The organism is Dyella sp. GSA-30 (assembly GCF_027924605.1).
Lineage (GTDB): Bacteria > Pseudomonadota > Gammaproteobacteria > Xanthomonadales > Rhodanobacteraceae > GSA-30.
Window position 1 is genome coordinate 2,524,754 of record NZ_AP027042.1, and the last position, 115,343, is coordinate 2,640,096.

Here is a 115,343-nt window from a genome sequence, read left to right on the forward strand (position 1 = left end):
CTTTGGGATGTAAGTACGGCGCGGATTGTACAGGTGGGAGGGGAAGGGCGGTAGCGTGCTGCGTCACGACGTGCCCTGGCCAGGCCCCTCCGGCTAGAATGGGCGTTTTCCTCTCGACGAGACTCGCCCCATGAGTGCGCACGACATCCGTTCCGCCAAGCGTCCCGATCCCGACCAGCCGATGGTCGACATCGCCAACTACGTGGTCGACTACAAGATCGACTCGAAGGAGGCTTACGACACGGCGCGCTACATGCTGCTCGACTCGCTGGGCACGTCGATGTTGGCGATGAAGTTTCCCGAATGCGTGAAGCATCTGGGGCCGGTCGTCCCGGGCGCGAACATGGTCGGCGGCGCACGCGTGCCTGGTACCAGCCACGAGCTCGACCCGGTGCAGGCCGCGTTCGCCATCGGTACGCAGATCCGCTGGCTCGATTTCAACGACACCTGGCTGGCGGCCGAGTGGGGTCATCCGTCGGATAACCTCGGCAGCATCCTGGCCGTGGCCGATTACTTGAGCCGCAAGGCCGAGCGTGAAGGCGGCAAGGCGCTGACCGTGCGCGACGTGCTGACCTACGCGATCAAGGCCCACGAGATCCAGGGCTGCTACGCGCTCAAGAACAGCTTCAACCGCGTCGGTCAGGATCACGTCATCCTGGTGCGCCTGGCCTCGACGGCCGTCGCCACCGCGATGCTTGGCGGCGACAAGGAGCAGATCACCACCGCCGTGTCGCATAGCTGGATCGACAACGGTGCGCTGCGTACTTACCGCCACGCGCCCAACACCGGTCCGCGCAAGAGCTGGGCTGCCGGTGATGCCTGCCGTCGTGCCGTCACGCACGCCATCAATGCCGTGTATCGCGGCGTGGTGGGTTATCCGTCCGCGCTGTCGGCCAAGACCTGGGGCTATTACGACGTCGCCTTCAAAGGCAACGCGTTCGAGTTCGAGCGCCCGTTCGGCAGCTACGTGATGGAGAACGTGCTGTTCAAGATCAGCTTCCCGGCGGAATTCCACGCCCAGACGGCGGTGGAGTGCGCGATGCAACTGCACGGCCAGGTCGCCGGCAAGCTCGACCAGATCGAAAAGATCGTCCTGGAGACCCAGGAAGCGGGTTGCCGCATCATCGACAAGACCGGTCCGCTGGCCAACTACGCCGATCGCGATCACTGCATCCAGTACATGGTGGCCGTGCCGCTGATCTTCGGTCGCCTGACCGCGGACGACTACAACGACGACGTCGCCGCCGACCCGCGTATCGATGCACTGCGCGACAAGATGGAAGTGCGCGAGAACCCGCAGTTCACCAAGGACTACTTCGATCCCGACAAGCGCTACATCGGCAACTCGGTGCAGGTGTTCTTCAAGGACGGCACCAGCACGGAGAAGGTCTCGATCGACTTCCCGATCGGCCACCGCAACCGTCGCGGCGAAGGCATTCCGGTGCTGCTGAAGAAGTTCGAGGCGGCTATGCGTGGTCACCTGCCGGCCCATAAGGTCAAGGCGATCCTCGAGGCCACCCAGGATCCGGCCAAGCTCGATGCCATGCCCATTCACGATTTCATGACGCTTTTTGCGGTTTAAATCGATGTGAGCCGAAACTGAACGGGCGCGTCTGGTAAATCCCTAAATGTTTAGTTTTTGCTAAACTGCCGGCGCCCGTACTGGATCCAAGTAATCCCCGCTCTGCGTGCCGCGTTAAATCGATGCGAGCGCCAGGTGCCCCGAAGCGCATACGAAGAAAAACCAAGAAAGGAGATATCCAATGAATCGTAAGGGCCTGTATTTTCTGATCGCCCTGGCTCTGGGTGGCGTTGGCGCCGCTCATGCACAGGATCAGGCGGCTTCGAGCACGCCGAGCTACGACGGCCGCTGGTACATCGCGCCGACCGTTGGCGGCTACTACAACGATACCGATCGCAACACCAACAGCCGTCAGGTTTACTACGGTCTGGGCGTCGGCCGCTTCATCTCGCCGAACGCGTCGATCGACCTGTTCATCGACCGCACCAAGCGCGACCGTGATGGCGCCGTCGGTGGCGGCAACTGGTCGAACAACAACTACGGTGTGACCGGTCGCTGGTACTTCGGTGATTGGAACTCGTTCCGTCCGTACATCCTGGGCGGCATCATGGGCAGCTACCACCACGACCGTGGTGACAAGGGCTGGTCGCCGGCCGCCGAGCTGGGCGTGGGCGTGTCCAAGACGATCACCGACAGCTCCGACATCCGCGTCGAAGCTGGCTACCGTTATGACTGGGACGACAAGTCGCAGACCGAAACCAACAGCGCCCGCGCGCAGGACGGCTACGGTGACTGGTTCCTGGGCCTGAGCATCGTGTCGCGCTTTGGCGAACCGGCTGCTGCCCCGGCTCCGGCCGCTGCCCCGCCGCCGGCTGCGCCGGATTGCTCGAAGCTCGATAGCGACGGCGACGGCGTGAACGATTGCGACGACAAGTGCCCGAACACCCCGGCCGGTACGATCGTCGGTCCGGACGGTTGCCCGCAGAAGGTCGTGATCGACCTGCGCGGCGTGAACTTCAAGTTCGACTACCCGAAGATCGGCCACGTGAAGGCGGCTGAAATTGGTAAGGCCCTGGCCGAGCCGACCGCTGACTCGATCGCGATCCTGGATCAGGCTGTCGACACGCTGCAGCGTTACCCGCAGGTCCACGTGACCGTTGCTGGTTACACCGACGGCGTGGGTAAGGACGCGTACAACCAGAAGCTGTCGGAGCGTCGCGCACAGATCGTGTACGACTACCTGACCTCGCACGGTATCGACGCGAGCCGTCTGGAAGGCCCGATTGGCCACGGCAAGAACGACCCGATCGACACCAATGCTACCGATGCCGGCCGCGCGCGTAACCGCCGCACCGAGCTGCAGGTTCAGCAGTAATCGATCTGGTGTAAAGCAGCACCGAGAAGCCCGGCGAAAGCCGGGCTTTTCTTTTGGGGTTTTGGGGGAGCTACCGGTGCCCGTCATGGGGTCGAAAAGAGGGCCGCCGCCATCGTGTTATTTTGCGATGCACCAATCGTGTGAAGGCCGCGTAAAGCGCATGGTTGTGCGATCCTTGCCTGAACGAAAGCTCACCAAAAAGTTTAATTTGATGCATTATTCAACGAACGGGGCGTGTCCACGCCTTAACGGTTTTGCTACACTCCGCCCCGCTTGCTGTAAGGACGCCAAGCAAGGGACAACATAGTTCCTGATGTCGAAATGAGTTCTGACGCGCGATTTCCGTCTGGGGTGGAACGGACGCGAAAACCAATAATCGAGGAGACACCTGATGAATCGTAAGGGCTTGTATTTTCTGATTGCCCTGGCCCTGGGCGGCGTAGGTGCCGTTCACGCGCAGGACCAAGCAGCTTCGAGCACGCCAAGCTATGACGGCCGCTGGTACATCGCGCCGACCGTTGGCGGCTACTACAACGATACCGATCGCAACACCAACAGCCGTCAGGTTTACTACGGTCTGGGCGTTGGCCGCTTCATCTCGCCGAACGCGTCGATCGACCTGTTCATCGACCGCACCAAGCGCGACCGTGATGGCGCCGTCGGTGGCGGCAACTGGTCGAACAACAACTACGGTGTGACCGGTCGCTGGTACTTCGGTGATTGGAACTCGTTCCGTCCGTACATCCTGGGCGGCATCATGGGCAGCTACCACCACGACCGTGGTGACAAGGGCTGGTCGCCGGCCGCCGAGCTGGGCGTGGGCGTGTCCAAGACGATCACCGACAGCTCCGACATCCGCGTCGAAGCTGGCTACCGTTATGACTGGGACGACAAGTCGCAGACCGAAACCAACAGCGCCCGCGCGCAGGACGGCTACGGTGACTGGTTCCTGGGCCTGAGCATCGTGTCGCGCTTTGGCGAACCGGCTGCTGCCCCGGCTCCGGCCGCTGCCCCGCCGCCGGCTGCGCCGGATTGCTCGAAGCTCGATAGCGACGGCGACGGCGTGAACGATTGCGACGACAAGTGCCCGAACACCCCGGCCGGTACGATCGTCGGTCCGGACGGTTGCCCGCAGAAGGTCGTGATCGACCTGCGCGGCGTGAACTTCAAGTTCGACTACCCGAAGATCGGCCACGTGAAGGCGGCTGAAATTGGTAAGGCCCTGGCCGAGCCGACCGCTGACTCGATCGCGATCCTGGATCAGGCTGTCGACACGCTGCAGCGTTACCCGCAGGTCCACGTGACCGTTGCTGGTTACACCGACGGCGTGGGTAAGGACGCGTACAACCAGAAGCTGTCGGAGCGTCGCGCACAGATCGTGTACGACTACCTGACCTCGCACGGTATCGACGCGAGCCGTCTGGAAGGCCCGATCGGCCATGGCAAGAACGACCCGATCGACACCAATGCTACCGATGCCGGCCGCGCGCGTAACCGCCGCACCGAGCTGCAGGTTCAGCAGTAATCGATCTGGTGTAAAGCAGCACCGAGAAGCCCGGCGAAAGCCGGGCTTTTCTTTTGGGGGCGTTGGGTCGCGACTTCAGTCGCGACCGTCCCGCAGCAACATCATCGTGCGTGCGGTTGCCGCTAAAATCTTCACCTATGCCGATTCGCCCCTCATCGCGTTCTCTCCGCCCAGCCGCACCTCGCCACGGCCTTGCTCGCGTGCTGAGCAAGCTTGGCGTATGTTCGCGCAGCCAGGCCGAGCAGGCGGTGCGCGAGGGACGGGTCACCGTTGATGGCCGTGTGGTGCGCAACCCGGAACAACCGACGGATGCGGAGCGCCAGCGCATCTGCCTGGACGGCCAGCCGGCGATGGCTGCGAAACGCATCTATATCGCACTCAACAAGCCGCGCGGCATCGTGGTGAGTGCTTCCGACGAGCGAGGTCGCGATACCGTCTACGACCTGCTCAAGGATGCCGGCTTACCCTGGTTGGGTCCGGTGGGGCGGCTCGATCGCGCCAGCGAAGGACTGCTGCTCTTGAGCAACGACAGCGTCTGGGCCGCGCGCCTGACCGACCCCGTTGAGCACGTCGACAAGCTGTACCACGTGCAGATCGACTGCCTGCCCACGCCAGAACTGCTTGCACAATTGATCACCGGGACGGTAAGCGACGGCGAGCGCCTGGCTGCCAAGCGAGTCGATGTGTTGCGTCAGGGCGAAAAGAATGCGTGGCTGGAGATCGTGCTGGACGAAGGCCGCAACCGGCATATCCGCCGCCTGCTCGAGGCGCAGCGCATCAGTGTGCTGCGTCTGATCCGTATCGCGATCGGCCCGCTGGCATTGGGGGATTTGCCCAAGGGGCAGTGGCGTTACCTGGAGCCTTCCGAAGTCGCGTCGCTGTCGTCTGGCTGAAAGCGTTCGGCGGCCACCACCTGCAACGCATCCAGCATCGGTCCGATCAATGGGTGCGTGCGGTCTCGATGCAACACGGCATAGATCGTATTGAGGCAGGGCGTATCCATTTTGCGCACGATGACGTAGTCGCTCGACGGAGGCGATTCCAAGAGACAGACCGCCGGCACGATCGACAGGCCGCGTCCGTCTGCAACCCAGGCCAGCACTTCTTCCAGTTCTTCGAAATGCGCGGTGGCTGACAACTGCGGTAGCTCGATGTCCAGCACCTGCTTGAACCAGGTGGCAAAGACAAAATCGCTTTCGTCGTAGGTAATGAAGCTCTCGTTGAGCAGTGAGGCGGCGTCCAGTACGGGCGGTGCCCGGCTGGCCGGAGCAATCAGCACGATTTCCTCACGATCGACCGGGATGTGCTGCAGCTTTGCATGGGGCTGGCGTACATACACGAAACCGAGATGGCTGTCGCCGCTCTCTACATTGCGCAGCACGCCTTCGGCGGTCGGATAGTGCAAGCGGATCGGCAAGTCGGCGAGCGGGCCATCGCGGAACAGCGGCAGCACCACATAACGACCGTAACCGCTGACCGCCGAAATACGTAGCGGGTCGGTGGTCAGTGTGGCATCGCGCATTTCATCGTGCAGGCGCTCCCAGTCGTGCTGCATGCCTCGGCAGAAATCGAGCAGGCGCAATCCGGCGGCGTTCGGCTGCAGTCGGCCGCCGCGTCGTTCGAACAGCGGCATGCCCAGGCTTTCCTCCAGCCGACGCAGCTGGTAGCTCACAGACTGTTCGGTGCGATGCATGACCGTCGCTGCCGCGCGCAGGCCGCCGGCTTCGCAGACGGTGCGGAAGGCGTGCAGGTATCGCAGCTCCACGTTCATGCGTAAGGCGCGCTCCGACGAGGGAGGGAATCCAACTTAAAAAGAAATCATGCCTCCGATGAAAAAGATTCGCATAGCGCGGTGCCTATCTCAAGCCGACAATCGCGCCGTGCATCCGCACAGTTCCCAAAAAGGGTAGATATGGCATCGATTCGACGGTTTTCCGGTGCATGGCTGGCCGGCGTGGCCCTGGTCGTTTCCTTCCAGGCACATGCTCAGACGGCCAGAGATGCGGCACATTTCTACTATTACCGCCTGAGTGAAGGGATGCAGGCAAAGTTCGAAGCGGGTTACCGCCAGCACCTGGCCTGGCATCGGGTGCATCACGATCGCCTGGTCTGGTACGGCTGGATGATCGACAACGGTGCGCGGGCAGGGCAATTCGTCGATGCAAACGTAGGCGAGCCGTTCGCCGCGTTCGATCACCGCGTTGACGTTGCCGACGACGGCAAGAACTTCCAGCAGAACGTGGCGCCCTATTCGACACCGATGGCGCAGGAAACCTACCTGTTGCTGCGCGATGTCAGCTTTCGTACACCGCTGGAGTCGCGTCAGCCGAGCGCGAACATGCAGGTGCTTACTTATCGCGTGCGGCCCGGCACCGAGGCGCGCTTCGAGGCCGCCTTGCACGTGGCTCGACACGCTTTGGAAAACACGCCCGATGCGCCGCCTCACACCTGGTATCGCCTGGTGGTCGGCGGCACGCAATCGACCTATGTCCTGCAGATTGCGCGAGCGGACTGGGCGAGCTATGACCGCTTTCATCGAAGCATCGCTGATCTGCTGGCGACCGATTCGACGGCATTGGCGGACTATGCAGCGGCTGTCAGCGATGTGCAGAGTGAAACCTGGACCTATCGGGAGGAACTGAGCAATCTTCCGTGAATCGTGCCGCTGGCTTGTACGCGCGCGCCAGCACTGCAGTAGCCCCTCGCACTCGAGGGGCCACTGATGTCGATCAGCCGATGATGCCGAGCTTCTTGCCGACCTTGGTGAATGCGGCGATGGCCCGATCCAGATGCTCGCGCGTATGCGCCGCGCTCATCTGCGTGCGAATACGCGCCTGTCCCTGCGGAACCACCGGATAGAAGAATCCGGTGACGTAGATGCCTTCTTCCAGCAGTTCGGTCGCCATGGCCTGGGCTTTCTTGGCGTCATAGACCATGACCGGCACGATGGGGTGCACGCCTGGCTTGATATCGAAGCCTGCCTTGGTCATCTGCTCGCGGAAATAACGCGTGTTTTCCTTGACGCGATCGCGCAAGTCGCCTGCCCCGGCAAGCATGTCGAAGACCTTGATCGCGGCGGCGACGACATGCGGTGGCAGCGAGTTGGAGAACAGATAAGGGCGCGAACGTTGGCGCAGCATCTCGATCACTTCGGCGCGGCCCGTCGTAAAACCGCCCAGCGCGCCGCCCAGGGCCTTGCCCAGGGTGCCGGTGAAGATGTCGATCTTATCCATCACGCCGTTCACTTCGGCCGAGCCACGGCCGGTGTCGCCGAGGAAGCCGGTGCAATGGCATTCGTCGATATGCACGAGCGCGCCGTACTGTTTGGCCAAGGCGGTGATCTTGTCGAGCGGGGCAATGAAGCCGTCCATCGAGAACGCGCCGTCGCTGGTGATCAACTTGGTGCGGGCGCCGGCAGCGTCGGCGGCCTGCAACTGCTTTTCCAGATCCGCCATGTCGCAGTTGCCATAGCGGAACCGCTTGGCCTTGCACAGACGAATGCCATCGATGATCGAGGCGTGGTTCAGCGCGTCGGAAATGATCGCGTCTTCTTCACCGAGCAGCGGTTCGAACAGACCACCGTTCGCGTCGAAGCATGCGGCGTAGAGAATCGTGTCTTCGGTGCCGAAGAACTCGGCGATCTTCTTTTCCAGTTCCTTGTGCAGATCCTGTGTGCCGCAGATGAAGCGCACCGAGGCCATGCCGAAGCCGTGGGTATCGAGCGCATCCTTGGCGGCCTGGATCACGTCCGGATGATCGGCCAGACCCAGGTAGTTGTTGGCGCAGAAGTTCAGCACCTGCTTGCCGCTATCGAGGCGGATTTCAGCCGACTGCGGCGAGGTGATGATGCGCTCGGCCTTGAACAGGCCTTGTTCGCGGATGGATTGCAGTTCGCTGGTGTAGCGGTCCTGGCCGGGATAAGTCATGGGCTTGGGTTCTTGGCGGGGAAGAACCCGATTGTCGAACTTTTCGGCGCCCATGGGGAGTGGCTCTTGCCACTCCCGGGCCATCATTGCGCGGCGCTAGTGAAGGCCAAAATCCACACGCGTCGTCTTGCCGCCATCATCGATGCCCTTGGCATCGACCTTGGGCGCCGAAACGAAGACGCGGCTATCGGGCACTTTGCCGCGCAGCCACTGACGCACCACATCCGCGCGCCGCTCCGCCAGATGACGCAGGGCATCCTGGTCGACCGGCATGTTTTCTTCCAGCAGTTTCTGCATTTCTTCCGGTGGCTGCGACTTGGTCAACCCGACCAGATTGCGTTCCTTCTTGAACTTGGCGTGCTTGTACGCTTTTTCCAGATAATGATCGCGATCTTCGGGCGTCATCTTTGCCTTGGCCGGATCGGCGTTGTCTTCATCGTTGCCCGCTTCATGGCGAATCAGGTCCTCGACCATCTCGTGGCGCAGGCCTTTTTCGTCATAGGCCGGATCTTCGCGGCCGATGATGTCCAGGTTGAGCGACGACTTGTCGTTCAGGACCTTGACGATTTTTTCCAGCCGCGACGTGCTGTCGGCTGTCAGTACGCTCGATCCGGGGGCAAATTCCACGTAGCCCAGATCCTGCCCGCCGTTGCCGCCACCGCCGAATGCCGAGGCCAATAGTTTGAACGGTGCGGTTGCGGCCTTGGCGATCAGGTTGACGATGGCGCGCCAGATCAAACCGCCGACACTGAATTTGGGATCGTTCAACGAGCCCGATACCGGTACGTGTACATCGATACGGCCTTGCGAGTCTTTCAGTAGAGCAACCGCAAGCTTGACCGGCAAGTGACTTACGCCGGGACCTTCGATGCGGTCGCCGAAGGTGAGCTGGTCGATGAAGATGTGATTGTCGGCGGTCAATTTGCCCTGATCGAGCAGGTAATGCACATCGACGTTGAGTCGCCCCTTGGTGATCGGATAGCCGGCGTACTTGCCGGAGTAGGGCGAGAGGTGAGTCAGTTCGACGCCGTCGGCCTTGGCCTTGATGTCCAGGAAAGCAACCGGTGCCAGCGGATTGATCGAGCCTGCGATATCCACAGGCGCGTTATCGTCGAGCTGGCCGTTCAAATTCAGATCCGCCGGCGGACCACCGGCGGTGGTGCCGAACGCACCGACCTTGCCTTCGAGCTGGGTGATATTGGCGGTGTAGTTCGGCTTGATGAAATTGTCGGTGTAGTTGAGCTGGCCGCGCGACACGGTGACCTGGCCGACCTGAATCTCCGGCGGTGGGCCAGCAGGCGCGGATGAGGCGGGTGCGGGTGCGATCTGCGCTGTTTGCGCGGTGCTGGCGGCTGGCGCGGGTGCGGGCGTCGAACCATCCTGCGCGCGCGTGACGGAGACCGGCGTGGCTTCGGCGGGATTGGCTACGACGTCTTGCAGATTGATGCGCCCGGTCGCGTTGATGATGACGCGCGCGTAGAAATCGCTGAGCGACAAGGCGCCGATGTTCACATGTGGCGCACCTTCGCCCATGCGTACATTCATGCCCGATGCGGTCAGGCTGTTCCAGCGCAGAAATTCATCGTCGGTCGCCTTGTCCAGCACGCGTACGCGGCCGAGGGTCGCCTGACCCTGATAAGCGATACGTGCCGGCTGCTTGCCGCGATCGGCGTAACGGACATGCCCATTGAGTCCCAGCTGCGCGCTGACGATACGCACGTTCAATGGCACGCTGATCAACGACTCGAACTGCGCGATATCCAGGCGTGTCGTCTTGACGCGCAGATCGGCATCCAGCGGCTCGGGCTTGACCGTGCCGATGACGTTGTACGTGCCTTTGCCGATGCCGCCGTTCAAATCGAGCTTGAGTGGCTGACGCATATTGTCGGACAGGCCGTCCACGCCGAATTTGCTTGCCTTGATCGCCAGCGCCGCTTTTTTGCCGCTAGCGTTGTCGTCCTTGAAGTTGACCGTGCCATCGTCCAGCCCGAAGTGCGCCACGCTCCAATGGAACGAGGGCGATGCCGCTGCCCCGCGCGGCGCCGGCTTGCTGGGCAGCATCAGGCTGGCCAGATCGAAGCTGCCGTTGCGCAGGCGCCGAACATCCACCTTCAAGCCGCTCAGGGTCAGGCTGTTCAGGCGCGCTTCGCCGCCGGCCATATCGAACTTGGCGATATCCGCATGCATGCCTTGCCAGGCGACCGGCGTCGTGCGGTTGCCTTTCGGGCTCAGCGCAAAATGGTTCAGGCTCGCCTGCGCCGGTTCCATATGTACATTCAGCGTGCTGCCCCAACTGGCCTGCAGCTGCGCATCGGCATCGATCGCACCGTCGGTGATTTCGCCATTGAGCATGGGCGGCGCCAGCGGCACCAGGGTGGCCAACGCGACCTGCTTCAGGCTGACCTTGCCAACATAATGATTGCCGACCAGGTCGATCTTGCCGTTGGCGGCGATCTGACCGCCGGCCATCTGTCCGGCCATATCCACGCTACCGGCAGGGCCGGCGACGGTGGATACGCCGCGCAAGCTGCCATGGAGATTTTCCAGCGCCAGCCGGGCCGGCGTCTTGCCGCTCAGATCGGCATAGTCCAGTCGCGATCCCTCCAGGCTCAACGTGTCGATGCGAACCTGCGTGGGCTTGGCCGGCGGATTGGTTGGCGGCGCGGGGGCGGTCAATGCATCGAAATTGCTGTGGCCACCGGGCAGCTTGGTGTAGTGCAAGTTAGCGCGTTCGAGACTGAGCGTGCTCAGGTGATAGCGCGACGACAACGGCTCGACATCGTTGAGCGTGGCGGTGGCGCGGCCCAACTCAAGCAGTGGCGTGTTGTCGTGATTGGCCAGCTTGAAATTGTCCATCGCCAGCGAGCCGTCGAGCCGCAGTTGCGATGTGTCCTTGGTCGTCAGGAAATGTAGCTGCAGCTGGCCTGACAGCACGCCGCTGGGAATGTCCACCGGCAGCTTCGACGGCACATAGCTGAGATAGCGCGGCAGGTCGAGCTGATCGAGCTTGAAGTTGATCGTCGATTCGCGGCTGTCGGCAAACGGCTTGGTCTGTCCGTCGATGCGCAGCGGGCTATTGTCCACACGCATGGCCAGCAGAGGCTGCACATAGACGTCGACGCGGCTGGGCAGATTCGCGATGAAAGGGATGCCCAGCTCCAACTGGTCGACACGATGTTTTGCGTTGAGCACCTTGTCGTCGAACTGGATGTCGCCGTTATGCACGCTGATATTGGCCAGCGCGAAGCGCGTGGGTGGCGAGGGCGGCTCGCCCGGCTTTGCCGCGAAGCGATCGAGCAGATCGCTGAAATTGAATGTCTGCGGCGCAGTGCGGGTGATGTGAATCTGTGGATGCTGCACCGTCAGCTCATCGAGCACCGGGGTCAGGCGGAAGACCGCTGCCCAGGACGCATTGACCACGATCTGGTCGATATCGACAAAGGGCGAAGTGCCGTCCTTTTCCCCGATATGCAGCTTGTCCAGCTCTAGCCGCAGCGTGTAGGGATTCAGGTGGATGGCATCGACGGTCACCGGTCGCCCGAGCATGGCCGTCGCACGGCTTTGCAACTGGCTCTTGATCAGCGACGGGGCGGCAAAGAAGCCAAGTACGCCAAACAGTACGATCAGGCCAAGCAGAATCAGAAGGGTCTTGCGCAAGCGGTGCGAGCGATAGAGCTTGACGGCGCGGTCGCGGCCGGCCGCGAGGCGGGAGTTGCCCTTGGGGTCGTTCATGACGGTCAATGCTCCGCTGACATCGCGGGCCGACGGTGTATGGCTATGCTGCCGTACACGTCCCGAGAACTGCCGGCCTGCCTGGGCTGGAGTTTACTCAGGTTGGAGGGGGGAGGGGCAAGGATGGATTCGGCAGTTTTGCCGTTGTGCAGCTTGCGCACTCTCCTCCAGGCCCGCTGGAGGAGAGTGCGAAGAGGGAACTCAATGCCAGGAGCAAACCACTTTGCCGCAATTGCCGGCATCCATCAGGTCAAAGCCCTTCTGGAAATCGTCGATGGCGATCTGGTGCGTCAACACCTTCTGCAGTGGGAAGCCGGTCAGCACCATCTGGGTCATCTTGTACCAGGTCTCGTACATGCGGCGGCCGTAGATGCCCTGCAGGGTTAGGCCCTTGAAGATCACCTTGTCCCAGTCGATGCCGGCGCCGCGCGGCATGATGCCGAGCATCGCGACCTTGCCGCCGTGGTACATGCACTCGAGCATGTCGTTGAAGGCGCGCGGGTTGCCGCTCATCTCCAGGCCGACGTCGAAGCCTTCGATGTGCAGGTCCTTGACGGTTTCCTTCAGCGACTGCTTGGACACGTTGACCACGCGCGTGGCGCCCATATCGGCGGCAAGCTTGAGTCGGTAATCGTTGACGTCGGTGACGACGACATTGCGCGCACCCACATGCTTGGCGATGCCGGCGGCGATGATGCCGATCGGGCCGGCGCCGGTGATCAGCACGTCTTCACCGATCAGGTCGAACTCCAGCGCGCAGTGCGCGGCGTTGCCATAGGGATCGAAGAAGGCGGCCAGCTCGGACGGAATCTGGTCCGGGATCGGCCACAGGTTCGAGGCCGGCATGGTCATGTATTCGGCGAATGCGCCATTGCGGTTCACGCCGATGCCGACGGTGTTCGGGCACAGGTGCTGGCGACCGGCGCGGCAGTTGCGGCAATGGCCGCAGACGATGTGGCCTTCGGCCGAAACGCGGTCGCCAATCTTGTAGCCGGTGACGCCGGGGCCGATCTCGACGATGCGGCCGACGAATTCGTGGCCGATGGTGAGGCCGGGCTTGATCGTGCGCTGCGACCATTCGTCCCATTTGTAGATATGCAGATCGGTCCCGCAGATCGCGGTTTTTTCCATCTTGATCAGCACTTCGTTCGGGCCGACTTCCGGCACCGGCACTTCTTCCATCCAGATACCCTGCTCGGGATTGCGCTTGACCAGGGCTTTCATCATCTGCGGCATGTGTTCGATCCAGGCTGGCCCAGGGGGAATGGGCGGGGGGAGGTTGGGAAAAGCGGGATTATAAGGCCTGCCCGGCCGACCGGCTTTCGTGCAGTGCAGCGTTGCCCTGGCACGGCGGTCCATTCTATGGTCGCAGGTTCCTGCGATGGGCGCTGAAAGAAAGAGACACCTGATGAGCTTGAAGAAACTGTTGCTGCCGGCCGCTGTGGCGATGGGCTGGAATGCGCCGGTCAGCGCCGACGAAGGCATGTGGCTGCCGTCCCAGCTGCCGCAGATTGCCAGCCAGCTCAAGGCCGCCGGTTTCGAGGGCAATCCATCCGATCTGGCCGACCTGACCCGGCCGCCGTTGAGCGCGGTGGTGAAAGTGGGTGGTGCCACCGGTGCCTTCGTCAGCGACGAGGGCCTGGTGCTGACCAACCACCATGTGGCCTTTGGTGTCATTCAGTACAACAGCACGCCGCAGCGCGACCTGATCGAAAGCGGCTATGTCGCCGCCGACCGCCGCCAGGAGTTGCCTGCCAGCCCCGATTTCCGGCTGCGTGTCACCACCGGCTTCGACAAGGTGACCGAACGCGTCCTGGCCGATGCCCACGGCAAGACGGGCCGTGCGTATTACGACGCGGTCGACCGGGCCGGCAAGCAACTGGTGGCCGAATGCGAACGCGAAGAAGGCATGCGTTGCAGCGTAGTCAACATGTTCTATGGCACCGATTTCTATCTGGTGAAACAGCTGGAGCTGCGCGATATCCGGCTGGTCTATGCGCCACCGCGTGCGATCGGCAACTATGGCGATGAGATCGATAACTTCGTGTGGCCGCGACATGCCGGTGACTTCACTGTATTGCGCGCCTATGTCGGTCCCGACGGCAAGCCGGCGGCCTATGCGAAAGAGAATCGACCCTATCGCCCGCCGGCGCATCTGAAGATCGCCAGCGAAGGCGTGCAGCAGGGCGATTACGTGATGCTGGCGGGTTATCCGGGGATTACCTATCGGCACCGCATGGCCGAGGAGTTTGCCGATCAGATCCAATGGCGCCTGCCGACCTCGGTCGCCGTGCTCAAGCAACTGCAAGGTGTGATCGAAAGCGAAGGCGGCCGCAATCATGAAGCCGGCATTCGCTATGCGGCACAGTTGCAATCGCTAAAGAACAGCATCAAGCGTTTCAGCGGCGAGCTGGAAGGGCTGGAGCGCAGCGATGCGGTTGCCGTCCGCGGTGGCGATGAAGCGGCGATGCTCGAATGGCTCAGCAAACAGCACGATGGTGCAGCCGATCGCAAGCAGATCGATCACGTTGCCAAGCTTATCGACGACGGCAAAAGCGTGCGTGAGCGCGATCTGTTGCTTGGTCTGATCGCAACACAGACACAACTGATGCGCAGCGCATTGACGATCGAGCGTCTGGCGATCGAGCGCGCCAAGCCCGATGCCGAGCGTGAAAGCGGTTACCAGCAACGCGATGAAGAGCTGTTCGCCGGCCAGTTGCGACAGGTGAGCCGCCGTTACGATCCCACGGTGGAAAAGGCGCTGCTGACCGTGTTGCTCACGCGTTATCAGCAATTACCCGCGACACAGCATGTTCCGGAGTTCGACCAGGTATTTGGACGGACTCCGGCCGAACTCGAGCAGGCATTGAATCGCCTCTACGGCGGCACGCACCTGGGCGACGAGGCTGCGCGCTTGCAGGCATTCCAGGCGACACCTGAAAGCGCACGGACATCGGAGGATGTCTTGCTGGCGGCAGCGCGCAGCTTGCAGCCGGCGTTGCTGCGCATGGACGACGAACGCAAGACACGAGAAGGCGACTTGCTGCGCCTGCGTCCGTATTACATGAAGGCATTGATTGCATTTCGCCACAGCCAGGGACGCGCGGTGTATCCGGACGCGAACTCCACGTTGCGTGTGAGCTACGGCAAGGTCACGCCGCTGGCAGCGCGTGACGCGGTGACTTACGCACCGCTCACCACCGTCAACGGCATCGTCGAGAAAAACACCGGCAAGCCGCCATTCGATGCCCCCAAGCCTTTGCTCGATGCCATTCACAAAGGTGATTTCGCCGGTTATGCCGACCCGGTAACCGGCGCGATGCCGGTCGACTTCCTGAGCAACCTGGATACCACCGGTGGCAATTCGGGCTCGCCGGTCATCAACGCGCGCGGTGAGCTGGTGGGCCTCAACTTCGACAGTAACTGGGAAGCGGTCAGCGCCAGCTGGATGTACGACCCGCGTTACAAGCGCGCCATCCATGTCGACCTGCGCTATATGCGCTGGCTGATGGACAAGGTGTATCCGGCGCCGTGGTTGCTGAAGGAGCTTGGGCAAGTAGGGCGCTGACGGTCGCGTCGCGACTTCAGTCGCGACCATCCCGCCGCAATCCTCCTCGTTTGACCCCGTGACTTGCGGCACATCCCCACAGGCCGCCTCAACGTCCAGACTAAACGTTATATTGTAACAAAATGCCCACGCCCTTGCGGGCACTGATAAGGAGAATCCAGTGCGTCGTCTCGCTCTTGCCGCGGCTTTGTCCGTCGCTTTCTTTTCCCAGGCTCATGCCGTCGAAGGCATGTGGCAGCCCGCGCAGTTGCCGACCATCGCCGCGACGCTGAAGCAGCATGGATTGAAACTCGATCCAAACAGCCTGACCGATCTGACGGCTTATCCCATGGGCGCGATCGTCAGCCTGGGTGGTTGCACGGCCTCGTTCGTTTCGCCCGAAGGCCTGATCGTCACTAATCACCATTGCGGCTACGGTGCCTTGCAGTACAACTCGACGCCGCAGAAGAACCTTATCGTCGATGGCTTCCTCGCCAGGACCAAGGCCGAGGAGCTGCCCGGCTCGCCGGATATGCGCGTGTTCGTCACCGAGGAAATTCGCGACGTCACCAAGGAGATCAACGCGAAGCTCAACGATCACATGAGCGGCGCGGAGCGCTATAAGGCGATCGAGCTGGCGATCAAGGAGCAAGTTAAAGCCTGCGAGAGCGAAGGCTATCGTTGCGACGTCTACACCTTCCATGGCGGCTTCAGCTACCAGCTGATCAAGCAGCTGGAAATCAAGGACGTGCGCCTGGTCTACGCGCCGCCGGAATCGATCGGCAAGTTCGGCGGCGATATCGACAACTGGATGTGGCCGCGTCATACCGGCGACTTCAGTTACCTGCGTGCCTATGTCTCCAAGGACGGCAAGTCGGCCACTTATTCGAAAGACAACGTGCCGTATCAGCCCAAGCACGTGCTCAAGATCAATCCGCAGGGCGTGGAGGCGGGAGACTATGTAATGGTGGTGGGCTATCCCGGCCGCACCAATCGTTACCGTCTCGCCGATGAAGTGCAAAGTTCGATCGACTGGGTCTATCCGACACAGATCAAGATTTACCAGGACACGCTCAATATCATCGATACCGCCGCCAAGAGCCGGCCGGATGTCGGCGTGAAATACGCCAGCATGGAAGCGGGCCTCAACAACTATCTCAAGAATTTCGGTGGGCAGCTCGAAGGGCTGCGTCGTGCCGATGCGGTGTCGGTCAAGCGTCAGCAAGAGGCTCAGCTCGAGACCTGGCTGAAGGACAAGGGCGGTGCCGAGAACGAGGCGCTCGCTGCCGATATCGGCAAACTGCGCAAGGCGATCGCCGACGACCAGTCCACGCGTGAGCGTGATCTGGATATCAGCCTGATTCGTCGTACGTCGGTACTGGGTAGTGCGCTTCGTCTGGTACGCCTGTCGCATGAGCGTCAGAAGAGCGATATCGAGCGTGAACCGGGATATCAGCAGCGCGATGAAGTGCGGATCGAAGGTGCGCTCAAGCAGATGGAGCGTCGCTACGATCCGGCCGTCGATCAGCAATTGCTGACCTATGGTCTGCTGCGTTACATCAAGCTGCCCCAGGACCAGCGGCTGCATGCGCTCGACCAGTGGCTGGGTTCGGCCAATACGGAATCGGCCATCAGCGCAAAGGTTGGCGCACTTTATAGCGGCAGCAAGCTGGGCAATACCGACGACCGCATGAAGTGGTTCAAGGCCGATGCCAAGACGATCGATGCAAGCGACGACAGCATGCTGGCGCTTGCACGCGCGCTGTCTCCGGAGCTGAAGGCGATCGAGGACAAGGACGACGCCCGCGCCGGCGAGATGTCAAAGCTGCGTCCGCGCTATATGCAGGCGATGATCGCGTGGAAGGATTCGCAACATCTGCCGGTCTACCCGGATGCCAATAGTTCGTTGCGCGTTACCTTCGGTAATGTCCAAGGTGTCGCGCCGCGCGACGGTGTCAGCTATTCACCGTTCACCACGGTGCAGGGCATTGTGGAGAAGGACACCGGCGTCGAACCATTCAATGCGCCCAAGGCGGAAATCGCCGCCATCAAGGCCAAGCAATTCGACGGCTATGCATCGAAGAAGCTCGGCACCTTGCCGGTCGACTTTCTTGCCGATCTGGACATCACCGGCGGTAACTCCGGTTCGCCAGCCATGGATGCCCAAGGCCGCCTGGTCGGTCTGGCATTCGACGGTAACTGGGAATCGGTCAGCGGCGACTGGTTGTTCAATCCGCAGCTGAATCGGTCGATTCAGGTCGACGTTCGTTACATGTTGTGGGTCATGCATCAGCTCGATCATGCAGACAATCTGTTGCAGGAGATGGGTGTGCCTGCCAGCGGGAAGTAACATTTCCGCTGACTTGCCAACGTTGTAGGAGCGACTTCAGGGATTCTCGAAAAACCTTTCCTACTCGTCATTCCGGCGCAGGCCGGAATCCACTCCTCAGTGCAGACGCTTGCCACGTACTATCTGACAAGTTAAGGACTGAGGATTGGATTCCGGCCTGCGCCGGGATGACGACTAGGAGAGTTGTTCGAGCTCCCCGTGCCCCAATGACCTGTGGCCTACAGCTCCCGTCTTCCATCCAGGTATAGCATCCGTGAATCACGGCATGGCTCGGGAAGGGGAAGACAGTGACTCTTACACGGCGTCAGTTTCTAGGTAGCACGCTTCCACTCGGCGCACTTGCGTTGACCGCATACGCAGGGGCACCGGCGAGCTTGCTCGCGGCAGACAATGCTGCGGTTCCGACGCCCGCACCTGCGGACAACACTGTATTCCTCTACGGCGACAGCATCCTGCTCGAACCGCAACCCTACGCCGATCTGTTGCAGTCTCTCCTGCATAAGCACGACAAGGTCAACGATTTCTATCTCAAGGGCGGTGCGGTCACCGAGCTGGAGGCAAAGTTCTCCGCGCTGCTGGGCAAAGAAGATACGGTGCTGATGCCCACCGGCACCCTGGCTAACCATATTGCCTTACGGCTGCTGTGCGGCGAGTCGCGCCACGCCCTGGTGCAGCAGGAAAGCCACGTCTATCGCGATGAGGCCGATTCGGTGCCGACCTTGAGCGGGATCAACCTGGTGCCGCTGGCGCCGGGCAAGGCCGCGCCGACGCTGGATGAAGTCAAGGCTGCGATCGATCGCGCAGAGAATGGTCCTTATCCGATCAAGGTCGGTGCGATATCGCTGGAAAGCCCGGTGCGTCGCGCCGACGGTGCCACCGTGCCGATGGCCTTGATCAACCAGATCGCAGGCATCGCGCACGCTCATGGCGTCGGCATGCATCTGGACGGTGCGCGTCTTTTATTGATGAGCGGCATCAGCGGCTTCGATCCGAAGTCGTACTGTGCTCCGTTCGACACGGTCTATGTCTCGCTCTACAAATATTTGAATGCGCCGTTTGGCGGCGTGTTGTCGGGTACCAAGGCGCAGATGACGAAGGCGCGCGAGCTGCGGCACATCTTCGGTGGGACCTTGTTGCATGGCTGGATGGCGGCGTTACCGGCACTGGATACGCTGGACGGCTTTGTCGACCGTTTCGCCGGCGTGCGACAGGCGGCGGAGCGCCTGCTGGCACGTTTGGAGAAAACCTCGGGCTATAAAGTCCACCGCATCGAGAACGGCAGCAATATCGCCTACCTCGATGTATCGGCGAAGCGGGCCGATGGATTGGGCGAGCGCTTGAAGAGTGCGCATATCGAGATGGGCCATCTGCGTGAGGGCAAGCTGGAGCTCATGTTCAACGAAACCTGGCTGCGCCAAAGTACCGATCAATTGATCGCGGCCTTCGCCGGGAAATAGCCGCAGCCCATACAATGGGCGGATGTCGATCGATCAACGTCCGCCCGCCATCTTTTTGATGGGACCCACGGCCTCCGGTAAAACGGCGCTGGCTTGCATGCTGAGCGAACGGTTTCCGGTGGAGCTGGTGAGTGTCGACTCAGCGCTGGTCTATCGCGGCCTCGATATCGGCTCAGCCAAACCCGATGCGCCGACCCTGGCGCGCTATCCGCATGCGCTGATCGATATCCGGGAGCCGAGCGAGCCTTATTCGGCGGCGGACTTTCGCGCCGATGCGGTCGCTGCCATGCAGGCGATTACGGCGCGCGGTCATGTGCCGCTGTTGGTGGGTGGTACCGGTTTGTATTTTCGCGCCTTGCAGCGTGGTCTCTCGGCCTTGCCCGAAGCGGACCCGACCATCCGCGAGCGCCTGACCGAGGAGGCGCAACGCCTTGGCTGGCCGGCCATGCACCAGCGGCTGAGCGAACTCGATCCGGTAGCCGCCCAGCGTATCGGGGCAAACGATGCGCAGCGTGTGCAGCGCGCACTGGAAGTCATCGAGCTGACCGGGCGGCCTTTGTCCGAACAGCAGCAGGGCGGCAGCGGAGAGCGCTTCCCCTGGCGGGTGTTGAAACTGGCCCTGTTGCCGGAAGACCGCAGCCTGCTGCACGAACGTATCGCCCGGCGTTTCGACGCCATCATCGCGGCGGGCCTGCTCGACGAGGTGCGCGCGCTGCAAGCACGGGGCGGCCTTCACGCCGACCTGCCGGCGATCCGGGCCGTCGGCTATCGGCAGGCCTGGGAGCACCTGGACGGGCTGGTCGATGCGGCGACATTTCGCGATAAGGGCATCTTCGCGACGCGCCAGCTGGCCAAGCGGCAGATCACCTGGTTGCGCAGCGAGCTGGACGCCCGGGCGCTCGATCCGGATCGCGAAGATCTTGCGGGCAGAGCGAGCGACGCCTTGCGTCTGTTCCTTGGCGGCCCCATGTAAGCATGGCGAGGCGGTTTCTGACCGCTCGGTTACAGAGGTAAGCGCCGCCGCGGTCACACGGTGGAGTTTTTTCCTTTCAAGATCAATTTAAAAGCGGTTAATATTCCTTCGTCTTGGGCCGGGACGTGCTGCACGCGTCTTTTCTCCGGCCTGTTCGTAAGCGAGGGGAGAACAACAAATGTCCAAAGGGCAGTCATTGCAAGATCCGTTTCTTAACGCTTTGCGTCGTGAACGCATCCCGGTCGCCATCTATCTCGTCAACGGTATCAAGTTGCAGGGAACGATCGAGTCGTTTGATCAGTTTGTGGTGCTGCTGCGCAACCAGGTCAGCCAGATGGTCTATAAACACGCCATCTCGACCGTAGTGCCCAGCCGCAATGTACGCGTTGGCAATGGTCACGACGGCCATGGCGACGCCATCGTTGGACCCGCCGAGGCGGAAGGTTGATTCACTCTGTTTGATCGTCAAAAGAAAGGCGACCGTGCTGTCATCGTCCTCCCGCATTCGCGCGGGGAGGGCGACTCGGTACGCCGCGCCGAAGAATTCGCTGAGCTGGTCAAGTCGGCGGGTGCCGAGATCCTGGGCAGCATCCCCGCACGCGTCGAAACCCCCAATCCACGCTATTTCATAGGCACCGGCAAGGCCGAAGAGGTCGCCGAGGCTGTGCGTGCGCTGGAGGCCGACCTGGTGCTGGTCGACCATCTGCTCAGCCCGGTCCAGGAACGCAACCTGGAAAAGCTCCTCAACACGCGCGTGGTCGATCGTGCCGGGCTGATCCTGGACATCTTTGCCCAGCGTGCCCGGTCGCACGAAGGCAAGCTGGAAGTCGAGCTGGCGCAGCTCAAGCACCTGGCTACCCGGCTGGTGCGCGGCTGGACCCATCTGGACAGCCAGCGCGGCGGTGCCATCGGCAACCGCGGCCCGGGCGAAACCCAGTTGGAAACCGACCGCCGCCTGTTGGCCGAGCGCGTGAAGATGCTGACCAAGCGCCTGGAAAAGGTGCAGACGCAGCGTGGTCAGCAGCGCCGCGCGCGGCTACGCAACACGGTGCCGCGGGTGGCCCTGGTGGGCTATACCAACGCGGGCAAGTCGACGCTTTTCAATGCCTTGACCGAAGGCGACGTCTACGCGGCCGATCAGCTTTTCGCCACGCTCGACCCCACGGTCCGCAAGCTGGAAGACCTCACCTGCGGGCCGGCTGTGCTGGCCGATACCGTCGGTTTCGTCCGCGACCTGCCGCATGACCTGGTGGCCGCCTTTCGCGGCACCCTGGCCGAGGCGCGCGACGCGGACCTGCTGCTGCATGTCTGCGATGCCGCCGACGAGGAGCGCGACCGCCTGCGTGACGTGGTCGATCAGGTGCTCGAAGAGATCGACGCCGGCGATCTGCCGCAATTGCGGGTCATGAACAAGATCGACCTCGCTGGCGGCGAGCCGCGCATCGATCGCGACGGCGAAGGCCGCCCGACCCAGGTCTGGGTGTCCGCGGCCCAGGGCATAGGCATGGACCTGCTGCGCCAGGCGCTGGGCGAATTGCTCGGTGGCGAGCGTGTGCGTTCCGAATTGCGCCTGCCGCTATCGGCCGGTCGCCTGCACGCACGGTTGAAGGCAGCCGGTGCCATCGCCGGCGAAGCGGTCGACGAACACGGCTGGCAGCTACATATCGACGCACCCCGCAGTGTCATTGCTCCCCTGACCGGTGGCGGCGGCGCGGATGCGGCCTTGCTGCGCGACATCCTCGGCGAGGAAGCAAGGGGCTAGGAGCCTGCTGCAAAAGCGGTTGTGCCCCTTGTAGCTAACCCCTTATGCCCTCACCCCTGATAGAATGACGGGCGTTTTGCGGCCAACGTACCCGGCGCCCCCATGCAACAGCCCGTTCAACGAGTTTTCCGGCCATCGCTGCCGGCCTCCCTGCGGCCTCAAGGAGACTGACCATGGCCTGGAACGAACCCGGTAACAACGGGCAGCGCGACCCCTGGAACAAGAACAACAACCGTCCCGGCGGCAACAAGTCAGGGCTGGAAGATGTGCTCAAGCAGCTACGCAACCGCTTCGGCAAATTCGGCGGCGGTGCTGGCGGCATCTTTACCGTTTTGCTGGCCGTGGTGCTGGCCTGGCTGCTGCTGAGCAGCTATGTGATCGTCGATGCCCGCCAGGCCGGTGTAGTGCTGCGCTTCGGACAGTACAACCGCACGCTGGGGCCGGGCTTCCATTTCAAGCTCCCGCGTCCGCTCGAGTCGGTGACCAAGGTCGGCACTACGGAAATCCGTTCGGTATCGGACAAGGTGCGCATGTTGACCTCCGACGAGAACATCATCTCGGTGGACTTCAACGTGCAGTACCAGGTGTCCGATGCGCGCCAGTACCTGTTCTCGCTGAGCGGGCAGCCGGAAGACACCTTGCAGCAGGCCGCCGAAGCGGCCGTGCGCACCGTCGTCGGCGCCAACATCATGGACAACATCCTGACCAGCCAGAGCGATCCGGTGGCCGTTGCCGCCGCCGACCCGGCTGCCGCGTCGACCGCCGCCACGCCTGCCACGGCCGCTGCCAAGGCACCGGTCCCGGCGCAGACTCGCGATACCCTGCAGCAGCAGACCCGCGACATCCTGCAGGCCACGCTCGATGGCTACCGCTCGGGCATCACGGTGACCGATGTGAGCTTCCAGAACGTGGCCCCGCCGCAGGAAGTGAAGGACGCCTTCGACGACGTCAACGCCGCGCGCGAAGACAAGCAGGCGACCGAAAACAACGCGCGCGCCACCGCCAGCAAGATCGTGCCCGAAGCACGCGGCGATGCATCGCGCATTCTCGCGCAGGCGCTTGGCTATAGCGCCGAGCGCGTGGCCCGCGCCAACGGCGACGCGGCGCAGTTCAACCTGATCCTCAAGGAATACAAGGCCGCGCCCGACGTCACCCGTCGTCGCCTGTGGCTGGAAACGGTTGAAAACGTCATGTCGAACAACCCCAAGGTGCTCGACGGCAGTGGTGGCCGCAATGTCATCTACCTGCCGCTGGAGCGTATGAGCGGCCGGGACGTCCAGGGCGTGGGCACGGTGTTGCAATCGGCCGCGGGCGGCGACATCAGCAAGGAGAAGCAGCCATGAAATTCGTGACCGCGATCCTGGTCGTCCTGATTGTCCTGTTCGGCTACAACAGCATGTATGTGGTCAGGGAAGGCGAGAGCGCCCTGGTCCTGCAGTTCGGTCGCATCGTGCGCACCGACAACGATCCGGGCCTGCATTTCAAGTTGCCGCTGGTGCAGCAGCGCTTGTTGTTCGACAGCCGCATCATGACGCTGGACGCCCAGCCGGAGCGTTACTTCACCTCCGAAAAGAAAAGCGTCAATGTCGACTTCTACGTGAAGTGGCGCATTGCCGACAGCGCCGCGTATTACCGCGCGACCACCGGTTCGGACCTGCAGGCGGCCAACCGCCTCACCCCGCTGGTCAAGAACGCGCTGCGCCAGGAATTCAACGGTCGCACGCTGCAGGAGCTGATCACGGCCGGGCGCAAGGACATTACCGAGCGCGTACGTGCCGAGACCGATGCCACCTCGAGCAAGAATCTCGGTATCGACGTGGTTGACGTGCGCATCAAGCGCATCGAGCTGCCCGATGAAGTGAGCGAATCGGTCTACAAGCGCATGCGTGCCGAACGACTGGAGCTGGCCAACGAGCTGCGTTCCACCGGCCAGCAGGCGGCGACCACGATCCAGGCCGATGCCGAGCGCCAGGTGCAGGTGATCAAGGCCGATGCCGAGCGCGATGCTTCCAAGACACGTGGCGAAGGCGATGCGCAGGCTGCGGCCATCTACGCGCAGGCCTATGGCCAGGATCCTGAGTTCTTTGCGTTCTACCGTAGCCTGTCCGCGTATCGTGATTCGTTCAAGGATGGCAAGGGCGTGCTGGTGCTCAAGCCTGATTCGGAGTTCCTGCGTTATTTCAATGACGGCGCGGCCAAGCGCTGAGCGTTCGGGTCGCGCCGCATGACCTGTTCGCCGCCGTGTGCCTGGCGTCGGTCATCCGAGGGCAAGATTTCGTTTTTACTATCCTTAAGGGCCTGATCGGCCCTGCCAAATGAGCGAGAAGATCATGGGTAAGTCAGTCGTTATCCTTGGTGCCCAATGGGGCGACGAAGGCAAAGGCAAGATCGTCGATCTGCTGACCGAGCGCGTCGGCGCGGTTGCACGTTTCCAGGGTGGCCATAACGCCGGCCATACGCTGGTGATCAAGGGCAAGAAGACCGTGCTGCACCTGATACCGTCGGGCATCCTGCGCGACGATGCGCTGTGCCTGATTGGCAATGGCGTGGTGCTGTCGCCGACTGCGTTGAAGCAGGAAATCGAAGAGCTCGAAACCGCAGGCGTGAGCGTGCGCCCGCGCCTGAAGATCAGCCCGGCTACGCCGCTGATCATGCCGTACCACATCGCCGTCGATAAGGCGCGCGAGATCGCCGCCGGCGGCAAGGCCATCGGTACCACCGGTCGCGGCATCGGCCCGGCCTATGAAGACAAGGTCGCCCGCCGGGGTGTGCGCGTTGCCGACCTGATGTATCCGCATGAGCTGCCCGATCAGTTGCGCGAAGTGGTCGAGTACCACAACTTCGTGCTGACCCAGTGGCTGAAGGCCGCGCCGGTCGATTACCAGCAGGTGCTCGACGAAGCGCTGAGCTGGGGCGAGTTCCTCAAGCCGATGGTCGACGACGTCGCCACTATCCTGCATGACGTGCGCCGCGAGGGTGGCAACATCCTATTCGAAGGCGCTCAGGGTGCGCTGCTGGATATCGACCACGGTACCTATCCGTACGTTACTTCGTCCAACACCACGGTGGGCGGCGCGCTTGCCGGTACCGGCGTGGGTGCGGGTGACATCGACTACGTGCTCGGCATCTGCAAGGCCTATGCGACGCGCGTCGGTGGCGGTCCGTTCCCGACCGAGTTGAACGACGAAATGGGCGAGCGCCTGCGCAAGGTCGGCAACGAATTCGGTGCCAGCACCGGTCGCCCGCGTCGTTGCGGCTGGATCGACCTGGTGGCGCTCAAGCGCGCCGTGCAGATCAACGGCATCAACGGCCTGGCCATCACCAAGCTGGACGTGCTTGACGGTCTGCCGAGCATCAAGGTTTGCGTGGCCTATGAGTATCGCGGCAAGCGTCGCGAGCTGGCGCCGCTGGACGCGGACGGTTGGGCTGAGTGCAAGCCGGTCTACCTGGAATTCCCGGGTTGGGAAGAGTCCACCGCAGGCATCCGCGACTGGAACAAGCTGCCGGCCGCTGCGCGTGCCTACTTGCGCGCCGTCGAAGAGTTGTCCGGCTGCCGTTTGGCCCTGGTGGCTACCGGTGCGGACCGCGACGACACGATCATTCTGGACGATCCGTTCGCATAAGCGTTCGCATCACGTCGAGATATATGAGAAGGGCTCTCTGACGAGAGCCCTTTTTTATTTGCCCTGTCCAGACGAGACATGGTTGTCCGTTGTCTGCTCGATGTCCGGACACACCGACCGTCCGCGGACAACGGTATCGTCTGCTGTGCTGACATGAGAAATGGCTTCAGATAGCCGTTTGCAAGGCATTCGAAGACTTGGCACGACCCTTGCCATCTACTCCGTGAAAGCAACTTTTCTAATCTCACGGAGAACAGTCATGAAATTCGAAACCCTGATGCTGCCGAGCCTGTTTGCGGTTTGTTCGCTGGTTTGCGTGCTGACGTTCGGTGCGATGCTGATCTGACGATCGGTCCGACGCATTCGTTTTCTCTATTCACGGACTCCAAGGTTTTCTTATGCGAATGGCTTCACGCGTGTTGATGGCTGCGACGTTAGCGATGGTATGCGCACCGGCGTTTTGTCGTGACGATGTCCTGCCGATTCCGCCGTCCGGGGTGATCGGCACGCAGGACGCGATGCTTTCGCCGGACTACTGGATCACCAGGGCGCCCGCGCCGGATCAGTTGATCCTGACGCGTGCGCAGATCGATACGCAGAATGCTCGGCTGTTCGCATCCGATCCGAGCATGTACGACTTGCGCAAGATCGGGCCGATGCTGACGCGCGCACAGGTGCTGGCGTGGATCACCAAGGTGTCCAAGCTTCCGTCCAAGCCGCTCATGGACGTGAAGAACCGGCTCCTTCCGAAGGAAGCGATCGATACGATCGTGGCCAGTATCGACCTGGATGCGATTCCCGCCAGCGAACCGGCGCGTTACGGCATGGCGGTGCATCGCGTCTCACTGCGCAACTTTCCGACGAACATGCGCGCGTTCACGGTAAAGGACCAACCCGATTTTGAGAGCTTTCAGGAAAGCACGATCTTTCCCGGCGACCCGGTGGTGATTGCGCATACCAGCCGCGATGGCCAGTGGTATTTCATTGTCAGCCCGCGTTATGCCGCATGGGTCGAGAAATCGGCGATCGCCGAGGGCAGTGCGGAGCAGGTGTTGTCGCATGTAGAGAAAACACTGTATCGCGTGATTACCGGCGACAAGGTACGCACCGTCTTCACACCCGAAGCACCCGAGGTTTCCGAACTGCAATTGGACATGGGTACGCGCGTACCATTGGCCAATGTGCCGCCGGACCAGTCGGTGAACGGGCAGGGTCCGTATGCGTCCTGGACATTGGAGCTGCCCACGCGTGCCGACGATGGCTCGCTGCATTTTCAAGCTGCGCTATTGCAGCGTCAGGCCGATAGCGCAGCGGACTACTTGCCGCTCACCCGCGCCAACATTATCCACCAGGCATTCAAGTTTCTCGGCGAACGTTACGGTTGGGGACATCTCTACAACGGCCGCGATTGCAGCGGATTCGTCTCCGATGTCTATCGCAGCCTGGGCGTGCAGATGCCGCGCAATACCGGTGATCAGGCAAATAGCCCGGCTTTGTCGCATCGTTTGTTTACCGCGAAAGACGACCATGCGACTCGCATGAAGGCTTTGGCCGATGCGCAGGTCGGTGACCTGATCTATATCCCTGGCCACGTGATGATGTTTCTCGGTCGCGTCGACGGGGAACCCTATGTCATCCAGGACGTTGGCGGCGTGATCTTTCTCGATAGCACCGGTCACAAGCGTTGGACCCAAACCAACGAAGTTTCGGTGACACCGCTATTGCCCTTGCTGATCGACGAAAAGCTGTCCTATGTCGATGCGATGACCAGCCTGGTGCATATCAGGCCGTAGTCGATGTGGTCCGGATGCCGTCTTTTGCAAACACCAGGTCGGCATCGTCGATCGGCGCCTTGATCAGCATCTCTCGATCCGATTCGTAATTGTTGGTGACGCGCCAGTAGCCTGAGCGGCCCTGGCGCGGCATCGCGTCCTTGCCACGTTGCACGTAGCCGGATTCGAGCTGGGCGAGGATGGTTTCGTCCAGGATTTGCCCAGGCGGCGGTTTCGGCGTCGCCGTCGAATAACCGCGTTGCTGCATATGGTTCAAAAGACGGCATACGTAGTGCGCGGCGAGATCGACTTTCAATGTCCACGACGCGTTGGCATAGCCGAAGATCACCGCCATGTTCGGTGTGTCCTGCAGGAGCACGCCCTTGTACGTCATCAATGTGTTGGCGGCGCGGGCCTGACCATCGACATCCAGCGTCATGCCGCCCAGCGATTGCAACTGAAAGCCCGTCGCCGAGATGACGATGTCCGCATCCAGCTGCTTGCCCGATGCCAGTCGAATGCCATGATCGGTGAAGGTGTCGATCGCATCGGTCAGCACCGACGCACTACCCGCGCGGATCGCCTTGAACAGGTCGCCATCCGGTACGGCGCAGGGGCGTTGCGCCCACGGTGCATACGCGGGTGAGAAATCGTTCGGCTCGCCATGGCCGTCAAGTTGTTTACGGGCAGCCGATAGCAGCAGGTTCCGCACTTGTCCCGGCCAACGCCGCGCGGCTTTGTATATCCAGCGCTGCAGCTTGATGTTCCGCTTGCGCGCCATGCGATAGACCATGCGCTCGGGCAGTACGTGTTTGAGCACGGCGGAGATCTTGTCGTGCGCGGGGATGGAAAAAATATAAGTGGGCGAGCGCTGCAGCATGGTGACGTGTGCCGCGTCGTTTGCCAGTGCGGGCACCAGCGTAACCGCGGTAGCACCGCTGCCAATAACAACGATACGTTTGTTGCGATAGTCCAGATCATCCGGCCAGTGTTGTGGATGGATGAGGCGGCCACCAAATCGCTCGATGCCTGCATAGTCCGGGATATAGCCTTGGTCGTGCCGGTAGTAGCCGGTGCACGCGATCAGAAATCGGCAGCGATAGACGACGCTACGTTTGCGATGTTCCTCGCTAACGGTAACTGTCCAGCACTGCTGCTCGCTCGACCATGAGGCGTGCCGGGTCTCCACGCCAAAACGTATCCGTTTGTCGATGCCGTACTCGCGCGCGGTGTCTTCGACATAGCGCCGAATGGACGGGCCATCGGCTAGCACCTTCAGTTCGTTCCACGGCCGGAACGCATAGCCGAAGGTGAACATGTCCGAATCGGAACGGACGCCTGGATAACGAAAGAGATCCCAGGTGCCGCCGATGGCACCACGTCGCTCCAACAGGGCGAAGGTGGTGCCGGGACAGTCCCTCGAAAGATGGCTTGCCATCCCGATACCCGACAAGCCTGCACCGATGATCAGGACGTCGGTATATTCGGGTTCGATATCGTCGTGGTTCATATCCCTTCGTTTTTCGTCGTCGGGCCGGAAGTGCAATCGACAGCATAGCGCGGCGACGCCGTGGCGCAGCGGCTGTCTGGCGTGAGGCCTAGCCCGAAAGGCCGAGTTAACTGGCCTTACTGTAGGAGCGACTTCAGTCGCGACCCACGATGGCGTAATGACGTGTCGGGAATGAAGGGGGCCTCCAAAAACCCTTTCCTATCCGTCGTCCCGGCGAACGCCGGGACCCAGTGACTTACGCTTCGACGTGCTGAAGACGCTAAGCCCCGGCGTTCGCCGGGGCGACGATGAAAACTGAGCTTATTTGAGGTTCCCGGAAGTCGCTCCTACGGAAACTAGGAGGTATTCCTGTCAGTCGAAGAACGTCGCCGCGAAAATCGCACCAAGCATCGTCTGTGCGTTCTCGTCCGGTAGCTCTTTAGGCATGCAGGCGTTGAAGAAGCGGACGCCATCGATCAGTGCCATGGTCCCAAAGGCCAGGTCGCGGCCGGGGACGGGTAGTTCCTTGTCCATGGCTTTGCAGAACTGCTCGATGAAATAGCCGATGGTGTCGCGCTTTTCCAGCAGCAGCGCATTAAGGCGTATGCGGAACTTGGGATCGCGCAGCGCGCAAACGCGCGCTTCGGCCCATAGCGCAAAGCTGGTGTCGCCGCAGTAGGCCTGGATATAGAAGGCCGACAGCTGCGCCTGCATGTCCTGCTTGGACAGGTCGGCGTCCAGGATCTGCTGCAGGCCTTCCTGGATGTCCTTGTGGTCGCGCTTGAGCAGCTCGATGAACAAGTCGTTCTTGCTGTCGAAGTTCGAGTAGAACGCGCCCCGGGTGTAGCCGGCATGGGCGGCAATGTCTTCGACGCTGCTACCGGCCAGCCCTTTCTTGGCAATGATCTGCGCGCCCGCCTCGAGCAGGCGCTCGCGGGTTTGGTCTCGGCTTTCTTCGCGGGTGAGTCGCTTGCGTGGCATGGGCAAATCGTACCACGGCTGGCTTTTGCTGCATTTGAATGCTAGCTTGAATTCAAATACAAGTATGTATTAGAGTTCGGCAACGTATCCCCGGGCCGCGAGCGCGGCTCCTACGCAGCAGGAGTGGTTTGTGAACAACCGCAATTTCCCGTCCCCAGCGGGTGCCTGGGCGCGAGCGTTCGGGCCGCTTTCGATCGCGATAACCGTCGCGCTGCTGTCCGCATGCGGCAAACACGCGCCTGAAGCCGAGGCTCCGCGTCCGGTCATCGCCATGCCCGCCAAGGCCGCCGACGCCGCGTTCGTGGCGCAGTTTCCGGGCGAGGTGCATGCCCGTTACGAAATGCCGTTGTCGTTCCGCGTGCCCGGGCAGCTGATTGCTCGCGAGGCTCATCTGGGCGACTCGGTAAAGAAGGGCCAGGTGCTGGCACGGATCGACGATGCCGATGCCGGGCGCAACCAGGCTTCCGCGCAGGCCGCGCTGGAGGCGGCGGAGCATCGACTCGTCTTCGCCACCCAGCAGCGGGATCGCGACGACGCCCAGGCCAAGGCGAATCTGATCAGCCAGCTGCAGCTCGACCAGACCCACGATGGTTACGCGGCAGCCTTGGCCGGGCGTGACCAGGCCAGACAGCAACTCGCGTTGGCGCAAAACCAGTCGCGCTATACGACGCTGGTAGCCGACCGCGATGGACGCATCACCAGTGAGCAGGCGGAGATAGGGCAGGTCGTTGCCGCCGGTCAGGCTGTCTTCGGCTTTGCCTGGTCGGGCGAGCGCGATGTTTTCTTCGACGTACCGGAAGATCGGATCGCCGGCGTGGTCGTGGGGCAGGGCGCCGCCGTGACCCTGCCGGCGATGCCGGATCGCAAGCTGAAGGGGCGCGTGCGCGATGTGTCGCCCGCGGCCGATCCGCAGGCGCGCACCTATCGCGTCAAGCTGGCGCTCGATGCCGATGCTGCCGACGTGCCGCTGGGCATGACCGCGCGGGTCGCATTATCCAGCGGTGCGGCTACTGCCGGTGTGCGTCTGCCCGCGACCGCGCTGTTTCATCAGGGCGAGCATCCCGCGGTCTGGGTCTTGCGCCCGAACGATTCCACGCTCGAACTGCGTCCGGTCACGGTGCTGCGTTACAGCGAGCGCGATGTTCTGATCGACACCGGCCTGCATGCCGGTGAGCAGGTGGTGATGCAGGGCGTGCACACGGTGACGGCCGGCGAGAAGGTCGCGCCGATTGCGCCGCCGCATCCGGAGGACGCGCCGTGAGTGAAGAGGGCCGTTTCAATCTCTCGGCGTGGACGCTGCGACACCGTTCGCTGGTGTTTTTCGTGATGGTAATGGTCGCGTTGTTCGGCATGTTGTCGTACAGCCGCCTGTCGCAATCGGAAGACCCGCCGTTTACCTTCAAGGTAATGGTGATCCAGACCTTCTGGCCGGGCGCGGATGCGCAGCAAGTGCAGGAGCAGGTGACCGACCGCATTTCCCGAAAGCTGCAGGAGACCGCATCGATCGATTTCCTGCGCAGCTATTCGCGCCCCGGCGAATCGCTGATCTTTTTCAATGTGAAGGACTCGGCACCCGCGTCGATCGTGCCCGACACCTGGTATCAGGTGCGCAAGAAAGTCGGTGATATCGCGGCACAGTTGCCGCCGGGCGTGCAGGGGCCGTTCTTCAACGATGAGTTCGGCGACGTCTATACCAATATCTATGCACTGGAAGGCGATGGCTTCACGCCGGCGCAGCTGCACGACTACGCCGACCAGTTGCGTGCCGAATTGCTGCGCGTGCCGGGTGTAGGCAAGGTCGATTACCTGGGAGATCAGAACCAGCACATCTTTATCGAGATTCCCAACGCGCGTTTGTCCAAGCTGGGCATCAGTCCGCAACAGATCGCGGCGGCGATCAACCAGCAGAATGCGGTGGCGTCGGCGGGCGTGATCACGACGGCGGACGATCGCGTCTTCGTGCGCCCCAGTGGTCAGTTCGACGATCTGGAAGCACTCGGCAACACGCTGTTGCGCATCAACGACCGCAGCTTCCGGCTTGGCGATATCGCCACCATCAAGCGCGGCTACGACGATCCGCCGAGCCAGCAGGTGCGCTTCATGTCCAAGCCGGTACTAGGCATCGGCGTCACGATGCAGCCGGGCAGCGATGTGATCCATCTGGGCAAGGCGCTCGATCAGGCTACCGCCAATCTGCAAAAGCGCTTGCCCGCGGGCCTGACGCTGAACCCCGTGACCAGCATGCCGCATGCGGTATCGCATTCGGTCGACGATTTTCTCGAGTCCGTTGCCGAAGCGGTGGCGATCGTTTTGCTGGTGAGCCTGCTCAGCCTGGGGTTCCGCACCGGCATGGTGGTGGTGATCTCGATTCCCTTCGTGCTGGCGGCGACAGCGCTGTGCATGGACATCTTCGGTATCGGCCTGCACAAGGTATCGCTGGGCACCCTGGTGCTTGCCTTGGGCCTGCTGGTGGACGACGCGATCATCGCGGTCGAGATGATGTCGGTGAAGCTGGAGCAGGGCTGGAGCCGCGTGCGTGCGGCAGCATTCGCCTATACGAGTACGGCCTTCCCGATGCTGACCGGCACACTGGTCACCGTATCGGGCTTCCTGCCGATCGCGCTGGCCAAGTCGGGCACTGGCGAATACACGCGCTCGATCTTCGAGGTGTCGGCCATCGCCTTGCTGGTGTCCTGGCTGGCCGCGGTGATCGTGATCCCCTTGCTCGGCTATCACATGCTGCCGGAGCACCACGCGCGCGCCAAACCGGGCGAGGAATGGTGGGCACGCCTGATGCCGCGTCGCTGGAACGAAAAGCGACGGGAGAAGGCTGCTGCCATCGTGCACCACGAAGGCGACATCGAAATCTACGATACGCCGTTCTATCGCCGCTTTCGTGGCTGGCTGGACTTCTGCCTGAAGTATCGCTTCGCCGTGCTGGGGCTGACCGTATTGATGTTCGTGATCGCGTTGGCCGGTTTCGGTCTGGTGCCCAAGCAGTTTTTCCCAAGCTCGGACCGATCGGAATTGCTGGTCGATTTGCGTTTGCCGGAGGGCGCTTCTTTCGATGCCACCTTGAGCCAGGTGAAGCGTTTCGAGGCGGCCATTAAGGATCGTCCGGAGATAAGCAATTACGTGAGTTTCGTCGGCAGCGGTGCGCCGCGTTTTTATCTGCCGCTGGATCAGCAGCTGGCGCAACCCAACTTCGCGCAGTTCGTGATCACTGCCAAGGATGTCAAGCAGCGCGAGCAGCTGGCACAGAATCTCGACACCTTGCTGCAACGCGATTTTGCCGCCGTGCGTACCCGCGTCAGCCGGCTCGAGAATGGGCCGCCGGTCGGATTCCCGGTGCAGTTCCGCGTCAATGGCGACGATATCGCCACCGTGCGCGGTATTGCCGAACAGGTGGCGGCGATCATGCGCAAGGACAGCCGCACGACGCATGTCCAGTTCGATTGGGATGAGCCGGGCGAGCGCTCGGTACGTTTCGAGATCGACCAGGCCAGAGCGCGGCAATTAGGTATCACCTCGCAGGACGTGGCTAATTTTCTGGCGATGTCGCTTTCGGGCACCACGGTGAGCCAGTATCGCGAGCGCGACAAGTTGATCGCCGTGGATCTTCGCGCGCCGAAGAACGAGCGCATTCATCCCGATCAGATCGAGCAACTGGCCATACCCACGCCAGGCGGTGCGGCCATTCCGTTGTCCCAGCTCGGGCGCGTGCACTACGGCCTGGAGTACGGCGTGATCTGGGAGCGCGATCGTCAGCCGTCGATCAATGTGCAGGCCGATACCCGTGGTGGAGCGCAGGGGCTGGACGTGACCAACGATATCGACAAGCAGCTCGATGCCGTGCGCAGCCACTTGCCGGTAGGCTATCGCATCGAAGTAGGCGGTTCGGTCGAGCAGAACCAGAAGGCGCAAGGTTCGATCAATGCACAGATGCCGTTGATGGGCATCGCGGTGCTTACGTTGCTGATGATCCAGCTGCAAAGCGTCGGGCGTACTTTCATGGTGGTATTGACAGCGCCGCTGGGATTGATCGGTGTGATCGGGTCGTTGCTGTTGTTCGGTCAGCCGTTCGGTTTTGTGGCCATGCTGGGCACGATTGCGATGTTCGGCATCATCATGCGCAACTCGGTGATCCTGGTGGACCAGATCGAGCAGGATATCGCCGCCGGCCATCCACGCTGGGAGGCCATCATCGGCGCGACGGTGCGTCGCTTCCGCCCGATTACGCTGACGGCGGCAGCAGCGGTACTTGCGCTGATTCCACTGTTGCGCAGCAACTTCTTCGGGCCGATGGCGACGGCGCTGATGGGTGGCATTACGGTGGCCACGGTGCTGACGCTGTTCTATTTGCCCGCACTCTATGCCGCCTGGTTCCGTGTGCGTGCGGATGAGCCGGCACGGGAGGTCGCACCATGAAGCATCTGTCGCTCCGTTCGACAACGCTTGCGATGGCTATCGCGCTGGCCGGCTGCTCGTTTGCGCCATCGACGAAACCGCCGGTGTCTCCGTCGCCCGACCGCTATACCGTCGAGCCGGTACCGGCAGTCAGCGCGGATGCTGCCGGTGTGGCGCAACACTTCAACCAGGGTGCGCGTGCCGTGCCGGAGTGGTGGCGCCTGTATGGCTCGGACACGCTCAATGGGTGGGTCGAAGAAGGCCTGAAGAACAACCCGTCGCTGGACGCCGCTCGGCATACGCTCGAAGCGGTGCATCAACAGTTTCGTGCACAGGTCGGCGATACGATGCTTCCCTCGCTCGACGCGCAGGGGCAGGCAAGTCGGCAACGCGCTTTGGGTTTGCCGGCGCTCGGGCCGCCCACCAATCTCTACAACGTCTATGCCGGCCAGTTGAGTCTCAACTACACCTTCGATCTGTTCGGCGCCGAGCGCTATGGAGTAAAGCAGGCGGCGGCTCAGGTCGATCTGCAGGCGTATCAGCTCGATGCCGCCCGGCGTGCGCTGGCAGCCAATATTGTGATTTCGGCCGTGAACGCATCGGCTTTGGCCGAACAGGTTGCCGCCGCGGAGCGGTTGAGTGTGTTGGCGCACGAGCAGGCCGATCTGGTTGACAAGTCCTATCGACTTGGCGCGGCCTCGCATGACGATCTGTTGACCGCACAGCAGAATGCCGCGGCGCTGGACGGTTCCTTGCCGCCATTGCGTGCGCAGGCGCAACGCGCCAGGCACGCGCTCGCCACGCTGATGGGGCGTACGCCGGATCAGGCACCCGAGGTACTACCGTTGTCGCAATGGCAATTGCCGGCAGAAGTGCCGGTCAGCGTGCCATCGGATCTCCTGCAGCAGCGGCCGGATGTGCTGGCGGCGGAAGCATCACTGCGTGCGGCATCGGAGCAGGTCGGTGTAGCGACGGCGAATCTGTTTCCGCGGATTTCGTTGTCCGCATCGATGGGCTCGGGCGCATTCAAGGATTCAGGCTTGTTCAGCAGCGGCTCGGGCATCTGGAGTGCAGGTCTGTCGCTGACACAGCCGATCTTCCATGGCGGTGCGTTGATGGCCGAACGCAAGGCTGCGATCGCCAATTACGATGCGAGCGTGGCGCAATACAAGCAGGCGGTATTGAACGCGTTCCAGAATGTCGCCGACTCGCTGGTTGCGCTGGATCAGGACGCATCGGCGTTGCGTGCGGCGCAAACGGGGTCGGACGCTGCGAAGCAATCGTTTGCTGAGAACGCGTCGCGCTACAAGCTCGGTGCGGTGTCGTATCCGACCACGATCGTCAGCGAGCAGCGTATGCAGAATGCGCGGCTGACGGAGATCCAGAGTACCGCTGCGCGTCTGGTGGATACAGCGGCGTTGTTTCAGGCGATGGGTGAGCCGCAGGGCAGTGGAGCAGCGAAGCGGCGATAACCTAACGTGTTTGCCACTGGGCCTCGGCCTGCGCCGGGATGACGGGGAGTGCAAGCGTCCGGATAAGACCGCACGCTACCTCATCGTCATCCCGGCGCAGGCCGTGACCCAGTGGCGCTTACGTATGATTTTCGCGAGGCAGCTCACTCGCGCCGATACGAACCGGCCACCACCCAGGCCGCACCCGCAATCGCCGCCGAGATCACGAACGCCGTCCACTGCATACGATCGCCAGCGTGGGTAAAAAGCCCCGGACCCCACACCAGCAAGGTGATGATGCTCAGCATCGCCGCCTCGAGAATCGCGGCGAGTCGCGGCCATACGCCAAACAGAATGCCAAGACAGGCGGCGATATTGCCGGCACCCGTCAGATAGGCCCAGCCGGTCGGAAACGGCAGCCATGCAGGCACCAGCTCGAGGGTCTGCGGCAGGTAGATGAAATGCGACAGCCCGATCGTCGGCAGACTCAAGGCAAACAGCCATCGCGCATGGCGCGTGCCACGCGTTCCCACAAGACCTGACAGGCGTTGGCTCTCCCATCCGTTGGCGTGCGAGGCAAAAAGCACCCAGGCGCCAGCCAGGATGACCGTAATCTCGCCCAGGCCCAGCCAGGTGGCTTCCATCTGCGGGACGAAGATAACCGCGGGCAGCTTCAACAGCACGGCCCAGAGCAGGACAAAGATCACCAGCGCACGCGCGGCGACCGGCCGAGTGCTCGCGATCAACAGACCTATCCCACCCAGCAGCTCCACGGCAGCGCTGAGGTAGGCCAGTACCACGCGGCCCGGAAGCTGCGCGATCGGGATGCGTTGCCACTGCACGGCGAAGTCGCCATAGATCAGGCCGAGGATGCCCAGCGCGACCATCGTGGCGGCAAACAGGATGCGCGCCGTGTTTGCCAGCGAGGAGTGTGCGAGGAGTGGGGCGGACAGGATGGTTTGCGATGAAACGGTGCTGCTCATGGCTTTCCCTGAGATCGCAGGTCAGGCGTCTGGTCTATGGAAAGCGTTATTCGGCATGAAAAATAGGACCAATTTTCCGTGACCGGGACATGCCAATGCGCTAACCCAATGCTCCGGCCGGGTCCGCTTGCCCGGCGGACCTTTTACATCCGCGCAAGCTGTCATGCACATCGTGCTGACTTGCCGGCCGGCAACATGGTTTTCGTCCCCAAACTTCAGGAGTGAAGGCGATGCGTAACGCAGATCGACAAGCCGCACCGATCGATGCACTGGAACGATTGACGCTGGCGATGCAAGGGCGAGGGGATACCCAGGGGCGTAGCGGAGTAGGGCAGGAAAACCCGCATCATGGTTTCGATAATCGCGACGGCAGCACCTTTACGAGCGAGCTGGTCGACAGCGCAGCTGAGTTTCCCGAGCCGATGATGGGCACGACCTATCAGTGCGGCGGTACCGGGCTCGACCGGGACGTGCTCGAAGAAGAGCGCAAGGCAAAGGAACGCGGTGGTTCGTGGAAGAGTCCACGTGTGCCACGCGGCGCGCGCGATCCGTCTCCAGGCGCACCGGTGAATCGACGCCGCTGATCGGTTGTCACGATGCCTTCTGCGGCCGCATGCATGCGGCCGTCAGCGGCTTGTCGTCGACGCTGTCGCATACCTGAAACTGCCCGGGCAGGTCGCGGATATCCTGCTCCGTTCCGGCCGCAACCGCGAGCTTGCGTACGGGCGTGTTTTCGCACTGGCCCAGTGCGCAAGCGAACACGGCGTAGTGGCAACTGCCGGTGATGCTGTCGAGGCATTCGAACGTGGCCGTCCCCGCACGCACGTGTACCTTGCTGTAGATCTGGTCCACGCCGTTGACGGTTGTTCGGGTGACGATGCTGCGATCGCCTTCGCTGCAGCCGGCGAGCGCGAGCAGGAAATACATGATGGCGCCTAGCTTGAACATGATCGCACCTCTACATGTGGCGAAAAATCGCCATGAAGGGCTGGCTGACAGCCAGCGTTTCCGAGCGGCCTTTGAGGCGTAGCGTGCCCTTGCCGCCATCGTCGCGAACGATCGAGGCAATGGCTTTCAGATTGACGATGGTCGAGCGGTGGATTTGCTTGAACACCTGCGGGTCGAGCATGGCGAGCAGTTCGCGGATCGGTGTTCGCAGCAAGGCTTCGCCTTCCGCGGTCATCGCCACGGTGTATTTGCTGTCGGCACGAAAATAGGCGATGTCGTCGACCATGATCAGTCGCGTTTCACGACCGACACTGGCCGTGACCCAGGTCAACGGTGGTGCGCTGGCGCCGGGGGTATGTCCTGCCAGTTGGCGGATCAGGCTGGAAAGGCTGCCGATATCGACATGTCCGCTGGCCAGGCGCGTTTGCACGCGCTGTATCGTTGCCGCCAGTCGCTCGGGCGCAATGGGCTTGAGCAGATAGTCGATCGCACCACGTTCGAATGCATCGATCGCATATTGATCATAGGCGGTGGTAAAAACGATCTGCGGCGGCGGACGGAGCTCCGCTGCCGCGGTAGCCACTTCAAGGCCGGTCAGGCCGGGCATGCGGATATCCAGAAAAGCTACATCCGGACGATGCTCGGCGATAGCCTCCAGAGCGCTTGCGCCGTCCTCGCATTGAGCGACGATATCCAGGGCCGGCCAGGCGGTCTCCAGCAAACGTTGGAGCGCATCGCGCAGCAGCGCCTCGTCTTCGGCGATGACAGCCTTAACCATGGCGGGCTATCCATTGTGCATCGGTAGGCACGCTGATCGTCGCGGCGACACCGGCGGGCATATTGGCCACCACCGCCAGTGCGGCATGCCCGTCGTAGACCAGGCGCAGGCGCTCGCGCAGATTCTTCAGGCCGATACCGGTGCCACCGCCGGCTGTGCTGAAACCATTGCCGTCGTCGGCCACCGTGATCACCGCCAGATCGCCGTCACGCCGCGCATTGATCCACACGGTGCCGCCGCCGGGCTTGGGTTCGAGGCCATGCTTGATCGCATTCTCGACCAGTGTCTGCAACATCATCGGCGGCAGCGGTGTGGGCAGCAGGCTTTCGGGAACATCCAGCTTGAGTTCGAGCCGCGCGCCCATGCGAATCTTCAGAATCTGCAGATAGGAGCGGGCGCGTTCGAGTTCTTCGCCCAGAGTGGATAGCGTCTGTTCGGTGCGTGGCAGCGAGTGACGCAGGTATTGGATCAGATGACCCAGCATTTCGTCGGCGCGTGCCGGCTCGCTGCGCGTCAGATACTGCGCGCTGGCCAGCGTGTTGTAGAGGAAGTGCGGTTCGACCTGTGCGTTGAGCAGATTGAGTTTGGCGACGGCCAGTTCCTTCTCGGTCGAGGTCTGCTCGACGGCGCTGCGTTCGCGTCGCCGCAATTCGGACACGCGGCGGCTGATGGCACGGGTGATGGCTTCGGCATTTTCGAGATTGGTGGCATCGTCGACGCGGAACCAGTCGCTCCACGCACCACTCTCGGGTTCGCAGATCAAGGTCACGCTGCCGGCGCCATCGATAGGTGTCACGGTGGCGAGGATCTGATTGCGCGTGTTGCCGAAGAAGGGCAACCGCAGCAACTTCCATTGTCCGTACGGCGCCGGCCGTTTCACCTTGGCACGCACCTGCAGGCTGTCGCGGGCGCTTTCGATCTCTTCAGTACGTGGCAGCTCGCGAATGGCCGCATCCAGCAGGTCGAACGCCTCGCCGGCCTCGAGCGGAATCTCTATCTGTCGCCGCTGGCGATTGCCCACGGTGCCGGCATCGATGCGCCCGGTGATCAGCCGCACCCGGCGCAGGTGCGATACCGCGCCGGCGATGACAAAGACCGCCGTCGCCACCCATAACCAGAAGGCGATCAAGGGAGCATCGTCGCCTCTGTCGGCCGGGGCGATCCACAAAATGGCCAGGGCCAAGTAAGCGACCGACCAGGCGATCAGAATGCGCAGGACGAAGAAAAAGCTTTTCACGGTGGATCCCCGAAACCCGATGTGCTGCCGAGCATAGCCGTCTGCCGCACGGGGTAAACCACCCGAGCGACAGGACCGGCCAGGCGGCGACGAAAGCCGGAAATCGGGGCGCGAATCAGAGCCTGCCGGACTCAGTGCTGCTCGATGTCTTCCGGTGCGGCGTCCCCGGCCTGGACCGCAAACGGGCGGGCATCGTTGACCAGATGGACGAGAAACCGTCCCGGCTGCTCCTGCATCACCATATGCGCCGAGTCTTCAAACCAGACCAGGCGTTTGTACGGCGCGCTGAGGGTCGCGAACCATTGGGCGGCCAGTTCATGCGATACGGCGTAGTCGTGTCGCCCGGTAAACAAAAGCACCGGGCAATCGAAATGTGTGTCGTGGCTGAGATCGATCAAGCTCAGCGGCTTGAGCAGATGATTGAGCGATAGCAGACTCCCGGCGCCGATCGCATCGAGATCCTTGTCGCTGTATTCGGGAGCCAGCTCTTCGGCATTGGAATCGAAAGCGAAGCTGGTGCGTCCATAAGCGAGCCCGCCATAGTAGGAAAGCCAGCGGCGTTGCGTGCCGATGCGCTCGATATCGAGCGAGCCTTCCTTGCCGGGGTAGGGGGCGAGTCGAGTCAGCTCTGCGATCGCCTTGGTGTTGTTGTCGACCTTGGCCTGATCGAGCGCGAAGCGATAACCGATCGTTTCGTTCTGTTGCACGTTGACTACCTGACCCACGCCAATATAAGCGTAGAACCAGTCCGGATGCCGCTGCGCAAGGCGAACACCCAGCACCGTGCCCCACGAGTGGCCGAGCAGAAAGATCTTCTGCTTGTGATACGTCTGCTGCAGATAGCGCACGACCGCTTCGGCATCGTCGGTCATCTGGTCGATTGTCAGAGTGGGTGCGATGGTTTTCGGATCGTTTGCCGCATAGGTCTTGCCTGCGCCGCGCTGATCCCATTGCACCACGGTGAAATAGTCCTCCCACGGTGTCTGGAAGGTATAGGCCAATGGCATATCGGGCGAAGCGGGGCCGCCATGGATAAACAACAGAATCGGATTGCGCTTGTCCTTGCCGCGGATCGACAGCCATTGTTCGGTGCCGTTGATCTTTACCTTGATCAACGCGTCGATGCCGTTTGGCGTCACGATCTTGCGCGATTCGGCGATGATGTCGCGGGCCTGTTGTTGGGTAAACGCTTTGTTTGCGTTGTCGTCGGCCTGCGCGACGCAGGCTGCGGCGCCGAGTGCGATCGAACAAAACAGCGATTTCATGCGAACCATCGATGGCTTCCCGGTGATCGAATACAAACCGGTAGACAGCAATGACTGGGCCAACGGCCTGGCGATGCGATTCTGATGTACGAATAGAGGCCAGCCCGCGTGCCCGCGGACAGCATGAAGTGTCCGCGGACGGCGGCGTTGCGACACCCATGCGCAAATTAATACGCTAAAACGGCGTCATCCGCTGGAGGCCAGCTTCGTTATGATAGGCACCGATGCAAGGGAAGGGGTACGACGATGCGTGGCTATACCGTTATAGCAATCTTGGGACTCGCGCTTTGCGCGCCGCTGACAGGCATGGCGCAAATGCCTGCTGCCGCATCGAGCACCCAGGGAGTTGCCAGCGACGCGGATCTCGCTAAAACACGGTGCACGGCCGGTGAGGAAAAATTTCTGCCCGCCGACCTCTATTATTGCCTGGCCACGCAGAGCTACGGCCAGAAGCAATACAGCGCGGCGAAGCGTTTTTTCACCACGGCGGCGAGCTGGGCCAGCAAGCCTGCTCAATACGTGCTGGGCGTGATGGCGCTCAATGGCGATCACCAGCGGCCGGATCGCGCCTTGGCGTTGGCATGGTTTTCGTTGGCCACGGAGCGGCCCGATTCGCATTTTGCCGCGGCGTATAACGCCTTGCTCAAGCAAACGACGCCTGCCGAGCACGAGGCCGCGCAGGCCTTGTTGGTAAAGATGCGGCCGGTCTATGGCGATGCGGTTGCGGCGAAGCGGGCGCAGCAGCGGTACGAAAGCGGCATGGCTTCGTTGAAGAATCAGGAGTCGTACTGCATGGCCGGTACGCAGGATGCGTGGAAGGATCCGATCGATCCGCAATCGTGTCCTCCGGTGCAACTGGTGGTGGCTCAGATCGACAAGGCCGCCGAGGTCGTCTTCGATGGATGGCAGGGACATGTAACGGTCGGTGCATTGCAGCAGGTGCATCAACCCAGTCAATGATGGACGTCCAGCCATCCATGTAAAGTCGTCTTTACCTTGGCTGTAAACGTACTGTCATCACTCCTTTGCCACAGTGCCGGGCTTTGCCAACGCCCGGGACTCGCATGAAAAAGTATGTTGCTCTTCTTGGTCTGCTCGCTTTGCTGGAAGATCACTCCGCCTGGGCGACGACGTTCGAAGTCACCAACGGGCAGACCGATCCCAACGCCAAGACGCTAGCTACAGGCCAGACGGGAACGGTGGATGCCGGCGGGACGCTTTCGGTAGCAGGCGCCACGGATGCGATTTCGGTCACCGGCAATGCAACGCTGACCAACAACGGCACGATCCTGCAAACGGGCACCGGGCGCGGCATTCGCGACAATACCGGCAAGCTCACCCTGACGGTCACCAACAGCGCCGGCGCGACGATCCAGACCGCCGACGCCGACGTGATCCAGATGAACAAGAAGAACAGCAATATCACGTTCAACAACGCCGGCACGCTGATTTCGTTGAATGCATCGGCGGGTGGCTCGCAGGCGATCGACTTCAATGCCATCACGACGGGTACCAACGTACTCAACAATGCTGCCACGGGTGTGATCGAAGCCAACGAGGCCGACGCGGTTCGTCCCGGCATCAATGGCGTGGTCAATAACGACGGCATCATTCGCTCGACCAACAACCCGGGCAGCACGGACAGCACCGATGGCGTCGATCTGCAGTCGAATTCGGGCATTACGGTGAACAACGCCACCACGGGAACGCAGACCGTGGCGGGCACCGGTCTGATCGAGGGCGCGCGCCACGGCATTACCGGGGGCAACAAGGACACCACGACCGACGGCACGTTTACGCTGAGTGTCACCAATAACCTGGGTGGCACGATTCAGGGCGACAACGGTTCGGGCATCAATATCGATGGCTTCAACGGCAACGAACTGGTCACCATCGTCAATCACGGCACGATCATCGGGAACGGTGTGGCTGGCGATGGCGATGGCGTGGATGTCGACGGCCTGGTCCATCTGACCAACACCGGGACGATCCTCTCCAAGCAGGCATTCAACGATGTCAGCGAAGGCGTGACGGTCGGCGGCGGCACGATCGTCAATTCTGGCACCATCGAGGGCGATAACGTCAACGGCGGTGTGTCGCATGGCATCACGCTGGCCGGCCTGGACAAGGATCCCACGACGGACGCGCCGATTCCGGTACAGGGCATCTATGGCGACACCACGATCACCAATAGCGGTTTGATCAAGGGGCAGAACGGTGCGGGTATCGCTGCGACGGGAGCGGCGACCAGCTTCAAGCTCAGCATCACCAACCTGACCGGCGGTACGATCGAGGGCGGCAGTGCAAGCGAGGCGGCGATAACCACCGGCGCCAATAACGTCACGATCGTCAACTACGGCACGATCACCGCACTGGCCGGTGCCAAGGCGGTCGATCTGGGCAGTGGCAACAGCAGCCTTGAGATCCTCGGCGGCGTGGCGCAGATCAATGGCGATATCTCCGGTGGTACCGGCAGCAGCACATTGAGCATTGCGCCAGGCACCGGCAACAGCTTCAGCTATAGCGGCGCTATTTCGAACTTTGCCAGCGTGGCCATCGGCGACGGTACGGTGACGCTGTCCGGTGCCAACACCTACAGCGGCGACACGACGGTCACGGGCGGCACGCTGATCCTGGCCAATAGCCAGGCTATCGGCACGGGTCGTTTGATGGCGACGGCTCCGACGATCGTTTACGCCCAGGGCGTGAACATCGCCAACGCCATGGTGCTGCAAGGCGATACCACGCTCGATGTGGAAGGCAGCGATGCCGCGACGCAGAGCGGAGTGATCAGCGGCAATGCAGGCCTCACGAAGACCGGTTCGGGCAGCTTGCTGCTTACCGGCGTCAATACGTATACGGGTAGCACGTTGGTACAGGCAGGTACGCTGGCGATCGGCGATGATACGTCGCCCACTGCGGCGGTGGCCGGGGATGTGCAGGTTGCGCAGGGCGCCACCCTACGCGGACATGGCTCGATCGGCGGCAGCGTGATCAACGACGGCACCGTCGCGCCGGGCGGTTCGATCGGTACGCTCACCATTGCCGGCAATTACACGCAGAACAAGGACGGCGTGCTGAGTATCGATGCGACGCCGGCGGGTGCCGCCAGCCGCCTTGCCATCGGCGGCAAGGCGTCGCTTGATGGCAGTACGGTGGTGCTGGCGCAGGCCGGTAATTGGGCGCCACTGACCAACTACACCATTCTCACCGCCAACCAGGGCGTCAGCGGCCAGTTCGCTGGCGCGACCTCGAGCCTGGCATTCCTGACGCCGGTACTGACGTATTCGGCCAACAGCGTGAACTTGTCGCTGCAGCGTAACGATATCCAGTTCGTCAGCCTTGCACGTACCGCCAATGAGCGCGCAACGGCAGCCTCGGCCGATACGCTCGGCTTCGCCAGCCCGGTCTATACCGCGCTGACCCAGCTGCAGGCGGCTGCAGCGCCGCAGGCATTCAACCAGCTGAGCGGTGAACTCTATGCCAGCACGCGGACGGCGTTGTTCGACGACAGTCGTTACGTTCGCGACGCCGTGAACAATCACCTGCTCGGGCAGGAAAATGCCGCCGATGGCGCGCAGGCCAGCGACGCAAACGGTGTCACTGCGTGGACTGCCGCCTGGGGGCATTGGGGGGATCACGATGCCGATGGCGATGCGTCGCGTTTGCAGGCAAACGGCAGCGGCCTGCTGATCGGTGCGGATCTTGGTATCGGGGGCAACGCTCGCCTCGGTGCCGTTGCTGGACGCGGACAGACGTCCATACGCGTGGACGATATCGGCTCGTCGGCGCATGCGACCTCGACGCATCTGGGGTTCTACGGCAGCGTCAACAGCGGTGGCTTTCAGCTGCAGGGTGGCGTGGATTACGCCTGGCAGCAAGTGGACAGCACACGCCATATCGCCTTCGGGCAGTTCGTCGCTGCCAATGCCGGACGCTACGATGCCAATACCGCGCAGGCGTATATCGACGGCGGCTACCGCTTCGCGATGGGCGAGAGCACCTCGCTTGAGCCTTATCTCAATCTGGCTCACGTGCGGATCAAGTCCGATGCCTTTGCCGAGTCGGGCAGCAGCGCGGCCCTGGCCGTGCAGGGCGATACCAGTCAGCAGACGTTCGCCACCCTGGGCTTGCGTGTGAACTTTGCGCTCGCGCCGGGCGGCTTGCGGGCCTATGCGGGCCTGGGGTGGCAGCATGCCTGGGGCGATACGCAAAGCGCCAGCACCGAGCGTTTTGTCAGCGGTGGTGTCAACGCCTTCACTGTCGATGGCGTGCCGGTAGCGCACAATGCAGCGGCAGCAACCTTCGGCCTGAGCTTTCCGCTCAGCCGCAGCGTGACCGTCGATACGAGTTATCAGGGGCAGTTCGCCAGCCACGCAAAAGATCAGGCGGCGCGGATGAGCTTGACCGTTGTGTTCTAAGACCGCGAGGCATGGGGCCTGCAGGCTTAGCTTGCAGGCTCTGCCAGCGAGGATGCGTTGGACATGTCCGGATCGGCTTTGCGCTTGCTCGCATCGACAGGCGCGCTGGGCATGATCGAGTCGCCGGCATTGACGGACTCCACACGGTTGCGTCCACTGTGTTTGGCGCGATAGAGGGCGTGATCGGCGTCGACCAGCAATCGCTGCAGGTCGTGTCCGGCCCGTTCGGTGGAGGACACGCCGAAGCTGGCCGAGATGGCGACATGGCTATGGGCCGCGTCCACCGGCGTCGCCGCGATCGCCTTGCGAAGGTGCTCGGCGCGATCGAAGGCGGTGGCTGCAACGCAGTCGGGCAGCAGGATGCCGAACTCCTCGCCGCCCAGACGACCGAATACGTCGCCCTGGCGCAAGTTCTGCCTGCACGCTGTGACCGCGTTTTGCAGAACCTGGTCGCCGACCGCATGCCCGTGCGTATCGTTGATCTGCTTGAAATGATCCAGGTCGATCAGAATCAGGCAGGCCGGACGATGACTGCGTTCGGAGTGCCGCAAAACGTTGGTGGCTTCTTCGACGAAATGCTGACGATTGAAAATGCCGGTCAGGCCATCTTGCCGGGCCAGGCGCATGAACCGCAGCTGCGAACGCTTGATGCGGTATAGCAGCAGGGCGATCGAGGCCAGGATGGTGATCAGCAGAAGGATGTAGAGCCGACTCGCCTCGACCGCTTTATGATCGAGCGCACGCTGAAGCTGCAATATCTGATTGCGCTTGTTCAACGCCTCGACTTCGAGCTTGCGCGCCTTGAGCTGCTGATTGACGATCTGATAAGCCAGCGTGCGCGCGGTGACGTCGTTGAGATAGCCCTTGTCCGCTGCCATGTACTTTTCGTGATAGTCGAGCGCTGCATGCGAATTGCCGCGCTTGGCTTCGATTTGATAAAGCAGCGAGTAGGCGGCGCTCAGCGGCTCGGTGTACTCGTTCGGGATCGCGCCGGCGATGACAGCGTTGGCGTATTTCTCGGTTTCCTCGATATTGCCCGCACGCCAATAGGCCTTGGCAAGCAGCGCATTGAACTGCATGGTCAGGGCGGAATAGTTGTAACCCAGCACATCCTGATAGTGATCCTTGAGTATCGCGATTGCCTGGGCAGGGCGATTGCGCGCGATTTCAAGCGTGGCGATGTCGGTGCGTAGGGAATCGGCGAACAGTGGTTCTTTTCCGGCCAGGCAGGCATTTATTCCCTCCTGGAACGGCGGGTCGCCCGATTGCGGCATGCCACCCCGAAATTCGGCATGCAGTTTGAAGTACATCGCCTTGCAGACGTTCTCGCCCGCGGGCAGGTCTTGCAGCATTTCATCGGCGTAACCGATGGCTTGGTCGTATTGTTCGGCGAAGATCAACAGCTGCGCCGCTTCGCCCAGGCCTTGATAACGCGCAGCCTTGTCGGTGATCTGCGGCAGGTCGTCCACCAGCTGGTTCAGATGCCGGAACGCGTCCTCGTAACGATGCGTAACCCCCAGCACATTGATGATGGTGGCATTGGCACGAAAACGCAGCGTCGTGTCATCGGAGCGCTCGATGATGTCATTCAACAGCGCGCTCGCTTCCGGATATTGGCCGTTGAACACCACTTGCCAGGCGTGCAAGTAGCGCAGATGCCACTGCTGCTTGGAGGTGAGTTTCGATGCCTGGTTGTCGAGCTGGTAGAGCAGACGCAGGAATTCGTCGTGCCGCGACGTCTTGATGCTGTCCGCTTCGAGCAATTGCTGCCCGAGATCGTTTGGCGTGACCACAGCACCTTGCGCCGAGCCCGCGAGGAGGCACAGCGCCAAGATGATTCCGCGGAATGAACGCCAGGGCATCCTGCCGTGACCTCGGGGTATGTCGATCAGGTCGAAGCAGCGGCGATCAGGCGTTCGGAACCAGGTGCCAGAACGGACCCGGGTTCCTCTTCATGTTCTTCCTCATCTTCTCCATCTTCCTCTTCCTCTTCTTCGGCTGGCATCAGCACGTAGAGCATCGGGCGCAGGCCCAACAGGTCCTGCAGTTGCGAGGCATCTTTGGCAAGGATGGCCGAGCAGTACGGGGCTTCCACCTGTGCCTCGGCCAATGCCTCGGCCAGCTCTTCCTGCGGGGCATCGCGCAGCTGCGCGTCCTGGCCCAGTTTTTCCAGAAACTCAATGACATTCGACATGAAACTATCCCCCTGATAGCTGGCTTTTTTAGTGAGCCGCTTGTACTTGCAGCATAGCCGTATTTAGGCGCCTGGTGCCTGGCAAGCCCACATCATATCGCCATACAGCCGGTTATATCGACGATTTCAAAAGTAATAGACCGATTGCTTTTCTGAACGGTATTGTCTGTTTATTCGTTGACCAGCGGATGATCCAATGCCTCCAGCCGGGCACGAACCGCCAGGTCAGGCTGCATCGGGCCGAAGGGAGGGATGGCCAGCGTATCTCCCATGCCTGTGCTCGCCCCCGGCAGGTCGTTGAGCGCCAGCCGTTCGATGCGTGGCTTCTGGATGGGCAGGGTGGCGGCCTGGTAAAGAATGACCTGATGGTCGAGCGGATAGTCCCTTGCGAGCACTTCGACCAGCAATTGCCGGTAGGCCGGCCCGGTGGCAAAGCGTGTGGACGAGCGGTCCCCGGCCAGCCCGATCTGCCATAGCACCAGCCAGGCACTGGGGTCGATCCGGCGCCGGTAGACCATGAACTGACTGGCTTCGTAGTGCTGGCAGCCCACGGTGCCCGGGTCGATACCGACATCGGCATACAGGCAGTCCTCGGAGGATATGCCCGGCTCCATATGCGCCCGATAGCCTTCCTGCAGCGCCTGGGCAATGGCTTTGTGCGGTGCCCAGGCGAACACCCCCGGGTGTCCGTAAAACACGCCACAGACGCGTTTGCCAAGCCGGACTTCGGCCAGCATGGTTTCCACCATCCGCCGGTAAGTGTCCATCCGCGGCACGCCCTCGCCATAGAGCGGTTGAAGGCTTCGCACGTCCTTATGCATTTCCTGTAGCCACAACTCCACCACGCCATCGGAAACCCCGGTAAAGACCACGTCGGCGTGTTGAATATGGCTGCGGGCCACGGGGCTGATGTGGGCGCCCAGGGTGATGCCGATGCCGACGCAGACCAGGCTGCCGTTCGATGGGGGGGTATTCAATAGATTCTCCGTGCCGATGTAACGAATGTAACCGCGCGGCGACCTATGGAAAAGCCACACGAGCAAGCGAATGGCATATGGCTGGCGCGGGCGAATCGGTCATGCTCCGCCAGTTCAGTCCCGTTGTTCGATCGTAAAAAAATTAAGAGGGGTCATCATGCGTCGTAGTTACCTGGTTTCCGCGATAGTCCTGGCGCTTGCGGGCGCACCGTTATTTCCAGCAGTCGCCCAAGCGGCGACGCCGGTTGCCGCCGAGCAGGCCACCACGCAGTTGCCGCGCACCGTACGTCCCACGCACTATGACGTGGCCGTTACGCCGCATGCCGAAACGTTGAGTTTCGACGGCAAGGTGACGGTGACGGTGGACGTGCTGCAGCCCACGGCCAGCATTACCCTCAACGCGATCGACATGACGTTTTCGTCGGTGACGCTGACGCCGGTCAAAGGCAAGGCATTGGCGGCCCCCAAGGTCAGCATCGACGCTGAAAACCAGACGGCGACCTTCACGTTTGCCAAGCCTGTGGCCAAGGGCGAATACCAGTTGGCGATGAACTACACCGGCAAGATCGGTACGCAGGCCAATGGTCTGTTCGCGCTCGACTACGACAACAAGGACGGCAAGAAGCGCGCGCTCTACACGCAGTTCGAAAATTCCGACGCGCGCCGTTTCATTCCGTCGTGGGATGAGCCCAACTACAAGGCGACCTTTGCGTTGCACGCGACCGTTCCGGCGACGCAGATGGCCGTAAGCAATATGCCGATCGCCAAGAAGACCGATGCGGGCAATGGGCTGGTCACGGTCGATTTCGCGCAGTCGCCCAAGATGTCGACCTATCTGCTGTTCTTCGGCCTTGGCGAGTTCGATCGTGCGACCGCCATGGCCGGCAAGACCGAAGTCGGTGTCATCACCCAGAAAGGTGCGTCGTCGCAGGCCGGCTTTGCGCTGGATTCGGCCAAGCTGATTCTGGCCGAATACAACGATTATTTCGGCACGCCGTATCCGCTGCCCAAGCTCGACAACATCGCCGCGCCCGGTAGCAGCCAGTTCTTCAGCGCCATGGAAAACTGGGGTGCGATCTTCACCTTTGAATATTCGATGCTGCTCGATCCGACCGTATCGACCCAGGCGGACAAGCAGGGCGTGTTCTCGGTCGAGGCGCATGAGATGGCGCACCAGTGGTTTGGCGACCTGGTGACCATGCGCTGGTGGGACAACCTGTGGCTCAACGAAGGTTTCGCTTCGTGGATGGAAGGCCGCACCACCGCCAAGCTCCACCCGGAATGGAATACCGCGCTCGAAGCGGTCGGCGTGCGCGAGGCGGCGATGAATCGCGACGCGATCGCTACCACGCACCCGGTGGTGCAGCAGATCGATACCGTCGAGCAAGCCAGCCAGGCATTTGATGCGATCACCTACTCGAAGGGCGAGTCGGTCATCCGCATGCTCGAAGGTTATGTCGGCTCCGATGCCTGGCGCGATGGCGTACGCCGCTATATCAAGGCGCATGCCTACGGCAACACCGTATCCGATGATCTGTGGCGCGAAGTCGAGGCGGCTGCACCGGGCAAGCCGGTGACGCAGATCGCGCATGATTTCACCTTGCAGCCGGGCATCCCGATGATCAAGGTCGACTCGGTGCAATGCAACAATGGCAGGACCACGGTGAAGCTGACGCAGACCGAATTCACCCGCGACCGTCCGGACAAGAAACCGCTGTCCTGGCACGTACCGGTCATTGCCAAGACGCTGAGCGGCGAGCCAGCGCGTGCCCTGGTCGATGGTCATGCTACGTTGGAGGTGCCAGGTTGCGATCTGGTGATCGTCAACGCAGGGCAGAGCGGTTACTACCGTACGCTGTATGGCGCCTCGCAGTTCGATGCGATCAAGCACGCCTTCACTAAGCTCGCACCGATCGACCAGCTTGGCGTGATGGACGACACCTGGGCGCTGGGCATGGCCGGCTTGCAGCCGGCATCCGATGTCCTCGATCTGGCGCAGGCCACACCGGTCACCGCCGATCCGCAAATCTGGGAGAACATCGCGGGCGACCTGTCGTCGCTGGATGGCTACTACCAGGGCGACGATGCGCGGCAGCAGACTTTCCGCAAGTTCGCTGTTGCGCGCCTGCAACCGGTGTTCGCACGCGTGGGTTGGGAAGCAAAGGCGGGTGAGCCCGATCCGGTAAAAGTTCTTCGTAACGATCTGATCGGCACGCTCGGCTCGCTGGGTGATCCGGCTGTGGTCAAGGAAGCGAATCGTCGCTTCAACGCGATGGACAAGGACCCGTCGCTCATGCCGGCCGCGCTGCGCAGGACCGTTCTTGGCGTGGTTGCCAGGAACGCGGACGCGGCTACCTGGGATCGCTTGCATGCGATGGCACAGTCCGAGAAGACCCCGCTGGTCAAGGACCAGCTCTACGCGTTGCTGTCGGTTGCGCGTGACAAGGCACTGGCCCAGCGCGCACTGGATCTGGCGCTGACCGACGAACCGGGCGCAACCAACAGCAGCGGCATGATCGGTGCAGTAGCGGGCACGCATCCCGAGATGGCCTTCGATTTTGCCGTCGCGCACAAGGATCAGGTCGACAAGAAGGTCGATTCCACTTCTACGGCACGCTATTACCCTGCGCTCGCCACCCGTTCGCTGGATCCGGCCATGATCGACAAGGTCAAGGCGTTTGCCGACAAGTACATCGCTGCCAGTTCGCGTCGCAGTGCCGATACAACCGTTGCCAATATCCAGTACCGCATCAAGGTGCGCGACGAGCGTCTACCGGCTATCGATGCGTGGTTGAAAAAGCACGGTGCTTAACTTCATACCTCGGATTACGAAGAAAAACTGAGGTTGTTTTTAGCCGTTGAAAGAGAAATCGCCCCGATTGCTGTCGGGGCGATTTTTTTTGCGATCGTTCTCAGTACGAAAGCGTGGCGGTGGTAGCTGTTGTCTGCAGGCCGTAGTTGCACTGCGGAGTGATACCCGACGTATCCGAACCCTGCCACGGTGGATTCGATACGCGATTGTTGTTGCGGTCATAGACCTGGATATTGCTGAAGGTTATCGGGCCGCCCGGATATTGATTGCATGTGGCGACGCTGTAGACCTCGAGCACGCCGCCGAATACCCAGGTGAGATCGGCATAGGGGTTGGTGGTCAGCGAGCTGGTCTGGCCGGTAGTCGTGTCGCGCGAATCGATGTTCCAGCTGGAGCACGCTACGCCGGGGCCGCAGTTCGAGTAGGTGTCGCCGACGACGACATCACCCGCGCGAGCCGAAATCGGATCGCTGTGGAAGGTCGTGCCATCCACGCAGCAATTCCAGCTCGCCAAGGTCCAGGCCTTGTCGCCATAGCCGTTCCAGCCTAACACCGGTTGCAGGATCGACTGCACGTTCGGTAGTTGCTCCAGGCCCGGGAAGAAGTAGATCACCTGGCTGCCGCGATTGGACGGCTGCGAGGGGACGGTCCATGTCGCTACGATGCGGCCGATCGGGGTAGAGCTGGCGTAATTGGCAGCCTGTACCCAACCGCTTTGCTCGGGCGGTGGCGTGCGACGTTTGAGCGAACTCAGCGAGCGCTGTCCGTTGGCTTCGACACGGTCGCCTTGCAGGGTGAAATTGGGCTGCGTACATTGCGCGGGCTTTTCCAACGCACCGGTGGCACGCTGGATCATGCCATTGGCCTGAAGTTGATCGCCCTTGTGTACGGTTACTACACAGCTTGCCGAAAAATAGCCGTTGGGCGTGACGACATAATCGTCGGGTACGCCTTGAGGCTTTTGCGCTGCACTGAGCTGGCCCACCGTCGTCAATTGCGCGGCATCCGCCGCCTGTGCGTGTTCGCCGCCGAACACGGCCGAGCCTATGATGCACAGAGCGGCGAGCAGGTAGCTACCTGCTCTGAATCTCGAACTGAACTTCATCATTGCTACGACTCCTTACAGAAAGGGAAGTCGTCCATGAAGCGCGCCGGCGATATGCGCAGCGCGTTACCCCTGTTCCGCCGGCGCGTGAACGCCGACGCCCCAATGTAGAAGCGGTAACGAATGTGAAAGTGTGACGGGGTATTTCAATCGAAATAAGTCGACGGAATGATGTCGATAATGTGCGCAAGAATGTGAAGTTTAGATTTTCTAATTAGAAATGGGAAAATCCATTCGATAAAAAAAAGCCCCGCAATGCGGGGCTTTTTTCAGACGAGGTCGCTTATATCAAGCTTCGGCTTCTTCCTTATAGGCATCCACCGGAATGCAGGCGCACATGATGTTCTTGTCGCCGTAAACGTTATCTACACGGGCGACCGGCGACCAGTACTTCTGCAGTTTCAGGCTTGGCAGCGGGAAGGCGGCCAGCTCGCGCGGGTATGCATGGGTCCATTCGCTGGCGGTAACCATCGTGGCCGTATGCGGTGCGTTGCGCAGCGGGTTGTCTTCGCGATCCAGGTTGCCGTTTTCGATGGCGCGGATTTCGTCGCGGATCTGAATCATCGCGTCGATGAAGCGGTCGAGCTCGTGCTGCGATTCGCTTTCGGTCGGCTCGACCATCAAGGTGCCGGCCACCGGGAAGCTCAGTGTCGGTGCGTGGAAGCCGAAATCGATCAGGCGCTTGGCAACGTCCTCGGCGCTGATCCCGGTGGCGTCCTTGATCGGGCGCAGGTCGAGAATGCACTCGTGCGCTACCAGGCCGTTACGACCGGTGTAAAGCGTCTCGAAATGCGCTTCCAGGCGCTTGGCGATGTAGTTGGCGTTGAGCAGCGCGACCTGGGTCGCCTTGCGCAGGCCCTCGGTGCCCATCAACGTGATGTACATCCAGCTGATCGGCAGGATGCTGGCGCTACCGAAGCTGGCGGCGCTGACCATGCCGACATTGCCTTCGCCGCCGAGCGTACGCGGCAGGAACGGTGCCAGATGCGACTTCACCGCGCACGGGCCCACGCCCGGGCCACCACCGCCATGCGGAATGCAGAAGGTCTTGTGCAGGTTCAGATGCGAAACGTCCGAGCCCCACTTGCCGGGCTTGGCCACGCCGACCAGCGCATTCATGTTCGCGCCGTCGGTATAGACCTGACCACCATGCTGGTGAACGATGTCGCAGATCGCGACCACGTCTTCCTCGAACACGCCGTGCGTGGACGGGTAGGTGATCATCAACGCGGCGAGGCGGTCGGAATACTTCTCGGCCTTGGCGCGGATGTCATCGAGATCAACGTTGCCGTTGCTGTCGCACTTGGTCACCACCACCGTCATGCCGCACATCTGCGCGGAGGCCGGGTTGGTGCCGTGTGCCGATTCGGGGATCAGGCAGATATCGCGATGGCCTTCATTGCGCGAGCGATGATAGGCGCGAATCGCCAGCAGGCCGGCGTATTCCCCCTGCGCGCCGGAGTTCGGCTGCAGGCTGACTGCGTCGTAGCCGGTGCATTCGACCAGCATGGCTTCGAGCTCGTCGATCAGCTGCTGATAGCCCTGCGACTGGTTCGCCGGCGCCAGCGGATGGATATTGGCGAACTCCGGCCAGGTCACCGGGATCATCTCGGCGGTGGCGTTGAGCTTCATCGTGCACGAACCGAGCGGGATCATCGTGCGATCCAGCGCCAGGTCCTTGTCGGCCAGCGAGCGCAGATAGCGCAGCAATTCGTGTTCGCTGTGATGCGTGTTGAACACGGGGTGTTCGAGGAAGGCGTTCTGTCGGCGCAGCGCGGCGGGCAGGGCGTCCGGCGTGGCGGCATCGAGCGCATCGATATCGTCCAGCTTGGCACCGAAGATACCGGCCAGCGCAACCAGGTCGGCACGGGTCGCGGTTTCGTCCAGGCTGATGCCCAGGCTGCGCCCATCGATGGCACGCAGGTTGATACCGGCCGCCTGTGCCTTGGCGTGAATCGCCGCGGCGTCGACATCGACGATATGCAGCGTGTCGAAGAAATCGGGACCGACGGTGATGCCCTGCTTGCGCAACGCGGCGGCGAGGATCGCGCTCATGCGGTGCACGCGGTGCGCAATGCGACGCAGCCCGTCCGGGCCGTGATACACGGCGTACGTGCTGGCCATGACGGCGAGCAGCACCTGCGCGGTACAGATGTTCGACGTGGCCTTTTCGCGGCGGATGTGCTGTTCGCGAGTCTGCAAGGTGAGGCGGTATGCCGGCTTGCCTTCGGCATCGACCGAGACGCCGATCAGGCGGCCTGGCATCGAGCGCTTGTACGCATCGCGGCAGGCCAGATACGCAGCATGCGGGCCGCCGAAACCGAACGGCACGCCAAAACGCTGGCTGTTGCCGACCACCATGTCCGCGCCCCAACTGCCCGGCGAGGCGATCAGGGTGAGCGCGAGCAGGTCGGTGGCAACGGCAACCAGACCGCCGCGTGCGTGCACGGCATCGGTCAGCGCCTTGTAGTCGTTGATCTGGCCGAAGGTATTGGGGTACTGCAGCAGCGCACCGAAGCTGTCGACGTTGAGCGCATCGCTGTCGTCGCCCACATGCAGCTCGATGCCGATGCCGTCAGCGCGCGTATGCAGCACCTCGAGCGTCTGCGGATGGACGTCCTTGGACACGAAGAACACGTTCGACTTCGACTTGGCCGAACGCTTGGCCAGGGTCATCGCTTCGGCCGCGGCGGTGGCTTCGTCCAAGAGGGATGCATTGGCGATGTCCATGCCGGTGAGATCGGCGACCATCGTCTGGAAGTTGATCAGCGCTTCCATGCGACCCTGCGAGATCTCCGCCTGGTACGGCGTATAGGCCGTGTACCACGCCGGGTTCTCGAGGATATTGCGCAGGATGACGTTCGGCGTCAGCGTGCCGTAGTAGCCCTGGCCGATAAAGCTGCGGAACACCTGGTTCTTGTCGGCGATCGCGCGGATCTTGGCCAGCGCCTGTTCTTCGGTGACCGACTGCGGCAACGCCAATGGCGCGGGCGACTTGATCTTGCCCGGCACGATCGCGTCGGTCATCGCATCGAGCGAGTCGTAGCCAACGGTGCGCAGCATCAGTGCGATCTCGGCATCGTTGGGGCCGATATGGCGTTCGATGAACGCGCCGTGGTGCTCGAGCTCACGCAGGGAAGGGGTGGAGTTCTGGCTCATGAGGATTAGGGCATCCGAAAACAGCGCACGTGCCGTACGCGGGGCGCCCCTCTGTCCTTTTGCCTGAGAGTTTGGAAGCTCGCGCTTCGTGCCCCTTCGGCGCCGGATTCAACCGGTCTCTCCAGAGTGTTCGCGCGCGGTGGTATGGGAGCCTGAGCGATTACGGGCGTTGCGCCTTCGGCAGCGGGTCACCCCGCTTCTCCCACCGCGAGCTTGCGAAGGGCGGATTATAAGGCCTTGGGGCGTCCGGTGGGAGCGGCTGAAAGGGACCCTTGAAACCCTTCCTATCCGTCGTCCCGGCGAAGGCCGGGACCTGGCGCCTTACGCTGCAACGTGCTGAAGACGCTGGGCCCCGGCGTTCGCCGGGGCGACGATGAAAATTGAGGTTATTCGAGGCTCCCTGAAGTCGCTCGGCGCTGAGTTAAGGCTTTTGGTAGCCTCCAGATATCCCCATGAAGCGGCCCCGGCCATGCCCAAACCCCCGTTCAGCATCGAGCACATCGACCACGTGGTTTTACGCGTGCGCGATGTAGCCAAGGTCCAGGCCTTCTACTGCGGGGTGCTCGGCTGCGCCGAGGAGCGGCGGCAGGACGAGATCGGCCTGGTGCAGCTGCGCGCCGGCCGTTCCTTGATCGATCTGGTAGCTATCGATAGCAAGCTTGGACGTCTAGGCGGCGCCGGGCCGGAAAGCGAAAAACACAATATGGATCATCTGTGTTTAAGCGTGGATGGCTACGACGAAGCATCGATCGTTGCGCATCTGCAGGCGCACGGTGCGCGCGTCGGCGATATCGGTTCGCGCTATGGCGCACAGGGCGAAGGGCCGTCGATTTATACCTTCGACCCGGAAGGCAACATGGTCGAGCTCAAAGGCCCGCCGGCTGCATAAACCCCAAAAACAACGAAGCCCGCATCGCTGCGGGCTTCGTTTACAATTGGTGCCCAGGAGAGGACTCGAACCTCCACGGTTTTACCCGCTAGTACCTGAAACTAGTGCGTCTACCAATTCCGCCACCTGGGCAGGTGGTTCACAAGCCTTTCGGGCTGCGTGAGCCGCGTAGATTAGGTAGCGGCCCGGTTCTTGTCAACTATTCTTTCATTCTTTTTTCATTGCATGCTTCGTTTCCTACCGAAGCGTGCCCTATCCAAGGCGGATTAGTGACCAAGAAAACCAAGGAACCCCAGCCGAGCCGCGCCAAGCCCAAGGCTTCGTCGCGACCGGCGGTGTCGGCGGCGCCCAAAAAAGGCGCCTCTTCCAAGCCGGCACGCGAGCCGGCCGGTGTCGTCAGCGACCCCCATGCCGAGCGCGAAGCGCAGCGCTACGAGCGCCCCATTCCCAGCCGTGAAGCGATCCTGGCGCTGCTCGAAGAGCGCGGCGAGTTGCTGACCGAGGCGCGCGTGGCCGAGGCGCTGCAGCTGGACGACGAAGACTCCCTCAACGCGCTACGCAAGCGTTTGAACGCCATGGTGCGCGATGGCCAGCTACTGCTCGGACGTCGCGGCGGCTACGCCCCCGTGGTCAAGCTGGACCTGATTCGCGGCGTGGTCTTGGCCAATGCCGAAGGCTATGGCTTTCTGCGCCCCGAAGAGGGCGGTGAGGATCTTTATCTCTCGCCGCAGCAGATGCGTACCGTGCTGCACGGCGACCGCGTGCTTGCCAGCGTGGTCGGCGTGGATCGGCGCGGACGCAAACAGGGCGCCATCGTCGAAGTGCTGCAGCGACGTTCGCCCCGATTGGTCGGCCGCGTGGTGGTCGACAATGGCGTGACCCTGGTGGCGCCGGACGATCGGCGCTTGCATCAGGACATCATGATTCCACCGGGCAAGGAGCAGGGCGCGCGGTCGGGGCAGATCGTGGTGGTGGAAATCACCGATCCGCCGACGCCTTATCGTGGGCCGCTCGGCACGATTCTTACGGTGCTGGGAGAGCGGCTGCAGCCGTCGTTGCTGGTCGAAATGGCGATCGCCAGCCACGACCTGCCGAATGAATGGCCGGCCGAGGTCTTACGTGATGCGGCACAGGTGGAACCCCAGGTCACGGCCGCCGAACGCGAAGGCCGCATCGATCTGCGCAAATTGCCGCTGGTGACCATCGACGGCGCCGACGCGCGTGACTTCGACGATGCGGTCTATGCCGAACCGCGTCGCGGCGGCGGTTTCCGCCTGATCGTGGCCATTGCGGATGTCTCGCACTATGTGCGCGTCGGCAATGCGCTGGACAAGGAAGCCTACGAGCGCAGTACGTCCACGTACTTCCCGGGCTTCGTCGTGCCGATGTTGCCGGAGACGCTCTCCAACGGCATCTGCTCGTTGAACCCGAATGTCGAACGCCTGTGCATGGTCTGCGATATGCAGGTCAGCGCGGAAGGCGAAGTGATCAAGTCGAAGTTCTACGACGCCGTCATGCTTTCGCATGCGCGCCTGACTTACGACAAGGTGTGGCAGGTGGTCGGTCTGCAGGATGCCGACGCGCGCCATGAAGTGGCCGATGTCCTGCCGCAGCTGGAAAACCTGCACGCGCTCTACAAGGCGATGGCGGCGCAGCGCAAACGCCGTGGGGCGATCGATTTCGAAACGCCGGAAGTGAAGTTCCGCCTCGATCAGACCGGCGATGTGGTTTCCGCCGGTGCGACCGAGCGCAACGATGCGCACAAGCTGATCGAGGAATGCATGATCGCCGCCAATGTGCAGGCAGCACTGTTCCTGGAAAAGAAAAAGATTCCCGCGCTGTTCCGTGCCCACGAACCGCCGCCGGCCGAAAAATACGAAGACCTGCAGCAGTTCCTGCGCGAGTTCAAGCTGCGCATGCCGCCGGTCGACCAGGTGACGCCGGGCGACTACGCTGCGGTGCTGCGCAAGGTGCATGACCGGCCCGAGCGCGAGTTGATCCAGTCGGTGCTGTTGCGCTCGCAGAGCATGGCGGCCTATCAGCCGGACAACCGCGGCCACTTCGGCTTGGCGCTGGAAGCCTACGCGCATTTCACTTCGCCGATTCGTCGCTATCCCGATCTGCTGGTGCACCGCGCGATCCGTTATGCGCTGACCGGCGGCAAACCGGCCAGTTACAGCTACTCGGCCACCGACATGGCGGCGATGGCGGTGCATTGTTCCCAGCGTGAGCGTCGTGCGGAGGAAGCCGAGCGTGACGTGGACGAGCGCTTCAAATGCGCGTGGATGTCCAAGCATGTCGGCAGCGAATTCGATGGCACGGTAACTGGCGTGACCTCGTTCGGTCTGTTCGTCGAGCTGGACGAATCGAAGGTGTCGGGGTTGGTGCATATCAGCCAGCTGTCCAACGACTACTACCATTTCGATCCGGTGCGCCATCTGCTAAAGGGCGAACGCAGCGGCGTGCAGTTCCGCCTGGGCGACCATGTGCGCGTGCAGGTGCTGCGCGCTAGCCTGGAGGATCGCAAGATCGATTTCCGTCTGGTGCCGCCGGGTGCGGCCGCCAAGCCACCCGTAACGACACCCACGCGTGCCTACGACTACGCTGCCGCAGGCGAGCGCTACTCGCTGCCCAAGCCGCGAGGCGCAGGTGCCACGCCGGCGCCGACACGCGATAATGCCGGCCGTTCCGCCCCCAGGAAGGGCAGCAAGTCGAACGCGTCGCGAGGCGCCAAGGCCTCGATCAAACCCCAAACGACCAAGCCCAAGGCGGCCAAGCGCCCGGGCAAACCCAAAGGCAAGCGATGAGCGATAGTTGGATCGCCGGAATCAATCCGGTGGAAGGTGCACTCAATAACGACGCCGAGCGCGTGCGTGAAGTGCTGGTGGAAAACGGCCAGCGCAATCCGCGCGTGCAGGAGCTGGTCGAGCGTGCGCGTTCGTTGCAGATCGTCGTGCATCATCGTCCACGTGAGCAACTAGACAAGCTGGCCGGCGAAGCGCGCCATCAAGGTGTGATCGCCCGTTACGAAGCGCCACCGATGGCGGCCGAATCGGATTTGCCGGATCTGCTCGAGCAGGCCGGCAACGAGGCGCTGGTGCTGGTGCTCGATGGCGTCACCGATCCGCACAATCTCGGTGCCTGCCTGCGCAGTGCGGCCGCAGCCCGTGTCACTGCGGTGATCGTGCCGAAAGACCGCGCCGTGGGTTTGACGCCGGTCGTGCGTCGCGCGTCAGCCGGTGGTGCCGATCGCGTGCCGTTGATTGCCGCAACCAATCTTGCACGCACGTTGCGCACCTTGAAGGACGCCGGCGTGTGGCTTACTGGCCTGGCCGGCGATACGGATACGTCGATCTACAGCATCGACCTGAAAGGGCCCGTGGCTTTGGTGTTGGGCAGCGAAGGCGAGGGTATGCGTCGTCTGACGCGCGAGACTTGCGATTTCGTCGCCAAGATTCCGATGCCCGGCAGCATGGAAAGCCTCAATGTGTCGGTGGCCACCGGTGTCGTGCTGTTCGAGGCATTGCGTCAACGCGGAGGACTTCGATGAGCAATATCATGTGGCACGACTGGTTCGGTTATATCGGTGTCTTGCTGGTGTTGCTGGCGTATCTGCTGTTGCAGGCCCACAAGATCCACGGCAACGGACTGATCTATCAGTTGATGAATGCCCTGGGCGCAGGTGGCGTCATCGTTTCGCTGATCTTCGGCAGCTTCAACACGTCCGCATTCATCATGGAGCTGGCCTGGGTACTGATCAGCGTCTACGGTATCGCGCGCGGCATGCGGATTCGCCGTGAGGCGCGCGCCGCAGGGCATAACCCGCAAGGCTGGTAAGGCTGGTGGCGACGTCTTGCCGCACCTGGCGGGGCGTCGCTGCTGTTAAAATAAGCACTTCGACAGCACTCGCTGTCTGCGCCGGGGACGACCCCGGCAGCTGCACCATTCCACGGGGACGACCCTGTATTCGATACAGAGGTTCTCCATCATGTCGTGGATACTCCTGATTGCCGCCGCCCTGTTTGAAATCGTCTGGGCGATGGGCCTCAAATACACCGAAGGTTTCACTCGTCTTTGGCCGACCGTGGGAACGGTGGCTGCGATGATCGTGAGCGTCGTCCTGCTGGCGATGGCGTCGAAGCAGTTGCCTATCGGCACCGCTTATGCGGTATGGACCGGGATCGGCGCAGCCGGTGCGGTGATTTTCGGCATCGTGCTGTTCAAGGATCCGGCTACGCCGATGCGTCTGGCGTGTGTGGGGATGATCTTGATGGGTGTGGTGGGGTTGAAGTTGGTGGGGGCTGAGTAATCGAGAGCGCCCCCTCACCCCAGCCCTCTCCCCCCGCAGAGGCAGGCGAGAGGGGGCACAATGAGGCAAGCTTTAAACGGTGCGAGCTTTTAGCTCCCTCTCCCCTGGCTCTGCCGGGGGAGGGGGTTGGGGTGAGGGGGGCTTTTACTCCCGGTCACCCAGCTTGGTCATTTCCGGATTCGACGTGAAATCCCGCTTGCTGCGCTGCGCGGTGAGCGGCTCGCCGTGCACCTGGAACCACACGTTCTCGGCGATATTGGTGGCGTGGTCGCCGATGCGCTCGATGTTCTTGGCCATGAACAGCAGATGCGTGCACGGCGTGATGTTGCGCGGGTCTTCCATCATGTAGGTGAGCAGCTGGCGGAAGTAGCCGGTATAGGCCTCGTCCAGCAACGCGTCGTCCTTCCACACCTGGTAGGCGCGCTCGGCATCGCGGTCGCGATAAGACAGCAGCACTTCACGCACTTCGCCAGCAGCCAGTTCGGCCAGATAGCCCAGCCCGGTGGTCGGCGCGATCGGCGCGACCAGCGACAGCGGGATCGAGCGCTTGGCCACGTTGGCGGCGTAGTCGCCGATGCGCTCGATGTCTGCGGCGATGCGCAGCGCAGCAAACACGTTGCGCAGGTCGCTGGCGATCGGCGCGCGCAGCGCGAGCAGGCGCACGACGTCGTGACTGATTTCCTGTTCCAGCAGGTCGATCGCGTCGTCGTTGTTGACCACATGCTGCGCGGCGCGCTCGTCACGGCGCTCGATCACATCGATGGCCGCTTCCAGCTGGCTGACGGCCAGTTCGCCCATGCGCACGATTTCGCCGGTGAGACGGGTCAGTTCGTCGTCGTAGCTCTTGATGATGTGTTCTTTGCTGCTGCCGCTCATGGTGTGGTCTCTTTATGTATGGGGCGCATCAACCGAAACGGCCGGTAATATAGTCTTCGGTCTGTTTCTTGCTCGGCTTGGTGAAGATCTTTTCCGTACGATCGAACTCGATCAGCTCGCCCAGGTACATGAAGGCGGTCAGGTCCGAACAACGCGCTGCCTGCTGCATGTTATGCGTGACGATGACGATCGTGTACTCGTTCTTCAGTTCTTCGACCAATTGCTCGATGCGGCCGGTGGCGATCGGGTCCAGCGCCGAAGTCGGCTCGTCGAGCAGGAGCACTTCGGGCTTGAGCGCGATACCACGCGCGATGCACAGACGCTGCTGCTGACCGCCGGAGAGGCCCAGCGCGTTCTGCTTGAGCTTGTCCTTGACCTCGTCCCACAACGCCGCACTGCGCAGCGCTTGCTCGACGCGGATATCCATGTCGGCACGCGAGAGCTTTTCGTGGTGGCGGATACCGTAGGCGACGTTTTCGAAAATCGTCATCGGGAACGGCACCGGCTTCTGGAACACCATGCCGACCTTGCTGCGCAGACGGTTCATCGAATAGCGCGGGTCGAGAATGTTCTCGTTGTCCAGCACGATCTCGCCCTTGGCTTCGAGCTTGGGGTAGATCGCGTAGATGCGGTTGAAGATGCGCAGCAGGGTCGACTTGCCGCAGCCCGAGGGCCCGATGATCGCGGTGACCTTCTTCTCCGGGATCTCCATGTTGATGCCCTTGAGCGCATGGAAACCCTGGTAGTAGAAGTGCAGGTCCTTGACGGCGATTTTCGTCGGCGCCAGCGGGGCGGACGCTACCGTGGACTGCGGTTGGATGCCGGCGGCGGCGGGCTCAGTCATGGGACACCTTGTTGCGTGAAAGGACCAGACGGGAAGCGAGGCTCAGCAGCAGCACGAACATGGTGACCACGAACGCGCCGGCCCAGGCAATGGCGTGCATCGCCTCGCCCGGGTCGTTGGCATACTGGTAGATCACCTGCGGCAGGCTGGACATCTTGTCCATCGGGTTGAAGGTCATGTAGTTGTTGCCGAACGCGGTAAACAGCAGCGGGGCGGTCTCGCCGCTGATGCGTGCCAGCGCCAACAATACGCCGGTGATGATGCCCGAGCGTGCAGCACGCATCAGGATGTTCATCGTCAGTTTCCATTGCGGGACGCCCAACGACAGGGCCGCCTCGCGCAGGGTCGATGGCACCAGGCGCAGCATTTCGTCGGTGGTGCGCACGATCACCGGCAGGGCGATCAGCGCCAGCGCGACGCCGCCGGCAAAGCCCGAGAAGGTGGTCGAGCCACCGGTGAGCGCGGTGGTCGGCAGCACTACGATGGTGTAGACGAACAGACCGAGCACGATCGACGGCGCCGACAACAGGATGTCGTTGAGGAAGCGGATCGATTCGCCCAACTTGGTGCGGTTGGCGTATTCGGCCAGCCATGCGCCGGCCAGCACGCCGATCGGCGTGGCAATGGCGATGCCGATGAAGTCGATGATGAGGCTGCCGATCATCGCATTGGCCAGGCCACCGTCTTCGCCGTAGGCGGTGATCTTGGTGAACAGCTTGAAGTCGATCGCGCTGATGCCCTGGCGCAGCGTTTCCCAGAGAATCCACGCGAGGAAGAACAGGCCGATCAGCGTGGCCACCATGCTCAGTGTCAACGCCAGGATGTTCTTGATGCGGCGGCGCAGGTACAGCGATTCGTTGGTAGCCATCAGCGACCCTCCTTGAGCGCCAGGCGGCGCAGCATCAGACGTGCGATGAGCAGCACGATGAAGGTCACCACGAACAACAGGAACGCCAGCGCCATCAGGCTGGATTTCTGCAGGCCCGCTGCTTCGCTGAACTGGTTGGCGATGGTCGAGGCGATCGATGCGCCCGGATCGAGCAGGGACGCCGACAACTGCATGGCGTTACCCAGCACGAAGGTCACCGCCATCGTTTCGCCAAGTGCGCGACCGAGGCCGAGGAAGATGCCGCCGATCACTGCCGACCGCGTATAGGGCAGCACGATGTCCCAGGACACTTCCCAGGTGCTCGAACCCAGGGCGTATGCGGATTCCTTCAGGCGTGTGGGTACCGTCTGGAACACTTCGCGCATGACCGAGGAAATAAACGGGATGATCATGATCGCCAGCACGATGCCGGCGGTCAGTACGCTGGCACCGAACGGGTAGTCGCTGCCGAACAGCTTGCCGACGAAGGTGTGCTCGGCGATCCAGGTCGGGTGGCCGCTCTCCGGCTTGTTGCCCAGATAGTTGGCCAGGAAGGGCTTGATATGGTCGGAGAAGAAGGGCGCGAAAATGAAAAGGCCCCACATGCCGTAGATGATCGAGGGGATGCCCGCGAGCAATTCGATCGCCGACCCGACCGGTGTACGCAGCCACGGCGGCGCGACTTCCGACAGGTACAGCGCGATGCCGAAGCTCACCGGTACGGCGATCAACAAGGCGATAAACGAGGTGGCGATGGTGCCGTAGACCGGCACGAGGGCGCCGTAGCGGTCGTTGCCCGGATCCCAGGTGGCGTCGCCGAGGAAGTGCCAGCCGAAGGTGCCGAAGGCGTGACGCCCGCCCCATAGCGTGGCACCGGCCGCGCCGAGCAGGGAAGCGAGCACGATCAGCGCGCAAGCCTTGAGCAGCCAACCGAACAGTCGATCGTTGCGAGCGTCGCGCAGGGCGCGCTCAGTGGGTGGAGCAATCACGGGAGCGACTGCGCTCTGTTCCGCTTGCATGAGATAGCCATCCCTCAATGCTTTTGTAGCTTTCAAAGTCCGGACGGCACAGGGCAGCCTGGCGAGTGGGCGGACATCCTCATGTCCTCTTTCAGCAACAAGCCGCCCGGTCCTGATAGGGCGGGCGGCTGCTTTGCCTGCTGCCGGGCATCATGCCCGGCAGCGCGTGTTGATTACTTCTTGAAGTCCGACGCCCAGTAGGCTTCGATCTGCTTGACCAGGTTGTCCGGCAGCGCGACGTAGTCGAGCGAAGCGGCTTCCTGCTGGCCATTTTCCAGCGACCACTTGAAGAAGTCGAAGGCCACCTTGGCGTGCTCGGCGTTCTTCGCGGTCTTGTACATGACCACCCAGGTCGTCGCCGTGATCGGCCATGCCTTGGCGCCCGGCGCGTTGGTCATGATCACGTTGAAGTCCTTGGCCGAGGTCCAGTCCGCGGTGGCGGCGGCAGCGGCAAAGGCGTCGGCGTTCGGCGCAACGAACTGGCCGGCGGCGTTCTTCAGGTTCACCCAGGTGATCTTGTTCTTCACGGCATAGGCGTATTCGACGTAGCCGATCGAACCCTTGATCTGCTTGACGTACTGCGACACGCCTTCGTTACCCTTGCCGCCCACGCCAGTCGGCCAATCGACGGCGGTGCCGAACTTCACCTTGGTTGCCCACTCGGTGCTGACCTTGGACAGGTAGTTGGTGAAGTTGAACGAGGTGCCCGAACCGTCCGAGCGATGCACGACGGTGATCTTGCCTTCCGGCAGCTTCACGCCCGAGTTCAGCGCGGCGATCTTCGGATCGTTCCAGCTGGTGATCTTGCCGAGGAAGATGTCGGCCAAGGTGGTGCCGTCCAGCTTGATCTGGCCAGCGTCGACACCGGTGATATTGACAACCGGCACGATGCCGCCGACCACGACCGGGAACTGGCCCAGCTTGAACTGTGCGAGGTCTTCGGCCTTCAGCGGCGCATCGGTCGCACCGAAATCGATCGTGCCTTCCTTGATCTGCGCCACGCCGGCGCCCGAACCCACCGACTGGTAGTTCAGTTTGTTACCGGTCTTTTCGGCATAAGTGGCGGACCACTTCGACAGCACGGGGTAGACGAAGCTCGAGCCGGCACCGGTGATATCGGTGGCTTGAGCCGTCATGCCGAACATCGAGGCAGCGGCGATCGCAGCGGCAACGCCGATACGAGTCATGGATGAGGTAGTGATCAACACGGTCGCTCCTGGTATTAGAGGGCCACGGGGGATTCCCGCCCGCCCTCTATTTCATGCGGGGTGTGTTGCAATGAGATGAGTTGAATGTTTCAGCTTTATGACAACCGGCTATGTGTTGTCATCTTGCGACCGTGAAAGCCTTGTAAAGGAACGAGTTGCGAGAAACGAGAAATAAGTGCCCGCAAGGTCTTGCGGGGCCTTTTTGACCCACTTCTCACTCCTGTATTACAGGACGCCCAGCCCGATTTGCTCGCGCTCGAAGATTTCGAGCCGGCGCCAGCGATTGACGATGGTGCAGAACAGCTCGGCCGTGCGCTCGGCATCGTAGACCGCCGAGTGCGCCTCGCGCGTATCAAATATGTGTCCGGCCGCCTGCACCGATTTGCTGAGCACCGTCTGCCCGTAAGCCAGGCCGCTCAAGGTCACCGTATCGAAGGTGCTGAAGGGGTGGAACGGGTTGCGCTTGTGGCCGGTGCGGCGCACGGCTTCATTCAGGAAACCCAGGTCAAACGATGCGTTGTGACCGACCAGGATGGCGCGCTGGCAGTCGTTCTCGCGCATCGATTCGCGCACCGCCTTGAAGATGTGGTCCAGCGCCGAGCGCTCGTTGAGCGCGCCACGCAGGGGGTTGTCCGGGTCGATGCCGGTGATCTCCAGCGAGCGCGGGTCGATGTTGGCGCCGGGAAAGGGCTCCACGTGCGCGAACACTGCCGGATGCGGCCGTACGAAGCCGTCCTGGTCCATGCTCAAGGTCACCGCGGCGATCTCCAGCAGCGCATCGCGCTGCGCGTCGAAGCCGCCGGTTTCCACGTCCACGATGACCGGCAGGAAGCCGCGGAAGCGCTCGGCCATGCGGCCAGACATGCTGTTGCTTTGAATCTCCATTAGATAAGCATATCAGCCGAAAGGGTCGTCACGCTGTCTTGGACTTGTCACATAAGTTGCATTGAAACGTAAACACATAACTTCATCCTAACGACCGTTCGAGATCTGGGCGGCCAAGCGATCGTAGGGGGCGGTCCAGCGTAGTTACTTCCTAAATAGTGGAGATATTCCATGCGTTCTAAGTTGCTCGCGGTGGCGATTGCTGCCGGTTTGGGCGTTGCCAGTTTCCACGTCGCCGCGGATCCGGCGCCGGCGAAGAAGACCCACAGTACGAGCCAGGACTCTCAAGCTGCATCCAAGAACGCTGAAATCGAGGCGCTGAAAGCGCAGCTCGAAGCCTTGCAGGCCAAGGTCGCCGAGCTGGAGCAGCGCACCGACGCGCAGTCCGATATCAACGTTTCCACCGGCCAGAACATCGAAGCGGTGCAGAAGCAGGTAGTCGCGACCGACGCACAGGTCAAGAAGTCCAGCGACAAGCTTTCCTATAAGGGCGTGAACATCACGCTGGGCGGCTTCCTCGCCGCCGAAACGATCTATCGCTCGCATTCTGAAGGCGCCGATATCGCATCGAGCTTCAGCGCGATTCCGTACAAGAACTCTTCGGTCGGCCGCACTGCCGAAACGCGCTTCAGCGCCCGTCAGAGCCGTATCTCGCTGCTCGCCCAGGGTGACGTGAGCCCGGATACGCATGTCGCCGGTTATATCGAGGCCGACTTCATCGGTGGCGCGCAGACCGCCAACTCGAACGAGAGCAACTCGTTCAACCCGCGCGAGCGCAACGTCTACATGACGGTGGACTGGGACAACCCGGGCCTGCACCTGCTGGCCGGTCAGAACTGGTCGCTGCTCACGCTCAACAGCAAGGGCATCACTCCGCGTACCGAGCTGACCCCGCCGCAGATCGACGCGCAGTACCTGCCGGGCTTCACCTGGGCTCGCCAGACGCAGATTCGCCTGGTCAAGGATTTCGACAAGACCTGGTGGCTGGGTATCTCGCTGGAAAACCCGCAGACCACGTTCGGCGTGAGCCCGAACCAGGCCAAGGCGCCGGTGCAGCCGATCTACAACATGCCGGCAGGTTCGGGTTTCGACTCGGCCAACACGCTGTCGCTTAACCACATCCCCGATGTGGTCATCAAGCTGGCTGCCGATCCGGGCTACGGTCACTATGAACTGTTCGCTTTGGGCCGCGCGTTCTACAACCGCTACAACACGCCGGGCCAGGGCAACAGCAACCACGATGTCTACGGTGGCGGCTACGGTATCGGCCTCGTCCTGCCGTTGGTCGAGAAGGTCCTGGACTTCCAGTTCTCCGGTATGCAGGGCCGCGGTATCGGTCGTTACGGCAGCGCGCAGATGCCTGACGTGACCTTCCGTCCGAATGGCTCGATCGCTCCGATCAAGGAAAACATGTTGCTGGCGGGTCTGACCTTGCACGCTACTCCGGATTTCGACATCTACGGCTTTGCCGGTCGTGAGCGTCAGACCAAGGAAGCGTTCAACTACAACGGCATTGCACTCGGCCTGGGTAACCCGCTGTACAGCAATGCCGGTTGCGACATCGAAGGCGGCAGCTGCGTCGGTCAGAGCAAGCAGATCTGGCAGGGTACGGCTGGTTTCTGGTGGAAGTTCTACCAGGGCAAGTTCGGCCGCGCCCAGTTCGGTGCGCAGTACTCGCACACCGAGCGCGAAGCGTTCGAAGGTATCGGTGGCGCGCCGAAGGCCAAGGAAGACATGTTCTTCACCAGCTTCCGCTACTACCCGTTCTAAGCTTTACGGTTATCAGAAGGGAGTTCGACCCATGGATGGAAAACGGCGGGCTTTGCCCGCCGTTTGCTTTTTTGCGGGAGCGCCGCTCAGGCGGCCAGGATGCTGGCCGCGTCTGACGGGGCGTTGCCGAAGCGCGGCTCGCGTTTTTCCAGAAATGCGGACATGCCTTCGCGTTGCGCCGGATGTCCGTAGAGCGCGTAATACATCTGCCGCTCGAAGCGCATGCCTGGCTCGAGGCCGACCTGCTCGGCCATGTTTACGCTGGTCCTGGCCATCTGCACGATGTCTCGCGGGTATCCGGCCACCTGGTGCGCGACGGCCTGGGCGGCCTTGGCCAGATCGCCGGCCGGCATGACGCGACTGACCAAGCCGATGCGCAAGGCTTCCTGCGCATCGATCAGGCGGCCGGTCAGTATCATGTCCATTGCCTGTGCACGACCGACCAGACGGGTGAGGCGCTGCGAGCCGCCGATTCCGGGGATGCAGCCAATCTTGACTTCCGGTTGCCCGAAGCGCGCGGTGTCGGCGGCAAGAATCAGGTCGCACATCATGGCCAGCTCGCAACCGCCGCCTAGCGCATCGCCGGATACAGCAGCCACCTTGGGTAATCGAAGCGCGGCGAACCGGTCCCAGTCGCCGAAAAAATCGGCAGCCTGCATCGAGATGTAGGATTGATCGGCCAGCTCGCCGATATCCGCTCCAGCGGAGAAGATCCGTTCGTTACCCGTGATGATCAGGCAGCCGATGCGCGGATCGGCATCGAACGCGGTTGCTGCGGCCAGCAAATCCTTCATCAACTGCGTGTTCAGCGCATTGAGCCGACGAGGGCGGTTGAGGACGATGGTGGCAACGCCGGCATTTACTTCAGTCTCTATGGTTTCGTATCGCATTAGCTGTCCCAGATGGCCCCGAACGCGGGGATGCCGAGGCTTTCGAGATCGTGCACGACCCGGCGTGTCAGTTTCTGATTGGAGATCACGATGACGGCTTCGGCCGATGTTTCGCGTACTGCCTGCAAAGCCAGCATCGTGAGATCCGGTTTGCCTCTCTCGTTGGTGTCCCAGATCAGCGAGCTGTCCGTGTGTGCGAGGATTTCATCAACCAACGCATCGCCATATGTGTTGCGCGGTGAGCGCGTTGACCAGATCAAGCGGCACGGCACACGACCCTCGAACAGATGAGGAAGGATGGGGCCGATGCCGGAGCCTGTTCCAACGTAAACCACGCGACGAAACAGTACTTCGATCCTGGCTACGCCCGATGTGGTGATGCCCTTGACCCAGACCTTGTCGGGCGGGTTGTCGATGAACCGGCCGGTCCAGTCGCCGGCTCGACTGATCACCAGTCGATAACCGGCCTGGCCGGGGGTCGGGACATTGGCAAATGCGTGATATTGGCCAAAGGGCGTCAGGCTGATGGCGTTGGAGCTTCCGGAAAATGGGGTGTCGCCGTAGTCGAAGCGGGTCAACGCCACATGCTGCGATGGCCTGACGATGTTCACATCGACTTTTTTCAGGGTGAGCCATGGCGATGCAATGGACAGCGTGAGCAGGCACAGCATCCAGAACGCGGGACTATGCAGCAGATCGCCATGGAAGTCGCTCACTATGGAGACGGTTTGGATCCAGAACAGGATGAGCACGGACCAGCCCGCGATGCGATGCACCTGTTCAAATACATCGTGAAAACGTTGGCGCATCGGCGCCATGGCCGAAACAATCATGGCCACCATCAGGCCCAGCATCAATGCACTCGACGCCAAAGTCAGATTCGATGGCGCGCTGGCGCCATTGAGCCGATTGGCGACCATGGCCCAAAGCAGGAACCCGAACCAGGCGCTTCCTGCTACGGCGGAAGCCGAGTGCAGACCGCCAAAATGGAAGACCTTGCCTGCGCCCCAACGGATCCATAGAGGCCAGGTCGTAGGGATGCGTGTGGCAAGCCAGAACAATGCGTTGATGACGCGTTGCTGACGAATCAATATGGCGATGCTTAGATTGATCAGCGCCATGTCCGCAATGGATTGCAAGGCATAGCCTTGTTCTGCAGCCGAAGCCTGATTGAGCCAGCCGTTCGCGAATACGGCGATATTGACGATGGCGACCAGAAAGTTCAGTCGGCGATATTCCATCAATGCGGGATGTCGCGTGACGCGTCGCCAATGTCTGGCGCCCATGGAAAGCTCGGATGCCTGCACGTTCATCCGGCGACTCTCGCATCGTTGGCTTGCAGATGCTTGTTCGCCATGGCCAGCAGCAGGCGCTTGTCCAGCTTGCCGCGCGAGGTGTGCGGCAAGGCATCGAGCGGAAGCAGCATGACGGGTACGTAATAGTAAGGCAGCGCGGTAGCGACGCTGTGCAGCGCTCCGTTGACGTCGATCGAAGCGGGTGTGGCGAAGCTGACCAAGTGACGATCGTTGAGCTTGAGCGTGACGGCCTGTTTGCAGCCGGCGCTTTCGAGCACGGAGGTGACGGCCTGCAATTCGACACGGAAGCCCCGGATTTTCACGACGTCGTCGGTTCTGCCCAAATGCTCCAGTTCGCCGTCAATCGTCCAGCGCCCCAGATCACGTGTGCGAAACATCATGTGGCCGGGCCGGAAGGGGTCGGGGCGATAGCGCTCTGTAGTCAGCGATGAGTTGTCCAGGTAACCGGCGGTAACGCAATCGCCACCCGCCCACATTTCGCCCGTTGCGCCCATGGGCAGCGCATTGAGATCGTCATCCAGTATGTAAACGGTATTGTTTGGCGTCGGACGGCCAATGGACAGAACCGGCTTGGCTGGATGATGTTTCTCCATGGTATTGACGATGGTGGTCTCGGTCGGGCCGCAGGAGTTGTAGAAATGGCAGAACGACGACCACGCATCCGCCAGCGGGCGAGGGCACGGCTCTCCTGCAACGGCGACGCTCTCGATGTGGCGGCATCGTTCGATATCCAGCGATGCGAGAATGGACGGTGTCGCAATGAGTATGTCGACTTTTTCCGCGGTGTCCTGAATGGACTTGTCGCGGATCACCAGCGACGCTCCATTGGACAAGGCTCCCAACGTCTCCCACGCCGCCATATCGAAGGCGATGGACAGGACCTGGCCGACTTTCACGCCAGGACGCATGCCAAGATCGCCGGGTGACGTCTGCAGGATATTGCACAGATTCCGATGGGTCACTCGCACCCCATTGGGGACGCCGGTGGTTCCTGAGGTAAAGAGAATGATCGCCACATCATCAGGATGCGCGACGTCTTTCCTATCGTCCGGCAACGGCGTGGAGCTTGCCTCGGCCATGACATCTTCGATGCAGATGATCTGTCGCTGGGCATCGGCCGGAAGGTTCGCGCTCAGCTCGCGCATGGTCAGAATAACCTTTGCATTTACGGTCGCGGAGATGTGCTTGAGCATGTCCGGGGGCGCGACGCCGACGTGCTGCGGCACATAGGCGGCGCCAAGACGCAGTGTCGCGACGATACCGACCAGCATGGGCAACGAGCGCTTCAAAAAAAGGCAAACCGCGTCGCCTCTCCGCACGCCGCTGTCGTACAGACGTGTTGCCAGTCTGTCCGCGGCAGCGTCGAGCTGCGCGTATGTCAGACTTTTTCCAAGATATGTCGCCGCGATGGCGTGCGGCTGGGTTCTGGCTTGATAAGCAATGGCCTCGGAAATCGTGGAGAAGCGCGGCTGCACGCTTGCACCCAAGCCGAAGGCGTGGAATTGCTCGCGATCCCACGGAGAAAGTTCGCGGAAGGGATCTGCTGATCGGTCTAATGGGAAGAAAGCGACATTGGGATGGCCGACATGGTCAGCTCGTCGGTCGCCGGCCGTTTCGACGGTGGTGGCCGCATGAACATGCTTGTCGGATAGGCGCAAAGGCTGCGCGAGTTGCGCACGTCGAGTGCTCATTTTGTGGACTCCTGTCTCGTTGATGGACTGCTTGACAGGTTTTCGGTCCGGCCGCCGAGTCGGTTACGCTTATGGCATGTAGGCGCTGGCGAAGCGTCTTTGTAAGAAAGCGACTACTTCTCGCGGAGACGTGCATAGGCTCCGGCGGTTTCGCTTATGTTGGAGCGTGGCCTCTCGAGATCGAGGCCGCGGTGAAGGAAAAGACCGCGTTTTTCAGCCTGAAAGACAAGTCTTCATCGGTATTTTTCCGCCGGGCAACCACGGCTTTGCGACGCTTTTTCACTGGGCACCGCACGCATGCGAAGCGTCAAGGCGCGGGCGCCGGTCCTTCCGCAAGCGCTGTGACGTTCCATCCACCGCCCAATGCCCGGATCAGGTCCACGCTTGCCTGCAGTCTCCGTGTGCGTACCAACTCTGCCGTGCGTTCCGCCTGCAATGCGCTGGTTTGAGCGCTGGTCACGTCGAGATAACTCACCACGCCTTCCTTGTAGCGGTTGGTGGCAAGTGTCTGCGATTCCTTGGCGGCGGCGGCGGCGGTGTCTTCCTGCATCGCTTCGCGGCCGAGCTCCTGCAATAGCGACAGGTCGTCTTCGACCTGCTGGAATGCATGCAGTACGACAGCGCGATACTGGCCCGACGATGCGTCGAGCTCTGCCCGCGCCTGGGCCAGACGTGCGCGCCGTAGACCACCGTCGAAAAGATTCAGCGAAGCGATGGGCCCCAACGCCCAGAAGCGGTTACCCACGCTCAACAGGTTGCCATGGCCGGTATCCTGCCAGCCGAATGCCGCGCTGAGGCTGAGTGTGGGGAAGAAAGCCGCTCGCGCTACGCCGATATTGGCGTTGGCCGCGAACGTTCGTCGTTCCGCCGAGGCGATATCGGGGCGTCGCTGCAGCAGCGTCGAAGGAACGCCAAGAGGGATAGCGGGAATGGCGAGGGATTCGGCTTGCTCGGGGAGCGAAAAATTCGACGCCGGTTCGCCGATCAACGCCGCGATCGCGTGCACGGTGAGCGCGCGCTGTGCGCGCAGCTCGGAGGTTTGCGCCTGCGCGTCGGCGTATTGCGCATTCGCGCGCGCAACATCCAGGCCCGATGACACGCCGCCCTCCATGCGCTGCTCTGTCATATCCTGGCTTTGCCGGTAGGCATCGAGCGAGTCGCGCAGGATTCGCGCCTGCATGTCGTAGCCGCGCAGCTTGATGTACAGGTCGGCCAGTTGCGCCTGCAGACTGAGCTGTGCCGATGCAAGGTCCGCCGCTGCAGCATCGCTCTGCGCGTGTCCTGCGGCGATTTCGTTGCGGATGCGTCCCCACAGATCCAGTTCGTAGTCGGCGGAAAACTGCAGCGTATCGCCGTCGTATTCGTTGGGCTGGTTGGCACCGCGTGTCGGGCGGTTATCGGACTGGCGGTTGTTGGTCGGGCTGGCCGATACGCCGGCATGCGGTACGGCGCTGGCATGTAATTGCTGCTCGAAGGCACGCGAGGCTTCGTAGCGGGCCAGCGCGACGGCGATGTTCGGATTGTTCTTGTTGAGCCGGTCCTCCAGTGTGTTCAGGCCCGGATCGCCATAGACCGTCCACCAGTCGCCACGCGAGGCGGTATCGCCCGGCGCTGCGATAGCCCAGCCATCGGGCGTGGCCGCACCCTGGTACGCATCAGGCAGCTTGCCCATGTCCGGACGCTGATAGGTCGGGGCGAGCGAGCAGCCGCCCAGCGTCAACAGCGTGGCTAGCGACAAGGCGCGCCATGGCAAGCCTGCCGATTCAGTTCGCCTTGGCATGACCTTGCTCCTGGGGCTGGGATGCTTCCTGCACTTGATCGCCCTGCATCAGCGAATCGGAGGGGTGGTCGATGATGCGATCGCCGCGCACAAGACCGTGATCGATCTGCAGGCGATCGCCCAAATCCATGGCAATGTGCACATCGCGAAGCTCTACGCGATGGTTTTTGCCGATAACCGCGATCTGTGGGCCTGCGGCGCGGAACAGCAAGGTGGTGGCCGGCACGGTAACGGTGCGCGGGTCGCTGCTGAGCGGCAGATGCACTTCGGCGAAATCGCCGGGGAGGAGATCGTTGCGCGGATTGTCTACGCGAAACTGCGCCAGCAGTGTGCCGGAAGATTGATTGATCGCGCTGGAGTTGCCTATCAGTGTGCCGGTGACGGTTTCGCCGCCGTGGCCCAGGACGGTGAGCTCCACTTGCATGCCCGGTTTGATCGATGACGCGTAGCCCTGTGGCACTTCCGCATACAGGCGCATCTTGCTGGTATCGGCCACGGTGAAAAGCGGCTGTCCGTTTTCGTTGTTTGCGGAGATCAGGTCGCCGATATCCGTATGCCGGGTAGTCACCGTGCCGTCGAACGGCGCGGTAATTCGCTTGAACGATTCCAGCGCCGCGATGCGATCGACATCCGCCTTGGCGGCGAGCACGTTGGCGCGTGCGCTCTCGGCCTCACTGGCTTTTTCGTCGGACTCCTGTTTGGACACCGAGCGCGATTGCAGCAAGTTTTGCCAGCGCGTTGCAGTGGTCTCGGCAAGACGCACGTTCGCCTGCGCGCGAACGAGCCCGGCCTTGGCCTGTTCATATTGCTGATCCAGTTCGGGCGTATCGATCACGCCCAGCACATCGCCGGCCTTGACCTTGTCGCCGATATCGGCGTTCCAGCTTTTCAGGTAGCCGCCGACACGCGCATGGATCGGTGCGCTGATCCATGCGTCGAGATGGCCGGGCAGGGTCATGCTTTGCGCGCCGCCGCTGGTGGCCGCCTCGATCGTCTGCACGGTCGGCACCAGTTGCGCGTCGGTCCATTTGACCAGGTTGCGCGATTCGACGCTGCGCAGGGAAAGCCCGATTACCACCGCGGCAACGGCCAGGCCCAACCCGATGGTGATGGCCAGGCGAAGGCGTGGCGGGCGCGTGGGTGTCGCGGCGATGGCGTCATGCGACATGGGGAGTATCTCCGAGTAGACGAGGTGTGGCAGGCGCCGGCGCGGTGCGGCCATGCACGATCGAGAAGATCACCGGTACGAACAGCAGCGTGGCAAACGTGGCGAACAGCAGGCCGCCGATGACCGCTCGTCCCAGAGGCGAGTTCTGTTCCTGGCTGAGCGCCATCGGCAACATGCCGATGACCATCGCCAGCGCCGTCATGCATACCGGACGGAATCGCGTGAAGCCGGCTTCCAATGCGGCCTTGAGCGGATCGCCGTGTTCGGCAAGCCGTTCGCGGCAGAAGCTCACTACGAGAATCGAGTTGGCGGTAGCGACACCCATGCACATGATCGCCCCGGTCAATGCTGGCACCGACAGGCTGGTATGGCTGAGGAACAACATCCATACGATGCCGGCGAGCGCCGCGGGCAATGCGGTAATGATGACGAACGGGTCGAGCCACGATTGGAAATTGACCACAATCAGCAGATAGATCAGCACGATTGCGCCGACGAGGCCGAAGATAAGGCCGCCGAAGGCTTCGTTCATGGTGCCGACCTGGCCGTGCAGGCTCACCAGCGTACCTTTGGGCCGGGTCTGGGCGAAATCGTTCAGCACCTTCTGCACGTCGTGCGCGACGCCGCCGAGATCGCGCCCCTGAATCGCTGCGTAGATGTCGTAGGAAGGCATGATGTTGTAGTGCGAGACCACCGCTTCGCTGGGGCCGCGCGTGAACGACGCCAGGCCGCCGAGAATCTGTGTCGCGTGATCATTGGCCGAGGTCACCGGCAAGCCGGTCAGATCGGCCATCGAGTCCATCAGGTATTGCGGCGTCGCCGCGACGATCGCGTACGACACGCCATTCTTGGGGTTCAGCCAGAACGCCGGCGCCACCTGCGAACTGCCGGCCAACGAAGCGACCATGCTGTTGGTGACATCGCGTTCGGTAATGCCCAGACTGTCGGCACGGATACGATCTACTTTCACGTTCAACTGTGGGTAGCTCGAACTCTGTTGCAGGCGCACGTCGGCGATGCCGGGAATCGCGCGCATCTTCTTCATGATCTCCATCGCGTAGTCTTCGTTGGCGATCCGATCGCGGCCGGCAATGGACACGTCCAGCGGGGCGGGCGCGCCAAAGTTGAGAATCTGGCTGGTCATGTCCGCGGGAAGGAACGCAAATTGCGTACCCGGGAACTGGCGCGGCAGTTTCTCGCGCAGCGTCTTGACGAAATCGGCGCTGGGCTGGTGATCGCTCTTGAGGACGATCTGAATGTCGCCATCCTGCGGTCCGATGGTGCCACTGCTGTTGTAAACCAGGTTGGTGCCGCTCAACGGCAGGCCGATGTTGTCGATCACGGTGTCGAGCTGATCGGGCGGAATCACCTGCCGCACGGCGCGCTCGATGCGATCGAACTCCGCCGCGGTCTCTTCGACGCGTGTGCCCATTGGTGCGCGCACGTGCATCGCAATCGAGTCCGAATCGATTGCAGGGAAGAAATCGCGCCCCAGTGTGGGTACCAGTGCGAACGACACCAGCACGAAAGCCAGGAAGCCCATGATGAAGCGTTTGCGGTTATCCAATGCCACCGTCAGCGTGGCGTAGTAGACGTCGCGTATGCGCGTGAAGCGTTGTTCGAAGCCGTGTTGAAAGCGCACCAGGGCATGCACGAATGCATTGCGCTTGCGCGGTGGGTGTTGATCGCCCTCGTGGTGGTTGATGTAAGGATCTTCCGGATGGTCGCCTGGGCCGTTTTCGGTGCGATGCGGCTTGAGCAGGAACATCGCCAGCGTCGGTACCAGGGTGCGCGACAGCACGAACGAGGAGGCCATGGCGAAGATCACCGCCAGCGCCATCGGCCGGAACAGGAAGCCGGCGATGCCGTTTAGCATGAACATCGGCACGAAGACGATGCAGATACACAGCAGCGAAACGAAGGCGGGCGTCACGATCTGCTTGGCGCCATCCATGATGGCCGTCATCACGTCCTTGCCCTGTTCGAGATGCCAGTTGATGTTCTCGATCGTCACCGTAGCGTCGTCGACGAGAATACCCACCGCCAAGGCCAGGCCGCCGAGCGTCATCACATTGAGGGTCTGGCCGAAGGTGGCGAGCAGGGCGATGGCCGACAGGATCGATAATGGAATTGACAGCGCGATGATGACGGTCGAACGCCAGCTGCCCAGGAACAACAGGATCATCACCGACGTCAGCAAGGCCGCGATGATGCCTTCGCGAGCCACCGAGCTGATCGCCGCCTTGACGAACAGCGACTGGTCGGCAAGCAGGTTCATCTTCAGTGATTTCGGTTGCGTCTCCTGGATCAATGGCAACAGCTTCTTGATGCCGGCTACCACGTCGAGCGTCGATGCATTGCCATTCTTCAACGCCGGCATCAGTACGGCGCGTTTGCCGTCCACGCGCACGATGTTGTTCTGCGGCGGCGCGCCGTCACGAACATGGGCCACATCGCCAATGGTGATGGTCGCGCCGTTGACGGTCTTGATCGGCAGGCGATTGAGTTCGTCGATCAACGTAGGGCTATTGTTGAGCTGAACGTGATATTCGTAGGTGCCGATCTTGGCGGTGCCGACCGGAATGATCTGGTTCTGCGCGTTGAGCGCATTGCCGACGTCCTGTGCGGAAAGGCCTTTGGCCGCCAGTGCTTGCGGGTTGAGATCCAGCGTGACCTGCTTCTGCTTGCCGCCGTAAGGCGTGGGAATCGCCACGCCGGGCACGGAGATCAGCGTGGGGCGCATGAAGTTCTGCGCGATGTCGCGGATAGTGGCTTCGGACAGTTCAGAGCTGGACAGCGCCATTTGCAGAACAGGTACGGTCGAAGCGTTGTAGTTGAGGATCTGCGGTGGCGTGATACCTGGCGGCATCTGCTTGACCACCGTCTGCGAGATCGAGGTGACCTGCGCGGTGGCGGTGCGAATGTCCACACCCGGTTGGAAAAAGATCTTCACGATACCCACGCCGGGCAGCGACTGCGATTCGATATGCTCGATATCGTTAACCGCCGTGGTCAGCTGGCGCTCGTAGTAATAGATCACACGGCCGGACATCTGGTCTGGCGGCAGGCCGTTATAGCTCCACACCACGCTGATAACCGGAATGCCGATGTTTGGAAAAATGTCGGTCGGCGTGCGTAACGCTGCCAACGGGCCGGCGATCAGGATGACCAGGGCCAGCACGATGAAGGTGTACGGCTTGGAAAGGGCGATGCGGACGAGCGCTAGCATGTGCGGCGCTTCGATACGAGCTTGTGTGACGCGAACGTGACAACCGATGGGTTATCCGTGCGGGTGAACCATGAGCGGGTCATCGGCTTTATGTCTGGCGTGCTTCGGGCGGAAGTACCCAGGGCCATGATGGGTTTCGATGCTTGTGGAAACCTTTTGGGTTGCGGGTGCGTGGTTCTTGTTTTTTTTGTTGTTGCTTGGCTGTCGAGCAAGAGCCCCCCTCACCCCGACCCTCTCCCCCGGCAGAGCCAGGGGAGAGGGAGCCGGACTGAAGTAGCCTCAATGCTTCGCACTTGCGCAATTTCGCTCCCTCTCCCTGGCTCTGCCGGGGGAGAGGGCTGGGGTGAGGGGGCGCAAGGAGCGATGCGAAGCGAGCCTACAGTGACGATCTCGCGTCTCGCCGTTCAACCAGGCAAGGCCTGCATCCGAATCCGCACCAACAACCCATGCCCGGCAGGAGATTCGAGCAATTCGATCTGCGCATCATGCAATTGCACCGCACGCTGCACGATGCTGAGGCCCAGGCCAAATCCCTGTGATGCGCTCTCCGTCTCCCGATGAAACGGCTGAAACACCGCTTGCCGCCGTTCGGCTGGAATACCCGGACCGTCGTCGCAGATATCGATTACCGCCAGCGTATCGACGCGCATCACGGCGATATCGACCTGGCCGCCCTGCGGCGCATAGCGCAGGGCGTTCTCGATCAGATTGCGGAACATGGCCGTCAGCGCCACCTCGTGGCCGGATACTCGCAGTTCGCCTTCGTCGTGATTCAGGCTGAGGGCGATGTCTTTCTCGGCAATCGTCGGGGCGAGTTCCTCGACTGCCTCGGTAGCAATCGTAATCAGGTCCAATGGCATGCGGCGTTGCGACGCAGCGCCGGCTTCCAGGCGAGCGATGGCCAGAATCTGTTCGATGCGCCGGCCGAGCCTGGCCAGGCTGCGCTGCGCATTCTTCAAAGTGAACTCGACTTCGCTGGCATTGTCCGCGATGAGTGCGCTTTCCAGATGGATCATGGTCGCCGCCAGCGGCGTGCGTAGCTCATGCGCTACATCGCTGGCAAAGCGATGCTCACGTTCGATCGTGTCTTCCAGTCGTTCCAGTTGCTGGTTGAGCGTCAGGATCAGCGGCTTGATCTCTTGCGGCGTACGTTCGAGCGAGATCGGTTGACGACTGCCTGGCGTTCGCCTGGCCAGCAGGCGTGTCAACAGATCGAGCGGACGCAGGCCGCGCTTCACCGCCAGGCTCACCAGGATCGCGAGCAACGGTAGCCCGATCAGCAGGGGCAGGCTGTGCTCAAGGATCAGACCGCGGGTGATATCGCGCCGGTTGTCGTAACGCTCGCCGATGCGGATCACCAGCCCGAAGCGGTTCTTGAGCGTAAAAATGCGCCAGCGATGATCGCCATGGTAAAGGTCGCTAAAGCCGCGCTCAGCCTCGGACGGCGGAGCCAGGTCGGCCAGGTTCGCCGTGGCGGCAATCAGTTTGCCGCGCGGGTCGTAGGCCTGGAAACCGACCTCGGGTTCGTAGTTGCGTGGATGCACCGAAACAACCACGCTGCCGCGTTGCACATCGCTAGGCAGGGTGAAGCCGGACGACGAAGGCGCGGGAAAGGAGGTCTGGCTGCTTGCGATCAGACTGCCCAGCGTGCGACCTGCCTGTGCCAGGCGACCATCGAGCAGCTGATTCATCTCGCGCTGTTCGCGCCGGTAGCTGATGGTCCCCAGCGGAATCAGCACGACGACCAGGACGGCGATGATCAGCCAGGTCAGGCGCGTGCGCAGGCTGGCCGTTTTCATGGCGTGTCGTTCATTTGGGGTCTCGCGGGATCATATAGCCGATACCTCGGACCGTATGGATCACATCGGCGCTCAGCTTGCGTCGCAGCCAGTGCACCTGCACTTCGATGGCGTTGCGATCGACCACGGTATCGAAGCCGTAGACGGAATTCTCCAGCGCTTCGCGGCGCACGATGCGGCCTGCACGCTCCATCAGGATACGCAGCACCGCAAACTCGCGGCGAGTGAGGGTGACACTTTTGCCACGGAAGGCGACTTCCATGGTCGCCAGATCCAGTCGCAGGCCGCCAACTTCCACGAGGTTGTCAGCAAGGCCTTGTGCGCGCCGTGTCAGCGAGCGGATGCGCGCCGCCAGTTCGCCAAGATGGAACGGCTTGACCAGATAGTCGTCCGCACCCAGATCGAGTCCACGGATGCGCGTTTCCAACGCGTCGCGCGCGGTCATGACAAGGATGGGGGTCTTTACGCCGTCTCTCCGTGCTTCGGCCAATACATCCAGGCCATCCTTGCCGGGCAGGCCAAGATCCAGCAGCACCAGGTCGATCGAGCCGTCGCTCATCGCTGCCATCGCCTGTCGGCCGTCTTTGAGCCAGGTCACCGCATACGACTGATGCTCAAGCGCGTGCTTGATCGCTTCTCCCAGTTCGATGTCGTCTTCCACCAAAAGTATGTGCATGCCTGGCTGTGCCGTGGTGTCGGGACGGTTGAGGGAATGGCTGGCGATGTTTTATACCGTGGGCATCATCGCCGTGTTTGCTTTTGCGTAGCTTATGTATTTTCCGAAAGCCAGCGGCCATGCGGATTTTGCGACTTTCGTTCCGGAACTTTTCAGGTAGGGGGTTGCCTAACTCCCGCCCTTTAGATAGCTTTCTTGCTATGCAGCATATCCGTCGCCACACATTCTTTTGCCTCACATGCCTTCTGGGCATGCTTTTGGCTGTGGCGTCGTCCATGTTTGCGTCATCGAGTCAGTTTGAGCGAATGTTCGATCAAGTGGCGTCATCGGTACATGTCGACCAGGTCGACAGCCGAGATCAGGATCACAGCGATCTCAGCAAGTTTGGCGTTGTCTACGACAATAGCGACGTCGACGAGAGTGTCATTGTTCCCGATATGTTTGTCGTGGTGTTACTGCCCCGTGCGGCGGATGCGCCACACCCTGCCCATTGCGCAGGCTTCAGTCATTGCGGAGCCCTGACTCCGCGCCCTCCATCGGTCTAATCCCCAGCCAGGGTTTGGTGCGCCCGTCCGGCGTACCACGTTTGCGAGCAAGTCCCTAGACGCCTTTCAGGCGTAGTGCCAGCTTGTCTTGCCCTCGGCCTTTATCTCGATCCCCCACGTTCCTCTTTCGCTGTCGCCGAATGATCGGCGCGTCGCGTCGTGGACCGTGTTCGACATCCCACTGCCGTACCCCAACGAGATCATGACCATGAAACGATTGATTGAAGGTTTCGACCTTTTCCGCCGCGAAGTCTTTCCCGAGCAGCGTGAGCTGTTCAAGCGCCTGGCCGACAAGCAGAGCCCGCACACCTTGTTCATTACGTGTGCCGATTCGCGCGTCATGCCCGAGATGATTTTCTCGGCCCAGCCGGGCGAGCTGTTCGTCTACCGCAACATCGGCAATATTGTTCCGCCCTATGCCCAGCATGTGAGCGGTGTCGTCGCGGCGATCGAATACGCCGTGAAGGTGCTGGAGGTGCAGCACATCGTCATTTGCGGCCATTCCGATTGTGGCGCGATGAAGGCATTGATGAACCCGGCTTCGCTGCACAACAAGCCTTCCGTGCAGGCCTGGCTCAAGCATGCCGACGTAGCTCGGTATGTCGTTGCCGAGTTCGGCGCGACCATGACCGATGCCGAGACGTTGCGTCGCCTTACCGAGGAAAACGTGGTCGGTCAGCTGGAGCATCTGCGCACCCTGCCTGCCGTCGCTGCCGCTATCGCCACGGGGAGCCTGAGCATCCACGGCTGGATCTACGACATCGAGCATGCGGAGATCACGGCATTCGATGCGCAGGGCGGTCGCTTCGTCAGGCTCGACCCGACCTCGGGCGAGGTGCCGGAGGCGACGCCGCATGCGCGTTTTCTGACGCCTGTCTCGACGGCAAACGCTGCCTAAGGAATTCTCATGCGTGCTTATTTTTCAAATGGATTTTTTGGACGCGACCTGTTGGGATCGGTCGTCGTCTTTTTGGTGGCGCTGCCTTTGTGCATGGGTATCGCCATCGCTTCGGGCATGCCGCCGGCAACCGGGCTGATTACCGGCATTATCGGTGGCGTAGTGGTTGGCATCTTTGCCGGCTCGCCGATGCAGGTCAGCGGCCCAGCGGCCGGTCTGGCGGTTTTGGTGTTCGAGCTGGTGCGTGAGCATGGCATGGCTGCGCTCGGCCCGGTTGTCCTATTGGCCGGCGTCATTCAGATCGTCGCGGGCCTGTGCCGCGCCGGCGTATGGTTCCGCATGACGTCGCCGGCGGTGATCGCCGGCATGTTGTCGGGCATCGGCATTCTGATCGTCGCATCGCAGTTGCACGTGTTGATCGATGCCATGCCCAAGGCGCGCGGCCTTGAAAACTTTGCCGCATGGCCACCCGCCATGATGAACGCGATTCGTGGCCTCGAAGGCGGTGGCAATCTGGCGGCGCTCGGCGTGGGTGTCGGCACGATCGCGATCATGCTGGCCTGGGAAAAACTGCGTCCGGCCAAGTTGCGCTTCGTACCGGGTGCCTTGCTGGCAGTAGTTGCGTTGACGGCGATCGTGCAGTTCTTCGCGGTCGACGTGAACAAGGTCGACGTGCCGTCGAATCTGTTCGCCGCCATCAGCCTGCCGGGGTTGAGCGATTTCGCTAACGTGTTGCAGCCGTCGATGCTGATTGCAGCGGCCACGTTCGCCTTCATCGCCAGTGCGGAGACGCTGTTGTCTGCCGCGGCCGTGGATCGCATGCATGACGGCCCACGTACCAAGTACGACCGTGAGTTGACCGCGCAAGGCGTAGGCAATGTGCTTTGCGGTTTCCTGGGTGCGTTGCCGATGACCGGCGTGATCGTTCGCAGTGCTGCCAACGTACAGGCCGGTTCGGCGACGCGCATGGCGACCATCCTGCACGGTGCGTGGATGCTGGTGTTTGCGTTGTTGTTGCCGTGGCTGCTGCGTATGACCCCGGTGGCCTGTCTGGCCGGCATCCTGGTCTTCACCGGTATGAAGATGATCAACCTGAAGCAGATGAAGTCGCTCGCGGCTTACGGTAAAGGCACGGCCGTGGTTTATCTGGCGACCACGCTGGCGATCGTCGCCACCGATCTGCTGACTGGCGTGATCATCGGTTTTGCAGCGTCGCTGTTCCGCCTGGCGTTGCTGTCGTCCAAGCTCAAGATCGGTCTGGATCATCACGACGAACCGGGCAATGCCTCGTTGCATCTGGAAGGTTCGGCTACGTTCCTGAAGGTGCCGAGCATGGCGCGTACGCTGGAGCAGGTGCCGCCCAACACCAGCCTGAAACTGGTGCTCGATCGTCTGCATCACGTGGATCAGGCCTGTCTCGAGCTACTGCGCGATTGGAGTCGCAGCGCGTCGTCGCGCGGCTGCGAACTGGTGGTCGATTGGGATGAGCTCAATCGCAAGGTCGAAGGGCAGAAGAAAGCTGCCTGACGAGTGCCCGCTCCGGCCACCGCCTCCCTCTCGTATTGGCCGGAGCGGGCATGTTTTTTCTACAAGACGGGTGCTACTCGACCGTCTTCTGTTTGTAAGCGCACAAGTCACGAATAACGCAACGCGGACATTCCGGCTTGCGCGCCTTGCACACGTACCGGCCATGCAGAATCAACCAGTGATGAGCGTCCTGTTTGAATTCGGCCGGTACGTTTTTTTCGAGCTTGTCTTCAACCGCGCGGACGTCCTTGCCGGGTGCGAGCCCGGTCCGGTTGGAGACGCGGAAGATATGCGTGTCCACCGCAATGGTGGGATGGCCGAATGCGGTATTGAGCACCACGTTGGCGGTCTTGCGGCCCACGCCGGGTAATGCTTCCAGCGCTTCGCGCGTATCGGGGACTTCGCCGTCGTATTGCTCGACCAGGATGCGCGACAGCGCAATCACGTTCTTGGCCTTGCCGTTGAACAGCCCGATCGTGCTGATGTATTTCTTCAGCTTTTCTTCGCCGAGCTTGAGGATAGCTTGCGGCGTATTGGCGACCGGGTAGAGCTTCTTGGTGGCCTTGTTGACGCCGACGTCCGTCGCCTGCGCCGACAGCACGACGGCGACCAGCAATTCGAACGGCGTGGTGTAGGTCAGCTCGGTGGTCGGATGCGGATCGAGTTCGCGCAGGCGCGAGAACATGTCGACGATATCAGCGCGCTTCACGATTTGGGATCCTGCTGTTTGGCCTTGGCGCGAGCCAGCGCGGCCAGGACGGGATTGACTGGGCCGGCCTGCGCGCCGACTTCGACCTTGCGTGCCGCAAGTTCCGCTTCACGGTGCTCGCGTTGTTGCGCCAGGCGCGCCTCGCGGCGCTGGAAATGCTGGCGCGCTTGATCGGCATGTGCCTGATCGATCTGCGCCAACGGCATCGGCTCCAGCACGATGCAGTCGACCGGGCAGGCCGGGACGCAGAGTTCGCAGCCGGTGCAGTCGTCGGCCACTACCGTGTGCATCCATTTTGCCGCGCCCACGATCGCATCGACCGGACAAACCTGGATGCATTTGGTACAGCCGATGCAGTCGGTTTCGACGATGCGTGCCAAGGTTCGCGGCTTTTCGATCCCGTGCTCGGGATCCAATGGCAGCACGGGTTTATCCAACAAGGCCGCGAGCTTGGCGATACCGGCTTCGCCGCCTGGCGGGCAATAGTTGATCGGCGCATCGCCATGCGCGATCGCCTCTGCATAGGGCCGGCAGCCGTGATACCCGCATTGCTCGCATTGCGTCTGCGGTAGCAAGGCATCGATGCGGTCGACCAGTTCGCTCATCCCAGCGGCCTCAGTGCCTTGGGTACCAGGTAGCTCTTTCCGTCGTAACTGAGGCGATAGGTTTGTTTGTCGTTGTCTGTCTTGCTGTCGCACTGGCCATCTTTGCCGGCGACCGAGACGTCCGATGAGGATTTTTCCGTAACCCGAATGTCGGCATAGCCGTTGTGGGTGGCCGAATCCATCGCCAGTGTACGGTCGGCGCCCTCGAAGGTTCCGGCGCAATTGGTGTCCCATTCGCCGCCGTTCCTATGGGTGACGATGCCGTCCAGCACCGGGCGAAGCTGGTCACGATCGATCACGTACAACCACAGGTTCGCTTCCTCGAAAGGATTCGCGCGCGAATTGTTTGCCTGAGTAAGACGTAAGCCAAAGGCGATGGTGCCGGGGGCCAATTGGTAGCGGGCGGTATCCAGCTCGACACTGTGAATCTGGATCGCATCATCGGACATGCGGCCGGCCAGCTTCAGTCTTTGCTGCACTTTCAAGGTAGCTTTGTCGAGCACCAACAATTCGAGGTCACCTTCATTTTCATCGCCACCCGTTTTGGTTATCAAGGGGACAGCGACCAGCAGCGACTGAGGCTGTGCCGGCCAGGTCTTGCAGACCAGCGCATGGGGATCGGAGCCGATGCTGTCTGACGACGGCAGGGTGATGACCGCGCCGTCCACGGTAAAGCTGTCCTTCGCTGTCGACTTCGCCTTGGGATAGGCCTGCTGAACGATAGCTGCAGCGCGCTCGATGCAGTCGTCGGTGGCGGCATAGGCCAGATGCGCGACAAACAGCAGGCTCATGGCGAACAAAAGGCGATGTGTCAGCGGCATGCGAAAAGAAATCCCTGTGCAGTAATGAAAACGACGCGCAGATCACTCGGCGCGTCGCGGTGTCCCTGCTGGCAAACGACAGCGCCGTGTCTAGCGTACCGTCGCGCCCGGCTGCGCGCCCTGATCCGCATCGAGCAGGAACAGGTCGCTACCGCCGTCGCCGGCCGACAGAATCATGCCTTCGGACACGCCAAAGCGCATCTTGCGCACAGCCAGGTTGGCGATAAATACCACGTTGCGGCCGATCAGCTTCTCCGGCTCGCCGTAGGCTGCCCGGATGCCCGAAAAAATCTGGCGTGTGCCCAGCGAGCCGGCGTCGAGCTCGAAACGGAGCAGCTTGTCCGAACCGTCGACAAATTCGCAGGCCACGACCTTGCCGATGCGCAGGTCGAGCTTGGCGAAATCGTCGATGCCGATGGTGGTGGTTGCTACGGGCTCGGAGACAGTGTTGGTGCTCATGCTCTTGCTTGAATCCTTCGGTTTCTTTTTGACCGGTTCGGCCGGTGCCTCGGCGCCAAGCGATTCCTTGGATGCCTCGACCATCGCCTCGACCTGTTTCGGGTCGATGCGGCCGAGCAGCGGCTCGAACGGGTTGACGGTGTGGTTATGCAGCTCGGCGCGCGCATCGTCGAACGTGACGATCGGTGCGTCGAGGAATTGCTCGGCGGCGGCGACTGTTGCCGGCAGTATCGGTTTGAGCAGGCCGGCCAGCATGCGGAAAGCGGCCAACGCGAACGAACACACGTGGTGCAGTTCTTCGCGACGGCTTTCGTCCTTGGCCAGCACCCAGGGCGCCTTGGCCGCGATATGGCCGTTGACGAGGTCGGCCATGGTGACAAAGCGACGCGTGACTTCGGCGAATTCGCCACTGCGATAAAGCGCGTCGATGTCGCCGTAGTGCATCAGCAGCGTCTGCCACAGCTCGGCCTCTTCGGGGCCGAAGTCGGCGGCCAGGCGGCCGTCGAAAAACTTCTGCACGAAGCCGGCAGTGCGGCTGGCGATGTTGACCCACTTGCCGACCAGGTGCGAATTGACGCGCTCCTCGAAGGCTTTCAGATCGAGGTCGGCATCGACCGGGGTGTCGCCCAGCACGCTGGCGAAGTAGTAGCGCAGGAAGTCGGCGTTGAGCCCGGACTCGAGATAAGTGCGCGCCTTGATGAAGGTGCCGCGCGACTTGGACATCTTCGCGCCATTGACCGACAGGTAGCCGTTGACGTGCAGTGCTGTCGGCGTACGGAAACCCGCGCCATGCAACATGGCCGGCCAGAACAGGCCATGGAAATTGATGATGTCCTTGCCGAGAAAATGATGCAGCTCGGTGTCGCTGTCGGGTGACAGGAAATCGTCGAAACGCAGGCCGGTGCGATTGCACAGGTTCTTGAAACTGGCGAGATAACCGACCGGCGCGTCCAGCCATACGTAGAAGAACTTGCCCGGTGCATCGGGAATCGGGAACCCGAAGTAGGGTGCGTCGCGCGAAATGTCCCAGTCTTTCAGGCCGCCGTCGAGCCACTCGCTCAGCTTGGCGGCTACGCCGCTGTTCATGACCGGCGAGCCTCCGGTGAACTTGCCGGCGAACCAGTCGCGCAGCAGCGTTTCAAACTTGCTCAGCTCGAAGAAGTAGTGCTCCGAATCGCGCAGGACCGGCGTGGCGCCGGACATGACCGAATAGGGATTGATCAGGTCGGTGGGCGCGTAGGTTGCGCCGCAGTTCTCGCAGTTGTCGCCATATTGATCGGGCGTGCCGCAATTGGGACAGGTGCCCTTGATGTAGCGGTCCGGCAGAAACATTTCTTTCTGCGGATCGTACAACTGCTGGATCATGCGGCGCGCGATGTAACCGCCATCGCGCAGACGGGTATAGATCAACGACGCCAGCTCGCCGTTTTCCGGCGAGTGCGTGGTGTAGTAGTTGTCGTAGCTGAAATGAAAATCGGCGAAATCCGCTTCGTGGCTGGTGCGGATTTCGGCGATAAAATCCTCGGCTGTTTTCCCGGCCTTTTCGGCGGCCAGCATGATCGGCGTGCCGTGTGCATCGTCCGCGGCGACAAAGATCACCTCGTTACCCATCATTCGCTGCGCGCGGACCCAGATATCGGTCTGGATATAGCCAAGCATGTGGCCCAGATGCAGCGGGCCGTTGGCATAGGGCAGGGCATGGGTGACGAGGAGTCGGCGGGACATATCGAGTCGCTGTGTGGCTAGTTTTTTATTATGGCATGTGGCGCTGCGGCATTTCCCGGCGTCCGTCGCATCGGCGCCGCCATGCCCACAGTGCCACGGCCAGAATGGCGGTTGGCAGCACCACCCAGAACAACTCCGAGCCGATCACGGCCAGGCCGCGCGCGCTGAAAAAACCGGCGCCGATAGGCGAGACTTCGATCGGCCGCCAGGGAAAGAAAAAGCGCTTGTCTTCGAACGGCCAAGCCAGTGCGACACCCAACCCGCCATCGGTCAAGGCGTCGAGCAAGGAATGCGAAAGCGTCGCCAGGCCGACAAAGCCAAAGGCACGCCAGGGCGATGTGCGCAGCCATCGCGATGAAGCGGCGGCGACAAGCGCCATGGCCAGGGCGAAGACCGCCGAGTGCGTGGCACCGCGATGACCAAAGTCACTGCTGTAGGCGATGCCGAGCCCGAAGCCCACGGTGTCGGCATCGGGCAGCATCGCCGCGATGGCGCCGGCGCCCAGGAGGCGTCGGCTGATCCGACGCGGGCCGGCTGCCGCGCCCAGCAAGAGTGGCACGGCGGCGTGGGTAAAGATGGTTGGCATGCGTACGTTCCTTCGTCGTGAGGTAACGAGCATGCCCATGGCAGGCAAATCGGCAAAGCATTTGCACGTTTGTGCATGTTTGTGTACATTTTCACCTATTCGAGCTGAGGAATACGGAGTCAGCGTGCGAGCCCCCATCGAAGTGGCCCTGGCCGGCCGCGTCCCCCTCAGTGCCGCTCGTCGTGCGACGCGGCTGATCTTTCTGCTTTCCGGTATCGCCATGTCGAGCTGGGCGCCGATGGTCCCGTACGCCAAATCGCGTCTGGGGCTGGACGATGCGCAACTGGGATTGATCCTGCTCGCCTTCGGTGGCGGCTCGATGATCTCGATGCCTTTCATGGGGTGGCTGACCCATCGGCTCGGCAATCGCAAGGTCATCATTGCGTCGGGTCTGGCGCTTTGCGTCGTGCTGCCCGTCCTTGCCTGGGCACCGAGCGCCATGGCGCTGACGGCCGGGCTGCTCTACTTCGGCGTGACGCTCGGCGCGGTGAATGTGGCGATGAATGCGCACGCGGTCGAAGTCGAGCGCCATGACGGCCGCGTTCTCATGTCGGGCTTCCACGGCCTGTTCAGTCTGGGTGGCTTGACGGGTGCTGCCGTGGTCAGTGGCTTGCTCGCGCTCGGCGTGTCCTTGCTGGCGTGCGGTTTCATCATGTCCGCTTTGCTTGCGGCGATCGTATTGACCCAGCGCAACAGTCTGCTCGACGAAGTGCACGAAGAAGGTACGCGTCCGCCGCTGCGCATGCCCGGCGTCATGGCCTTGCTGCTCGGCCTGCTGTGTTTTGCCAGCTTTATGGCCGAAGGTTCGATGCTCGACTGGAGCGCTGTGTTCCTGCGAGATTTCCGCGGCGTCAGCGCCACCGCGGCCGGCATCGGCTATGCGTGCTTTTCGATTGCGATGGCATCGGGTCGTCTCACTGGCGATCGCATGATCCAGACACTGGGTCCGGTCTGGGCGGTACGTGCGGGAGCGGGCCTGGCGGCGCTCGGGTTTGCGCTGGTTGCGACGCTACCCTGGCCCGCGGTCTCGATGCTGGGCTTTGTGTTGATCGGACTGGGGGCGTCCAACATCGTGCCGGTGATGTTCAGTGCCGCAGGGCGCTTGCCCGGAACGCCACCGGCGATCTCCATCGCGGCCGTGACTGTGCTCGGTTATGCCGGCCTGCTTACCGGCCCTGCCTTGATCGGTTTTATTTCTCATGCGAGCAACCTGGCCTGGGCGATGGCGTTCCTCGCCGGCGTGCTGGTGGTTGTCGCAGCTTCCGCGAGGATTGTGCGTCGATGAATGCATCTGCTGTTGATACCGTAGTGTTCGATCTGGGCGGCGTGCTGATCGATTGGAATCCGCGCCATCTCTATCGTCAGTTGTTCGACGACGAGGCGGCGATGGAACATTTCCTGACTCACGTCTGCAGCGGTCCTTGGAACGAACAGCAGGATGCGGGACGGCCCTGGCACGAAGCCGTGGCGACATTGAGCCGCGAGCATCCGCAGCACGCGCCATTGATCGAAGCCTATTGGCATCGCTGGGAAGAAACGCTGGGTGACGCGCTTCACGACACGGTCGCATTGCTGGCCGCCTTGAAACACCGTGGTGTTCGCTTGTATGCGTTGACCAACTGGTCGGGCGAAACCTTCCATGTGGCTCGGCGACGTTTCGATTTTCTCAAGTGGTTCGAAGGGATTGTGGTATCGGGCGACGAACGTCTGATCAAGCCGGATCCGGCGATTTTCCAGCGCTTGCTTGAGCGGTACGCGATCGATCCGACACGTACGCTATATATCGACGATGCCAAGCGCAATGTCGACGCCGCGGAAAATCTGGGCATGCACGCGTTCTGGTTTCGCGACGCAGACGCCTTGCGCGAGCATCTGATAAGCCTGCATTTGATCGACCGCGACGAGGTGTCGCATGGCTAAGTCACGCACTGCCGATGGCATGGTCGCCGGCGGGGAAGCGCTGCCGCAGGAGCGCCAACAGTGGATCATGCAGCGCCTGCGCAGCCATGGCCGTGTCGTTGCCGCCGAACTCGCCGCGGAGTTTGAGGTATCGGAAGATTCGATTCGCCGCGATCTGCGTGAACTGGCTGCGCAGGGCTTGTGCAAGCGCGTCTACGGTGGTGCCTTGCCGTTGCCGGCAGGTGGCACGACGCTGAAGCAGCGCCGCAACGAAGATACCGGGCGCAAGCAGGCATTGGCGCGCAAGGCGGTGACGCTGGTGCGAAAAGGACAGATCCTGTTGATCGACGCCGGCAGCACCAATACCGCGATCGCGGCAGCATTACCCGAACGTTTCGGTCTGACGGTGGTTACCAACGCGCCGGATATCGCTCAGGTATTGATGGAACGCGAGGGCTTTGAAATTCTTCTGATCGGCGGCCGTGTCGATCCACACACGGGCGCCACCATGGGCGCGCAAGTAGTACTGGAAATTCAGCGCGTACGTGCGGACCTGTGTTTTCCTGGCGCCTGCGCGATCGATCCGGAAAGCGGCCTGTGGGCCTTCGATAGTGAAGAGGTGCAGCTCAAGCGCGCGATGATCGAATCCAGCGGGGAAACCGTGGTCGTGGTCACCGACGGCAAACTCGGCACGGTGGCGACGCATCGCGCGGCCGGCGTGAACGATGTGCAACACCTGGTGGTGGAGCACGATGCCGACGACACGATGGTCGCGGCATTCGCGACGCACGGCGTAACCGTGCATCGCGCGGACGCTTAGATAAAAGCGGCAGTTATTCCTGCCGCTCCCAGATCTGGCTGCGCCCGATCAGCGAGAAACCGATGTAGCCGTGCACGTCGAGCTTGCTGCCGCCATCGGTGGTCTGCAGCTTCACCTTGTAGACCTTGCCGTTCTTCGGGTCGAGGATCTTGCCGCCGTCCCACACGTCGCCATCCTGTTTGACGCCCCACAGGATCACCATGCCTTCGACGGGTTTGTCCTTGCGGTCGCCGTCGCACTCCTTGCAGACCGGATGCGGACCCTCGTCGGACTGCAGCACTTGCAGCACCTTGCCCTGCAACTCGCCATTGACCTCCGAGATCTGCACGATCGACTTGGGCTGATGGGTCTTGTCGTCGATGGTCTTCCAGGTGCCCACGGGGGTGTTGTTGGCGGCGTAGCTGGCACCGGCGGCGAGCAGCAGTCCGGCGGCAATGGCAAAGCGAAGCGGTGCTTTCATGAATGTCCTTTTGAATCCCGTACCAAGGCGTACGGTCCGAGCCTGCCCAGGGCCGCCGGGAGGGTCAAGCTGCAATGCGCCATGCGCGGCACTGGCATAATGGGTGACCCACCTTTTGATATCGCGACTCATGACTCAGGCCAGTGAAGCCCTGGTCCGCCGCCTGCTTGGCGAGCTGATCGATCCCCATACCGGTAGCCCCGTCGGCGAGGATGTCCGCGCGGTCGGCATCGATGGTGGCCGCGTGTCGGTGGACATCCAGCTCGGTTACCCCGCCATCGGCTCGGCCAAGGCATTGACCGAGCTCGTCAAAACGCATCTGGAGGCCGACCCGGGTATCGAGTCGGCGGCCATTTCGATCGGCAGCCGGATCTACTCGCACAAGGTGCAGGGCACGCTGGCGCCGCTGCCGAACGTGAAGAACATCATCGTGGTCGCCTCGGGCAAGGGCGGCGTGGGCAAGTCCACCGTCTCGGCCAACCTGGCGCTGGCGCTGGTCGCCGAAGGCGCCAAGGTCGGCATTCTCGACGCCGATATCTACGGCCCCAGCCAGCCGCGCATGCTGGGCATCAGCGGCAAGCCCGAATCGCCCGATGGCAAGACGATCATTCCTATGAGCGCGCATGGGGTGCAGGCGATGTCGGTCGGTTTCCTGGTCGACGAGGAAACGCCGATGATCTGGCGCGGCCCGATGGTCACCCAGGCGATGATGCAGTTGCTGAACGACTCGCGCTGGGAGCAGCTCGACTACCTGATCGTCGACTTGCCGCCGGGTACGGGCGACATCCAGCTGACGCTGTCGCAGAAGGTGCCGGTCGCCGGCGCGGTCATTGTCACCACGCCGCAGGACATCGCCCTGCTGGACGCGCGCAAGGCACTGAAGATGTTCGAGAAGGTCGAGGTGCCGGTATTGGGCGTGGTGGAGAACATGGCCACGCACATCTGCACGAACTGCGGCCATGAGGAACATATTTTCGGTACCGGCGGCGGTGAGCGCATGGCTGAGCAGTACGCGGTGGCCTATCTCGGATCGTTGCCGCTGGACATCCGGATCCGCGAACAGGCCGACGGCGGCACGCCGACCGTGGCGGCGATTCCCGATTCGGACCTGGCGGCGCGCTATCGCGAGATTGCCCGCAATGCCGCAGGCCGTCTGTCGCGTCAGCCGCGCAACAAATCCCTGGGACTGGGCAAGATCGTGGTGCAGGGCGCGCCGTCGCCGTGACGGGTGGCAGACCGTACCGGGTGCTCTGTCTTTGCGGCAGCCTGCGTGGAGTATCGTCCAACCGTGCGCTGCTGGAGGCAGCTCGCCAGTTGGCGCCGGTCGACATGCTGCTTGACCTGTACGACGGCCTGGCGCAGTTGCCGTTGTTCAACCCGGATGCCGAGATCGAGCCGCTGCCGCCGCCCGTACAGGCGTTGCGGACAGCGGTTGGCACCAGCGATGCCTTGCTGATCGCCTGCCCGGAGTATGCCCACGGCATCCCCGGCGCGTTCAAGAACCTGCTGGACTGGCTGGTCGGGAGTCTCGAATTTCCCGATAAGCCGGTGCTGCAGGTCAATGCCTCCGGTCGGGACTCCCATCACGCACAGGCCGCCTTGCGCGAAGTGCTGGTGACCATGTCGGCACGGATGTTGACCGACGAGCCGCTGGGCGTGCCCTTGCCGGGGGCGGGTTGCGAGGTTGATTTCATCCTGGATGAGCCCGTCCGACGGGGCGCCGTCCAGGCGATGCTTGCGGTTCTTTCGACCCGGTTGGCCGCCGTAGCTGGCGGATGATCGGCTGTTTCCGCTATTTTTGTTCCTTTGCGCCGGCTTCTCGCGGCGTCATGCCCATTGATGGAGTGCGTGTGAGCATCAAATCCGACAAGTGGATCCGGCGTATGGCCGAGCAACAGGGCATGATCGAGCCGTTCGAGCCCGGCCAGGTCAAGGTTCGCGACAATCAGCGCCTGGTGTCCTACGGCACGTCGAGCTACGGCTACGACGTACGTTGCGCGCGCGAGTTCAAGATCTTCACCAATATCAATTCCACGATCGTGGACCCGAAGTCGTTCGATCCGACCAGTTTTGTCGATATCGAGGCGGACGTCTGCATTATCCCGCCCAACTCGTTTGCCCTGGCTCGTACGGTGGAATATTTCCGCATTCCGCGCAAAGTGCTGACGATCTGCCTGGGCAAGAGCACGTATGCGCGTTGCGGCATCATCGTCAACGTGACGCCGCTCGAGCCCGAATGGGAAGGGCACGTCACGCTGGAGTTCTCCAACACCACGCCGTTGCCCGCAAAAATTTACGCCAACGAGGGCGTCGCGCAGATGCTGTTTCTGGAATCGGACGAAGAGTGCGAAACCAGCTACAAGGATCGCGGCGGAAAATATCAGGGGCAGCAGGGCGTTACGCTACCGCGCACCTGAGCTGAACGCGGCCCGTCCGACCCAACGGCGCCGCCGCGCAGCGGCGCTACACTTCTCACGTTCGTTCCAACGCTTACCGCATTGAATGCAGGAGATCCGCATGACTCGTTTTTCCACGCTGCTGACCCGCGCCGCCGGTGCGATCCTGCTGGCCAGCATGCTGGTCCTGGCCGGTTGCCATCGCGGCGACACCAAGGTTTCCACCGATCAGATGAAGGGTCAGTTCGACATGACCATCCAGGCATACAAGAGCGGCCAGTTCCTGGTCGACGGTGCCGCGCTGTCGGCGCTCGATACCGGTAGCCACTTCGCCTACCTCAAAGACCAGGGCCGCTTGCCCAAGACCGTGCTGCTGACCCGCAGCGACGACTCGAAGATTCGCAAGCAGCATCTGGAATTCATGGCCCGCATGCAGCTCGACTACGGCTTCACGGTGTACTACGACGACAAGGGCACCTTGAAGCGTATGAATGCCGTGGAGACCAAGGCCCGCGATCTCGAGGACTACCATGCACCGGTGCAGTCCAACGATGAAATGAAGGGCAAGGAAGCGAGCAGCCCGGCGACGGGACGTGGTTACTGATTGACGTTGAGTTGCGTACTGCAAAAAACCCGCGGAGAGATCCGCGGGTTTTTTTATGTCATGACGAACCGAGTACGAGCCCCCCTCACCCCAGCCCTCTCCCCCGGCAGAGCCAGGGGAGAGGGAGCAAGTTGCGCGAGTTCGAAACAATGACGTTTCCTCATTCGCCCCCTCTCCCCTGGCTCTGCCGGGGGAGAGGGTTGGGGTGAGGGGGCGCAAGAGGCGATGCGAAGCGAGCCTGCTAACGCGACATCCGTATCCGCAGCCGCTCAATCAAATCGCGAGACGCCGTATCGGCATAAGGCTCGGCCTTGCCGCTGCCCCACACCGGTCCAGGCCAAGCTGCATCGCCTTCGCGGCGCGCAACGACATGCACATGCAACTGGCGCACGATATTCCCCAATGCGCCGATATTGAGTTTGTCGCAAGGCGTGACCGCCTGTAATGCCTGCGACGCGATATGCACTTCACGCCACAACATGGCCTGCGCGTCCAGCGACAGGTCGGCGATCTCGCTGAGCTGCGCACGCCGTGGTACCAGCACCAGCCAGGCGAAACGCGCGTCGTTCATCAGCAACACATCGCAAAGGCTCAGCGACTGCACGTGTTGCGTGTCGTTTTTCAATCGGGAGTCCAGCTCGAAAGCACGCATGCTCATGCGGCGAGATTCTTGTCGAAGAAAGCCATCGTGCGTTGCAGTGCCAGCTTGGCGCTGGCTTCGTCGTAGTGGTCACCGACATCGCGATTGAAAGCATGGTCGGCGGGGTAGGTGAACAAGGCCATCTGCGGTTGCATCTGGCGATGCTTTTCCACCATCTCCGGCGGAATGCTCTGGTCCTTCTCGCCGAAGTGGAACATCACCGGCGCTTTGGCTGTTTCTCCCAGGAACGGCACATTGCGCGCGCCGTAATAGCTCACCGACGGCAGCCCCAAACGTAGTGCGGCAAGGAAAGCCACCGTGCCGCCCCAGCAATAACCGACCGTACCGATCTTGCCTGCCGACGCGATCGCCTCGGCTGCGCTGGCGACATCTTCCAATGCGCGCTCGAGGCCGAGTTCGGCCACCAGTTTCTTGCCTTCGGCCATGCCGGCCTGGTCGTAGCCCAGCTCCAGCCCGGTCTCGAGGTGGTCGAAGAACGCCGGCGCGATGGCGGTATACCCCAGCGCCGCAAAATGGTCGGCCACGCTGCGGATATGTGCGTTCACGCCAAAGATTTCCTGGATCACCACCAGGCCGCCCCTGGGCTTGCCGGCCGGTTCGGCCAGATAGGCGCCGATGCATTGGGTACGGGTGGTATTGAGGCTGATCTGCTTGCCCATGCGCTGTTCTCCGGGAAGGCTGAGACGGCAAATTCTAGTGGCACAGGGGTGAAGTAGGGATGGATGCACGCGATCCCGTATAATCGCCTGTTCTCCAACGCCTACCCAGCCAGCGGCCATGTCCCAGCCATCGCAGAAAATCGGTTTCGTCAGCCTCGGCTGCCCCAAGGCCTTGGTCGATTCCGAGCGCATCCTCACCCAGCTGAAGGTCGAGGGCTATGAGATCGTGCCTAGTTATGGCGCGGCCGATGCGGTGGTGGTCAATACCTGCGGTTTTATCGATGCCGCGGTGCAGGAATCGCTCGATGCGATCGGCGAAGCGCTGCATGAAAACGGCAAGGTGATCGTTACCGGTTGCCTGGGCAAGCGTTCGGAGCTGATTCGCGAAGCCTATCCCGACGTGTTGGCGATCACCGGTCCGCAGGACTACGCCAGCGTGATGAGCGCGGTGCATGCGGCGTTGCCGCCTAAGCGCAATCCGCTGCTCGACATCATCCCGGACACGGGCGTCAAGCTGACGCCGAAACACTATGCGTATCTGAAGATTTCCGAAGGCTGCAATCATCGCTGCAGTTTCTGCATCATCCCCTCGATGCGCGGCGACCTGGTGTCGCGGCCGGTCGACGAAGTACTGCTCGAAGCCGAACGCCTGGTCAAGGGCGGCGTCAAGGAACTGCTGGTGATTTCGCAGGACACCAGCGCCTATGGTGTGGACGTCAAGTATGCCGAGCGCACGTGGCGCGAAAAGCAGTACCGCACGCGCATGACCGAACTGTGCGAAGGCTTGTCGGAGCTGGGTGTGTGGACGCGTCTGCACTACGTCTACCCGTATCCGCACGTCGACGAGGTGATGCCGTTGATGGCCGAGGGCAAGATTCTTCCGTATCTGGATATCCCGTTCCAGCACGCCAGCCCGCGCATCCTCAAGCTGATGAAGCGCCCGGGCAATATCGACAAGACGCTGGAACGCATTCGCAACTGGCGCAAGGCGGTGCCGGATCTGACGATTCGCAGCACCTTTATTGTCGGGTTCCCTGGCGAGACGGATGCCGAGTTCGAAGAGCTGCTCGACTTTCTGCGTGAAGCGGAGCTTGACCGCGTCGGTGCGTTTGCCTATTCGCCGGTCGACGGTGCCAAGGCCAACGAGTTGCCGAACCCGGTGTCCGAAGAATTGAAAGAAGATCGCCTGGAACAGTTCATGGCGGTGCAGGCGGAGATCTCCGCAGCCAAGCTGCAGCGGAAAATCGGTCGCACCATCAAGGTGCTGGTCGACGAGGCTGGGGCGAACGGCGCGGTTGCCCGCTCGGCGGCCGATGCCCCGGAAATCGACGGTGTCGTGCATATCGCCGACGGTCAGTCGCTGAAGGCCGGTCAGTTTGTCGATGTGGTCGTGCACGATGCCGACGACCACGATCTGCACGCGCGTCTCGCCAGCTGAGTACCCGCGCGTCATGCGCTATCGTGCACCCGCGCGCGATGCAGTCGACACGGCAGTATTCGCGCAACCGCCATTGTCGTTCTGGCAGACCTATCTGCCTTGGCTGAAAGACGCTGCGTGGCCATCGGTCGAGCAGCTCAATAGCGCGTGGCCTGAAGCGGCGCCGGAACGTTTCGCCGCGCAGACACGCGAATTGCTTGACGATGATCTGCATTACGAGCAGCGCATTGCCGAGCGCGGCCTGATAGCCACGCGCGAGGCCAACTGGCACGATCTCTTCAATGCGCTTATCTGGCTGCGTTATCCGGCGATCAAGCGCGCACTCAATGCGCAACAGGTGACCGAGATCGCCGTGATGGGTGCCAAGCAGCGCTCTCGACCCCAGTGCGCGTTGACGCATTTCGATGAAGCGGGCGTTGTTGTGATGGTTCGCGACCCTGAGTTGCTGGCCGACTGGGATGCGCACGACTGGCACGGCCTGTTCTGGCGACAGCGCAATGCGTGGAAGGATGGCCGGATCGAGGCCATCGTGTTCGGGCATGCGTTGCTGGAGCACGCGCTTACACCGGACAAGCTGCTGGTGGGTAAAGCCCTGGTGTTCACCGCTGCATCAGGTCACACGCTGAAGGACGTGGTGGCCGCCTGCGCTGAAGGCATCGCGTCAGGAGAACTGTTGCGCGACCCTCTGGAACTGCGCCCGTTGCCGCTTTCCGGCATCCCCGGCTGGCACTCCGATAACGCAAATGAGGTGTTCCATCGCACGGCCGATTGTTACCAGCCGAAGCGGGAAGGGCGGCGCTATCCCCAGCCCGTGCGCGTAAACCTGTCCTAGGACATTGCCACGCCCCGTTCGATAGGGCTATATAGCAGTTACCGAGGCGGGGGCCGTCGGGGGAAACGGGGATTCATGAGCAAGGCGATGTCGTGGCTGCGTCGATCGCGCGTGCTTGTCGGCGCGTATGGTGTGATTTATGCCTGCGTTCTTGCGCTCATGCCATGCCCTGGATTTGCTTTCGATGCGCAGCGCTCGCAAGCCGACCAGGTTGTTCACTTTGGCATTCTGCCGATCGGTAGCGCCGCCGAGTCGCGCAAGCAGTGGCAGCCGCTCCTGGATGACCTGGCGACGCAGCTGGGCCATCCCGTCAGTGCCATTTCAGTCAGCAGCTATGCTGGGCTTTCTTCGGCCATAGGCGATCAACGCGTCGATATCGCGTTCCTTTCCGGACGTCTGGCGATCGAGGCCGTACTGAAACAACGCATGGGTGTGGTGGCGCAATTCGTGCGTACCGATGGCGCTCTCGGGAATGTCGGCATGCTGGTCGTGCGCGGCGATGGACCGATTCGAAGCGTGGCCGATCTGCTTGCATCACCTGGACGCTGGCGTTACGCACGTGGCGAACCGTTGTCGGTTACCGGTTATGTCGCGCCAGAGGCGGAGGTCTTCGCGCCGCGTGGACTCAACTCCGATACGTTTTTTGCGAGCGTGCATATCGGCAACCATCAAAACAACATGCTCGCCGTGGTCAACAAGGAAGTGGACATCGCGACCAGCAACAATCCCGATCTCGATTTGTTCACGCGCAACTTTCCGCGCGAGGCCTCGCAACTGAAAGTCATCTGGCGATCCACCACCATTCCCTGCGGCGTGCTGGTCATTCGCGAAGGCATGCCCGAACCCCTGCGTTCGCAGCTGATTACTTTCATGCGCGAGTACGGCAAAGGCAGCGACGCCGCCGCGGCAAGCGAGCGAGCCAAACTTGCCCTGGTTCCGGACCTGGCCGGGTTCGACGCGGCAGACAGCCGCGTGCTCAAACCCTTCGTCGACATGGAATACACCTTGTTGCGCCTGCAGGCGAAAAACGGACGCTGGGTCAGCGAGCAGGCGCGCGATACGCGCCTGCATCAGATAGAAAGCCAGTACCTGCAGACGCTCGCCGCCTTGCAGCCGTGAACCCTCAGGACGCCTGCTGGGTACTGCGGGCATAGGGCCGCGGAAGGATCGGACATCCCCGTTCTTCGGCAACCGCCTGGGTCAGCTCCGCGCCGAGCAGCAGAATCAGCGCGGAGTAGTACACCCAGACCAGCAGCACCACGACACTGCCTGCGGGACCGTACGGGCCGCCGACATTCGAGTGGGCCAGGTAAACGCCGATGCCGAACTTGCCGATGGCGAACAGTACGGCCGTAAGGGCGGCACCCAATAGCGCGTCGCGCCACGCAATGATCGCATCCGGCAACACTTTGAAGATCGCGGCGAACACAAAAGTGAAAATCAGCAGCGAAATGAGCAGGTCCACGCCTTGCCAGGCGACGGTGCCACTATGCACGAAGGCTGCGATCATGGCGCTGGCGCTGAAGGAGATCACCAGCAGAAACGCCAGCGATAGCAGCAGGCCGACCGCGTGCAGGCGGGAGCGCAGATATCCCATCACGGCCTTGCCTGGATGGGGGCGCAGGTTCCATACGTGATTGATGGCGCCTTGCAACTGCGCGAACACCGCCGAGGCGCCGACCATTGTGACGGCCAGTCCGACCAGTCCCGCCCAGCTGCCCACGCCCGGCTTTTGCTTGGCATTTTCGATCACCAGGCTCACCGCATCGGCAGCGCGTGGCCCCACCATGCCGGTCATGTTGTTGATGAGCGAGGTCTGCCATTCGGGTCGTAGCGAGGCGAGTATCCATAGCAACAGCACCAGCAAGGGCGCGAAAGAAAGTGCGGAATAAAACGCCAGCGCAGCGGCGCGCGTCATCAGTTCGTCGTCACTGAACCCCGAGGCGGTACGGCGAACCACTTTCAGGCCCATCGACCAGGCGGCATGCATGGCAGGCTCCCAGGAACGTTCAACTTACAAAAAATAAACGTACGTCGCGCACCATGCTTGGCGCGGTGCCATGATTTTGTGAAATCCGTGCCACAGAGGCCCGGAAAGCGCCCCATGTCGACGGTTCGCAGCATGGTTGCTGTTCAAACTTCGGATGCTACGGTACGTTGCCACCAAGGGCGGAATAACGCATCCGCCAATTTCGGGAGATGACACGATGAAGTTTTTTGCAAACGGAGCGCGTTCGCTCCGCTACGGTTTTTCGGCACTGTTGATGGCCGCTGCCATGTTGGCCTCCACCGGTGCATTCGCACAGCAGGGGCCTGCCAATTCCCTGCCGGATGCGGACAAGCAGGCGATCAAGAATTACAACCTCAACGACGACGTCTTCAATCGTCTGCTCGCCGCGACCAAGGAAGCGAAGGCCGAGGGCATTCATCCTCAGTCTGCTCCGAACCCGGCGCAGATTCATAATCTGGACGATCTGACCCAGCAGGCGATGAAGGCCGACAACCGCATCGAGCCGCTGGTCAAGAAATACGGCTTCACGCCGCGCGAATTCATGCTGGCGAATCTTGCCTTGATGAATGCGGCGATTGCCTCGCAGGCCAAGACCGATCCGGAAGCGGCCAAGTACGTCGACCAGAACAAGGTCAACCAGGCCAATGTGGCGTTCTACGAATCGCATCAGGCGCAGCTCAATGCGTTGATGTCGCCCCCGCAGGGTCAGTAACCACTCAGGCGTTACGGCACGCCATCCCGATCGAGATCGGGATGGCGTGCTTCAATATTCCACGCCGATCACGACGAATCGCGTACGCCCGCCGGGCAATTCCGCCTCGAACTCGTCGTCGAGCCTTTTCTTCATCACGGCACGTGCCATCGGCGAATCCACGCTGATCCAGCCAAGCTTGGCATCGGTCTCGTCCGGCCCGACGATGCGGTAGCGCAGCGTTTCGCCGCTGATGGCGTTTTCCAGTTCGATCACCGCGCCGAAGAATACCGCTTCGCGATCGGATGGCGCGCCCTCGGCCACCTTGAGTATCGGGATGCGCTTGCTCAGATAGCGCACGCGCCGGTCGATCTCGCCCAGCTGTTTCTTGCGATAGGTGTACTCGGCATTCTCCGAACGATCGCCTTCGGCCGCGGCCGCGGCCAATGCCTTGACCACCTCCGGGCGCAGCGTATGCCATAGGTGATCGAGCTCGCTCTTGAGCTTCTCGAAGCCATCGCGGGTGATGATCGCGGTGGAGCTGGGGGAGGGCGGACGCCAACGGCTCATGGGAAGTACTGCGGTGCTTTCATCAACGGGAATGCATGCTATCGGGACCACGGCGCAAGCGATAGGCGGCCAGCATCAGCCATGCCGCGATCAGCACGATCAGTAGCTTCTGGCTGGCACCCCGCGGGAGCTCGCGCCAGAACGCCTGTACCCACATCGACACGAAGCAGACGGCGGCATAGAGGAAAGCCGGCTTGAACCATCGCCGCCAACGTGCATCGCCGCGCAAACGCCATGCCTGCAGGAGCATCGCGACCGTGGTGCACAAGAACGCGGTCTGCGCCACGACGCCATGAACATAGCCTTCGAATGCGGGTGGGTGTCCCGGTACGTCGGTATGCATGGCCGCCGTGGCGGTCAGTGCGATACCGCCGACAACGAACAGTAACGCCGGCGCCGCGCTACGTGCCGGCACGGATAGCGCGACATAGCTACCGACGGCGAGCAGGATCAGCGAGACTGACATCGCGACATAGCCGGCCTGCACCAGCCAGCCGTATGGGCCGATCAGATAGAAGCTATTGGGCACCCGCACCCAGTCCAGGTCCGGGCGCAGAAACTGCGCGAGCAAGGACGTAAGCACGAACGTGGTGATACCTGTCAACGCGACCGTTCCCAGGCGCGACACCCTGCCTGCATGCATCGTGGCCCCTTTAGCGCTTGCCGCCGAAAATGCTACCCAGCACGCCGCGAACGATCTGCTGACCGATCCGCGTGCCGACAGTACGGCTGGCGGATTTGGCCATCGCTTCGATCATGCCCTGACGGCGACCGTTGCCGAGCAGGGCGTCGCGAATTGCGCCGCCCCAGCCGGCATTTTCGTCGGCACCGGCTGGCGCTTTCTTGACGGCGACCTGCGCTTCATCGGCTTTTTCGCTGGCGCGCTTGGCGAGCATTTCTGCCGCCGACTCGCGATTGATCGGCGTGTCGTATTTGCCGCCGACAGGTGAGCGTTGCCGGATGGTGCTGCGCTCGGCCTCGGTAATGGCGCCGATGCGTGCGGTTGGCGAGGTCACCAGTACTTGTTCGACCGGCGTCGGCACACCGCCTTCGCGCAAGGTCGATGCCAGGGCTTCGCCCACGGCAAGCTGGGTGATCGCCTTGGTGACGTCGATCTTCGGATTGGCGACAAAGGTTTCCGCGGCCGCTTTTACCGCTTTTTGATCGCGCGGCGTAAAGGCGCGCAGCGCGTGCTGCACGCGGTTGCCCAACTGGCCGAGGATGTTGCCGGGCACGTCATCGGGATTCTGCGAGCAGAAATACACGCCCACACCCTTGGAGCGGATCAGCCGCACGACCTGCTCCACGCGCTGCATCAGCGCGGGCGGCGCGTCGTCGAACAGCAGGTGCGCCTCGTCGAAGAAGAACACCATCTTGGGCTGGTCGAGGTCGCCCACTTCCGGGAGCTGCTCGAACAGTTCCGACAGCAGCCACAGCAGGAAGGTGGAGTACAGGCGTGGCTTGAGAATCAGTTGATCGGCCGCGAGCACATTGATCACGCCGCGGCCGCTCATGTCCTGGCGCATCAGGTCGGCGAGCTCGAGTGCGGGCTCGCCAAAGAATTGATCGGCGCCATCCTGTTCCAGCTTCAGTACGGAACGCTGGATGGCCGCGATGCTTTGCGTGCTGATCAGGCCGTAGTTGGTGGAAATGTCCTTGGCGTTCTCCGCGGCGAAGCCGAGCAGGGCGCGCAGGTCGGACAGATCGAGCAGGAGCCAGCCCTGATCATCGGCGACCTTGAAGATCACCTCGAGCACGCCTTCCTGGGTGTCGTTCAATTCCAGCACGCGGCCCAGCAGCGTGGGGCCCATCTCGCTGATGGTCGCGCGTACGGGGTGGCCAAGCTTGCCGTAGATATCCCAGAAGATCACCGGATTGGCCTGCGGATGCCAGTCGGTGATGCCGAGCTTGTCGAGCCGGGCCTTGAGCTTGTCGCCGGCAGGGCCGGCCGGCATCGACAGGCCGGCCAGATCGCCCTTCGCGTCGGCCAGAAAACAGGGCACGCCAAGTTTGGAAAAGCCCTCGGCCAGCACCATCAGCGACACCGACTTACCGGTTCCGGTAGCGCCTGCAATCATGCCGTGGCGGTTGCCGTAGCGCGCATCCAGATTGACGCTGGCTTGGTCGTTACGGCCGATCAAAATATCAGTCATGGCATTCCATCCTTACGAAGGCCGCACGATTGTAGTCGTACTGACGAATCGCCGCGTGCGCGAGCGACGACGTCTACGGTTCGTTGAGTCCTGACGAAGCGGCGGGTATGGTGAGCGCTTTGATCGCCTGAAGAAGTCTCCGATGCCGGCAGCCACCGCCCCCCGTTTCTTTCGCATGATGCCGCTCGCCGCGGCGATCACCCTGTTGGCGGCCTGCGCCAGCGGCGGTACGCCCAAGCCCGTACAGGCGCCTGAGCTCAACACGCTTTATGCCCACCTCGATCAGGCCAGCAAGGGCTACGAGACTGCCTTGCAGCAGGCGCGCGAGGGCAATACCGAGGCGTCGGAGAAATCGCTGAACGACGCACTCGACCAGATGAAGGACGTCTCGGCGCATTGCGGCGGCACGTCCGGCTGCGATACGCAGCGCGTGTTTTCGGTGTACGACCGCCTGTTGCGTCTGAAGGACGGCAGCTTCTTCGCCGGTGACGACAACGACACTCTTGGCGACCAGGCACCGGAAGGCGGCATCGACGGCAAGACTGGCGCGGCCAGCTTGCCCGAAGCGCAGCGCAGCGTGACCTTGCTGCGTGGCCAGAAGCTTTCCGAATTGATTGCGATCAACGGCCCGGTCAAGGCAGCGATGGAGATGTGGCTGACCCAATGGCGTCCGCAGTTGATGGATGCTTACGTCAATTACCAGTTCATGCGCTATCGCATGTGGCCGCAATATGAGCGGGCCGATCTGCCCGAGGCGTTGCTGTTCGGCATCATGGCCAAGGAATCGGGCGGCAAGGTGCACGCGGTTTCGCGCTCGGGCGCGGCCGGCCCGCTGCAGTTCATGTATGCCACGGGCATGCGCTTCGGCCTGGGCAATCAGGACGGTTTCGATACCCGCTTCGATCCGGCCGAGGCGGCGCGCGCGAACGCCGAGTACATGGACGAGCAGCTCAAGCAGTTCAACAACAATCTGGAAATGACCCTGGCGGCCTACAACGGCGGTGAAGGGCGCATGCGCCGCATGGTTGGCGACGACCCGTCGGTCAGCTTCTACGATCCCAAGATCTACAACCAGCTGTCACAGGAAACCCGCGAGTACGTGCCGGCTGTGCTGGCTGCCGCATGGCTGTTCCTGCATCCGGAAAGCTACAACCTGCGTTTCCCGAAGGTGGACGGTGCCGCGGGCAGCATCGTGCTGAAGCGGCCCGCTTCGCTGACCGAACTCACCGTTTGCCTGGGGTCGGCCGGCGGCATGAACGACGGCTGGTTCCGCACCTTGCGCAACTTGAACCCGCGCCTGGATCCGCAGGTGTCGCAGCCGAGCGGCGTGCGTCTGGAGGTGCCCAAAGTGCTGGAAAAGGCGTATACGGCCCGCTGCGCCGATGGCCCCTGGCCGATCCTGGCCAACGACCTGCACACTGCGGTGATTCCGGTGGTTACGCCGGTTGCATCTTCGCCCAGCGCCTCTCGTCCGTCGACCTCGTCCCGGACGCGTAGCTACACGGTGAAGCGGGGCGACACCTTGTCGAGCATCGCACGCAAGTTCGACTGCGCGGACGTGGAAGACATCGCGCGCGGCAATGACCTGAAGCACCACCATTTGAAGGTGGGGCAGACGCTCAAAGTACCGATGTGTAAGTAAAACAGGAAAGGGCCGGCGCGGCCGCCGGCCCTGTGGCCTTATCAGGCGACAGCCGTCGACGTCATCCACTCTTCGGTGGCATCGGTGCGGCTATGGGCTTCCTTGAGCTCACGCAAGACCCGCATCAGCTGACGGTGCTGGGCCTGCAGGTTTGCATGGGGCGAATCCTTGGTCTCGTGGTAAGCCACCGCGAGCCAGAGGGCGACGCCGCGCATCGAGACTTCGGCGTTGTCCGAGCGCGCGCGCGAATAACCGATATCGGTGCCTTGGCCCCAGGGCAGGTAACGCTCTTCGGGTGCGGTGCCATACAGATGGGGAAAGTCGTTTCGCGATGCCTGTCCGATCTCACGCAACGCCATGGTGCCCAGGCGGCCACGACTGCGGGCCGGGAGCGCACGAATGCTGCGCTCGATATCTCGAAACTGTCGTCCAAGCTGACGCGCGCGACTCATCGCAATGAAGCGGGTAACGATACGCATGAAGTGTCCTCGCAGTGACCTGTGCGTGAGACCCTCGATCCCCTGTGTCCCCCGGGGCCTCCGAGGGCGGAGCTTAACGGGCTTTGCGGTCCCGGTGCGCCAAAAAGGTCACAAAACGACGAAACACGTCACTTTTCCGTGAAGGACACGGCAAGAGGACATCAAGAGCTCAGCTGGCCCAGCCGCTGGCCGACGCGCAGGGCTTGCTGTGACGCCCAGGCGTCCAGTCGTACCGCCCCTTCCGGAAACAGCACGATCACCGTCGAACCCATATTAAAGCGCGCCATCTCGGCGAAGCGTTCTAGCGTAATGTTTTGACCTTCAAAGGATTTGCGCCGGATATGCGAGGCGTAGGGCGGGATCACCAGGCCGTCCCACACAGTGGCCACGCTGGACACCAGGATCGCGCCGACCATCACCACCACGAACGGGCCATGCTCGCCCTCGAAATGGCAGACCAGGCGTTCGTTGCGGGCGAACAGGCGCGGGATGGCCTCGACCGCGAAGGGGGCGACGCTGAAGATGCGCCCCGGCACATGCACGGTTTCCTTCAGTCGGCCGGCCAGCGGCATGTGCACGCGGTGGTAGTCGCGCGGCGACAGGTAGATGGTGGCGAAGCTGCCATTGCGATACGGCGTTGCCGCGTTCTCGTCGCCAAGCAGTTCGGCGGCGGTGTACTCCTGCCCTTTGGCCTGGAAGATCCGTCCGTCGACGATGGCGCCGGACTGGCTGATCTTGCCGTCTGCAGGGGAGAGCACGCTGTGGGCCGAATCGTCGGCCTTGCGTGCGTCCGGGCGCAGCTTGCGGGTGAAGAACGCATTGAAGTGCTGGTAGGCCAGCGGGTCGGGCTGCGCCGCTTCGGCCATGTCGACGTTGTAGCTGCTCACGATCTTGGTGATCAGGAAATTCTTCCAGGGCTTGAATGTCCAGCGGGTCGCCCAGTAGACGATGCGTGACAGGAAGCGGTGGGGGAGGATGTATTGCAGGAGTACGTTGAAGGTCATCCGGCCAGTATAAGGAAGTGGGGTGTTGTTGCGCTCGCCTGCGCCGCCTTTGGATTACTAGCTTCCCCATTCTCGTCATCCCCGCGAAGGCGGGAGGCGCTTTACAACAGCGAAGCTGGTCATCCAGTGACTTCGGTGTCGGGTTGTCGCGAGAGCGTGCATCGCTCTGGCCTGGCGTTCGTGCGAGGAAGTCGCCTACGGCGTGTTTCACCGACCTGCCGGTCGCCGAGTTACTTTCTTTGCTTGTCCAAAGAAAGATAACCAAAGAAAGGACACCCCGCGTCCGCCGTCCTTCGGACCGTGAGGTTTGGCCGGGCTTTTCGACAGAGCCTGTCCCGGACTTGATCCGGGAACGTCCCTGTCCTGTCGAAAAGGACTCGGCGTCCATGCCGAGCCCCCCTTCGGGGCCTTATCGTCCAAACCTCACTCGGCTCCCGAGGGGCCCCGAGAGCTGACTGCTCGCTTCGCATCGCTTGCGAAAGGCAGAGAGCAAGGCGGAGTCTTCCCCGTTCCCCGTTCCCCGTTCCCCCACCCGCTATACTTGCCCACCCTCCATCAACTCCAAGCCCCCGTGACCGCCGAACTCGCCTCCATCATCGACTTCATCCGCTATGGCGCGAGCCGTTTTTCCGCGGCCGGGCTGACCTTTGGGCACAGTCACGACAATCCGATCGACGAGGCGACGCATCTGGTGCTGGCCAGTCTGCATCTGCCGCCGGATATTCCGCCGGCGTATGGCGCGGGCAAGCTCACCGCCGAGGAACGCAAGCGTGTGCTCGATCTGATCGAGCGGCGTGTCAGCGAGCGTCTGCCGGTGGCGTATCTGGTGGGGGAAACCTGGTTTGCGGGGTTGAAGTTCAAGAGCGATCGCCGGGCGCTGGTGCCGCGTTCGCCGATCGCCGAGCTGATCGAGTCGGGCTTTCAGCCGTGGCTGGATCATCGCCATGTCGAGCGCGCGCTGGACCTGTGCACGGGGTCGGGCTGCATCGGTATCGCGATGGCCGAATACAACCCGGATTGGCAGGTCGATATCGTCGATATCAGCGACGACGCGTTGTCGCTGGCGCGCGAGAACATCGTGTTTCAGCATGTGGAAAAACGCGTCGAGGCGGTCAAGTCGGATCTGTTCGACGGCCTCAAGGGGCGTCGCTACGATCTGATCGTCTCCAATCCGCCTTACGTCACCGAGGACGAATACGCTGCACTGCCGGGCGAGTACAGCCATGAGCCCAAGCTTGGCTTGACCTCGGGCCAGGACGGCCTGGATATCTGCGTGCGCATGCTCGACCAGGCGGCGGACTATCTCAGCGACGACGGCCTGCTGATCGTCGAAGTGGGCGAGAGCGAGCATGCTCTGGCGGCGCTGTTGCCCGAGGTCCCGTTCGTGTGGATCGAGTTCAAGGTCGGCGCGATGGGCGTGTTTGCGCTGGAACGCCGTGATCTGATCGAGCACGCCGACGCGATTCGCGCGGCCGCACAAGCCAGGGGCGTCTGAGGGATGCAGTTCGATACTTCTCGACTGCGCATCGACGCGCTGCGCGCCGACGATGCCGAGGCTTTTTTTGCCTATCGTGCCGATCCGGTAGTGATGCGTTATCAAGGCTGGTATCCGGCGACGCTGGACGCCGCACGGACGTTTATCGATACGCAGGCGCAGTTGACGCCGGGTACGCCGGGCTGGACGCAGCGGGCGATACGTCTGCAGGACGGCACCCTGATCGGCGATCTGGGCGTCCATTTGCCGGAAGATCCGGATGCCACGGCGGAGTTCGGCATCAGCCTGGCACCCGCCCGGCAGGGTCAGGGCTTTGCCATCGAAGCCATGCGGACGCTGTTCGACTGGCTGTTTGGCGAGCGGGACATGCGGCGCATCGTCGCTTCGGTCGATCCGCGCAATGAAGGCAGCATGGCCTTGCTGGGCAGGCTCGGGATGCGTCAGGAAGCGCATTTCCGCGAGGCCTACCTGCTGCGCGGCGAGTGGGTCGACGATGTGGTTTTTGCGATGCTGGCCCGCGAATGGGCGGCGGCGAGTGGCGATTCGCGCTAAGCTCGGACAGGTTTTTCTTTGGCCGTCCAGCTCTCGTGTCCAGCAACTCTTTCGGCAAGCTCTTTACCGTTACCACCTTCGGCGAAAGTCACGGCCCGGCGATCGGCTGTGTGATCGACGGTTGCCCGCCTGGTCTGGCGCTCGCCCCCGAGATGTTTCGCGGCGATCTCGATCGCCGCGCCACGGGGCGTAGCCGGCATACCTCGCAGCGGCGCGAGGCCGACGATATCGAAATCCTTTCCGGGGTCTACGAGGGACGCACCACCGGTACGCCGATCGGCCTGCTGATCCGCAATACCGACCAGCGCAGCAAGGACTATGGCGACATCGCCCAGACCTTCCGTCCCGGCCACGCCGATTACACCTACTGGCACAAATACGGCATCCGCGATCCGCGGGGCGGCGGGCGTTCGTCCGCGCGCGAAACCACCATGCGCGTGGCGGCGGGCGTAGTGGCCAAGGCCTGGTTGGCCGAGCGGGGCATCGTGGTGCGTGGCTACCTGGCGCAGCTGGGCGAGATCGTGCCGGCTGCGTTCGACTGGGCCGCGGTCGAGGACAACCCGTTCTTCTGGCCCGACGCACAACAGGTGCCGGCGCTCGAAAAATACATGGATGCCCTGCGCAAGTCCGGCGATTCGGTCGGCGCACGCGTCAACGTGGTGGCCGAAGGCGTGCCGCCGGGTTGGGGCGAACCGATCTATGGCAAGCTCGATGGCGATCTCGCCTCCGCCCTGATGTCGATCAACGCGGTCAAGGGCGTCGAAATCGGCGATGGTTTTGCCGCGGTCACCCAGCACGGTAGCGAGCATCGCGATGAAATGACCCCCGACGGTTTCGCTTCCAACCATGCCGGCGGGATTCTCGGCGGTATCAGCACGGGGCAGGCCGTGACCGCGTCGATGGTGCTCAAGCCGACCTCGAGCATCCTGGTGCCGGGTCGCAGCGTGAACCTGGCTGGCGAGCCTGTCGAAGTCGTGACCAAGGGGCGCCACGATCCTTGCGTGGGCATTCGCGCCACGCCGATCGCCGAGGCGATGATGGCGCTGGTGCTGATCGATCACGCCTTGCGCCATCGGGCACAGTGCGGCGACGTGGGCGATATGTCGCCCCGCTTGAGCTGAGCAACACCTCATACAAAAGAAAGCCGGAACGATGAGTACAAAACGCAAGGTCTGGGTGTCGCGCCCGCTGTTTCCCGATGTGTTGGCGCACTTGGCCGAATATGTTGACCTCGAAGCGGAAACCGTCGAAGGCACACGCACCCCGGCACAGCTGAAAGCAAAACTCGCCGATGTCGATGGGGCCATATTGGGCCTGTCCGAGCGCGTCGATGCTGGCGTGCTCGAAGGCAATACGCGCCTGAAGGTGATCGCCAACCTCGGCGTGGGCTTCAATAATTTCGATGTCGAGGCGATGACCGCGGCCGGTGTGCTCGCCAGCAACACGCCCGATGTGCTGAACGAAAGCGTGGCCGACTACGCCTGGGCGCTGATGCTTGCAGCCGCACGCCGGGTCAGTGCGAGCGAGCGTTGGCTGCGAGCGGGACATTGGCCCGGCAGCGCCACGCGCTTCGATGACTGGCTGGGCGTCGACGTGCACGGCAAGACGCTGGGTATCCTGGGCATGGGGCGGATCGGGCAGGCGATCGCGCGGCGCGCGTCCGGCTTCGATATGCGCGTGCTCTACCACAACCGCTCCCATCTGCCCGAACAGACCGAGCGCGAATGCCGCGCCAGCTGGGTCGAGAAAGCCCAACTGCTGCGCGAGTCGGATCACCTGATCCTGGTGCTGCCGTTCACCCCGGCCAACCGACACGCCATCGGTGCGCCCGAGCTGGCCCAGATGAAGCCCTCGGCGGTGCTGGTCAATATCGCGCGTGGCGGTATCGTCGACGATGCGGCGCTCGCCGTGGCCTTGCGCGAGAAGCGGCTGGCTGCCGCTGGCCTGGATGTCTTCGAGGGCGAGCCCTCGGTGCATCCGACGCTGCTGGATTTGGACAATGTCGTGCTGAGCCCGCATATTGCCAGCGCCAGCGAAGATACGCGCCACGCCATGGCCCGGCTGGCGGCGGACAATGTGCTGGCCGCGCTGGGTCTGGGCGAGTCGGCCAGGCATCCGCCGACCGCGCTTAATCCAGAGGTCATGGCGAACTGGTCAGATTAACGACCCGGAATAGTTGCAAAGCGTGACGACATTCACGCGCAGGCGTGTTGTCGGTTGTTTTACCCGCTATCCCAGCTAGATTTCCGCAGTTGCGGACGTCGGCGTCGTGATGGCGGCCTCCGAACCCCTATCGATAACGGAACATGAGCAAGAAGAGCAGCTACAAGGTGGCGATGGTCGGCGCGACAGGCGCCGTGGGCGAGACGTTGCTGGCGATTCTCGCCGAGCGCGACTTTCCGATCAGCGAACTGGTGCCGCTGGCGAGCGAGCGCTCGGCCGGCGAACGAATCACCTTTGGCGGCAAATCGATCGTGGTGAAAAACCTGGCCGATTACGATTTCGACGGCGTCGATATCGCCTTCTTCTCGGCCGGCGGCTCGGTCAGCCGCGAGCATGCGCCACGCGCCGCCGCGGCTGGCGCGGTAGTGATCGACAACACCTCCGAGTTCCGCTATCAGGACGATATCCCGCTGGTGGTCAGTGAGGTGAACCCTCATGCGATCGCGCAGTACACCACGCGCGGCATCATCGCCAACCCCAATTGCTCGACCATGCAGATGCTGGTCGCGCTGGCGCCGATCCATCGCAGCGTCGGCATCGAGCGCATCAATGTGGCGACCTACCAGTCCGTGTCCGGCGCGGGCCGTTCGGGCATGGAAGAACTCGGCAAGCAAACCGCTGCCTTGCTGGCCTTCCAGGAAGTGGAGACGAGCAAGTTTCCCAAGCAGATCGCCTTCAACGTGATCCCGCAGATCGACGACTTCCAGGACAACGGCTACACCAAGGAAGAAATGAAGATGGTGTGGGAGACGCGCAAGATCCTCGAAGACGAGTCGATCCAGGTGAACCCGACGGCGGTGCGCGTGCCGGTGTTCTATGGACATGCCGAGGCCGTGCATATCGAGACGCGCGACAAGATCACCGCCGAGCAGGCGCGTGCGCTGCTGGAGCAGGCCGAAGGCGTGGTCGTGCAGGACGAGCGCAAGCCCGGCGGCTATCCGACACCGGTCGGCGACGCGGCCGGGCAGGACCCGGTTTTCGTCGGGCGCATCCGCGAGGACATTTCGCATGAGCACGGCCTCAACCTGTGGGTCGTTGCCGACAATGTCCGCAAAGGCGCGGCGCTCAATGCCGTGCAGGTCGCCGAAATTCTGATCCAGGACTACCTGTAATGATCGTTCGCCGTGCCATCGCCCTCTCTATCGGCTGCCTGATCGCCGCTGCGGCGATGGCCGGTGACAACCCGCCGGCCCAGGCGGGCAAGCAAAAAGCCAAGCTCGACCGCCAGCTCGACCAGCAAAGCGCCCAGGTCCAGCAGCTGCAGCAGGACGTGGCCCAGCAAGAGGCCAAAAGCCGTGCCGCAGCCCAGCGCGGGCAGCAGCAGGACCAGGCGATCGAGGACCTGCGGCGGCAGTTGAAAGAGGTCCAGGCGACCAAGGGGCAGGGGCACTAAAGTCCCCCGGCAGTGAGAACCGACCGCAGCAATGCGTTGTAAACATTGGCCACAGCTATTGTTGATTGGCTTATATCTAACTAAAGTGGCGCCACATTCGTCATGCCACCGTCTTGGGTGGTTGGCTATAAAAAAGGTCACGGGGCCGTTCGGGGGAACCAAACGATGAATCGTTCGTTGAAGCTGTCGATGTTGCTGGCGCTGGCACTTGGCAGCAGCCAGGCGGCAGCGCTGGAACTGGGACAGATCCAGATCAAGTCTGCACTTGGCCAGCCCCTGGTGGCGGACATTCCGATCAAGCCGGACCATGCCGGTGAGCTCGATCACCTGACCGCCCAATTGGCCTCCGCCGAGGACTTTTCTCGTGCTGGCGTGGTAGCGCCGCAGGTGCTGCTGCAATTTGCCGTCGTGGACGGTAGCGGTGGTCAGAAGCTGATCCGCGTGACCAGCAGCGCGCCGGTCAATGACCCCTACCTGGACATTCTGGTCGAGTTGAATACGGGCAGCAGCAAGAGCGTGCGTGAGTTCGCCGTGCTGCTGGACCCGCCGGCCGGCGCCGTCACCCAGGCTCCGGCGGCCAGTGCGCCTAGCTCTCGCCATGCCGCCGCGCCCACGCGCAGCACGCGTGCCGCGGCTGCCCCGGCCGCAGCTCCCGCACCTGCACCCGCCCAGCCCAAGCATGCAGCCGCCAGCGCCGCCAGTACGGCCGCCGACGGCGGCAAGGTCACGGTCGAGCGTGGCCAGACCTTGTCCGGTATCGCCAAGCAGTCGCTGACGGGCGGTGTGGATATCAACCAGTTGCTGATGGCCTACAAGCAGGCCAACCCGGATGCGTTCTATCGCGACAATATCAACGCGCTCAAGACCGGCGCGGTGTTGCGCGTGCCGACCAAGGACGAAGCCAATGCCGTAGCCGCTGCCGCTGCCCTGGCCGAGGTTCAGCGCCAGAACAGCGATTGGCGCTCCGGTGCCGCTCGTAACCCGACCAGCGTGGCCGATGCCGGCACGCGCGCGAATGCGACGACCTCGCCGACCAAGAGCACGAGCGGCGATCACCTGGCCCTGGTCCCGGCCAAGGACGGCGGTCAAGGCGGCAAGACCAGCAAGGCCGACGTCAGCGCATTGCATCAGGACTTGCAGCGTAGCCAGGAGCAGCTCACTTCCCTCGCACAGCAGGGCAACGAGCTCAAGTCGCGCCTGAAAGACCTCGAAGACATCAACAGCAAGAACGAGCGTCTGCTCGCGCTGAAGGACAACCAGATCGCCGAGCTGCAGCAAAAGCTCGCCGATGCGCGCAAGGCGGCCGGCATGCCCGCGGCCGCGCCGGTCAAGGCGCCGGTCGAGGAAAACAAGACCATCGTGACGGCCGCTTCGCAGCAGCCTGCCAAGCCGGCCACGACGCCCGCGGCCATCACGCCGCCGGTACCGGCCGCCGCCGCCACGACGCACACGGCGGCCGTGACGCCGGCAGTAAACACGCCGGCCCATGCAGCCACCACGCAACCGGTGGCCAGTCAGCCGGCCGCGCCGGTCAAGCCCGCCGTCAAGCCGACGCCGAAGCCGGTAACGCCGCCTCCGGTCGAAGAAGAGCCCTGGTTCATGCAGACCTGGGCGTGGGCAGCAGGCGCGGGCCTGGTCGTGCTGCTCGCCTTGCTCGCGCTGTTGCGCCGTCGCAAGGCTGCGCCTGCGGTCGCTGCCGTCGGCGGCGGTTCGTCGCTGGCCGATCGCTTCGGCGCGGCGCCGCCGTTTGGCGAAGAAGATATCGATCAGGAAGAACTGCTCGACCAGTTGGCCGAGCACCCGGACGACATTGGCCTGCACCTGGAGCTGGTGAGCCTGTACTACAGCCGCCGCGACGTGGAGCATTTCGAGGCCGCCGCCGAAGCGATGCACGCGCACATCACCGACTCGCAGCAGCCGGAGTGGCAGGATGTCGTGCACATGGGCGAAGACCTGGTGCCGAACCACCCGCTGTTCGCCAACGGCCACGCCGGCCAGGTGCTGGGCGATGACGAGCGCGCCGCGCTGCATCACTTCGATCTGGACAAGTACGCCTCGGGCAACACGCCGGCCGCACCGGTGATGCCGCCGCCGATTCCGAGCCAGAAGGTGAGCGAGTACCACTTCGATTTCAACCTGACGCCGCACCCGATCGCGCCGCCTGTTGCGCACGAACCGCGTGATATTCCACAGCACGAAACGGCACCGTTGGTCGATACGGCGCAGTCGCATTCGAGCTGGGAATTTGCCGAGGACGATGCCTTGCAGGCGGAGCCGGCGAGCACGGGCCACCATGCGCACGAGAACGACGAGCTTTCGCACGACAGTTATCCGTCGCACGAGATCGGCAGCTTCAGCGACGACCCGATCGACACCAAGCTCGATCTGGCGCGTGCCTACCTCGACATGGGCGATCCCGATGGCGCCCGTGCGATGCTCGAAGAAGTGCTGCACGAAGGTACGCAGATGCAGAAGGATACGGCCCAGCGGTTGCTTGA

Annotated in this window: 94 protein-coding genes, 1 tRNA gene and 1 riboswitch (1 of these 96 cut by a window edge); of the genes, 50 read left to right on the forward strand and 45 right to left on the reverse strand. The window is 62.2% G+C overall.

The window, feature by feature from the left end:
- Nucleotides 1–130: 130 nt before the first annotated feature.
- The 4 genes from QMG46_RS11150 to QMG46_RS11165 all read left to right on the forward strand — a co-directional run bounded on the left by QMG46_RS11150 (nt 131) and on the right by QMG46_RS11165 (nt 5,315).
- Nucleotides 131–1,582 carry a bifunctional 2-methylcitrate dehydratase/aconitate hydratase gene (locus QMG46_RS11150; protein ID WP_281852582.1) on the forward strand — a complete coding sequence of 484 codons (1,452 nt, stop codon included), beginning with the start codon at nt 131–133 and terminating at the stop codon, nt 1,580–1,582.
- Nucleotides 1,583–1,763: 181 nt separating this feature from the next.
- The gene (locus tag QMG46_RS11155; protein WP_281852583.1) at nt 1,764–2,897 is read left to right on the forward strand and encodes an OmpA family protein; all 1,134 of its coding nucleotides are present in this window, start codon (nt 1,764–1,766) and stop codon (nt 2,895–2,897) included.
- 391 nt (nt 2,898–3,288) lie between these two features.
- A complete protein-coding gene (locus QMG46_RS11160; protein WP_281852585.1) occupies nt 3,289–4,422 on the forward strand; it encodes an OmpA family protein in 1,134 nt (377 codons plus the stop codon).
- A 137-nt stretch (nt 4,423–4,559) separates the two neighbouring features.
- Entirely contained in the window at nt 4,560–5,315 is a 756-nt protein-coding gene (locus tag QMG46_RS11165; RefSeq protein WP_281852586.1) for a pseudouridine synthase, read from the forward strand.
- Here the strand turns inward: QMG46_RS11165 and QMG46_RS11170 are convergent.
- Entirely contained in the window at nt 5,273–6,193 is a 921-nt protein-coding gene (locus tag QMG46_RS11170; RefSeq protein WP_281852587.1) for a LysR family transcriptional regulator, read from the reverse strand. The genes QMG46_RS11165 and QMG46_RS11170 overlap by 43 nt on opposite strands.
- A 141-nt stretch (nt 6,194–6,334) precedes the next feature.
- Here QMG46_RS11170 and QMG46_RS11175 point away from each other — a divergent pair, with 141 nt between their 5' ends.
- Nucleotides 6,335–7,078, forward strand: a complete 744-nt coding sequence (locus tag QMG46_RS11175; protein WP_281852588.1) for a hypothetical protein — start codon at nt 6,335–6,337, stop codon at nt 7,076–7,078.
- Between the two features lie 73 nt (nt 7,079–7,151).
- Here QMG46_RS11175 and kbl read toward each other — a convergent pair whose 3' ends face one another.
- The 3 genes from kbl to tdh form a co-directional block, all read right to left on the reverse strand.
- Entirely contained in the window at nt 7,152–8,348 is a 1,197-nt protein-coding gene (gene kbl / locus QMG46_RS11180) for a glycine C-acetyltransferase (protein WP_281852589.1), read from the reverse strand.
- A 96-nt stretch (nt 8,349–8,444) separates the two neighbouring features.
- Nucleotides 8,445–12,080 (reverse strand): DUF748 domain-containing protein, encoded by a 3,636-nt coding sequence (locus QMG46_RS11185; RefSeq protein WP_281852590.1) that lies wholly within the window; start codon nt 12,078–12,080, stop codon nt 8,445–8,447.
- A gap of 201 nt (nt 12,081–12,281) precedes the next feature.
- Complete coding sequence (gene tdh / locus QMG46_RS11190) at nt 12,282–13,304, reverse strand: L-threonine 3-dehydrogenase (RefSeq protein WP_281852874.1); 1,023 nt, start codon at nt 13,302–13,304, stop codon at nt 12,282–12,284.
- 184 nt (nt 13,305–13,488) lie between these two features.
- On the opposite strand from tdh, the gene QMG46_RS11195 reads away from it, so the two are divergent.
- The 10 genes from QMG46_RS11195 to QMG46_RS11240 all read left to right on the forward strand — a co-directional run bounded on the left by QMG46_RS11195 (nt 13,489) and on the right by QMG46_RS11240 (nt 27,585).
- The gene (locus QMG46_RS11195; RefSeq protein WP_281852591.1) at nt 13,489–15,648 is read left to right on the forward strand and encodes a S46 family peptidase; all 2,160 of its coding nucleotides are present in this window, start codon (nt 13,489–13,491) and stop codon (nt 15,646–15,648) included.
- Between the two features lie 160 nt (nt 15,649–15,808).
- Complete coding sequence (locus tag QMG46_RS11200) at nt 15,809–17,977, forward strand: S46 family peptidase (RefSeq protein ID WP_281852592.1); 2,169 nt, start codon at nt 15,809–15,811, stop codon at nt 17,975–17,977.
- 287 nt (nt 17,978–18,264) lie between these two features.
- Nucleotides 18,265–19,434: a threonine aldolase family protein gene (locus tag QMG46_RS11205; RefSeq protein WP_281852593.1), complete on the forward strand. Its 1,170-nt coding sequence runs from the start codon at nt 18,265–18,267 to the stop codon at nt 19,432–19,434.
- A gap of 22 nt (nt 19,435–19,456) precedes the next feature.
- A complete protein-coding gene (miaA, locus tag QMG46_RS11210; RefSeq protein ID WP_281852594.1) occupies nt 19,457–20,407 on the forward strand; it encodes a tRNA (adenosine(37)-N6)-dimethylallyltransferase MiaA in 951 nt (316 codons plus the stop codon).
- Nucleotides 20,408–20,585: 178 nt separating this feature from the next.
- Complete coding sequence (hfq, locus tag QMG46_RS11215) at nt 20,586–20,855, forward strand: RNA chaperone Hfq (RefSeq protein WP_281852595.1); 270 nt, start codon at nt 20,586–20,588, stop codon at nt 20,853–20,855.
- Between the two features lie 6 nt (nt 20,856–20,861).
- On the forward strand, nt 20,862–22,169 hold the full coding sequence (gene hflX / locus QMG46_RS11220) for a ribosome rescue GTPase HflX (protein WP_281852875.1): 1,308 nt from the start codon (nt 20,862–20,864) through the stop codon (nt 22,167–22,169).
- Nucleotides 22,170–22,342: 173 nt separating this feature from the next.
- A complete protein-coding gene (gene hflK, locus QMG46_RS11225; protein WP_281852596.1) occupies nt 22,343–23,512 on the forward strand; it encodes an FtsH protease activity modulator HflK in 1,170 nt (389 codons plus the stop codon).
- Nucleotides 23,509–24,375: a protease modulator HflC gene (hflC, locus tag QMG46_RS11230; RefSeq protein WP_281852597.1), complete on the forward strand. Its 867-nt coding sequence runs from the start codon at nt 23,509–23,511 to the stop codon at nt 24,373–24,375. Before hflK ends, hflC begins: the two co-directional genes overlap by 4 nt.
- Before the next feature lie 124 nt (nt 24,376–24,499).
- A complete protein-coding gene (locus tag QMG46_RS11235; RefSeq protein ID WP_281852598.1) occupies nt 24,500–25,792 on the forward strand; it encodes an adenylosuccinate synthase in 1,293 nt (430 codons plus the stop codon).
- 398 nt (nt 25,793–26,190) lie between these two features.
- Complete coding sequence (locus QMG46_RS11240) at nt 26,191–27,585, forward strand: C40 family peptidase (RefSeq protein ID WP_281852599.1); 1,395 nt, start codon at nt 26,191–26,193, stop codon at nt 27,583–27,585.
- Here QMG46_RS11240 and QMG46_RS11245 read toward each other — a convergent pair.
- Nucleotides 27,575–29,074, reverse strand: coding sequence for a flavin-containing monooxygenase (locus QMG46_RS11245; protein WP_281852600.1), 1,500 nt, complete (start codon nt 29,072–29,074; stop codon nt 27,575–27,577). The genes QMG46_RS11240 and QMG46_RS11245 overlap by 11 nt on opposite strands.
- A 351-nt stretch (nt 29,075–29,425) precedes the next feature.
- On the reverse strand, nt 29,426–30,034 hold the full coding sequence (locus QMG46_RS11250; protein ID WP_281852601.1) for a TetR/AcrR family transcriptional regulator: 609 nt from the start codon (nt 30,032–30,034) through the stop codon (nt 29,426–29,428).
- Nucleotides 30,035–30,164: 130 nt separating this feature from the next.
- On the opposite strand from QMG46_RS11250, the gene QMG46_RS11255 reads away from it, so the two are divergent.
- The 3 genes from QMG46_RS11255 to QMG46_RS11265 all read left to right on the forward strand — a co-directional run bounded on the left by QMG46_RS11255 (nt 30,165) and on the right by QMG46_RS11265 (nt 35,913).
- Nucleotides 30,165–31,295, forward strand: a complete 1,131-nt coding sequence (locus QMG46_RS11255; protein WP_281852602.1) for an efflux RND transporter periplasmic adaptor subunit — start codon at nt 30,165–30,167, stop codon at nt 31,293–31,295.
- A gap of 65 nt (nt 31,296–31,360) precedes the next feature.
- Nucleotides 31,361–34,462, forward strand: coding sequence for an efflux RND transporter permease subunit (locus QMG46_RS11260; RefSeq protein WP_345781801.1), 3,102 nt, complete (start codon nt 31,361–31,363; stop codon nt 34,460–34,462).
- On the forward strand, nt 34,459–35,913 hold the full coding sequence (locus QMG46_RS11265) for an efflux transporter outer membrane subunit (protein WP_281852604.1): 1,455 nt from the start codon (nt 34,459–34,461) through the stop codon (nt 35,911–35,913). The genes QMG46_RS11260 and QMG46_RS11265 overlap by 4 nt, the downstream gene beginning before the upstream one ends.
- Nucleotides 35,914–36,056: 143 nt before the next feature.
- Here QMG46_RS11265 and QMG46_RS11270 read toward each other — a convergent pair whose 3' ends face one another.
- Nucleotides 36,057–36,875, reverse strand: a complete 819-nt coding sequence (locus tag QMG46_RS11270) for a DoxX family membrane protein (protein ID WP_281852605.1) — start codon at nt 36,873–36,875, stop codon at nt 36,057–36,059.
- A gap of 230 nt (nt 36,876–37,105) precedes the next feature.
- Between QMG46_RS11270 and QMG46_RS11275 the strand changes: the two genes are divergently transcribed.
- Nucleotides 37,106–37,459, forward strand: a complete 354-nt coding sequence (locus QMG46_RS11275; protein ID WP_281852606.1) for a hypothetical protein — start codon at nt 37,106–37,108, stop codon at nt 37,457–37,459.
- Between the two features lie 7 nt (nt 37,460–37,466).
- Here the strand turns inward: QMG46_RS11275 and QMG46_RS11280 are convergent, their stop codons facing one another.
- The 4 genes from QMG46_RS11280 to QMG46_RS11295 all read right to left on the reverse strand — a co-directional run bounded on the left by QMG46_RS11280 (nt 37,467) and on the right by QMG46_RS11295 (nt 41,103).
- Nucleotides 37,467–37,823, reverse strand: coding sequence for a hypothetical protein (locus tag QMG46_RS11280; protein ID WP_281852607.1), 357 nt, complete (start codon nt 37,821–37,823; stop codon nt 37,467–37,469).
- Between the two features lie 10 nt (nt 37,824–37,833).
- A complete protein-coding gene (locus QMG46_RS11285; protein WP_281852608.1) occupies nt 37,834–38,601 on the reverse strand; it encodes a LytR/AlgR family response regulator transcription factor in 768 nt (255 codons plus the stop codon).
- The gene (locus QMG46_RS11290) at nt 38,594–39,838 is read right to left on the reverse strand and encodes a sensor histidine kinase (RefSeq protein ID WP_281852609.1); all 1,245 of its coding nucleotides are present in this window, start codon (nt 39,836–39,838) and stop codon (nt 38,594–38,596) included. The genes QMG46_RS11285 and QMG46_RS11290 overlap by 8 nt, the downstream gene beginning before the upstream one ends.
- Nucleotides 39,839–39,969: 131 nt before the next feature.
- Nucleotides 39,970–41,103 (reverse strand): alpha/beta fold hydrolase, encoded by a 1,134-nt coding sequence (locus QMG46_RS11295; protein ID WP_281852610.1) that lies wholly within the window; start codon nt 41,101–41,103, stop codon nt 39,970–39,972.
- A gap of 246 nt (nt 41,104–41,349) precedes the next feature.
- Between QMG46_RS11295 and QMG46_RS11300 the strand changes: the two genes are divergently transcribed.
- Both QMG46_RS11300 and QMG46_RS11305 read left to right on the forward strand, forming a co-directional pair.
- A complete protein-coding gene (locus tag QMG46_RS11300; RefSeq protein WP_281852611.1) occupies nt 41,350–42,063 on the forward strand; it encodes an SEL1-like repeat protein in 714 nt (237 codons plus the stop codon).
- 104 nt (nt 42,064–42,167) lie between these two features.
- On the forward strand, nt 42,168–45,524 hold the full coding sequence (locus QMG46_RS11305) for an autotransporter outer membrane beta-barrel domain-containing protein (RefSeq protein WP_281852612.1): 3,357 nt from the start codon (nt 42,168–42,170) through the stop codon (nt 45,522–45,524).
- A 26-nt stretch (nt 45,525–45,550) separates the two neighbouring features.
- On the opposite strand, the gene QMG46_RS11310 is transcribed toward QMG46_RS11305, so the two are convergent.
- The 3 genes from QMG46_RS11310 to QMG46_RS11320 all read right to left on the reverse strand — a co-directional run bounded on the left by QMG46_RS11310 (nt 45,551) and on the right by QMG46_RS11320 (nt 48,695).
- The gene (locus QMG46_RS11310) at nt 45,551–47,356 is read right to left on the reverse strand and encodes a tetratricopeptide repeat-containing diguanylate cyclase (protein WP_281852613.1); all 1,806 of its coding nucleotides are present in this window, start codon (nt 47,354–47,356) and stop codon (nt 45,551–45,553) included.
- Nucleotides 47,357–47,412: 56 nt separating this feature from the next.
- Entirely contained in the window at nt 47,413–47,718 is a 306-nt protein-coding gene (locus QMG46_RS11315; protein ID WP_281852614.1) for a hypothetical protein, read from the reverse strand.
- A gap of 170 nt (nt 47,719–47,888) precedes the next feature.
- Nucleotides 47,889–48,695, reverse strand: coding sequence for an SAM-dependent methyltransferase (locus tag QMG46_RS11320; RefSeq protein ID WP_281852615.1), 807 nt, complete (start codon nt 48,693–48,695; stop codon nt 47,889–47,891).
- 157 nt (nt 48,696–48,852) lie between these two features.
- Here QMG46_RS11320 and QMG46_RS11325 point away from each other — a divergent pair, with 157 nt between their 5' ends.
- Nucleotides 48,853–51,507, forward strand: coding sequence for a M1 family metallopeptidase (locus QMG46_RS11325; protein ID WP_281852616.1), 2,655 nt, complete (start codon nt 48,853–48,855; stop codon nt 51,505–51,507).
- Nucleotides 51,508–51,607: 100 nt separating this feature from the next.
- On the opposite strand, the gene QMG46_RS11330 is transcribed toward QMG46_RS11325, so the two are convergent.
- Nucleotides 51,608–52,615, reverse strand: a complete 1,008-nt coding sequence (locus QMG46_RS11330) for a hypothetical protein (RefSeq protein WP_281852617.1) — start codon at nt 52,613–52,615, stop codon at nt 51,608–51,610.
- A gap of 285 nt (nt 52,616–52,900) precedes the next feature.
- Nucleotides 52,901–55,771, reverse strand: coding sequence for an aminomethyl-transferring glycine dehydrogenase (gene gcvP, locus QMG46_RS11335; protein ID WP_281852618.1), 2,871 nt, complete (start codon nt 55,769–55,771; stop codon nt 52,901–52,903).
- A 41-nt stretch (nt 55,772–55,812) separates the two neighbouring features.
- Nucleotides 55,813–55,906: riboswitch (glycine riboswitch) on the reverse strand.
- A 334-nt stretch (nt 55,907–56,240) separates the two neighbouring features.
- On the opposite strand from gcvP, the gene QMG46_RS11340 reads away from it, so the two are divergent.
- The gene (locus tag QMG46_RS11340; RefSeq protein ID WP_281852619.1) at nt 56,241–56,660 is read left to right on the forward strand and encodes a VOC family protein; all 420 of its coding nucleotides are present in this window, start codon (nt 56,241–56,243) and stop codon (nt 56,658–56,660) included.
- A 47-nt stretch (nt 56,661–56,707) separates the two neighbouring features.
- Here the strand turns inward: QMG46_RS11340 and QMG46_RS11345 are convergent.
- Nucleotides 56,708–56,792: transfer RNA gene (locus QMG46_RS11345), tRNA-Leu, on the reverse strand.
- 203 nt (nt 56,793–56,995) lie between these two features.
- Between QMG46_RS11345 and rnr the strand changes: the two genes are divergently transcribed.
- The 4 genes from rnr (at nt 56,996) to sugE (ending at nt 60,969) form a co-directional block, all read left to right on the forward strand.
- Nucleotides 56,996–59,467, forward strand: coding sequence for a ribonuclease R (gene rnr, locus QMG46_RS11350; protein WP_281852876.1), 2,472 nt, complete (start codon nt 56,996–56,998; stop codon nt 59,465–59,467).
- The gene (gene rlmB / locus QMG46_RS11355; RefSeq protein WP_281852620.1) at nt 59,464–60,210 is read left to right on the forward strand and encodes a 23S rRNA (guanosine(2251)-2'-O)-methyltransferase RlmB; all 747 of its coding nucleotides are present in this window, start codon (nt 59,464–59,466) and stop codon (nt 60,208–60,210) included. The genes rnr and rlmB overlap by 4 nt, the downstream gene beginning before the upstream one ends.
- Complete coding sequence (locus QMG46_RS11360; protein ID WP_281852621.1) at nt 60,207–60,497, forward strand: CBU_0592 family membrane protein; 291 nt, start codon at nt 60,207–60,209, stop codon at nt 60,495–60,497. The genes rlmB and QMG46_RS11360 overlap by 4 nt, the downstream gene beginning before the upstream one ends.
- Nucleotides 60,498–60,648: 151 nt before the next feature.
- Complete coding sequence (gene sugE, locus QMG46_RS11365; protein ID WP_281852622.1) at nt 60,649–60,969, forward strand: quaternary ammonium compound efflux SMR transporter SugE; 321 nt, start codon at nt 60,649–60,651, stop codon at nt 60,967–60,969.
- A 144-nt stretch (nt 60,970–61,113) separates the two neighbouring features.
- Here sugE and phoU read toward each other — a convergent pair whose 3' ends face one another.
- The 6 genes from phoU to rnt all read right to left on the reverse strand — a co-directional run bounded on the left by phoU (nt 61,114) and on the right by rnt (nt 66,669).
- On the reverse strand, nt 61,114–61,845 hold the full coding sequence (phoU, locus tag QMG46_RS11370; RefSeq protein ID WP_281852623.1) for a phosphate signaling complex protein PhoU: 732 nt from the start codon (nt 61,843–61,845) through the stop codon (nt 61,114–61,116).
- A 28-nt stretch (nt 61,846–61,873) separates the two neighbouring features.
- Entirely contained in the window at nt 61,874–62,689 is an 816-nt protein-coding gene (gene pstB, locus QMG46_RS11375; RefSeq protein ID WP_281852624.1) for a phosphate ABC transporter ATP-binding protein PstB, read from the reverse strand.
- Nucleotides 62,682–63,557 (reverse strand): phosphate ABC transporter permease PstA, encoded by an 876-nt coding sequence (gene pstA / locus QMG46_RS11380; protein ID WP_281852625.1) that lies wholly within the window; start codon nt 63,555–63,557, stop codon nt 62,682–62,684. Before pstA ends, pstB begins: the two co-directional genes overlap by 8 nt.
- Complete coding sequence (gene pstC, locus QMG46_RS11385; RefSeq protein WP_281852626.1) at nt 63,557–64,576, reverse strand: phosphate ABC transporter permease subunit PstC; 1,020 nt, start codon at nt 64,574–64,576, stop codon at nt 63,557–63,559. The genes pstA and pstC overlap by 1 nt, the downstream gene beginning before the upstream one ends.
- Before the next feature lie 173 nt (nt 64,577–64,749).
- Nucleotides 64,750–65,763, reverse strand: a complete 1,014-nt coding sequence (pstS, locus tag QMG46_RS11390; RefSeq protein ID WP_281852878.1) for a phosphate ABC transporter substrate-binding protein PstS — start codon at nt 65,761–65,763, stop codon at nt 64,750–64,752.
- 246 nt (nt 65,764–66,009) lie between these two features.
- Nucleotides 66,010–66,669: a ribonuclease T gene (rnt, locus tag QMG46_RS11395; RefSeq protein ID WP_281852627.1), complete on the reverse strand. Its 660-nt coding sequence runs from the start codon at nt 66,667–66,669 to the stop codon at nt 66,010–66,012.
- A gap of 171 nt (nt 66,670–66,840) precedes the next feature.
- On the opposite strand from rnt, the gene QMG46_RS11400 reads away from it, so the two are divergent.
- Nucleotides 66,841–68,439, forward strand: coding sequence for a coiled-coil domain-containing protein (locus tag QMG46_RS11400; RefSeq protein WP_281852628.1), 1,599 nt, complete (start codon nt 66,841–66,843; stop codon nt 68,437–68,439).
- A gap of 86 nt (nt 68,440–68,525) precedes the next feature.
- Here QMG46_RS11400 and QMG46_RS11405 read toward each other — a convergent pair whose 3' ends face one another.
- From QMG46_RS11405 to QMG46_RS11440, 8 genes are all read right to left on the reverse strand, one after another.
- The gene (locus QMG46_RS11405) at nt 68,526–69,329 is read right to left on the reverse strand and encodes an enoyl-CoA hydratase-related protein (RefSeq protein ID WP_281852629.1); all 804 of its coding nucleotides are present in this window, start codon (nt 69,327–69,329) and stop codon (nt 68,526–68,528) included.
- On the reverse strand, nt 69,329–70,642 hold the full coding sequence (locus tag QMG46_RS11410) for an FNR domain-containing protein (protein WP_281852630.1): 1,314 nt from the start codon (nt 70,640–70,642) through the stop codon (nt 69,329–69,331). The genes QMG46_RS11405 and QMG46_RS11410 overlap by 1 nt, the downstream gene beginning before the upstream one ends.
- Entirely contained in the window at nt 70,639–72,336 is a 1,698-nt protein-coding gene (locus tag QMG46_RS11415) for an AMP-binding protein (RefSeq protein WP_281852632.1), read from the reverse strand. Before QMG46_RS11415 ends, QMG46_RS11410 begins: the two co-directional genes overlap by 4 nt.
- A 307-nt stretch (nt 72,337–72,643) precedes the next feature.
- The gene (locus QMG46_RS11420) at nt 72,644–74,116 is read right to left on the reverse strand and encodes an efflux transporter outer membrane subunit (protein ID WP_281852633.1); all 1,473 of its coding nucleotides are present in this window, start codon (nt 74,114–74,116) and stop codon (nt 72,644–72,646) included.
- Nucleotides 74,100–75,284, reverse strand: coding sequence for an efflux RND transporter periplasmic adaptor subunit (locus QMG46_RS11425; protein ID WP_281852634.1), 1,185 nt, complete (start codon nt 75,282–75,284; stop codon nt 74,100–74,102). Before QMG46_RS11425 ends, QMG46_RS11420 begins: the two co-directional genes overlap by 17 nt.
- Nucleotides 75,274–78,513, reverse strand: coding sequence for an efflux RND transporter permease subunit (locus QMG46_RS11430; protein ID WP_281852635.1), 3,240 nt, complete (start codon nt 78,511–78,513; stop codon nt 75,274–75,276). The genes QMG46_RS11425 and QMG46_RS11430 overlap by 11 nt, the downstream gene beginning before the upstream one ends.
- Nucleotides 78,514–78,917: 404 nt before the next feature.
- A complete protein-coding gene (locus QMG46_RS11435; RefSeq protein ID WP_281852636.1) occupies nt 78,918–80,312 on the reverse strand; it encodes a sensor histidine kinase in 1,395 nt (464 codons plus the stop codon).
- A 10-nt stretch (nt 80,313–80,322) separates the two neighbouring features.
- Nucleotides 80,323–80,988 carry a response regulator gene (locus QMG46_RS11440; protein ID WP_281852637.1) on the reverse strand — a complete coding sequence of 222 codons (666 nt, stop codon included), beginning with the start codon at nt 80,986–80,988 and terminating at the stop codon, nt 80,323–80,325.
- A 305-nt stretch (nt 80,989–81,293) separates the two neighbouring features.
- On the opposite strand from QMG46_RS11440, the gene QMG46_RS11445 reads away from it, so the two are divergent.
- The 3 genes from QMG46_RS11445 (at nt 81,294) to QMG46_RS11455 (ending at nt 83,958) form a co-directional block, all read left to right on the forward strand.
- Nucleotides 81,294–81,533, forward strand: a complete 240-nt coding sequence (locus QMG46_RS11445; protein ID WP_281852638.1) for a hypothetical protein — start codon at nt 81,294–81,296, stop codon at nt 81,531–81,533.
- 208 nt (nt 81,534–81,741) lie between these two features.
- On the forward strand, nt 81,742–82,431 hold the full coding sequence (locus QMG46_RS11450) for a carbonic anhydrase (RefSeq protein ID WP_281852639.1): 690 nt from the start codon (nt 81,742–81,744) through the stop codon (nt 82,429–82,431).
- A gap of 9 nt (nt 82,432–82,440) precedes the next feature.
- A complete protein-coding gene (locus QMG46_RS11455) occupies nt 82,441–83,958 on the forward strand; it encodes a SulP family inorganic anion transporter (RefSeq protein WP_281852640.1) in 1,518 nt (505 codons plus the stop codon).
- 73 nt (nt 83,959–84,031) lie between these two features.
- On the opposite strand, the gene nth is transcribed toward QMG46_RS11455, so the two are convergent.
- The 5 genes from nth to QMG46_RS11480 form a co-directional block, all read right to left on the reverse strand.
- A complete protein-coding gene (nth, locus tag QMG46_RS11460; protein WP_345781802.1) occupies nt 84,032–84,670 on the reverse strand; it encodes an endonuclease III in 639 nt (212 codons plus the stop codon).
- Entirely contained in the window at nt 84,664–85,272 is a 609-nt protein-coding gene (locus QMG46_RS11465; protein WP_281852641.1) for an RnfABCDGE type electron transport complex subunit B, read from the reverse strand. The genes nth and QMG46_RS11465 overlap by 7 nt, the downstream gene beginning before the upstream one ends.
- Nucleotides 85,269–86,063: a PA3715 family protein gene (locus QMG46_RS11470; protein WP_281852642.1), complete on the reverse strand. Its 795-nt coding sequence runs from the start codon at nt 86,061–86,063 to the stop codon at nt 85,269–85,271. Before QMG46_RS11470 ends, QMG46_RS11465 begins: the two co-directional genes overlap by 4 nt.
- A 120-nt stretch (nt 86,064–86,183) precedes the next feature.
- A complete protein-coding gene (gene metG, locus QMG46_RS11475) occupies nt 86,184–88,277 on the reverse strand; it encodes a methionine--tRNA ligase (RefSeq protein ID WP_281852644.1) in 2,094 nt (697 codons plus the stop codon).
- A 28-nt stretch (nt 88,278–88,305) separates the two neighbouring features.
- Nucleotides 88,306–88,863 carry a metal-dependent hydrolase gene (locus QMG46_RS11480; RefSeq protein WP_281852645.1) on the reverse strand — a complete coding sequence of 186 codons (558 nt, stop codon included), beginning with the start codon at nt 88,861–88,863 and terminating at the stop codon, nt 88,306–88,308.
- Nucleotides 88,864–88,987: 124 nt separating this feature from the next.
- Between QMG46_RS11480 and QMG46_RS11485 the strand changes: the two genes are divergently transcribed.
- The 3 genes from QMG46_RS11485 to QMG46_RS11495 are packed head-to-tail and all read left to right on the forward strand — an operon-like array spanning nt 88,988 to nt 91,582.
- Complete coding sequence (locus QMG46_RS11485) at nt 88,988–90,148, forward strand: MFS transporter (protein WP_281852646.1); 1,161 nt, start codon at nt 88,988–88,990, stop codon at nt 90,146–90,148.
- A complete protein-coding gene (locus tag QMG46_RS11490) occupies nt 90,145–90,783 on the forward strand; it encodes an HAD family hydrolase (protein WP_281852647.1) in 639 nt (212 codons plus the stop codon). The genes QMG46_RS11485 and QMG46_RS11490 overlap by 4 nt, the downstream gene beginning before the upstream one ends.
- Nucleotides 90,776–91,582 carry a DeoR/GlpR family DNA-binding transcription regulator gene (locus QMG46_RS11495; protein ID WP_281852648.1) on the forward strand — a complete coding sequence of 269 codons (807 nt, stop codon included), beginning with the start codon at nt 90,776–90,778 and terminating at the stop codon, nt 91,580–91,582. The genes QMG46_RS11490 and QMG46_RS11495 overlap by 8 nt, the downstream gene beginning before the upstream one ends.
- A 13-nt stretch (nt 91,583–91,595) precedes the next feature.
- Here the strand turns inward: QMG46_RS11495 and QMG46_RS11500 are convergent, their stop codons facing one another.
- Nucleotides 91,596–92,042: a DUF2147 domain-containing protein gene (locus tag QMG46_RS11500; RefSeq protein ID WP_281852649.1), complete on the reverse strand. Its 447-nt coding sequence runs from the start codon at nt 92,040–92,042 to the stop codon at nt 91,596–91,598.
- A 130-nt stretch (nt 92,043–92,172) separates the two neighbouring features.
- Here QMG46_RS11500 and apbC point away from each other — a divergent pair, with 130 nt between their 5' ends.
- From apbC to QMG46_RS11520, 4 genes are all read left to right on the forward strand, one after another.
- Nucleotides 92,173–93,267, forward strand: coding sequence for an iron-sulfur cluster carrier protein ApbC (apbC, locus tag QMG46_RS11505; RefSeq protein WP_281852650.1), 1,095 nt, complete (start codon nt 92,173–92,175; stop codon nt 93,265–93,267).
- The gene (locus tag QMG46_RS11510; RefSeq protein ID WP_281852651.1) at nt 93,264–93,821 is read left to right on the forward strand and encodes an NADPH-dependent FMN reductase; all 558 of its coding nucleotides are present in this window, start codon (nt 93,264–93,266) and stop codon (nt 93,819–93,821) included. The genes apbC and QMG46_RS11510 overlap by 4 nt, the downstream gene beginning before the upstream one ends.
- Before the next feature lie 71 nt (nt 93,822–93,892).
- Nucleotides 93,893–94,459 carry a dCTP deaminase gene (dcd, locus tag QMG46_RS11515; RefSeq protein WP_281852653.1) on the forward strand — a complete coding sequence of 189 codons (567 nt, stop codon included), beginning with the start codon at nt 93,893–93,895 and terminating at the stop codon, nt 94,457–94,459.
- A gap of 100 nt (nt 94,460–94,559) precedes the next feature.
- Nucleotides 94,560–95,042 (forward strand): hypothetical protein, encoded by a 483-nt coding sequence (locus QMG46_RS11520; protein WP_281852654.1) that lies wholly within the window; start codon nt 94,560–94,562, stop codon nt 95,040–95,042.
- Between the two features lie 241 nt (nt 95,043–95,283).
- Here the strand turns inward: QMG46_RS11520 and QMG46_RS11525 are convergent, their stop codons facing one another.
- Together QMG46_RS11525 and QMG46_RS11530 are read right to left on the reverse strand one after the other, a co-directional pair.
- Nucleotides 95,284–95,700, reverse strand: coding sequence for an HIT family protein (locus QMG46_RS11525; protein ID WP_281852655.1), 417 nt, complete (start codon nt 95,698–95,700; stop codon nt 95,284–95,286).
- Nucleotides 95,697–96,362, reverse strand: a complete 666-nt coding sequence (locus QMG46_RS11530) for a dienelactone hydrolase family protein (protein ID WP_281852656.1) — start codon at nt 96,360–96,362, stop codon at nt 95,697–95,699. Before QMG46_RS11530 ends, QMG46_RS11525 begins: the two co-directional genes overlap by 4 nt.
- Before the next feature lie 118 nt (nt 96,363–96,480).
- Between QMG46_RS11530 and rimO the strand changes: the two genes are divergently transcribed.
- The 3 genes from rimO (at nt 96,481) to phnD (ending at nt 99,751) form a co-directional block, all read left to right on the forward strand.
- Complete coding sequence (rimO, locus tag QMG46_RS11535) at nt 96,481–97,800, forward strand: 30S ribosomal protein S12 methylthiotransferase RimO (RefSeq protein WP_281852657.1); 1,320 nt, start codon at nt 96,481–96,483, stop codon at nt 97,798–97,800.
- Nucleotides 97,801–97,813: 13 nt separating this feature from the next.
- Complete coding sequence (locus QMG46_RS11540) at nt 97,814–98,632, forward strand: DUF3025 domain-containing protein (protein ID WP_281852880.1); 819 nt, start codon at nt 97,814–97,816, stop codon at nt 98,630–98,632.
- Between the two features lie 75 nt (nt 98,633–98,707).
- Nucleotides 98,708–99,751, forward strand: a complete 1,044-nt coding sequence (phnD, locus tag QMG46_RS11545; protein ID WP_281852658.1) for a phosphate/phosphite/phosphonate ABC transporter substrate-binding protein — start codon at nt 98,708–98,710, stop codon at nt 99,749–99,751.
- A 4-nt stretch (nt 99,752–99,755) separates the two neighbouring features.
- On the opposite strand, the gene QMG46_RS11550 is transcribed toward phnD, so the two are convergent.
- Complete coding sequence (locus tag QMG46_RS11550) at nt 99,756–100,622, reverse strand: YihY/virulence factor BrkB family protein (RefSeq protein WP_281852660.1); 867 nt, start codon at nt 100,620–100,622, stop codon at nt 99,756–99,758.
- 217 nt (nt 100,623–100,839) lie between these two features.
- Here QMG46_RS11550 and QMG46_RS11555 point away from each other — a divergent pair, with 217 nt between their 5' ends.
- Nucleotides 100,840–101,355 (forward strand): hypothetical protein, encoded by a 516-nt coding sequence (locus tag QMG46_RS11555; protein ID WP_281852661.1) that lies wholly within the window; start codon nt 100,840–100,842, stop codon nt 101,353–101,355.
- A gap of 51 nt (nt 101,356–101,406) precedes the next feature.
- Here QMG46_RS11555 and greB read toward each other — a convergent pair whose 3' ends face one another.
- The 3 genes from greB to QMG46_RS11570 are packed head-to-tail and all read right to left on the reverse strand — an operon-like array spanning nt 101,407 to nt 104,057.
- Nucleotides 101,407–101,904: a transcription elongation factor GreB gene (gene greB, locus QMG46_RS11560; protein ID WP_281852662.1), complete on the reverse strand. Its 498-nt coding sequence runs from the start codon at nt 101,902–101,904 to the stop codon at nt 101,407–101,409.
- Nucleotides 101,905–101,926: 22 nt separating this feature from the next.
- Nucleotides 101,927–102,547 (reverse strand): DUF998 domain-containing protein, encoded by a 621-nt coding sequence (locus tag QMG46_RS11565; RefSeq protein WP_281852664.1) that lies wholly within the window; start codon nt 102,545–102,547, stop codon nt 101,927–101,929.
- A gap of 10 nt (nt 102,548–102,557) precedes the next feature.
- On the reverse strand, nt 102,558–104,057 hold the full coding sequence (locus tag QMG46_RS11570) for a helicase HerA-like domain-containing protein (RefSeq protein ID WP_281852666.1): 1,500 nt from the start codon (nt 104,055–104,057) through the stop codon (nt 102,558–102,560).
- A 142-nt stretch (nt 104,058–104,199) separates the two neighbouring features.
- Here QMG46_RS11570 and QMG46_RS11575 point away from each other — a divergent pair, with 142 nt between their 5' ends.
- Nucleotides 104,200–105,699: a transglycosylase SLT domain-containing protein gene (locus QMG46_RS11575; RefSeq protein WP_281852667.1), complete on the forward strand. Its 1,500-nt coding sequence runs from the start codon at nt 104,200–104,202 to the stop codon at nt 105,697–105,699.
- A 41-nt stretch (nt 105,700–105,740) separates the two neighbouring features.
- On the opposite strand, the gene QMG46_RS11580 is transcribed toward QMG46_RS11575, so the two are convergent.
- Together QMG46_RS11580 and asd are read right to left on the reverse strand one after the other, a co-directional pair.
- Complete coding sequence (locus QMG46_RS11580; protein WP_281852668.1) at nt 105,741–106,178, reverse strand: hypothetical protein; 438 nt, start codon at nt 106,176–106,178, stop codon at nt 105,741–105,743.
- Between the two features lie 161 nt (nt 106,179–106,339).
- Nucleotides 106,340–107,182: an archaetidylserine decarboxylase gene (asd, locus tag QMG46_RS11585; protein ID WP_281852669.1), complete on the reverse strand. Its 843-nt coding sequence runs from the start codon at nt 107,180–107,182 to the stop codon at nt 106,340–106,342.
- Nucleotides 107,183–107,753: 571 nt separating this feature from the next.
- Between asd and prmB the strand changes: the two genes are divergently transcribed.
- From prmB to QMG46_RS11620, 7 genes are all read left to right on the forward strand, one after another.
- Nucleotides 107,754–108,677, forward strand: coding sequence for a 50S ribosomal protein L3 N(5)-glutamine methyltransferase (gene prmB / locus QMG46_RS11590; RefSeq protein WP_281852671.1), 924 nt, complete (start codon nt 107,754–107,756; stop codon nt 108,675–108,677).
- A 3-nt stretch (nt 108,678–108,680) separates the two neighbouring features.
- Nucleotides 108,681–109,229, forward strand: a complete 549-nt coding sequence (locus QMG46_RS11595; RefSeq protein ID WP_281852672.1) for a GNAT family N-acetyltransferase — start codon at nt 108,681–108,683, stop codon at nt 109,227–109,229.
- 35 nt (nt 109,230–109,264) lie between these two features.
- On the forward strand, nt 109,265–110,350 hold the full coding sequence (gene aroC / locus QMG46_RS11600) for a chorismate synthase (RefSeq protein WP_281852673.1): 1,086 nt from the start codon (nt 109,265–109,267) through the stop codon (nt 110,348–110,350).
- A gap of 31 nt (nt 110,351–110,381) precedes the next feature.
- Entirely contained in the window at nt 110,382–111,392 is a 1,011-nt protein-coding gene (locus tag QMG46_RS11605; protein ID WP_281852674.1) for a 2-hydroxyacid dehydrogenase, read from the forward strand.
- A gap of 143 nt (nt 111,393–111,535) precedes the next feature.
- The gene (locus QMG46_RS11610) at nt 111,536–112,564 is read left to right on the forward strand and encodes an aspartate-semialdehyde dehydrogenase (RefSeq protein WP_281852675.1); all 1,029 of its coding nucleotides are present in this window, start codon (nt 111,536–111,538) and stop codon (nt 112,562–112,564) included.
- The gene (locus QMG46_RS11615; RefSeq protein WP_281852676.1) at nt 112,564–112,845 is read left to right on the forward strand and encodes a hypothetical protein; all 282 of its coding nucleotides are present in this window, start codon (nt 112,564–112,566) and stop codon (nt 112,843–112,845) included. Before QMG46_RS11610 ends, QMG46_RS11615 begins: the two co-directional genes overlap by 1 nt.
- Before the next feature lie 165 nt (nt 112,846–113,010).
- A protein-coding gene (locus QMG46_RS11620) for a motility hub landmark protein FimV (protein WP_281852677.1) crosses the window boundary here: on the forward strand, nt 113,011–115,343 show its 5' portion. It continues 13 nt past the right edge of the window; only the first 2,333 of its 2,346 coding nucleotides appear in the window; it begins with the start codon at nt 113,011–113,013; its stop codon lies off the right edge, out of view.

Excerpts from the sequence above, each read along its gene's own strand:
- QMG46_RS11615 (WP_281852676.1), top strand. The coding sequence starts at position 112,564 with ATGATCGTTCGCCGTGCCATCGCCCTCTCTATCGGCTGCCTGATCGCC.
- QMG46_RS11425 (WP_281852634.1), bottom strand. The coding sequence starts at position 75,284 with ATGTCGCATGACGCCATCGCCGCGACACCCACGCGCCCGCCACGCCTT.
- rlmB (WP_281852620.1), top strand. The coding sequence starts at position 59,464 with ATGAGCGATAGTTGGATCGCCGGAATCAATCCGGTGGAAGGTGCACTC.
- QMG46_RS11555 (WP_281852661.1), top strand. The coding sequence starts at position 100,840 with ATGAAGTTTTTTGCAAACGGAGCGCGTTCGCTCCGCTACGGTTTTTCG.
- QMG46_RS11325 (WP_281852616.1), top strand. The coding sequence starts at position 48,853 with ATGCGTCGTAGTTACCTGGTTTCCGCGATAGTCCTGGCGCTTGCGGGC.
- QMG46_RS11175 (WP_281852588.1), top strand. The coding sequence starts at position 6,335 with ATGGCATCGATTCGACGGTTTTCCGGTGCATGGCTGGCCGGCGTGGCC.
- QMG46_RS11520 (WP_281852654.1), top strand. The coding sequence starts at position 94,560 with ATGACTCGTTTTTCCACGCTGCTGACCCGCGCCGCCGGTGCGATCCTG.
- hflK (WP_281852596.1), top strand. The coding sequence starts at position 22,343 with ATGGCCTGGAACGAACCCGGTAACAACGGGCAGCGCGACCCCTGGAAC.
- QMG46_RS11250 (WP_281852601.1), bottom strand. The coding sequence starts at position 30,034 with ATGCCACGCAAGCGACTCACCCGCGAAGAAAGCCGAGACCAAACCCGC.
- QMG46_RS11465 (WP_281852641.1), bottom strand. The coding sequence starts at position 85,272 with ATGAGCGAACTGGTCGACCGCATCGATGCCTTGCTACCGCAGACGCAA.
- gcvP (WP_281852618.1), bottom strand. The coding sequence starts at position 55,771 with ATGAGCCAGAACTCCACCCCTTCCCTGCGTGAGCTCGAGCACCACGGC.
- QMG46_RS11195 (WP_281852591.1), top strand. The coding sequence starts at position 13,489 with ATGAGCTTGAAGAAACTGTTGCTGCCGGCCGCTGTGGCGATGGGCTGG.
- QMG46_RS11265 (WP_281852604.1), top strand. The coding sequence starts at position 34,459 with ATGAAGCATCTGTCGCTCCGTTCGACAACGCTTGCGATGGCTATCGCG.
- QMG46_RS11160 (WP_281852585.1), top strand. The coding sequence starts at position 3,289 with ATGAATCGTAAGGGCTTGTATTTTCTGATTGCCCTGGCCCTGGGCGGC.
- QMG46_RS11565 (WP_281852664.1), bottom strand. The coding sequence starts at position 102,547 with ATGCATGCAGGCAGGGTGTCGCGCCTGGGAACGGTCGCGTTGACAGGT.
- QMG46_RS11570 (WP_281852666.1), bottom strand. The coding sequence starts at position 104,057 with ATGACTGATATTTTGATCGGCCGTAACGACCAAGCCAGCGTCAATCTG.
- QMG46_RS11500 (WP_281852649.1), bottom strand. The coding sequence starts at position 92,042 with ATGAAAGCACCGCTTCGCTTTGCCATTGCCGCCGGACTGCTGCTCGCC.
- QMG46_RS11185 (WP_281852590.1), bottom strand. The coding sequence starts at position 12,080 with ATGAACGACCCCAAGGGCAACTCCCGCCTCGCGGCCGGCCGCGACCGC.
- kbl (WP_281852589.1), bottom strand. The coding sequence starts at position 8,348 with ATGACTTATCCCGGCCAGGACCGCTACACCAGCGAACTGCAATCCATC.
- QMG46_RS11495 (WP_281852648.1), top strand. The coding sequence starts at position 90,776 with ATGGCTAAGTCACGCACTGCCGATGGCATGGTCGCCGGCGGGGAAGCG.
- QMG46_RS11480 (WP_281852645.1), bottom strand. The coding sequence starts at position 88,863 with ATGCCAACCATCTTTACCCACGCCGCCGTGCCACTCTTGCTGGGCGCG.
- QMG46_RS11300 (WP_281852611.1), top strand. The coding sequence starts at position 41,350 with ATGCGTGGCTATACCGTTATAGCAATCTTGGGACTCGCGCTTTGCGCG.
- QMG46_RS11165 (WP_281852586.1), top strand. The coding sequence starts at position 4,560 with ATGCCGATTCGCCCCTCATCGCGTTCTCTCCGCCCAGCCGCACCTCGC.
- QMG46_RS11450 (WP_281852639.1), top strand. The coding sequence starts at position 81,742 with ATGAAACGATTGATTGAAGGTTTCGACCTTTTCCGCCGCGAAGTCTTT.
- QMG46_RS11575 (WP_281852667.1), top strand. The coding sequence starts at position 104,200 with ATGCCGGCAGCCACCGCCCCCCGTTTCTTTCGCATGATGCCGCTCGCC.
- asd (WP_281852669.1), bottom strand. The coding sequence starts at position 107,182 with ATGACCTTCAACGTACTCCTGCAATACATCCTCCCCCACCGCTTCCTG.
- pstB (WP_281852624.1), bottom strand. The coding sequence starts at position 62,689 with ATGACTGAGCCCGCCGCCGCCGGCATCCAACCGCAGTCCACGGTAGCG.
- sugE (WP_281852622.1), top strand. The coding sequence starts at position 60,649 with ATGTCGTGGATACTCCTGATTGCCGCCGCCCTGTTTGAAATCGTCTGG.
- QMG46_RS11400 (WP_281852628.1), top strand. The coding sequence starts at position 66,841 with ATGCGTTCTAAGTTGCTCGCGGTGGCGATTGCTGCCGGTTTGGGCGTT.
- QMG46_RS11420 (WP_281852633.1), bottom strand. The coding sequence starts at position 74,116 with ATGCCAAGGCGAACTGAATCGGCAGGCTTGCCATGGCGCGCCTTGTCG.
- greB (WP_281852662.1), bottom strand. The coding sequence starts at position 101,904 with ATGAGCCGTTGGCGTCCGCCCTCCCCCAGCTCCACCGCGATCATCACC.
- rimO (WP_281852657.1), top strand. The coding sequence starts at position 96,481 with ATGTCCCAGCCATCGCAGAAAATCGGTTTCGTCAGCCTCGGCTGCCCC.
- rnt (WP_281852627.1), bottom strand. The coding sequence starts at position 66,669 with ATGGAGATTCAAAGCAACAGCATGTCTGGCCGCATGGCCGAGCGCTTC.
- QMG46_RS11445 (WP_281852638.1), top strand. The coding sequence starts at position 81,294 with ATGTTCGATCAAGTGGCGTCATCGGTACATGTCGACCAGGTCGACAGC.
- QMG46_RS11530 (WP_281852656.1), bottom strand. The coding sequence starts at position 96,362 with ATGGGCAAGCAGATCAGCCTCAATACCACCCGTACCCAATGCATCGGC.
- QMG46_RS11275 (WP_281852606.1), top strand. The coding sequence starts at position 37,106 with ATGCGTAACGCAGATCGACAAGCCGCACCGATCGATGCACTGGAACGA.
- QMG46_RS11150 (WP_281852582.1), top strand. The coding sequence starts at position 131 with ATGAGTGCGCACGACATCCGTTCCGCCAAGCGTCCCGATCCCGACCAG.
- QMG46_RS11525 (WP_281852655.1), bottom strand. The coding sequence starts at position 95,700 with ATGAGCATGCGTGCTTTCGAGCTGGACTCCCGATTGAAAAACGACACG.
- apbC (WP_281852650.1), top strand. The coding sequence starts at position 92,173 with ATGACTCAGGCCAGTGAAGCCCTGGTCCGCCGCCTGCTTGGCGAGCTG.
- QMG46_RS11315 (WP_281852614.1), bottom strand. The coding sequence starts at position 47,718 with ATGTCGAATGTCATTGAGTTTCTGGAAAAACTGGGCCAGGACGCGCAG.
- QMG46_RS11280 (WP_281852607.1), bottom strand. The coding sequence starts at position 37,823 with ATGTTCAAGCTAGGCGCCATCATGTATTTCCTGCTCGCGCTCGCCGGC.
- QMG46_RS11295 (WP_281852610.1), bottom strand. The coding sequence starts at position 41,103 with ATGAAATCGCTGTTTTGTTCGATCGCACTCGGCGCCGCAGCCTGCGTC.
- QMG46_RS11470 (WP_281852642.1), bottom strand. The coding sequence starts at position 86,063 with ATGAGCCTGCTGTTTGTCGCGCATCTGGCCTATGCCGCCACCGACGAC.
- QMG46_RS11490 (WP_281852647.1), top strand. The coding sequence starts at position 90,145 with ATGAATGCATCTGCTGTTGATACCGTAGTGTTCGATCTGGGCGGCGTG.
- QMG46_RS11270 (WP_281852605.1), bottom strand. The coding sequence starts at position 36,875 with ATGAGCAGCACCGTTTCATCGCAAACCATCCTGTCCGCCCCACTCCTC.
- pstS (WP_281852878.1), bottom strand. The coding sequence starts at position 65,763 with ATGACTCGTATCGGCGTTGCCGCTGCGATCGCCGCTGCCTCGATGTTC.
- QMG46_RS11330 (WP_281852617.1), bottom strand. The coding sequence starts at position 52,615 with ATGATGAAGTTCAGTTCGAGATTCAGAGCAGGTAGCTACCTGCTCGCC.
- QMG46_RS11435 (WP_281852636.1), bottom strand. The coding sequence starts at position 80,312 with ATGAAAACGGCCAGCCTGCGCACGCGCCTGACCTGGCTGATCATCGCC.
- QMG46_RS11360 (WP_281852621.1), top strand. The coding sequence starts at position 60,207 with ATGAGCAATATCATGTGGCACGACTGGTTCGGTTATATCGGTGTCTTG.
- QMG46_RS11540 (WP_281852880.1), top strand. The coding sequence starts at position 97,814 with ATGCGCTATCGTGCACCCGCGCGCGATGCAGTCGACACGGCAGTATTC.
- hfq (WP_281852595.1), top strand. The coding sequence starts at position 20,586 with ATGTCCAAAGGGCAGTCATTGCAAGATCCGTTTCTTAACGCTTTGCGT.
- pstA (WP_281852625.1), bottom strand. The coding sequence starts at position 63,557 with ATGGCTACCAACGAATCGCTGTACCTGCGCCGCCGCATCAAGAACATC.
- QMG46_RS11155 (WP_281852583.1), top strand. The coding sequence starts at position 1,764 with ATGAATCGTAAGGGCCTGTATTTTCTGATCGCCCTGGCTCTGGGTGGC.
- QMG46_RS11550 (WP_281852660.1), bottom strand. The coding sequence starts at position 100,622 with ATGCATGCCGCCTGGTCGATGGGCCTGAAAGTGGTTCGCCGTACCGCC.
- metG (WP_281852644.1), bottom strand. The coding sequence starts at position 88,277 with ATGTCCCGCCGACTCCTCGTCACCCATGCCCTGCCCTATGCCAACGGC.
- QMG46_RS11580 (WP_281852668.1), bottom strand. The coding sequence starts at position 106,178 with ATGCGTATCGTTACCCGCTTCATTGCGATGAGTCGCGCGCGTCAGCTT.
- phoU (WP_281852623.1), bottom strand. The coding sequence starts at position 61,845 with ATGAGCGGCAGCAGCAAAGAACACATCATCAAGAGCTACGACGACGAA.
- phnD (WP_281852658.1), top strand. The coding sequence starts at position 98,708 with ATGAGCAAGGCGATGTCGTGGCTGCGTCGATCGCGCGTGCTTGTCGGC.
- miaA (WP_281852594.1), top strand. The coding sequence starts at position 19,457 with ATGTCGATCGATCAACGTCCGCCCGCCATCTTTTTGATGGGACCCACG.
- hflC (WP_281852597.1), top strand. The coding sequence starts at position 23,509 with ATGAAATTCGTGACCGCGATCCTGGTCGTCCTGATTGTCCTGTTCGGC.
- QMG46_RS11240 (WP_281852599.1), top strand. The coding sequence starts at position 26,191 with ATGCGAATGGCTTCACGCGTGTTGATGGCTGCGACGTTAGCGATGGTA.
- QMG46_RS11285 (WP_281852608.1), bottom strand. The coding sequence starts at position 38,601 with ATGGTTAAGGCTGTCATCGCCGAAGACGAGGCGCTGCTGCGCGATGCG.
- QMG46_RS11405 (WP_281852629.1), bottom strand. The coding sequence starts at position 69,329 with ATGCGATACGAAACCATAGAGACTGAAGTAAATGCCGGCGTTGCCACC.
- QMG46_RS11170 (WP_281852587.1), bottom strand. The coding sequence starts at position 6,193 with ATGAACGTGGAGCTGCGATACCTGCACGCCTTCCGCACCGTCTGCGAA.
- QMG46_RS11430 (WP_281852635.1), bottom strand. The coding sequence starts at position 78,513 with ATGCTAGCGCTCGTCCGCATCGCCCTTTCCAAGCCGTACACCTTCATC.
- QMG46_RS11235 (WP_281852598.1), top strand. The coding sequence starts at position 24,500 with ATGGGTAAGTCAGTCGTTATCCTTGGTGCCCAATGGGGCGACGAAGGC.
- tdh (WP_281852874.1), bottom strand. The coding sequence starts at position 13,304 with ATGAAAGCCCTGGTCAAGCGCAATCCCGAGCAGGGTATCTGGATGGAA.
- QMG46_RS11440 (WP_281852637.1), bottom strand. The coding sequence starts at position 80,988 with ATGCACATACTTTTGGTGGAAGACGACATCGAACTGGGAGAAGCGATC.
- QMG46_RS11305 (WP_281852612.1), top strand. The coding sequence starts at position 42,168 with ATGAAAAAGTATGTTGCTCTTCTTGGTCTGCTCGCTTTGCTGGAAGAT.
- QMG46_RS11595 (WP_281852672.1), top strand. The coding sequence starts at position 108,681 with ATGCAGTTCGATACTTCTCGACTGCGCATCGACGCGCTGCGCGCCGAC.
- QMG46_RS11410 (WP_281852630.1), bottom strand. The coding sequence starts at position 70,642 with ATGAACGTGCAGGCATCCGAGCTTTCCATGGGCGCCAGACATTGGCGA.
- QMG46_RS11245 (WP_281852600.1), bottom strand. The coding sequence starts at position 29,074 with ATGAACCACGACGATATCGAACCCGAATATACCGACGTCCTGATCATC.
- QMG46_RS11260 (WP_345781801.1), top strand. The coding sequence starts at position 31,361 with ATGGTAATGGTCGCGTTGTTCGGCATGTTGTCGTACAGCCGCCTGTCG.
- pstC (WP_281852626.1), bottom strand. The coding sequence starts at position 64,576 with ATGCAAGCGGAACAGAGCGCAGTCGCTCCCGTGATTGCTCCACCCACT.
- QMG46_RS11340 (WP_281852619.1), top strand. The coding sequence starts at position 56,241 with ATGCCCAAACCCCCGTTCAGCATCGAGCACATCGACCACGTGGTTTTA.
- QMG46_RS11455 (WP_281852640.1), top strand. The coding sequence starts at position 82,441 with ATGCGTGCTTATTTTTCAAATGGATTTTTTGGACGCGACCTGTTGGGA.
- QMG46_RS11415 (WP_281852632.1), bottom strand. The coding sequence starts at position 72,336 with ATGAGCACTCGACGTGCGCAACTCGCGCAGCCTTTGCGCCTATCCGAC.
- QMG46_RS11610 (WP_281852675.1), top strand. The coding sequence starts at position 111,536 with ATGAGCAAGAAGAGCAGCTACAAGGTGGCGATGGTCGGCGCGACAGGC.
- QMG46_RS11605 (WP_281852674.1), top strand. The coding sequence starts at position 110,382 with ATGAGTACAAAACGCAAGGTCTGGGTGTCGCGCCCGCTGTTTCCCGAT.